Source organism: Bacillus sp. KH172YL63 (assembly GCF_011398925.1).
Taxonomy (GTDB): domain Bacteria; phylum Bacillota; class Bacilli; order Bacillales; family Bacillaceae_B; genus Rossellomorea.
The window spans coordinates 2143872-2258824 of sequence record NZ_AP022842.1; the positions used below are offsets into that span (position 1 = coordinate 2143872).

Sequence of the window (114953 nt, forward strand, 5' to 3'; positions counted from 1 at the left end):
TATCACCCAGTGTATAGCAGGGATGCATCCATTTGATAACCTCCGTCAGCTCTTCGAATTGCAGCAGGATCCTCCTTAACTCACCGAACTCTTCTTTCCATTTCTTCGTTTTCTTGAGAAAACCATCTACTTTTCGGTTCATGCTTGCACACTCCTTTCTCTCTTCGTACGCAGAACGGTGATAAATCCGCCGAGAATGTCATGGGATATGGTGAAGCCTTTCCGTTGGTAAAAAGCAAGAGCATCAGCATTGCCGTTCGAAGTGAAGACGAAATAATCCTCTACGTCATCAAATGTCTGTAGCCACTGCATCGACAGATCAAACAGTTTCGAACCAATTCCGTATTGGCGGTAACCTTCTTTTATGTAAAACTGCGATAAACACCCGACGTTGTCGTTTTCCACCGACGACAGATTAAAGAAAGTGGCGAAATCATTCACATACGTTTCTTTTGGTGAAATATTTGCATACACATAGGCCACGATTTTATCATCCTGATCCCCATCCTTCACGACTACGAGAAAATTGTGCAGCGCTTTTTCGATCGACGGAACGAGCCGGGTGTCAAAATTCATCGTGTCAAACCATTCAGGGTGGATCCTTGCCTTTGACTTCTGGAAGCTCATTAATTCATTGCACAAATCCCTGCAGATTTCCGACTGCTGAGCCGGAATACTTTCATAGATTAAATTCATCATCTCTCATCCTTTCTCACTCTCTATGATACAACGTCCGCCAGGAAAGAAACAGAAGGTGGTGACTACATTTTCCGTGATTTTTCCCCTTCAATCAATGTGATCCGGATATATTGAGAACCTCCATTTGCAATCGCTTCAGGCTCATTGGATACATTCAGTAATTCATTCAGTTGAATTACTTTTTCACTGTTAGCTTCGAGGGTGATGGTGTAAGGACCGTTGATATTCATCAGTGAGGTGATCTTCCTGTGAAATTCAGGATAGTATGTATCACGGAACACAAGGTCGAATGTGACCGGTTTGCCACTGTGATTCTCCAGCTTTAGTTCACACTTCCCTCTCAATTCAACTTCTGTTACGCCCTCGAAATCGCATGTTCCCTGACCGTCATATGAAACAGCATGAATGCCGGTTCCGATCGTTTCCTGATAAAAAGTAATGAGCATGATCGGTAGAAATGAATACACAACCAAGGTAAGCAGCACCGTCCGTATATGATATTTGGACAAACTCTTCACCAGAAAAACGATCGCCACAATCATCATGGCTGAACCGAAAAAGGCAAGTGGATGATATCCATTTTGATCATGGATGGGAAATGACATGAACGTCATATCGGCTGCAATCATCTCGTTGTCGGGAAACGGAAAATACAGCGTCATGCAGATGAGAAATAGAAGGGCTGACAGTATGAGATACCGTTTATTTTTTATCAATGACTTTCCCCTTTCGTCGTTATATTTTTTTCTCGCCCGCATATCTTGATTCAACTCATTCATATTTTAATAACTTTTGAGAAATGAAAAGACCGGGCGATGGTTTCCATCTTAAACAGGTCTACATGGTGTTTCGTGATGAAAGAGGACAAAGAATATGTATAGTATGATGGCCTTGCATTAATACCATTTTATAACAAAATGAGGTGGTTGTGATCAAAAGATTCATGCATGATTCAGTCAAATGGTTCTTGGCTTCACTGTTAATCCTATCAGCCGGTGGTTTCCCTGTCCTCGCATCTGAAGGAGACGGGTCGAAAGTCTCCGAAGACGGCGGTGGCCAGGGCGGGGTCACATGGCAGGAATACTACAGGAGAACATCGGGCAGTTATACAATCATTACCTATCGCAGCGTGAATGGCGGCAGTCAATGGAAGGAAGTGACCTACAATCAGAGCGGCGGGGTTGTGAAGATTGTGTATGGGTCATATTGAAAGGAGATTGTATTAAAAGGGTTCGTTTCTTATTGGCACTTTTCACATAGATTGTTGCTATTAAGAGACGCTAGTGTGAGCATCTACGGTAATTGGAGACTGTGGAATGAATAAATTCCCATAGCAATGAATCAAGGACAATGTACTTGAATGACATTGATCACTACTATTCGGAAGATGAACACCGCCATCCCAGCGGAATACGAGCATCTGGAGTGGAAATCAACCTCATCTGACTGGTTTAAAAGCCACAATGTTTACAAAAACAGCTTTTTTATTAAAAAGCTTCTGTACAAGCCTATTAAGCTCGAATAAATAGTCATCTCCTCTTTCACAATTTCATATATGAGCCGGTTTTCACAACTTATGAGCTGCTTATTCTTTATATGGTCTGCTTTCGGGCATGTATGAGCTCGATCTCTGAAATATGATCCTGATTCCTGAGATATGATCTCCATTTCGAATATATGAGCTCTTTGTCGAAAAATCCTTACACAAAAAAGGATGCCGGGCACATCGCCCCCGGCATCCTTCCCACCTAATGACTGAATGACTCTGCCATTTGAATCATATCATCTTTCGTCAGGGTTTCGCCTGAATGTCCCGGCGTGTATTCCATTTCATACTTGATCCGTCCATCTTCTATCCATGAGATGTGGCTGACGGTTGCCGGACCAGCTGATTCCGAGTAGCTACCGGGAGATTCTCCCACCTTCACTTTTTTCTGGGAGAATTCCAAATCTGTGCCTTCTGAAAGCGTTTGGAAGGAGATTTTGAGTTTTTGGTAGTCACTGCCTTCAAGGGTGATGATGTCGAATGGACCCATTGGATTTTCGCTCGTTTTCGATGTGACGTTTTTCACTTCGAATGGGGATTTGGTCAGGAATTTGTACTCCCCCGGAAGTGATGGCGGCCGGTCGGACGGTTTGTAATCGTAAAACGGGGCACTGGCATTGTTGTTGTCGATCAAACCTAATTGGGTTCCGCCAAAGTAGACGAAGACGCTCAGGCATGCTGCAACGAATATCCAGGACATCAGTGGCCCGAGGACCGGTTTTTTGAATGAGAATGATTTCGGCTGGCGTTTTGAATGAACTTCATGCAAGATGTTTTTTCTCATCTTACCTGTGAATCCGTGATGTTTGAATACTTCTTCTTTCATTAATCCTCTCAGCTGTTTGAGTTCATCCATTTTTATACACCTCATTCCGTTTGATCGCTGTACCGAGAAGCGCTTTGCCTCTCGTTATTCTTGTTTTGACGGTGTTTGTGTTTAGGCCCATACACGCACCGATTTCAGAAAGCTTCATCTCTTCGAAGTAATACAGGAAGATGACTTCCCGGTATTTGACGGGCAGCGCGAGGACATTTCGGATCAGCTCCGAATGCTGTTCCTTTTCAAGGACCGATTGCTCAGGCGCACCCATCTTTCCTTTTACCAGGTCGTTGATTTTATTCGAAATCGAGATCATCCTCGTGTCCCACCTTCTTAAATAATCTTTGCAGTGGTTGACGGCGACGCTGATGATCCACGTTTTGAGACTGGAATCTTCCCGGAAGGTATCCATTTTTTGATAAAATTTAATGAAAATCTCCTGGGTGAGATCTTCTGCCAGGCTGTGTTCCTTTACATAAGAAAAAACGATATAGTACACATCATTCCCATATTCCCTCATCGCTTCCTCAAGCAATTGGTCCTTCTCGGCCTTAGCGTATTTCCCCTGCTGTTTCATCAATCCTTCACCTGCTTCTTATGTATCTCTACTAAATAGGACGTCTTCGGGTTTGAAAAAGTTTGGGATATATTACAAATTATCAAAAATAACTGCGCCTGTTGAGGTTTCTCGACAGGCGCAGTGCTGACTTATATGGCTTGACGAAGATTCTTACTCCCTTTTCGGACGGTTGCAAGGCTTTTTGCAATCAGGAACTGGGCTGCGTAATAGGTCGCCATGATTAGGATGTCTGCATAAGCAATCGATGAAACGAACATATTCCAGGACAGGATCGAGTCAGATATAACGAACAGGATGGCGCCGCACGCTGCCCACACGTTTCCGGTCATGATCGCCGTCCATGCCATCAGGGAGATGACAAGTAAATAAAAGAATACCGGAACGACAAGTCCCCCGTTTCCATCTGTCTGCAGTGACTGGATCAACTGACTGCCTACAATGAATGAATAGATCCCGATCGGAAGGATGGCGGCAAGGCGGATTGCACTGAACTCCATCCTGTGAAGGAAGCCCGCCACATAAAACAGATGACCGATCAGAAAAGCCCCGAGTCCAGGCAGAAACGAAACGGCAATCAGTCCGTCCCCGAGCATGCAGAAGATCAAACCGATGAGCACAAAGCGAACAGCTCTTGTCTTGCCTGACCGCTCCCTGAATGCGAATAGAAGAATCAGTGCCATCGGAATCAATTTAAAGACAATTTTCAACCATTGGGGCTCTGATGGCATGATGAATATGTAAAGGATCGCCATCAAAGCAATGATCATTGGGAGTTGCATGTTTTTCCCCATCGTAAAAGACCTTCTTTCCTTTTGAATGGATCACATCGAAACATCGCTTCTTTCACTGAATGGCGGGACCACCTCATCACTTTCAGCAAGAGGAAAAAGGATCTGAAATTCCGTTCCGACTCCTTCCTCACTTCTTACGGTGATACGCCCATTCAGCGCGCGGATGATTTGAAAGCTGACCATCATCCCGAGACCTGTCCCCTTTTCCTTTAAAGAATAATAGGGGGAGCCCAGCCGGTCGATCTGTTCTGCACTCATCCCGATTCCTTGATCCCGGATTGTGATCAGGATGTCCCCGTTAACGGTTTTGGAGCAGCCAATCTCTACCTTTCCTCCGTCCGGCATGGATTCCACGCCGTTTTTCACAATATTGATCAATGACTGATTCAATTTCTGGGGATTGGCCATGATCCAACAATCCTTTTCAATAGAGGTCTCAAATTCCACCTGTTGTGTCAGGCTGAACGTTTGGATGAGGCCCGTCACCCTTTTCAGCTGGTCCCCGACATTGATCCTTCCATATGTATGTCCGGATGGCTTGCCAAATGCGAGGAAATCACTGATGATGTCATTCGCCCGGTCCAGTTCTTCGATGGAAACGTTGATGTATTCCCTTTTCTTATCCGGAAGATCAGGGGCATCCAGCAGCTGAAGAAAACCTTTCGCCACCTGCATCGGGTTGCGGATCTCATGGGCAAACACACCTGTCAGTTCACTGATGAGCCTGAACTTTTCCGCGTCTTGCACGTTCAATCTGAGCTCATGCATCTCCCGGATCTTTTCAATCAGGATGACACAAATCCACGTAACGGTGACCGTGAAAGCGAGATGAATGAGCTGCACTTTCACATAGTCTGGCGAAAAGCCGAAAAACATCCCGGCAATGCTCATCCCTCCCAAACAGTATCCGGCGGCTATGGAAACTGCCATCATCACACGTTTGGTCCTGTTTCCCCTAATAAACGCATGCTGAAGCGACAGAATGACCGGCATCGCCAGTGCCAAAATCAGCATCGTGATATACACCCCGAGACTCATCCCGAAGGACAGCCTGTAAAGGATAATTAAAATTGACAGCAATATCCCCGGCCACACACCAAGATACAACGTGCCAAGCAGCAGCGGCACGAACCGTATATCCAGTCTCGCCCCTTCGCCATACTCCACCGGAAAAGACATACAAAGGAGAATCGACAACCCCCACAGCATGGTCATCACCAGTTTGATCCACCGGTCCTTTTTGACCCTCTCCAGAATGAACGTAAAATAGCTGAAAATCGGAATCACCATCAATGTGAACTGCAGCAGAAAATCTTTGAATATATTCATCCATCTACCATCCTCACAGGGTTCGACCATTTTCTTCTATTTTAGCAAAAAATACTCGATGAGATGATGAATTGTTTGAAAATTTACAGATTTGTTTATGAAGTGATTGTCGGGAGGTGTTTGGGATGGGTATAATTGGTAAGTGACGCAAATCGGGGTTGGATTGACGCAATCAGGGACTGAAACGACGCAATGAACGGCTGGATAGACGCAATTACGAAAAAAATGACGCAATCAGCCGCCGATCAGACGCAATTAAGTTTTGGACAGACGTTTAGACTGAAGTTCATTGCTTACATGAGCGCTTCTTCAACGACGAATTTAAATATCAGGAGCATTACTATGAGAAAAACAAAAATTCGTGGCTTAAAACGTAAAATTAATGCTGTGATCAGCCGAATTCATACAGACACGGAAGATTTTCCAACAACCTTTCATCAAGGGTATTGGCACCTTCCCCTCCCGGTCGCCTATGACTTCATTACGTCTCCCAATACCCCTTTAAAGGTAAAGAAACGCTGTGTTCAGACACTGGTTGACCGTGCTGTACATCTCATGGAAACCCAACCGAATGATGGGAATAATTATCGTGTGGTGGTCGGATTCGATCCCCCGAGCTTATGGGGTGCACAGATCATTGTGTTCCAGGGAGACTCTTATTACGGCGATTTTTTCAAACGGGATGATGAATTTCAAAAATGGCTGCCACTGCCAAGTAATCGAAACATTGTAGAGGAATGGGCATTAAATCTTCCTGATGGGTGGGAGATCCTCAGCTTTAAAGAGACCATCCTGAATGACGACGGATCTCACACAGAACGAGAGCTTTGGTTTGCCGGTGAATTCAACTGACAATCTAACATAAGGAGTGAAACCCATTGACCACCATTCAAAGAGCAACGAAGGAAGACGCGCTGACACTGGCCAGCATAATGAAAGAAACTTTCGATGAGGAAGCAAGGAGATGGCTGCCCCACCCGGGCATGATTGATACGAATATCCAGCCGCCCGGTTATGCTTCGGTCGAGATGACCCGGTACATGATGGATGAGTTGGAATACTTCAAAATCATTGAGAATGATAGAATCGTTGGCGGAATCATCGTGACGCTTACCGGGAATGTATTTGGCAGGATCGACCGGATCTTTGTCCAGCCGGATCATCAAGGGAAAAAGATTGGGTCAAAGGCAATGAAACTGATTGAAGAAACATTTCCCAATGTGGGCACATGGGAGCTCGAAACGTCGAGCAGACAAGTGAACAACCATCATTTCTACGGGAAAATGGGGTACAAAACCACGTTTCAAAGCGAGGATGAATATTGCTATATAAAGAAGTTGGATGACAACGACGGCAGACTAAAAGACAAAGATTTGTCCCATACCATCTATAAAAATGGCAATCTGGAGCATTCGGTCGGTTATCAGCTGAATGGGAAGGGCATCGGGGTTGGAAGCAGCACGCTCGAGAAAGCCAGGTTCAACAACTGCAATATTTCTCACGCCACATTCCAAAATATCAATTTCAGAGACTCGCTGTTTGCCGACCTTAACCTTACCCAAAGCGCATTCAAATTTGTGACGATGGGCGGGGTGAATTTCCGTGACACTGACTTGGGAGAAGGCTCTGAGCCTCTTTCATTTGAAAGATGTGACCTGGAAGGGACAGTCATGAAGAACTGTAATTTGCGGAATATGGACATACGGGACTGTGATTTGACCGGTATGAAGATTGATGGGATACCGGTGGAAGAGTTGCTTAGGAGTGTTCGGAGATAAACAACTGAGGGACGGACCTCCAAAATCCTACCTAAAAGCAACAAATGTTAGGAAAAAACCTTATAAAACGCAGTTGAGCATCTTTCTTTATGAGGTCCGTCCCTCTTTTAGTACTACACTCCACCACCCCGAATGTGTCATTTCCATGACCACTCCCACCACAATTCTCAATGAAATGAGAATTGATTCGAATTTCTCCTTTTATCCATTTTCGACTGTGGTATAATCGTACAGTATTGAGAAAACTAGGAGTAATTTTCCATGAAAAAATATACGTTCAGTTTGTTTGTCGTGATTGCTATGTTCCTGACTTTCCTACCTGATTTTCATATAAATGCGGCCGGGGAAAATGAACCGGTTGTGATCACGGATCGTTTTGAGGAAATGGACCTGTCGAACCGGCTGGAATTATACATCGACCGGAAAGACCTGACCCCTGATGAGATAGCGAAAAAGAGCGATGCGTTTGCGCCGCTGTCAGAGAGCGATCCGTCCGGTGACATCTCTGAAGCGGTTTATTGGTTGAAGGTGAGCTTCACCAATGCTTCTCCTGCCGAGAAGGAGCTTCTCCTCGAAGTCGAAAAGCCTCATCTCAGTTCGGTGACCCTCTATTCACTTGCAGGGGACGAATTAAGTGAAGATGAAACGATCGGATATCAGTACCCTTTTAACCAACGTGACTATAAACATAGAAATCTAGTATTTGATCTTCAGCTGGAGCCGGAAGCCTCCTCCACTTACTTTTTAAAAGTGAAAACAGACAGCTTCTTTCAGGCACCGGTGACGTTGTGGGATCCGATTGCGTTCTCTGAAGAAAATTACCAGCATCAATCGATACTTGGTTTATTCTACGGAATCATGTTTGCCCTCGTTGTGTACAATTTGTTTCTGTTTCTTTCTTTAAAAGAAAAAAGCTATCTTTATTACATATTATTTGTGGCTGGATTCACCATGATCCAGGCTATCTGGGATGGATTTGCCTTTCAGTATATATGGGGGGATTTCCCGTGGTGGGCGCTGCGGTCAAATTCGTTCTTTATTCTATGGTCGGCCTTGTTTGCCCTGTTGTTCGCGCAGCATTTTCTCAGACTGAAAGAGTCTGCACCGGCACTGGACAAGGCGGTCAGACTGTTTATAGGTGTATCGATTCTGAGTTTGTTCCTGCCGTTCATCGTTGAAATCGGCTTGATGACCATGACTGCGACGGTCTTTGCGACAGTCGTCATCCTCTTCCTGATTTTCGTCGCTTTCAGAGTCAGGGCAGAGACGAGGGCGGCCCGGTTTTATCTCATCTCTTGGGCATGCCTGTTTGCAGGCACCCTGCTCAACATTCTCGCTGCCTACCAGGTGCTGCCGCTGAATCAGTTCACCCTGTATGCACCGAAGTTCGGGGCAGCGGTTGAGGTTCTCGTCCTCTCCCTCGGTCTTGCCGACAAGATCAACCGGATGCGAAAAGAAAAAGAATATGAAACGAAAAAGTATTACGCTCAAACGCTTCTGCAGAACGCGAGAAAGCGCATGTCTGCCACAAGTGAGCTTGAGTCGCTTTCAAAGGAAAGCTTGCGTTGTCTGATGGAAATCACCCAGTTTGACAAAGGCTTCTATTTACAGAAAAATGGTGCCCGCTGGAAGGTTCTCTCGAAGGTCAACGTACCTGCCGTCCTTGAAAAATATTATATCGAGCAATTCGTATCCTTTCAGAATGGAGACGCCTTTGGGCTCGATACTGTGGAAGGCTCGACGTTCACCGTGCCGATTTCTCACAAAAACCATCAGGGACGCTTTGTTCTTTGGAGCAAAAAGGAAGAAGTCGATCTTTCGATGATGGACACCCTGCTTCCTGCTTTCGTCGAGCAGTTCACTTCATTTGTTGATGAAAAAGAGGCATTCGATGAACTGAAGATGTCAGCGACCCAGGATGATTTGACGAAAATGCTCAACCGCAAGTATTTCCTTGAGAAAGTGAACGATATGTATGTGGAGACAGAGCCTGCATCACTTCTTCTGATGGATATCGATCACTTCAAGGATATCAACGATACGTACGGCCATATCATCGGTGACCGTGCCATTGCATTTGCAGCCGATCTCATCAAAAAAGTGTTCGACGAAATCGGGATCGTCGGCCGTTTCGGTGGCGAAGAATTCATCGTCTTCCTCGAGAATACGAATGGAAAACAGGCGCTTGGTTGGTCCAACCTTCTATTGGAAGTGTTCCGTCAGGAAGGAATGGAACTTGAAGACGGAGCGGTCATCTTCTTAACAATCAGCATCGGGTACAGCAGCAGCCGGCCCGAAAGCTTCCTGACGATCGACCAGATGATCCAGACTGCCGATGAACAGCTTTACAAAGCGAAAAAGAACGGCCGGAATCAAGTATCAGTCATGACACATGAATAGAGACAGCAGAATGTCTGCTGTCTCTTTCTTTTCCCCATTTATCCCGCCAGCTGCTGTATGACAAATATAGGCAGAAGGATTCCGACGATCGTATTCACCACACTCAACACCATGATGATCTTCCCTTGATTGCCTGCTTCGTAATCCCTCCGCAGGACGATTCCCAGACAGAACGCAATCGGTCCCAACAGAATCGGACTGAATAAATACGGCATGAATGTAAGGATCCAGGTGACCGTGAGTAAGATCTTTCTCCCGGATTTTTGCTGCGGTATCGTTTCCATGACGATGCCCCCCCTATTTTAATGAATAGTCTCTTGTTTATGATTATGCTCAATAAGAAATACCATAACCTGCACAACCGGAAGAGAGAGAATCCAACGACTCCCCCGATTGTAATAATTAAACGCTATGATATTGCGGTTGCGGAACTTTCGATCTCCATTCATCAATGCTTGAATCGTGAATAGAATCTACTATTCATAAACTCAAGGATATAAAAGATAACATACGTGTTTACAGGAATAAAAAATGCAAATTCAAGAATGCCTATACTTATAAAAGATCCTTCTATTTCTTTCATGTGGAATTTTTTGTAAAAAACGATTGTAGCAATTGATAAAAGAAGCGTATTGATAAAAAGTCCTGTTAACACCCCTATCCATTTATTGGATTTTCGTTTAAACACCCAAATTGAGAGTGAAGTAGATATAATCAAAGAAAATATTATAGTGAGATATGCCGCGATGTTAACAAAAATACCCCCTTAGTTAGGTTCACGCTTCTCCTGCTACGTTTGCTGAATAGGTTACTGTGAATATAATACCATAAAAAGTAAATTTATCCTTTATCTCATTTAAAGCGAAAGATCTTAAATAAAAGAAATTCAAGCTAGCCTGCTCGACTACTTTCCCTATAAAAATAGGCGAAACTAAAGATCACCATCAGAAGCCCAGTACCCCCGATGATATACATTCCATCCCACCCTGCAGAGCTGCCGGTCAGCACCCAGATTTGATAGGGAATGAACATCAAAAGTGTAAGGAGGATGAGACCCCATAAGAGTAACCTGGCGTTTTCTTTCACTGCGTTGAATAAATTGCGCTGTGCGTCCATGTTAAAAGAAGCCACTTTTTTTATTGAAATGATGAAGAGGATCAGTGCTAATATGCTGTATAGGGGATGGAACATTTGATTGCTCCTTTCTTTAACAAGTGAATGATTCCCATTATCGAAGGATGACTACATATGCTTAATCAGCCAATACACGGCCGGCAAATCAATTGCGTGTATACGTTGCATCTCTTTTCCCAATCATACCACATAAATATGCTATAATTATCCAATCACAAGAATTGGAGAAAACACTATGGACTATTTTGATCTGCTCCTCCCTCTCAGTATTCTGACGTATGTGCTGCCGGTCGCTTTTGTTTGCTGGTTTCTGATCAGCTTTATCAAAGTACAAAAAGAGAGAAACAGTATTTTGAGAGACATTTCAATGAAATTGGATAATAAGAGAAAGGAAGAGTGAATCGCTCTTCCTTTTTTCAGACGAAATCATCAATCATTTGAATATTCGTCTCCCTCAATTCCTCCGGCAGCTCCTTCCGAATAGATGCCAATCCAAAATAGTATGTATCTGTAGCAGGGTCAAGCGTTTTATATTGATAATGAATCTTCTCGTCAGTCAATCTGGCGACGATATTCTTGATAAATTGGTCGTGAGGCATCATGTCTGTGGCCCCGAGATGGAATATGCCCTTCAAATTGTGGGTGATGATGTAATGGAGCTGCTTTGCGAGCAGGGTGTCTGAGAGGTGATTGCATTCCAGGTTCGTGTAGACGTCGATTGTATTCTCTTCAATCCCTTTGTTGATGGCTTCCATCCGCGGGGAGCGTCTTCCCCATATTTGCGGGATACGGATTATAACGGCCCGGTCCTTTAGTTTTTCCTGAAGCATGTACTCACAGTCAATTTTAAATTGGCCGTAGGGAGATGACGCTTGAGGGGAATCCGATTCGTTATGATGCTTTGTGACATCTCCGTCAAATACATTGGCGGTTGAAATGTAGTAGAGAGCGGATTCCGTATGCTGGATGTGAGACGCAAGTTCTTTATGAAATTTCAGCTGCTCCTCGAAGTCACCTCTAATGCTTGATACGATGGCATCCGGCTTTACGGTAGAGATGATTTCTCCCAGTTTTTCACTTTCACTGCACACCAATTGAAATTGCTTCTCTTCAGAAAGTGGGAGCCCTCTTGTTGAATAGGTGCCATACACCTCAAAATCATCACTGCATTTTTCAAGCAGCGCTTTTCCCACGAGTCCGCTGGCACCGAGTATCAACAGTTTTTTCATTTCGATCATCACTCCTTTTTAGGGATACATACATTTCAAGCCAGTAATCCCGATGATTACTGGCTGTTTTGCATTTCATACGTGTTAGGTTCAATTGTTTTGATTTTCTTGATGAAATAATAATGTTTATAGCATGCGAGTCCGATCAGGATGATGCGGACGATGAGGATATCCACGTACAGGACGGATAGAAGAATAAAGAAATCTGCGGTAAGATTGATCCGGATTTTCTCTTTTCGGGTCATGCCCTTCTTTTCAAGGAAAGTGACCACATACTTCTTATAGATTTTCGTGCTTTTAAACCAGTCCTCCATCCGCTTGGAGCTCTTCGTGAAGAAGTAGAGAGCCAATAAGAAAAACGGTCCCCCCGGCAGTACCGGCAGCACAACCCCAGCAATTCCGAACACCATGAATATGAACCCCAGCACCATAAACAGCATACTTCTTACCTTTTTCAACGTCATGAGTGATTTCCCCTGCCATTTTCATAGTCTTCTTCCCTCATTGTACTATAAAAGGAGGGTCATGGTCCCCATACTTGTTTGGGAGTTTGTGGTGCCTAAAGAAATTAATCCCCGCTATCATCCCCGTCCCCGTCGGAATCACCGTCGTCCGATCCGTCCCCCGTGTCGAAATAATCATTAATCGAATCCACAATCCCCTTCTTCTTTGCAGCATCTTCATCCACCAATGCCGGCTGAAGAAAGCTTTCCAATGAAATGACCTCCACCACCCGTCGTTTGTATCTATTCATCAGGTAAGTGAGCACAAGGCCTGTAAGAATAATGAGAATGATCAGTCCCGTTAAGACTTCTTTGGTCATGTGGGTGCGCCTCCTTTCTTTTTGAAGGATATGAGTGGGGAGAGGGAAAGATGTGTGTACTCTTAGAAAATTGATAAATTGTCCTTTTCAATGGAATTTTATGCTAATCTAATAGCAATATCAAAATCAGGAGGAATATCCATGCAAATGAGACAAGCCACAACACATGATTACGATGCAATCCACCACATCCAGAGGCAGGTGCACGACCTTCATGTATCCGAACGGCCCGACACTTACCGGATGGCCGATGTCACACTCGATAAGGACTACTACAACAGTCTGATAGACGGAGAACAGACGAAGGTTTTTGTGTTAGAAAAGGAGCTGCCGATCGCGTATACGATTTTGACGATAAAATCGACAGAGGAAAGACCGATCCTCGTGCCACGGAAAGTGGTGTATATGGATGACTTTGGTGTGGACCAGGCTTACAGAGGTCAGGGAGCGGGGAAATTATTTTTTGAAAAGGTTGTGAAGTTCGCAAAGGATCTCGGAGCCGATTCACTGGAATTGAGTGTGTGGGCGTTCAATGAAGATGCGATTAAATTTTATGAAAAAATGAAATTGGAGACGAAGGTGCGGAGGATGGGCATCTCTCTTTAAAAGCAGACGGCCAGCCGAACCGGGCTGGCCCCTTTCAGTCTATCTTTCTATGTACCAGGTCAAAACGCTCCTGATCTGTTACCCCTTCCTCTTCTTCCATTTCATCTTGACGTTTCACCGGCATTGCACTGAGATGCTGGTATCCTTCAAGCATCAACTTGAAAGCCAAGACGGTGAGCGTCAGGAAAAAGATCGGTGAGAAGGCTATCCACCAGTAGGTTGTAAACAGGAAGCGGAAGTTGTTGCCGATAATGCCCGACCATTCGTTGGACAAGGAAACGAATACCATGTTTTCAAATAGATCCTCCCTCATCGTTCCTCCCCCGAAAAAGATGCCGAGTATCCCCAAATGAGCAAGAAGCACCAGTACCTGAATAATCTCCCGAAGGAAAATGATGACGAGCTGGGGTTTCAGGATCGGCAGGATATGCTTTCTTAAAATATGCCTCCGATTCCCTCCAAGCACCTGCACGCTGTCCATGAATTCTTTCCGCATAATGGCGTTCACTTCTTTTGAAATCGTCAGAGAGGTAATGGGAACGGCTGCACAGGTCAGCACGGCGATTTCGATGATCACCCTTGTACTGAAGCTGTAGGTGAATTCACTGTCGACGCCGTTAAAGACACCATCTTCAAACAGCACCCAGTAAAGCATTAAATAGGCAATCAGCGTTACCGGATAGTAGTAAAATGTTTCAAGAAACGGACGTACCTTCTCATTCAGTCTTGGAAAATAAAGCTCTGACACCGTTCCCCATATGAATGACAAACCAAACCGTAAAGCGGCGACGAGAAATGCGACACCGAGCGTAAACTTTGCGCCGATGAGCAGGATATGAAAGATACTCTGAGCCCGGTTGTCGGTGCCGAAAGGAGGGTACTCCCACGGAGAGTATGGCGGACTCTTCACTCCTTCATCCGTGAACTGGAGCTCGGCGACCGGGACCGAATTATCGAAAAACCACCCATACATCAAGCTCCCCATCAGTGTCAAAAAGATGAATAGAAACCCGGTCAAAAATGACTTATTCTTTAATAGACGCTTCATGCTACTCCCCTCCCACAACCTTCGTTTTCATCCGGTTCACCGCCACTTCCAACAGAAACAGTGGAATAAACATAAAAATGACGCTGATGGTGGCAATCTCATAGGTGGGATGATTGATCACAAACCATGTCAGTCCGTAAGTATTAAAGAGGATCTCCAGCATGATCAGATTGGAAAGCATAAAAGAAATGATCATTTTTGAATGATTGATCAAACTCACAACACTGTTCCTGAACACATGAAGAATCAATACTTGCAATCCCGACAACCCTTTTCCGGTTGCAAGCTCCACATAGGGCCTGATCATTTCTTCTTCAAAAATGAGCATCAACGTCCGGTAAAGGAAGATCGTCGGCAAAATGCAGTATGTTAGAAGCGGCAGCGCATATGGCCGCTCACCCCCGCCAACCACCTCAAACACGAGGATCCCGGTTTTCTTGAAGAGAAATATAAAGAACAGCTGAGCAAGGACAATGATGAAAATATCAGGAATCGACTCCAAAATGGCTGAACTGCGGATCAACAGCTTCCGCTTTTTCCAAGAAAGCTGAAACGTCACGACCACCCCGGTGATCGCGAGTGCCAGTGCCAGCAGAAATCCGAGTAGCATAATCGTCAAGGTATACGTGTAATAGCCAAAGAAAGCAGGAAATACATCATACTCTGCCTGGTGGATGAGGGAGGATTCCGTATGAAACGTCAACTCTCCGGGTTGGATGAGCGTTTTAAAAAGGTGAATTACATTTTGCCAAAATGCTGCTGCGCTGATGTGGATGCCGTTTTGAAACAGATGGATAAAGGCACCGAGGCAGATGATGCTGAGGATGATGGCCAGTGCTCGGAATATGGTTTTCAGGTGGGTTCGCTCCTTTCTTTTTGGTTTGAGTGTGTGTGTGCGTGAGTGAAGATTTTTCGACAAAGAGATCATATATCACGGAATCGGGATCATATATGAAAATACCAGCTCATATATTTTGAATCGAGCTCATAAAATTCGAAACCGGATCATATTTTTGAAATCCGGCTCATATATCGATGGGGGCCCATGGAAATGAGAGATTTCTCCTTTCCGAGCGTCCGACATCTTACAAATTTTTTTAAAAACCTCACATCCCCCTATCAAACTCCCTCTCTACAAGCAAAAAGTCTCTCTTTTTGGGAGCATTTCCAATCTTTTTCTCATCACCTCCACTTCTGACTGGAGCAGCCATCCCGCCGTCCCCTTCCAACAGCCCTTCCACTCCCTTTGCGATTCCGGTCAGTGAGAGGATGGTCAGGGCGAAGAAGGTCATCGGGACCATGAAGATCCACCAGGCGTTGGATAATTCGATGAAGCTCATCGACATGATGCTTGCCCATTCCTGGACGATAGGCTTCGGCGGGTCGCAAAACGGGCCGTAGCACACGTCCGTCCCTCCAAAATAGAGCTTAAAAAATCCCAGATGAGCGAGGATCAGCAGCACCTGGATGGTGATTTTCGGAAAGATGATGAATAGGCGCATTTTCAGGTGGGGCAGAACATGCTTCTTGAAAATGAAGAATTTGCTTCCTCCGAGGACCCTTGCGCTTGTGACGAATTCTTTTTCGAGGATCTGCCCGGTTTCGTTTGATAATAGAATCGCTGTTGTCGGTGCGGTGATGACGGCGAGCGTGATGACCTGAAGGATCACCCTTTCGCCAAAGCTTGTTTCAAAGCCTTGCGGCGGCTCCCACAGCAGCGGATACAGAATATTGTAGGCAATGATCGACTGAGGGATGAAGTAAAAGGCCGTGAACACCGACTGGGTCCATTTTTTGGCCCGTAAAGAGGTAAATCCCCCTGCCACCCCGATGATAAATGAGAGAAGAAAACTGACCAATGAAATGACGATCGCTGCACCAAGCGTGTACTGTGCGCCTTGAATGACTTTATACAGCAGTTCATCCCCTTTCCGGTCGGTTCCGAACGGGAAATCAGCCGATGGCGGAAACGGTGCATCACCAATGATTTTTCCTCCGTCGTCATAAAGGATGAAGGTGTTCGGTATTTTCCCGTCGGATAAATGGAAAATCACGCTCCAGCCGACCAATACGACGATGAAAAGCACCCCAACCGAGATGGAAATGTGATGTTTATTAAAGGTTCTCATAGGCTCATCTCCCTGCCTATTTTTTTCGTGATCACAAGCTGAGTGCATTTCAACAGCAGATAGAGTGGAACAAACAGCATGATCGAAGTGATCGCAAAGATCGCCGGCGTGTTATAAGTGAACAGAAATGACGTGACGCCGAACACATTGAACAGAAATTCCAAGATTAATAGATTCGACAGCATCATCCAGATGATCTGTTTTCCGTGATAAGTGAGCGATACGAGCACATTCCTCATCATATGGATAAACAGGATCCGGTAGTGGCCGAGTCCTTTCCCCTTTGCCAGTTCCACATAAGATAGCCCCTCTTCTTCATGCAGAAATGACACCATCGCCCCGAGGAAAAAGAGCGCCGGCAGGATACTCAGCGTGATCGCCGGAAACAGGATGACCTGGTTCTCCCCCAGAGAGGCGACGTCAATCAGCAATAATCCGGTTCGTTTAAAGAACCATACGACAAAGATCTGGAGAATCCCGATTACGAAAATATCCGGTAGCGCCCCGAGGTAAAATGACACTTCCCGCAACATTGACCGGACCCTTTTGCCAACGGAAAAATACAGAATCATCAGCATGAGCGAAACGGCCAAAGCCATGAGAAGTGCCAGAAAGAAGATCGCTGCCGTGCTCATGAATGCCTCGAAGATGATTGGGAATAACGGTCGCTGGACGTCTGAAATCGGATTAACGTACACCAATGACTGAGGCTGAAATAATTGGCGTAATAACTGAATCAGTTCCTGTACATATGTATTAAGCGAAAAAGCCTGATTCTTGAAAATGCCTGATGAGGCACTGATCAAAATGATGCCGACGATAATCAGAAGGGCTTCCACGCCGGATTTTTTCAATTCTTTCACACTGAACCTCCTTGCATGTCACAATTACTAATCATTTCCATTATAACAGAGTTGAAAATTCTGTAAATTTAATTTGGTATAAAACGAATTCTAGCTCTTGATGCAATAAAAGTAAGTGATCACTCACTTTTTTATTGACATGAAATAAAAAGAACGTAATATTAATAATGTGAGTGATTACTCACTTTATTAATTAACGGAGGTACATTCAATGAACATGTTTAAAAACAAACTCGTGCTTGCTTCCCCTCTCATAGCACTTGCGATCATTTTTATCTTCTCACTGACACTGTTCCCGTCGGTTCAGCCTCAGCCGAAGAATTTGCCGATTGCGATTGTCAATAGTGATCAGGGTGTTCAACTTCCTGATCAGCCTGAAATGAATATGGGCAACACGATTGTCGAAAAGGTCCAGACGATGGCAAAAGCTGCTGGGGATGAAGACCCTGCAGTGAAATGGATTGAGGTAAGTTCGGATGAAGTAGAAAATGGGTTGGACAGTCAAAAATATTACGCAGCGCTCATCATTCCGGCTGACTTCAGTGAGAAACAGGCATCTTTACGGACACCTGCACCTAAGACCCCTGAAGTCACCATCCTCATTAACCAGGGAATGAATACGATGGCGGCAACGGCTGCCGGTCAGATACTAAACGGTGTCGTTGATAATATGAATGACACCGTGCGTGATCAGCTCCTTGCAGGTTTAGAAGCACAAGGTGCCAGCCTCACACCTGCACAGGTGAAAAACCTGGTCGCCCCGATCTCGAAAAATGTGACCAATGTCAACGAAATCGGAACGAACAGTGCGAACGGAAATGCGCCTGTTTCTCTGTTCCAGCCTCTATGGATGGCGAGCATGGCAAGTGCGGCAATCATTTACATTGCCGTCAGCAAATACACTTTCGCAAGCCGTAGAGAAACACTTATGGCCAAAGGGATTCAGATCATGATTGGCGCAGCCATTGCCCTCGTCATCGGTTTCGGCTTAACATGGCTCGCTGACGGACTCGTCGGATTCACGATCCCTGACTTTACAGATACTGCGCTGTTCCTAAGTCTTACGTCGTTCAGCTTTTTCCTGATGATCTCAAGCATTCTATCGCTCATCGGAATCAAGGGCATGCCCCTATTCGTGCTCATGCTATTCTTCGGTGCACCACTCCTTGCGATGGCACCAGAGATGATGTCGGACTTCTACCGGGACTGGTTCTACTCATGGCTGCCGATGAAATTCATGGTCCAGGGATTACGTGAACTCTTCTACTTTGGTCATGGATTGTCGTGGAGTTCGTCTGTTGCAGCGCTTGTCTGGATTGGGGTTGGAAGTATGGTTGTGATGGTGGCGACTGCTTTCAAGCCTGGGAAGAGCGTGGAGGTTAGTGTCGGGAAATAGGCAGAGGTAGTATTGCGGGAAAATTGAAATCAAAAAAAGGGACGGATGATTTTCGTCCCTTTAATTTGATATATACTTTAAAAATTCATTTAGTGATGAAAACATCCCTTCTGGTTCCCACTCATCCTCACCGTGCATGGCGGTCAAAACAGGGTAGTTACTATCTCCAATATCTACAAAAATCGGATCTCCCAAATCTTCATCATACCCAATGACAAACCAAGTTTCCTTCCAATCACCTTTCTGATTACCTGTTAAAGAATGACCTTCCCCATCCACTCTGTATCCTAATTGCCCTTCTTCAAATTCTTCGCTTGAAAACAAATGAATGGATATCGTTTCAATGTCAGGATCCGCTACTTTTATCTCTATGTCTGGGTTTTCAAGTGCTTCTATCTTATTTAAAATCAGCTTTAAATCGGCGTTTAACACAACTGTCCCCTCCGTCTGTTTATACTCTATAAATACATATTTTGTAACTCTTTTAACATTCTTATGGACTATTCCCCTATCAATCTAACACCATTGGGATCAACAATGCTTGATGACCCAAACCCTTTTATGACAGCTTCCTTGATTGTTACTTTGTCACCGACTTGCGAAAAAACGTGTTGAACAGGCTCTTCAAACAAAATAGAAAGGTCATTTTCCAATCCTTCTTCTTTCGTTATCATCTTTAGTCTGCTAATTTCTGCACAATCATTTTCTTCATCTATCACATCAGTATTTACTTGAAGTTCAATTTTAAAACCGTATGAAGTAGTAATAAACGTTCTTCTTTCCCCTATCTGAACGTCCCATTTCAATTTTTTAGCGTTAACACATAGGTTATCATGCTCTGCCATGGAAACTAAATATCCAATGTGGTCAAACATGATTCTTTTTCCAAATCCGAAAGTAATGTTTACCGCTCCGAGTCTAGCCTCAATGATTCGAAATAGAATGTTTTTCTCACCAAAATCATCCCATGTCAGTGGAGGATTGAACGCTTGAAATTCACCTCGGTACTTTCCTATACGTTGAGATATCCGAAAGCCATTGTCTACATAGAATTTTTCAGTTTCTTCGACATTCGGCGTCCAAAAATGATAATGAAACAGCATCCTTCTCACCTCTTTCTATTTCTCTCCTAAATTTCCATCAAAAATTTCCCTTCATACTGACGGCTTTCTATTAATCTATGGGCTTGTGCTGCATCACTTAAATCAAAAACTTGTTCGATTGGAAGCGAAACCTGGTTTGAAGCAAACAGATCCAATACTATTTTAGCAACAGGTGCCAGTCGTGCTGGATCATATTTTCTTGTTGTACCTAAACTAAATCCTTTTACATTCCTACAAGTACTATGTACATCGCTTGTTTTGAAAGCACCTGCTTTGCCGCTGCTATTGCCGAATTGAACAAGAGTACCATATAATGCTAAACATTCTAAACTCCGACTGGTCACTTCGCCAGCAACTGAATCAAAGATCACATTCGCACCTACGTTATTTGTTTGTTTTAAAACTTCCTCTGCAAATGTTTCGTATGTAAAAACCTCATCAACACCCAGTCTTTTTACATAATTCGCTTTTTTAAGATTTCCAACGGTTCCGATGATGTTTTGTACCCCAGCTAATTTTGCTAATTGGACGAGCATCGAGCCCACACCACCAGCAACACTGTGGATCACAATGGTATCTGTTTGCTTTACTTCTCCAATTTCATAAAGAAGTATATAGCTTAATATGGATACAGTTGGCATCGTTGCCGCCTGTTCAAAGGATAAGTTATCGGGAATCTTAAAAACTAAATGTTCATTTGCTACTCCATATTCAGCATAAGAACCACCTTTTGGGAAAGCTATTACACGGTCCCCCTTGGAAAAATCCGAGTCAGCGGAAGCCTCTTCAATTGTTCCTGCAGCATCCAATCCCAGCGTTAAAGGAAAATGGCCGTTTCCTTTATTTCCTTTACGTTTTTTTATATCTGCATAATTTACACTCGTATATGCAACTTTAATTAAGACTTCGTTTTCACCTCTCTTCGGTATCTCAACATCCATATATTTGAGTACCTCCGGATCGCCAAATTCAGTTTGTACAATTGCTTTCATCCATATCCCCCTAACCCAACTATTTAGTTGAAACCACTTATTGTATTGAAATATCCTTTATATTTATAATATTAACATTAAATGTAAAAAAATATTGACTTATAATGAGCAGATTCGGCCAAAGCTTTCTTTTATGAGCTACTGCAAAATAAATACCAAAAAAGAGCAAGTTAGTGTACAATCTAAAAATACATATTTTGTAATATACATATAGAAAGGATTTTAAAATGAAGAAAAAATATTTACGATCCATCTCGATATTATTGGCTGGATTCCTAATATATAGCGTGTTTCTAAGTGTTGAGCGTCACTTTTCCCGTTCCTATTTTCACGCCCGTACAGCCTCCACTGACTTGAGAGATGAAAATATAGAAGGACTTCGTTTAAATGACGATATAACCAGCACAAAGTTCGGTTCTATTGACCAAAGCCAAAAGACCAGGGATGTCGCAGGATATGAATATTATTTCTTAAGTGAGAATATAGAAGTAGCGAGTAAACACAATAAAATCACAAGATTCATTGTGTCAGATCGTCACATGAAAACAGCAAGAGGAATAGGTGTTGGGCATACCAGGAATGAAGTGTTGAATGCCTATGGAAAGAATGACTATGTGCGCTCTGAACAAGGGGTGAAGATTATCGGCTATGTAGATAAGGAAACGAAAACTTCCATTGAGTTTTGGTTGGTGGATGATGTAGTGGATGTTTATAGGTATGATATTGCTTCTATGGAGTAGATTGATGACATTCACTTTTGAATCTGGGCCGGGTGGCGTCACATGGCGGGAGGACGTAAGGCGAGCATCTACCGCAGCGTCGATGGTAGTGACAGAGTTCCGGTGTTATGAAGATTGTAAATTAGTCATTTTTAAAAGGAATTTGCACAAAACAGGTCCGTTTTTTTATAGAAAGCTTCTGTACAGGCCTATGAAGCGCTACTAAATCGTCATTTCCTCTGTCACCAAGTCATATATGAGCCGGTTTTCACAATTTATGAGCTGCTTTTTAAATTTATGGTCCGCTTTCTGACATTTATGATCTCGATTTCTGATATATGATCCCGATTCCTGAGATATGATCTCTATTTCGAATATATGATCTTTTTGTCGAAAAATCTCAGAGCGATAGCCAACCTCACAGCAGTAACCATTCTTTCACCGGATCACCCTCTCCAGCTCCAACTTCCCCAAAAAAAAGAGGCAGCTGCCTCCCAACAGCTGCCTCCTCAATATGTCCAATCAGCAACCGCCACCGGCGCCAATCAACACCAATCCAACTCCATCAGTTGTGTTTTCCACATCAATTGTCAGTCCGTCTGTTTCTTCGACTGACTGATCAAAAGCAACGCGGATGCCGTTAATCGCTTGAATGCGGTCTGTCGCTTCCGGGTCATCCATGGATACGGTGACCTGCGGGCCGCAGCATCCGGCTACCGAGGATAAACGGATACCTTCTGCGCCTTGTTCTGCGAGTATGTCTGTTAACACTGTTTTTGCTTGAGCTGTAATGTTCATGTGAGACCCTCCTATGTTTGTGGATATAGTTTTTGCAGGGATGCCATCATTTCAGGTTTTACGTTGATTTTCGGTCGGACTGCTTTGGCGATGGCTTCTGCTTCTGCCAAAGTCGACGCTTCACCGAGTTCAAGCAGTGTGCCGAGTGCAACGGTACCGGTCCGGTTGCTTCCACCCTGACAGTGGAAATAGATGTTTTTGCCTTCTTTATAGGCTGAGACGACCTGGTCGATGGATGCTTTGATTGAATCGTCCTGCTCGCCTTGGTTGTCTACGATCGGGCTGTGGATGCGGTCGTATGCTGTGTCCATTGCCGGTGCTTCTGCACGCAGGTCGAATACAAGATCGATTTTTTCGTTGGTTACTGCATCGGATGCATCATCTGCGCCTCCGATGTAGATGCGGTCTTTGAGTAATTCCTGGTAGTTGACTGTCATGTTGGTTCCTCCGTATCATTTCATGAAATCTTTCAGTTTGGTATAGCCGATTTTTTCTTCTTCCAACCACGGGATTGTGCTTGTTTGTTTTCCATAGTGCTCCTTCACTTTCATGATCCACTCTTTCTCTGCCTGAGCTTTCGCCAAGAGGACAGGATCACTCGTTCTTGTGTGGGAGAGACTTTGGTTTATGACCCACCAGCCGGGTGTGATGCCGGCGCGGATCAGGTCTTCCTGCAGGCGTGAGGCTTCGAGTACGGGTGTCGCCTCAGGCAGGGTGACGATGACGACTGCCGTTTCTTTTTCATTTCTGAGGGTCGGCAGCAGCTCTTTCACGCTGGCGGGGATATCGCCCGTGGATTTCTCGATTTCCCTGCTGTATGATTCAGCCGCATCCAATAAAAGGAGCGTATGGCCGGTTGGTGCCGTGTCGATCACGACGATTTCCTCGTCGGAGCGTGCGACCACTTCACTGAATGCCCTGAAAACGGCGATTTCTTCGGTACACGGGGAATTCAAGTCTTCTTCCAAATAAGCAAGACCCTCCTCGTCCACCTCATCCTTCGCTTTCTCCAGCACTTCTTTTCGGTAGGCTTCCACTTCAGCTTTCGGATCGATGGCGCTGATTGTCAGACGTTCGTTCATATCCTCATGCTGAAATTGATAGTTGAGATGAGCCGCGGGGTCCGTAGTTGTCAGATGTACCTTGTGACCTTTTTCAACCAATCCGACTGCAATGGCTGAAGCGACGGTCGTTTTCCCGACGCCCCCTTTCCCCATGGTGAAAATCAGGGAAGTCCCGTTTTGGGAGAAATCCTCAACCAGGTCATGCAATCGATCCGTTTCGATCAGTTCTTGATTCAACACGCTTAGGTCGGGTTGTGTCTCAGACGCTTTGAATAGCACCCGCAGATTGTCTACACCTGTCAGTGAATGGGAGACAAAAGGCAGTGCATAAGTCGGGAGCGCTGCAAGATTGTGAGGCAGTGTACTCAATGCCTGCTGCTGCTTTTGATAGAATGCAAGTGAAACCGGATCATTGTCCACTTTATTGGTCAACAGGCCGTTGATCAGAAGCAACTGATGATTGATTCCGGTCGAGTTTAATTCATCCGATGCCCGGGATGCTTCTGCCAAAGAAGATCCGTCCGGTCTTGCCACGAGTAAGAGGGTCGTTTGGGTTTCGTCTGACAGAACGGCCACGCTTCTTGAGTAGATTTCTTTCTTATCTACGAGTCCTGCAAGCGGCCCGAGGCACGACGCTCCGTGGGTACTTTCTTCCAGGAACCCGTCCCAGGCAGACGGCAGCTGCAGCAGGCGGAGCGTATGGCCGGTCGGTGCTGTATCAAACAGGATATGATCGTACTGACCCGTGATGCCCTGATCGGAAAGCAGTCCTGAGAATTCGTCGAATGCGGCAAGCTCGACCGTGCAGGCACCTGATAACTGCTCCTCCATTGTTGCTACTACAGAATCAGGAAGAACACCACGGTACGGCCCAATCACTTTTTCCCGGTATGCACGGGCAGATTGTTCCGGATCTATATTGCTGATATAGAGTTCCCCTGCACCCGGCACTTGAGTGGGTACGTGAGCGCAGTCAATCTGGAACACATCCTGGAGATTTGACGCAGGATCAGTGCTGATGAGAAGCACCTTCTTTCCTTGATCGGCAAGGGCGATCGCCGTGGCACTTGCGGTTGACGTCTTGCCGACTCCCCCCTTTCCGGTGATAAAAAGGAAAGGGGTACGCAGAATATGAGGTTCATAAGTTTGAAACATATCGTCCCTCCTACTTCCGTGATTTCAAGTCTAGTGATAGTCGGACTTTCGGTTTCTTCGTCAGTTCTTCTGGAGAAAGCCCGAACCAGCCTGCCAATTCCTCATTCGATGGATAGCTTCCAGACCGCACTGCTTCTCCGTCAAGAAGGATCAGCGGCAAAGCGTCTGGTCCCTTCTTCTTCAACACTTCGCTGACGACGGGATTTTCTGCGAATGCAGCCGGTTCAGTTGTCAGTTGATAGCGGGATATGCTGTATCCCTTTTGTTCCAAAGAATAAACAGCCGAAGCGATCCGAGTTAATTCAGGGTCGACACCTGGACCGCAAACACCGGTTGAACAACACATTGCAGGATCAAAAATCTCGATTTTCTTCATCTAACCACTCCTCCATACACTTATAAGCATATACTTATATAAAGATAAAAAGAAAACCAAGAGAAAAGCTCTCCTGGTTATGCTTTTTTATTCACCGGTCTTTGCAAAACGTTGAATTCTTTCTTCAATTTCATCACGCACACGCTGGAAGAAAGCCCATTTCTCTTCGTCTGTTCCTTCCGCTTTTGCAGGATCATCGAATCCCCAGTGAACGCGTTTCACATGTGGTGGTGTTACCGGGCATTTGTCAGCTGCGTCACCGCAAAGTGTCACAACAAGGTCAGCTGAATTCAAGATTTCAGCGTCGATGATATCGGATGTTTGGTTCGTGATATCGATATCAACTTCGTTCATCGCTTTCACTGCATTCGGGTTTAAGCCGTGTGCTTCGATTCCTGCGCTGTATACGTTCCACTCGTTTCCTAAATGCTTTTTCGCCCAGCCTTCAGCCATTTGGCTGCGGCAAGAGTTTCCTGTACATAAGAAATAGATGGTTTTTTTAGACATGTTGAGTCTCTCCTTTAATGTTTGTTAGATGATTAATAACCATATATAAAGCCCGACCAATGTGATGAAAAGGGTTGGGATGGTCAAGATGATGCCTGTTTTGAAATACGTCCCCCAGGAGATTTTCACTCCTTTTAATGACAGAACGTGGAGCCATAACAGCGTCGCGAGCGACCCGATCGGGGTGATCTTCGGTCCGAGGTCGGAACCGATGACATTTGCATAGATCAGCGCTTCGCGGATGACGCCGGATGTATCGGTATCGGCAATCGCCAGTGCGTCGATCATGACGGTCGGCATGTTGTTCATGACCGAAGACAGAATCGCGGCGATGAATCCCATGCCGACTGTGGCAGCAAACAATCCTTGATCTGCCGTCACCTGGATGATGTCTGCCAGCACATTCGTCAATCCGACATTCCGGAGGCCGTAGACGACCACGTACATGCCGATCGAGAAGAAGACGATCGCCCAAGGAGCGCCCTTGATGACGGTTCTCGTATTCACCGCTGCACTTCTTCTCGCCATCATGAGAAAGAAGATCGAGACGATCCCAGCGATGATGGATACCGGAATCCCGATGAATTCACTTGCAAAATAGCCTGCAAGCAAGACGAGCAGCACCACCCATGAAAGGCGGAACATTTTTTGATCCTTGATCGCGTCCACCGGTTTCTTCAGCTGTGACACATCATAATTGTCCGGGATGCTCTTGCGGAAGAACAAATACAGTACCAGAATACTCGCCCCAAGGGAGAACAAATTCGGTACAATCATCCGGGAAGCGAACTCGACGAACCCGATGCCGAAGAAGTCCGCGGATACGATGTTGACGAGATTGCTGACCACCAACGGAAGTGATGTTGTATCAGCGATGAATCCACTTGCGATGATAAACGGGAACACCAGCTTTTCGCTGAAGTTCAGGTTCCGTACCATGGCAAGCACGATCGGTGTCAGAATCAATGCCGCACCGTCGTTGGCAAAAAGGGCCGCAACAACTGCGCCAAGCAGGGATACGTACACGAACATCCGCACGCCGCTCCCCTTTGCCGCCTTCGCCATATGTAAGGCAGCCCATTCGAAGAATCCGATCTCATCCAGTATGAGTGAGATGATGATGATCGCAATGAATGCCAATGTCGCATTCCAGACGATGCCGGTCACATCCACCACATCGTTGAAATCGACCACACCCACAATCAGGGCAAGTACCGCCCCGCCGACAGCCGACCATCCGATCGACAGTCCTTTAGGCTGCCAGATGACAAGCACTAGGGTGAGTAAGAAAATCAGTGATGCTAAAATTGTCATAGTGCCCTTACCTCCTATTCATCACAGGAAATGCGCAAGCCCTGCTCGGTGAGCTCCGTCAATTTGAAGCCCTGGTCCGGCAGCTGGTTCAGAAGGCTCTGGATCATCGGGAAGATTTCACTTTCCCGGTTGAGGGAATAAATGACCCACTGTCCACGGCGCTTCTCCCTTACGATTCCTGCGTCTTTCAATTTACGGACGTGCTGACTGATCGCAGGCTGACTTGTTTTGAAAATCTCTACAAACTCACACACACAGCAATCATTTCCATCCAATATTTTTACCATTGTCAACCGGGTTTTATCCCCGAGCAACTTTAAAACACTTGCAGCTTTGTTTATTTCAACAGTCGATACTTGCATAAATGCACCTCCTGAATCAATTCAGATATTAATATATAATAATTTGCTTATATGTTCAAGGAGAAATGTCGAACTTTTTATTTCGGATTCAGTAACAATACAGTAAAAAAATGGTAAAATATGAGTATTCACTTTTTATATGCAGGAGGTTCCGTTTTGAAACCAAACGTCATAGTTATCTTTGTCCTCACCATTTTAGTCCTAACCCTTGCATCATGTGATGATGCAGCCGAAACGAGTAGGGAATCCGTAAAGAAATCCATTCAATTCGAGGACCTTGTCACAACTTTTCAGCACCCCGATACACAACAGTCCTTCAAGATCATTCATGCCTACGAACTTTTTCAGAACTATATCGGCGCAGTAGCTGACCATCCAGATGATCCTTATATGGAAATTTATCAAGAAGAAGTCATTGATCCGATTTACGAAGATTGCTTCAGTGACGGTGAATTCCTGTATATGGCCGACCCAATCCTGAAAGGTTCGCCCCAGCAATTGAGCGTCGGTCCTACCCATTTAGCCGAAATCCAGCATCTCATCGATGACATCGACACAGAGAAAACCGAAAATCTCATCCGGGAATCACTTCTGAAATCGTCTGAACTCCTGCCTGTAGAGATGGAAACAACCGTATGCGTCCTTCCTTCTAAAAACAAACAGGTAAATATGATCACAGTCGGTGCAGGGAAGATCAGTGTCCTTTACAACCCGCTCTATACGGAAGAAACACTAAGGGCAGGCGTTGCCCATGAATACCATCACAGCTTCTGGGCTAACCGTTATTTAGATCCATCTGCTCCTCCAACGGTGTTAGATAACATGATATTTGAAGGAAAAGCGGTCATGTTCGAAAAAACGGTTTACCCGGATATAGAAATGACCCGCATTGATGATGCATATAATAAAGACAATTGGGCAAAGATCCAACAACATCTCGACAAAGTCGATGTAAGCCGCTCGTACGACATCATGATGGGTGGAAAAGGCCTGCCGTGGGGTTATGGCTACAGTGAAGGCTATAAAATGGTGGAATCCTATTTAGAGAGAAACCAGGACCTATCCCCTGCTGATTGGACCCCGGTACATGCCAAGGAAATCTTTGAGGCCGGCCAGTATGATGACCATTACCGTTAAGGAAAGAGGGTATTCAGGTGAAATCATTTCATAAATGTATTGTGCTGCTTGTCACCGTCTTCTTCATTTTCTTACTGTTTGATTTCGTGAAATATGATGATTGGATTTGGAAAGAAAATCTTCTGCAGGCATTCTTTTTTACTTTCTTTTATTCCCTGCTGGTTTGGTTGATGGGGTTGTTGAAGAAGAAGGAATGAGAGTTTCAGGAGATAAAAAAGGGCTGGCACATATCTAAGCCCTCTTACTCAAAACACGAACTTTTATAAAATACAGTTCAATTTGGTACACCGCTGTTGATTTCCGTGCAAGGCTTCGCTTTCCTCGGGCGGCGGTGAGCCTCCTCGTCGCTGACGCTCCTGCGGGGTCTCACCTACCCCGCTTTTCCCGAAGGAGTCTTCGCCTTGCACTCCAATCAACAGCTGGACCCTGCTAAATAAATGTATGAGGAAGAGCAAAAAAATCCGAACGAAGTAGATTTTAATAAAATCATTCGTTCGGATTTTTCATTCCCTCAGGAGTCGAGCATCTGCAGCGAGAATCAACCAAGTAAATGGTGCCTATAACCTTGAGAATCTTCTATTAATTAACCATTCAATCATTTCCCATCAATGGTGATAAATGTATGAAAACTCTGCTCCTCACGACTCTTCCTCCCCACGGTACACCCCGTCACTCAGGAATGCATTCACTTCATTAAGATGATTTCCGTCGAGCATATAGGTGACGCCGTATGTGTCACCGACTCCGTTATGGTTGAGGGCAATGTCCAGGTCATGGACAATTTGTTTGATGTACATATAAGAATAATTTAACGCAGCATCGGCAGTTTTCCATCTGTCAACGGCCGTATGGGCTTCTGTCTCCCCGCCTGTGTTATCGATATGGGCCGTTCTCATGTATTGACTATGACTGATCATGCCCGACAGGTTTTGGAGACTGTGGAAATCAGCAGCATCCGACTCCTCCATATAGGGCAGGATGTGATCCACCTGGTTTTTAATCCGTTCCGATTTCAAATACCAGCCATACTCTTTGTCGAGCCCTTCTTCCATTAGGGCAGGGTCCATCGGTTCATCGAGGATTCTCTTTAAGCTTTCGACCGTATCCAAAGCCCCTGCTTTATTCTTCATGTCGGTCTGCCTCACTTGATTTCCAGTTGTAGCATCACTCACTTCAACGCTTTCGGCTGCTTCATCAGGAGCCTTTGAAGGTGTCGCATCTTCCGTTGAACAACCGGTCAGCACCAGGCCTCCAATGATGATCGCCGACCAATTATGTATTACTTTTTTCAATATACCTTCCCCCTATCAATCCCTGCCCCAATTATTCCCTTTTCACTCAGGTTAATCAAGACCTTTTGGCAAATCCATCATGTTCGCAAATTGTCCGATATCCTTTAAAAGGATAATTCTTCTATGTTAAAATAACCCAGTCAGGACATAAATAGATTGGAGCTGTAAAAATGAAGAAGAAAGTGTTGATTGCCGCAGCATGTTTCATGCTCTTGTCTGCATGCAGCAATCAGGAGGATGCTTCCAAAGAGGCAGAAGTGGAACAGCATGTGGAGGAAACATCTTCGACAGAGGCGACTCCTCCTGCCGAAGAGCCCCAAACTTCCATGGAAGAAAGTGATGCCGAGGACACAGCATCCCCTGCACCTGTGACCAAGGTCGAAGGAAGAAAAACTGAATTTCTGAACCTCCTGGATGCCATCCAGCAAGAAGTCGACAGCATGCCGGAGAAAAAAGAAGTGGACAAAGGCACGACAAACGCGATGAAAAACTACTACGGTGTTTCGCTCGACAAATATGACGCCGCTTTGAATGACATTTACGCCCTGCTGAAGGAAAAGCTGTCCCCGGAAGTCATGTCAGATTTAAAGGCGGAACAGTTGCAGTGGATAGAAGAAAAAGAAGCAAAGGCAGAAGAAGCACGCCTGGAGTATGAAGGCGGCACGTTTGAGAATGTGGCTTATTTGATTTCGTTGAACAAGTCAACGAAGGAAAGATGTTATGAATTGGTGAATGAGTATATGACGGATTAGTCCGGGCTTCCCTGGTGAGAGTGCTTGCAGATCGAATATGACTGCACCGTGCTCCTGCCAGGTCTTTCACTATGACCAGTTGACAATCATTCCCCTGCCTTCACCTCAATCAATTCCTCCCTCCCATTCCATTTCACCTTCACTTCAAAAATGGTGTCCTGATCATCTACTGCGGGAAATTCCATGTCTTTTGAGATAGAGGTCGTACCCCCGGTGCCGCTTGAATGGGTAAATATCCGATCGGCTGGGATGACTTCACCTTCAGAAGCCCGTTGTGTACTGCTCCCACGGGGAAAAGTGATTTCCACCTTTGCGCCTAAATCCGGTTCGTCTCCCTGATAATTCAGCGTCCACACTTCCTCCTCATCATAATCAATTTCATATTGATCTTTAAATTCCGGATGGTCTTTATAGGTGACGGCAGCATCCTGTACGAATTGAGCCGACCAATGTGTGCTGTTTCCTTTAAAAGTCTGGTAATATTCCTTCGTTGACGAGCAGCCTGATAAAAGAGTGAGCAGTAACACGATGAGAACAGACATTATCCTATATTTCATTGTATTCCCCCCTAAAATGAGCTTATTATATCTACAAGCTGCATTATGCCTGCATTTACTGGATAGAAGAAAAAACAGCCCTGTAGGCTGTTCTGCTTTCATTCAAATGAAGTCGAATTCCGGACGATTTCCCCGTCTAAATTGATACTGTACTGTGCGATTGAATTTGTGGCGCCATCTGTTTTTGTCAACCCGCCCTTATAATTGAACGTCACTTCCCACGTTTTTGAAGAAGAGTCAAACATCGTTTCATCTGACAGCAGTTCAATTTCCTCAAGATTGATCTTTTTACGGGAAGTCTCATTATGCTCTTTTACATCCTTATCAAATTGTTCAATCGCAATTTCTTCTGCTTCCTTGCTGCTGACGCCGTCGGGTTCGTTGTTGCAGGCGTAGAGTGAGAGAGCTGTTAAGATCATGCACATGACAATACTTAGCTTTTTCATCAAATCCCCCCCTTTGAGCTCGTTTTAACTTCTCAAGGACCCCTTCACACAAGAAAACGCCAGCACCACAGGAATTCTCTTTCGCCTCGCAAATTCTTCGTCAGAGCTGAAATGAACACGTTCCGGTGTTCCTTCTCTTAAATCAACCACTGAGAAGCCTGCCTGTACGAGGGCTCTGAAGTACTGTTCGATCGTGCGATGATACTTCACGACCGTTTGATCGATCCACGGTTCTTTCCGTTCGCCATCGAGGAAATAGTCATCCACGATCCAATTCCCCCGTTTGTCTCCGCTTTTTTTGCTGATAAAGGATGAAGTGGTCAGCGGATGCTGGACGCTGAAAATGAATTTCCCGTCCTCGCTCAATGCGTGATGGATGTTTTCAAAGAGCGTGTGAATATCCGCCACGTAGTGAATCGCGAAACGGGATGTGACGATATCAAACTTGCTATCAGGGTATGTATAGCTCTCCATCGTTTCATGATGCAGCGTGCCGTTTTCTTCACCTGACAAATTCATCTCGGCAGAAGCGAGCATCTGCTCTGACCCTTCCACTCCTGTGTAATGACCGGCGCCTTTTTCGAGCAGTTCTTTTCCGAAGGAAGCATCACCGCAACCCAGGTCGAGGACGGCTTTGTCTTTGAAATCCCCAAACAGTTCATACATGATTGGCCCTTCGATTGCGTTATTCGGACTGTCTTTCCGGCTTCTTCTTTTCATGTAGGCTGAGAAAAAATCACTCTGATTGTAAGCATTTGATCCTCTGAAATCCATTCTGGAAATCTCTCCCTCCGTCGATGTCCTTCTATTATTTTATCATAGTAAATGTAAAATACTAGAAGTAAATTCACTTCACTCTTTGATTTGAAAGTGGATATTCCTTTGCTTTCCCAAGGAGGATGCGGTGATTTCCGCTCCAGGTGCTCGCTTTCCGCGGGGCGTGAGTTGAGCCTCCTCAGGCTTCGCCCTGCGGGGTCTCAACTTTCCCGCAATTCCCGCAGGAGTCGAGCACCTTCCGCTCCAATCAAACGAAATTTTCCTTCATGTGCAATCTAATATATGAAAAATTCACAGAAAAAATCCGGATGGCTTAATTCCTATCCTATCCACTACTCCCCATACACACTTAATTTATCTTCAGCCGAGGTACGGGGCCTGACTTGAGGCACTTGATCAAAGTAGCCGAGATGGAGGAAGCCTGCAATTTTCTCACCCGGCTTCACGTTCAGTAACTCCCGGACTTTCGGGTCGTAGATATGAGGATTGGTTTTCCACACGACGCCGAGTTTCTGTTCCCAGGCGAGGAGCTGGAAGTTCTGAATCAGCGCACTGACCGCCCCGAAATTCTCTTCCCACTGCTTCTGACGTGGGTCCTCGTCCATGACTATGATGAGGAACGCAGCCGGCTGGCTAAAGTAGTTTCTTCTGTTTGCCTGCATATCGGGAGAAAATGTTTGAACGAGATCCTCGACAAAGCGTTCTTTCTCAGATGTCGGCACAAAGATGAACCGCCAAGGCTCCCTCAAACCGTGATTCGGTGCCCATACGGCATCGTTCAAGATCTCAAGTATCGTTTCCTGCGTCACTTCCCTGTCACTATAACCACTTTTAATTGATCTCCGTTCACGAATGATGTTGGCGATATGTGATGTTGACTGTTTCATAGGTCCGTCCCCTTCCAATATGTATGATTTTGATAATCATTCTCATTTATATAGTTTAGACGATTTTCTTCATAAAATCCATTGAAAATCTGCAGTATTCTTTTTTAACTAGAAAAATATGTTAATATATACACACGTTAGGAGGTTTACGATGAATCTTAGAATATATAAAATTGTCCATATTGCACTTACAGGAATCCTCACCATTCCCGTAACCCTCTTCTTTGCAAGCGGCGGCCTTGGTGAGAATTACACTGGGAATTTGTTTGTTTACCCGCAGTTTCTTCTGGTCAACGTGGTATGGCTTGCCGGGGCCGTGCTTTGCTTTTATAAAAACACGATGATAGCCGGTCTGATCCTGACTGCATTGTTCCCAATGCTTTTCATCGTAAACGTGTTAATAGTTGTTTTAAAATGAACCAATAAGAAAGGAGTTTGTCTATGAATCACACAGTGGCCGGGTTTTTATTGCTAGGCTTCACGATGCTGACAGCGGTCGTGGTTTATGCAATTGGAGAGCTATCTGATTCAATCAAGGCTTCAGCAGGCTACTTAGGGGCCGTGATGTCTGAGCAAGGCGGGGCAGATCTCGGCTGGGGAGGCAACCTGATCTCATCAAACATTGCCGTGATTCTCCTTTTACTGCCGGTTTCCATCGCTTTGTATCTTATTTTCTATAAGAAAGATTAGCCCTTTCAATCCAAAATAAAAAGACCTGGAAAGATATCCTCTCCAAGTCTTTTTATGACAAATGGTCACAGCGATTTATTGAAGCCCATCATTCTGTATACGCCGACTCCCGCGTAAGAAAGCACACCGATCGCCAGGATGATCACGCCGTATACTATGAATCCCGTACCATTCCATCCCCTGATGAATACAATCCCCCATACGAAGGATAGATAGCCTATGAGCAATATGGTGATCGGGACAGCAAACCCCTTCTTCCTCTGTCTCCTGAAAAAATGGATCCCGAACAGGACCAGCATGACTGTCAAAAATGAAACTGCGATCACCGCATCTCCGTAATACTGCCACCACAAAGATAACCCCTCCTCTATGTTTAAAATTGGTTTTTCCGCCCTTTTATTTTACCATATTTTTCAAGAGAGCGAGATATCTTCATGATTTATCTAAAGAAAGGAAAACATGACTGAGCAATCGCACAATCGCTTGTTTGCTTTCCAGTAGGGATCGTGGTCAACACCTTATTCGTTTTGATGCAAAGTACTGAGATAGTTCCTTCATTAAAGTTGGTGATATATGCTTTTTTGCCATCAGGGGTTATACAGACATCGGTCGGACCATCCCCGACATCAATTGTTGTGAGGATTGTATCATCATATGCATGTACAACCGTTACATTGTCACTGCTAATATTCGTTATATAAACCTTCTTCCCATCAGGTGTCACTGCTACACCATTCGGACGAATCCCTACCGAGATCGTTTTCGTTACTTCATTTTTCATAAGATCAATAACTGAAACTGTACTTGGTTCACCTAAACCCCGATTAGCCACGTATAACTTTTTCCCATTTGGCGTAATCGCAAGGTCTCTAGGGAATTCTCCCTCCGTAATGGGGATTTGATCTACCACTGATTCTTTACGTGTATCAATGACTGAAACAATATTACTGATTGATACAGCAACATATGCTCTTTCTCCATTTGGGCTGAATGTTATATCAAATGGGTTATTTCCTACTTCTATACTTTTTACCGTTTGCCTACAGACGTCAATGACTGAGACTGTTGTACCTCCGAAGTTCGCTACATATACCTTCTTCCCATCAGGTGACGCAGCGATACCAACCGGCCCACCCCCAACAGGAATCTCATTGACAACCTCATGCTTATAAAGATTGATCACTGAAACAGTGTTATGATTCGTATTGGATACATATGCATATCGGTCAAAAGGGGAAAGTGTAATCCCATCTGGTTGGTCCCCAACTGGAATTGTGCCAGTAACTTTATCTAAATTCGAATCTATCATAGAAATCGTATTGTCACCAAAGTTCGTTGCATATACTAGAAACTTATTTTCACGTTTGGTTTCATGCTTTTTATGGCAGAATTGCTTCTTCCTTTTCCTTTTCATTTTATCCCTCCTTCACATGCCCTCTACTAACTAGCATATGAACGGAAAGATAGATTGTGATTTAAGAGAAAGGATTTTTTCTCATTACGATAAATCGGTTTTCCCATCCCTACTTAAAATATGGATATATCCCGATATGACTGCTCAAATCACTCCCCTTTAGATCGTGGGAATTTATAACAACTATGTAAATATTAATGATATGATAGATGAAAAGGAGTGAAAGCTTCGTGAAAATCTTAAAATTCATCGTCTTTATATTGATGATCCCTGTATTTCTCTACAGCTTCTTTTCAGTATCCTGGACCGGATCGAATATCATGCTCGAAGAAGATTGGAAAAGTTTGATCGTTTTTACTCCCCAGACAGCAGCCACGCCGCAGGAGATTTATGACATTGATAAGTTGCTTTATGCTTTTCAGTATCAACCGTTGATGAGTGGGGCCTTTGTGGTATCATTTTTGTTTCTTATGGGATGTATTGTTTTTTGGATGATTAAGAGGCTTCGTCGTCGGGGTTCTAGGACAGTTTAGGAAAGAGCAACGGATTAATGTTGATGCTCTTTTACATTCAACTTTCTCAGGTAGATGTTATATAAAAAACCTGTATCATACATTTATTTGTTACGCTGAGGGGGAATATACATTTCCGTCAAATCCCCTTTCATAGAAGCCCCCCCAGACCAAGGTAATTGAATGTTAGCGTAAAGCTGAAAATTAAAATTCTCACCAGGGGTGGAATATGAAATTTTATTCACTTATTTTGTTAAGTGTCTTCTGTTTGTTATTGGGAGGATGTAGGGTGGTTCTTTTTGAAGAATCAGTCCCTGAATCGAAATATAAATTGGATGCCAAAGTTTATATAAAGCGTGCAAACATAATAATACGAAACAAGACCAATCTCCCTCCAAATACCGAGTTGGCAATTTCTATTCAACCGTATTCAGACAATCAGCCTTTAGGTAAAATACAAACCTATGAAGTTGAGCCTCAAAAAGAGAATGTCACTATTACAACAGTTTATGTGGATGAAGAAGGAAAGCTGGAACCAGTCGTAATCGATAGACCAGACCCTTCAAAAAGATACAGAATTGAGATCTCAGTAAAAAACGAGAACACCGCTGAAGACAACAGAAAAATTTCATTTGCAAAGTATATCAATTTAATGAAAATTGAGGACCCAGATGGAATAGGAGCAAACCTGACCTTTTTATCAATGGCAGAAATAAAGGAGCTTTTTCAGACGCCTATACAGGCAAATAAAAATGGTTAATATATGAAAGGAACCTTCTATTTTATGAAAGGTTCCTTTAAAAATGCTGCCGCTTGCTATTCCTTTAGAGGAAGGTTCAAATCTTTATATCTCTTTTACTTCCTTTGAACCCCAAACTTTCAGGGATAAAGCGAAATCAAATTCTTTCATACGAAAATCGTCAATCCGCAGTTATGCAGATTAAGTCCTGGAAGCAGCCAATGCAGCTAACTCCTTCTCAATATAACTATACACCTCATCTGCAATCCCCAGAAACTCCTCAACATCTACTTGACTATCCAAATAACTCGCATAAAGATAGTCAACTAAAGCTGAATCAATACTGCAATATTCTGATATGGCACGCTTCATCTTTGTAATGTCATCGTCCCAAACCCCTGTATCTTCTAACACCATAGAGTATAATGCACGAATTAATCTCTTTGAGTAGCCTCTGGTATATTTAGATCTCAGTGTGTCATCTTCGGCATTGGTTAGAAAACCGCGAACGCGATTCACTGCCTCTTCAGTGTCTGAATTCAGATCTAATATGAAATCAGGTGAAATAAGGATAGGCGGTACTTCTTCGCCCATATCAGTCCCATGTATACAAACACAGATGATCTTGATCCAAAATCCCCATTCATTGGGCTTACTTCTTACATCATCCAGTGAACAAATAACCGTATCAACCTTAGTGACGAATTGATATTTTTGTAAAACCTGATCCTTCAGACATGATACTCTGTCATAATCTATATCTTCAGGTCTTTCGCATACTATTGTAAAATCTGCATCAGACTTAAATGGCTTGGCAGTACCTTTAGGAATGGAGCCACACATATAAATACTGTGAATCTTCCCGCCGAACTCTGAAAGCAAGCTGGCTGTATACTCCTCTACAAAAGGCTTGTACTCACTCTGAATATTAATCTTCTTAATAACCTTCTCCAAAACCATATCTGGTTTCATTTTAACTCCCCCTGAAATTCATATGTTTTTGTTCTCCAAAACCGAACCCGTTCATTGAGGGTTTCTTCTAGGAGCAAGATTTACGGTCTTCTCTTATAAAAACGCCAATATATCATGAACATCTGTATGTATGTGTATAGATAAATGATCCCTAATCCTATGAAGTATCCTTTTGGCACTTTAGACTTTTCCAAGGTATGATCCATTCCCAGTCGAAACGCATATGAACTGGCTTTCCGCAAATGCCAGGGTGAGGTGACAATAACCGCTTTTTCCAGTCCTCTCTCCCGCATGATTTCCCGCGATTTCACCAAATTCTCATAAGTGCCCCTCGCTTTTGTTTCCCGTATGATAGCGCTACTATCCACGCCTGATTCCATTAGGGCTCTTGCCATCACTTCTGCCTCAACATGATTGTTTGCGACAGCTGCTCCCGAACAAATCATTACTTCTGAGATTCCAGAGTGATAGAGGTCTGTTGCTTTATTGACTCGTTCCCGCAGTATTGGATTCATGCTTCCATCCTTTTCCGCGGGATAACCAAGTACAATGATCGCATCTCTTTTTTGACCATGATTATATCCCGATTTGTTAAAATGGTTCCGAATAAATATTATCCCCAGCATAAGGCACGTGAAAATTAAGCATAAAATATAGAAAAATGTCATGGAACGTATCTCCTCTGGAATTCTTTCTATCAATCTATAAATAATATACTTTTCAGATTCACATGGGATTTAAAAACAATCATGTGTCCAATTATACTGCCATCAAAATTTATTTAAGAAGTAATACTAAAATCAGCTGCTTCTATTTACCAACAACTATAGCCCACTTCAATTAAATAGCTATAATATGCATTCAGTTCTGAAATTCCTCAAACAATACCTTTTCCCTAACGGTCCCATCAGAAAAAATGTTTTTAATCTAACTGGTAAAAAACCTTCAATTTCAACCACGTTTCATACCAAAATGTTTTTGGATTTAAAGGTTTTTCTAATTCGATTTCCTCTTCATTCTTTATTATATACACTGTACGATCATTAGTTTTCATCTTATCTCCAAAATTAAATACAATGTTAAAGCAGTACTGTTTGTAATGGTTTTCTCTCTCAACCGACCATTCTGCCTTTTTGATTGAGAATCTTCTTTTCAAGTGTAAATCAGTCCTTTTTCATTCATAGTTTCTTACTTTATTAGAAATGGATATTTATAGAAAAATCCTGTTCCTTGTTTCCTCTATCCTTCAAAAAAAAGGATACAGTTAGTTCAGGAAACGTCCCTTTTACTGGAATATGGCTGTGGGTTTAATAAAATCATTCTCCCTTTTTTTATGACTCTGTTAAACTTTAATGTTGATTTTTGATATTTTAGAGAGAAACGTCAAAAATGGTGTTTCCCCTTCCTCATCATTCAATTAAAAACCTTGTCAATTTCAGGTTTGTCATAGTCCAAAATCCACTCATTAAATATTTTATACATATTTCTTATCGTTTCAGGTGAAGTTGCTAATAAGTCACAACCCCTGTCATCGTAAACATGAAAGATCGTTTTTTTGTTAATATTTATGATATAAACCTGATGATGAATACTTGGTTTCAATCCTAAATCTTGATTGCATAATGCTTTTAACAAAGGTTTGAATTTAAATTCAGCGGATTTACACTTTAGTGTAAATCTATGTGTTCTATATGTTCCTTCATCGTCATCTTCTGGGAGCGTTTGATATTTTAACCTGTACAAATGCGATTTATCTACATAAGGCGAAAAATTCTTTAATTCGCGTTTAATATTTTTCCCTTTATCAAAATCATTTACATCTATCACTACAAATACATCATCCGCCGGAGAGTGTATTGCTTCAAATAATGTAATCGCTCTCTTATAACACCCCAATACATATGGGTTGTTTGGATAATCGTATTCCCTTTTCCACTCTATACCTAGTTCAAACCGTATACCAATATCCCAATTATAAAATAAAGGTGGCCTTAGCTCTAAATTGGGGAATGTGTCTTGCATAAAATCTTTTAAATTCATTCCTACACCTCATAAAATTCAATCTGCAGATCTTCAAGATCTATACATACAATTGTCGACTTGATTCATATCCCCTTTTTCGGTAACTTTTTTTACTTTAACAAAGGACGGCTGCTTGTTCAGCAAACGACACATTTATTCGATTAAAAGTGAACCTTCCTACAATCTACAAAACATACCTTGTAAGGTGCTATTTGAAGTGCTATCGATTAAGCACCCTTTAACTTAAAGGGTTTATTATCGTGCTCCATCATAAAACTCATCCTCATCATCAGTATCATCGATTATTTGAGTCTCGCAGCATAAATCTGAGTCATAAGAGATTTTAACAAAGACGGTATCCTGGCTGTCTCCTTTTAGTAAAGTAATTTTTATGTTTTTAGTGTGTTGACCATCAATATTCTCGTCGATATATGCTACCTTTGCTTTTTTATGTTCCTTCGCGTAAATATAGATTACTCCATCATTTTTTTCAAAGCTATGCACCATTTCATCTTTATAGGCGTCCACATTCATCAGCCATTGCTGAACATCCTGTGGAAGTTCTTCATCTTTAGATAGGTATTCATAATCGACTACGTTTTGGTCTATTTGTTGTTCAATATTGCACCCACTCAAAATATATAAAGAAAGCAGCAGGATTACACTGAATTGTTTCATACCATTCTCCTTTCTATCATTAGACGGAACGGACTTATTTTTTGGTTCAGATTATTTTATGTACTGCTGTTCTAAGAAAATTCGATTTTCCATTCTACCCTTTTCAGTTAAATTTTTTAGAGCCGGTTTTTTAAAAAAAGGGACAGTTCACCTTACCTGTCCCTCCGTCTCCATATATCTATATGCTTACCTCTTTATTTTTCAACACTTTAAATGTAATGGCGCCCAGGACGACCGAAAGTACGCCCATCCAAAGAATTGCTGCAAAAGGATATAAGAGTGGATACCCGAATATGTTGATGGTTTTGAATTGGACGAACAGGAACTCCACCTTCATGATGTATAGATAAGAAAATTTCACCATATCGGAGACCCATGCTTTCATTGGCACCATTTCCACTGCCATAAATGGCAGTGAAAATAAAGCGCCGGATAAGAAAAACGAAATCAGCGAATTCCTACTGATTGATGAAATGAAAAGAATCAGGACCGCAAATCCAATGGCTGCAAGAAGATGTATGCCCAGTTGAAGCAAATGGAATTCCAGCATATTCAATCCATAAGGAGAATGTTCGTACTTAAAAACAAATTGCAGAGGTGTCTCCCAACCCAAATTCCCGAAAATATATAGTTTGGTTATCACATTGACAACTTCCCATGAGACGACCACCGTTAGAGCATAGATCAAAGCTGCCCCCAGCTTCGCCCATGTTAGATCCTTTCTTCCCTTTCTTGAACTCAGTATGTAATTGTCGACACCTGAGCTGTACTCTCGGGTATAGATTGAAGAAAGTCCGATTAATAGCATCGCTCCGGTAATGATAAACGCGAGCGTCCCCGTATAGTCAATGATTTCTGTTGGCCCTTTGTTAAAGGAAAAATAGGATAGGTCCACGCTTTCTAACATTCTCTTTTCAAGACCGGCATTATACCTGGTTGAACCCTCCAGTTCCTGAAGCTTTTGATTGAAGTCTTCTTCTGCACTCTGAATAAACGCGATATTTTCATAGATGCCCGACTGGATTTGTTCATTCTCAGAAATGAAACTCCCTTCTGTCCCATTGGCTCTCATTTCTTCTACCTTTTCTTCTGCTTCAGTCGTTAGTTGCTTATAAGAGGCTTCAGCCTGCTGGATTTTCTCTGATGTTAGTGTTCCTTCCCATGACTTATAAAATTGCTTCGTCTGATTATCTATTTTCTCGAAGTTTAATATATACATTGACGACAGAAGGGTAAGAACCAAAAAGGTCATATAAATCATTTTTTGACTGTAAATCTTATAGAGTTCGAACTTTAACAACCTCATTGCCTCACCTTCTCTTCATCAAAATAGTACAAATACAAATCCTCCAAGTTTGGTTCTACTCTGACTGCATTGGAATGAGGTTTCCCCTCGTTAATGATCCGCAGCTGATAACCGTCCTGTATTCTCGAGATATTCCCAACCCTATTCCCAGCTTGTAAATCCTCCAATTCTTCTTCTGCTGCAGTCAGTGACCATACTTTATGTGAGATTCCCTCCAAGAGATGAAGTGGAGATTCTTTTTTGATGAGCTTCCCTTCTTTCAGTATCAGAACTTCTTTTGCGATGAATTCAATGTCCGATACAATATGAGTGGATAGAAGAACGATCCGGTTTGCTGATATTTTCGATAACAGATTTCGGAACCGGATACGTTCTTTTGGATCAAGACCTGCTGTTGGTTCATCCACAATCAGGATTTTCGGATCATTCAATAAAGCTTGGGCAATACCAATCCTCTTCTTCATACCGCCGGAGAATTTACCCACTTTCTTTTTCCGCTCCTTGGAAAGCCCGACTAATTCAAGTGTTTCATCCACCTTATCATTAGCCTCGATTTTTGAGAGTCCTTTCAAAGCAGCAATATAATGTAACAACTTTTCCGCCGAGAAATTCTTATATAATCCTACGTGTTGTGGAAGATATCCAATCAAGGCACGATACTCATCATTCATGTGGGCTATATTCCTGCCGTTTAAATAAATGGTCCCCTCTGTTGGCTTCATCACGCTGGCAATAATCCTCATGAGCGTCGTCTTACCGGATCCATTGGCACCAAGGATCCCATATACGCCGGTACTGAATTCCAGGTTGAGGTCATCCAGCGCCTTTTTTTCTGCATATTTATCTTTGAAAACTTTCGATACGCCTTCAATGGTTAAGTTCATAATCTGCACTCCTTTTATAAAACCGAGCAGCTTGTAACGTGACGAGACCAAAGGCTGCTATAATCACCAGCACATAGACAGCAGCAGAAATTGATTCCACCTTATCAATCACTTCTTCATTGCTTAAAAACACTCCGATTCCCAGCCAAACTACCAGTGTGGCCGTGACAGCATGCATATGTCTCGCTCGATTGACAAACAAGAAGGAAATTCCGGTTATGACCGTAAAAGGGGTCATCCAATAAAGCAGCATCTTCCCTGCCCAAACATCTCCGGCAAAAATAGATAGGATCACCATTGCCACCAGATTGATTCCAACATTGAACACGCCGATGATCAGCATCTTGGATAGGATGAGTTCCTGCAAACTGAATCTAAAGGACAGCTCGAGTTCTTCCATACCGGTAAATCTGCTTTTAAGGATCTCAAATAACCCTGTCATGGTTGGCAACGGAGCAAGGAGCATCAGCGTTACATACGGATCTTGATCAGCCATTAATACAGAAAAGCTGCAAATAGCCAGAAACAAACTGTTTACGATCCAGAATAAAGGACTGAAATAAAAGATTCCTTGAAATGAATACTTCATGAAGGCCAAGATGTTTTCCGTATATGTCTTCCACCGGTCTTCTTTTTCAGGAACATAAGGTTTAATCATTTCGATCGTCCTCATCATTTCCGCCTCACTTGGATACTCGACATCATAATCATCCAATTTGAACCCGAGTTCCTTCTCTAGCTCTTCTAACTCAAGCTCCAACTGAGTGTCATCATTTTTTCTGATGTTGTCCATATTCCTCACCTCTTCCTAATAGTTTCGCAAGTTTGCCAAGTCCCTGTCTCAGCCTGGACTTCACAGTAGCTTCATTGCTGTCTGTCACCGAGGCAATCTCATGAATCTTCATTTCATGAAAATACTTTAGAATAATGGCATTCCTCTGATATTCAGGTAGCTCACCTATCGCTATCCTTACTCTCTCCCTTGCTTCTTTTTGAGCGAATATGTAGGAAACATTTGTTTTATCATTTGTCAGATATTCCGAAAGCTGTGACTGCTTTTGAGCCCTTTGATGTGCTGCACTTTTCCAGTGATCTCGGCAGTGATTTACTGCGACCGAAAATATCCAACTTTTAAATTTTCCAGTATTAGAATAGGATCCGATTTTCTTAATGACCTTAATGAAAATTTCCTGAGTCAAATCATAAGCCAAATCCTTATTTCCTGTTTTCCGATAAACAAAAGCAAAAACATCTTTATAGTATTTACGGGTTAGAACCTCCATCGCAGCCTGGCTACCACGAAGAATTTCCTGTATAAGCTGCTGGTCTTCAGACACCTTGCATCACCTCAATATGTAAGACGAGAAATAAATTAAAAAGATTTATAGATATGTAAAAAACTTTCGAAAAAACACAACTTATAGATAAAATTAATGACACTTTAACAGCAAAAACTTCTTCTTGATCATAAGGGCCGTGGTAATTGTTTAGCGTATTAACTCCCTAAAGATCATCACTTCATATAAAAAGGGCTAATTCCCCTATCCGAATTAGCCTCTAAATGATCTAGTTATCTGCCGTTTTCTCTATCAAATAAGAACCCTGCATCACACATCCCCAGGTCAGAACCAGATCAGACCCGTAATATAGAGGGGCCCCATACCAGTCACAATCATCACTCCGCCAATTTCTCCAATAATCCCCCATCATCTCTACTTCTAATGGTCACAATCTTCCCCTCTTCGTTGAGATTGATGAGCCCTTGGACCTTGGCGGTATGGTGGTCTTCACCCTTACTGTATTCCACTTCAACTTCATATTCGTATGCATGATCTTCGACTTTTTTTATTTCCATACTGCCAGGATTCAATTGATACCCATTTGCATCAGCCATCCGGAGGAAAACTAAGATCTGATTTTCATTGATCATCTTCTCAACATCATGCACGAGTGGCGTGTAATGTTCATCCACATACGCCTCTAATGCAGGGGGAAACGCTCCTTCTTCATTCAGAGCCGATTTCAATTCTTCATCTGGACCGGTGAATTCTTTCTCCAGAAACGTGGTGATCGTCGTTTCATTTTCGTCCTTTTCATCTGAAGAGGTGCAGGCAGTCATGGCGACAGAAACAATCAGAATCACCATGAATGTTTTAATCAAATCTAAAGATACTCTCATGAATACTCCCCTTTAGTCTGGTTAATTCATATAGGATAAAATCTTCCCTTTCATTCCCCCATCGCTTGTAAAAAGAATATACGTTTCGGCCCCCGTTTTGATGACAATCCGGTCAGTGTGCCCATACGGAAATCCGATCCTAATCGCATTTTTCTCCTCTCCCCCATATGTATCATCGCTCGACACTTCCTTAATTTCAGAAAGAGGGATATCGATTTTACTCAGTTGCCATTTGATTTGGAGGCTGCTCTCTTTTTTTGATACTTTTACTTCCATGGTTGTCCCTCCTGTCTTGTTACATAACTATACGATTTACCAAGTGGGAAGTTTCAATTTTCAGGAAATTAGGGATGCAATCTACTGCACTAGTCGATAAAATTCTTGTTAGTAACACCATCGGGTAAGCCAGATCGCTTATTCACCAATTCATGTATGTCATTCTTTATAAAAACAACACCATATAATCCTCATCATAAAAAGTATCATTGATTTTTAGTGCTTTTATTTCCGTACCGAATACTTTAAAGCCTAATTTTTCGTAAAGCTTCTTTGCTCTTTCATTTGTTGTGACAACCGTTAAATTGATTTTTTTCAATACGGTGATAGATTTTGCTTGCTCTATTGCCTTTGTTAGCAGTTTTTCACCTATACCATTACCGCGCGTGTCAGGAGTTACGTACATGGCCACTACATTTGCCCGGTGACTCAGTTTGGCCGGTGTTTCCTGCAGCAGCGTGACAACGCCAACCAGTTCTTCGTCCTTAAACGCACCAAAAGTGAAGTTCCCTTCGATTGATAAATTTTGAGCCACACGGTCAATGGGATTTTCCCTTTGTATAGCTTCTTCATAACTTGTGGCGAATGCTTCTGGATTTTGTTTCAAAGCCTCCAGTCGTAAGTTCCAATATTGTTTTGCATCTGATGGTGTTAACAATCTGATATTCATATATTCTCCTCTATTACTGATTTTGTTTTGTTCAAGTCATCTGTCCTTTAATGATTAAGTATCATTTCAATCCGTTTACTAAATTGAAATGTTTACTATTATCCACCTATTCCCTTAGCTAACAACAGGAAAAAGCTAAAAACCAAAACCGCACTATTTAGTAAAACACCAATAATTCCTGACACCAGTTGTTTTGATGCTATTGCTAATAGTATCCCAATGACCGATAACGTTGTGAGAATACCTATGGCTAATGTCAGATTAGCATTTGGTCCCCTTAATATAAAAAATACCACTACACTGCTTAGTACCATAAGGATTGAGGTAACACCTAACTTGTTCATCTCCCCGCCCTCCTTTGTAAAAATGAATTGTATCCTTCTCAAGAACCGTATTCTTTATACTTTCTCATGTACCGTTTCTCACGCCATACCGAAAATAAAAACGTAACGATAAACAACATCAGTTCCACTTGATTGAAATGAAAAAAAACCTTCAATGCATCCCTGAATGAATGTACAGCATACATCCCACTCAGCAGCAGGGTTGGATAAACTGTGACCAGCATGACCAGATAGTGAATGAGGATCTGCTTCCCCCATTTCCACTGCTGCACTTCATACAGGACACTTGTCAGCCCTAAGAAAAATGTGATGAGTGCAAGGACGAAGGTATTGTTGGCTTCAGCTGAAGATCCTAGAAAAGCATGCCAGATGGATGCTGTGCCGAGGATGATTAGAGGGATGACGCCCCTGATCAGGCATTTTTTAAGTAGATTCATATGTAGATCCTTTCTTTAAAAGGTTTCTGTGGTTTACATAATATAATTACGTTAAATAAAACAATAACTGATCCAATGATTCAATCTCTCCATAAGGTTGAATGTCTGAATGATTCTCTATTTTGCCCGGATTGTACCAGATCCCCATCATATCGAGACTTTGACTTCCGTAGATATCGAGAATCAAATGATCTCCTACAAACAGTACCTCTTCGGGCTGGACGCCAAGCTTAGCGAGTGCAATCTCAAAAATGGTTTTGTCCGGTTTTGATGAACCGACTTCTTCAGAAATGATGATGGTGTCAAAGTGCCTGTCCAGATGGGTGTTGGTGATTTTCTCATTCTGTCTCAAGCTGGTTCCATTGGTAACGATGCCGATTTTCACCTGCTGTTTCATTGTATGAAGCAGATTGAATAGCTCTTCTTTGATGGAGAAACATGTTGGGAAATGCTCATTCCAAAAGTCTTGGATGGCATGAGTCGGTAGCCTCTTCCCAGTTGGAAAGTCAGCAAAAAATGATTCCAGCACAGGAGTTTTATCACCTTGACCAAAGCTTTTCTTGTCATATAATTTGAATGCCCTTAACATGTCTGACTTCACATTGTCGTCCACGTCACCGTAGCACCGTTCCAACACCAGGAGAAACAGGGCGTCCACTGCCGCATTTCTGTCCAGTAAGGTGTCGTCCAGATCAAACAGTACTGCTTTCACTTTGCTCAACGTCGCCACATCCTCTCTAACTGTCAATCTTCAATTTTCCGATCAATTCAATGATGTCTTCATTTTCACCGGCACCGACTGAAACCAGCTCGGCCTCTTCAATGATTGTCTTCGTGTAGTCTTTCATGGATCCTTCGATCTGTGCCGGGCTCGGCCAATGGGATGGAATCGGATATACATTGATCGTGCCGTCCCCGTTTCCGCTGTACGTGACGATGCCGTCCGCTGAGATGCTCCCGCTTAGCACAATGACGTCCTCGGGGTATGCCACGCTGCCGTCATCATAAGGATTCATCTGTTCTTCTGCTGAATGGCGGCTGACGTGGAGCTCCCCCACGTCCCTGTTTCCCGTCACTTCCATCCACACTCGGGCATACCCGATCTTCTCCGCTGAGTAGGAAGAAAGTGGATCCTCGGTGCTTTCTGATTGTTCACTTGCCAATGCATCTTCCAAATCAACCGAGTCAGGTTCTTCTGAAACTGACTCCTCATTATCCTGTACTTCCTTTTCAGGCTCATCGACATGCTGTTCTTCACTCCCGGTTTGAGCAGACTCTCCCCCGCAGGCGAACAGGGCGGCCGATGAACTGACCAGTATCATGCATAGAACGATCTTTTTCATTTGTACCCCCTCTTTCCTATTGGAATTTCCACTACTATCCTATCAATTCCATTTTATGTATAATATTAGTTAAACCCAGATGGGCAAAACATTCAACCTTTTATAAAAGATTTACCGAAGAGAATAAATCATGCAGAAGGGGTATTCAGCATGCAACTGAAATTGAGAAGACGAACTGAAGAAGATATCTCAGCATTTCTCACATGGAAATATGATGGGATGTACGCTTTTTATGATAATGATAGTCAAACAGAGAAAATACAAGGATTGAAGCAGAGCGTACATGCCGTGAGGGCTTTTTCGGTCGAGGATGAACGTGGGAATCTGATCGGGAATTGTGAATTTTATGATGTAGAGGAAGATGGCAACACCATCCTTGTGATGGGTGTCCAAATGAAGCCGTCGTTGACCGGGAAGGGATACGGCTCAACCTTCGTCAAATCCATCATCGATCAGGGGAAGGAAATGTTGAAGTTCACCCACTTGGAGCTCGCAGTCGCTGACTTCAATAAGCGGGCGATCCGGACTTATGAGAAAGAGGGCTTTCGCAAGCGGGGACAATTTGAGAATACCATCAGAGGAAGAGACTATACGTTTGTCATCATGGAGAAAGATTGGAAGAAGTGATTTGTCGAAAAGGGAACGTCTGGTTGGGCGTTCCCATTTTCTTTACCGTGCTGCTAATGAAGGATCCTGGCTCGTTACAGTCGATTGTATGAAATCCTGGTCGATGGAATTGAATACGCTTTTCAGGTTCTCCCGCCCACCCATTTTCTCGAACCATGCATGAACACGCTTCATATGCGCTTCATCGCTTCTCACATTCCCTTCAATTTCCTCGTACGCCTCATAACTGTCGTATTCCCAAATCGCAAACACTTCCACTTTCCCGTCACGTTCTTCCGTCATCCATCTTCCGACGAGCCTTGACCCGTATTTTAACTGGGTCAGCAGAAGCGTTTTATTGAAATGGAGGTTGAAATCCTCGAGGATGGTTGGGGATATTTGGTACATTTTTCTGCGGTAGATCATCGGGTGTTAGTCTCCTTTCGGGTGTTGTCTTAATTAATTCGTTAAATCGACGCGAACATCCACTTTTTTTCAGTCAAAAAGCACCAAGATACTATATATTTCCTTGCATGACCCTTTTCTTCCGCCAAGGCTCGGCAATTTTATGAAAGAAATTCAATGCCACGGCAGCCCCCATGCATCCTAATAGGCATCCACCCACCAGAAAAATAGTAAGCTCCGATTCTCCTATCAGTACAGATGCGACCCCTCCAACTGCAGGAAACAGTGCAACCATATAGCTGCTCAGCGAAGCCCCAATTTGTTTCACCAAATTCAGATAAAACATCCAGGCGGCAAAAGACGCGATGACTGTCAGATACAATAATGCACTAACGTAGGAAATTGACGTCGGAAATGCAAATGTCTCCCCCTGCATTATGGAGAGGACCAGCAGGAATAAAGCTGCGACAATTCCACCAATGCTATTCGAATAGACTGGATGAATATGATGTTTCGCGTTACGTGCGGAACTCGCATCTCCAATAGAGGTTAACAGCGTGCCGAGCAGTGCAATTCCTATCCCTTTTATATAATTCAAAGAGAAATCATGAACGAGGATGGGATAAACCATGACTCCCACACCCATTAATCCAATCATTCCCCCTACTAAAATACGCGGTTCTAGCTTCTCTTTTAAAAACACCCGGAGCGATATCGGTGTCAGAACCGTCTTCAGAGAGAAAATCAAGGTAACCAATGCAGCATTGCTCCAAATGGTCCCATAATAGAGAAACAAATAACTTAAAGCAAAATTACAGATCCCAAACGTTACGATCGTAAACATGTCTTTCTTCACAGGGAACCCTTCTGGCCTTGTCAGGAAAGCAAAGAGAACGAAAAGACATGCTGCCCCAAGCAGTCTGTAAGTTAATGAGACTTCCAAACTGACCGGCGTACCCTGTATCTTTACTGCAATGAAATTCAATCCCCATACCAATAAACAAAAGACATACATAAAGGTTCTCATCCGAGGCACCCCCTTACAACCATGCCTTCGTATAATATTCTATATTTTTCTGATGCCTTATTCTTGATGAAATCTCTCAAAGTAATCAACAAATTTTGCTTCCTCCAAATCGGCTGTCTAATGAAACAGCTTAAAGTGAATGAAAATCCTTTTTATGCATCTCCTCATCAACTAAAGCCACTCTTACCTCAACTTTCTTATCTTCAATCCTTTTTACCCTTTTAAAAGTAAAAAGAGACAGCAGCCAAACTACTGCATATTTCACTTTTAAATCATGCGGATTCCGCTGAATAATGTTCATCATCAAGCCCATTCCTTGTCATATCACTCTTCAAACGGCAACGGCTTACTCCCGTCTATATCCGTAAAACCATACTTCTCGGCCAATTCAGCGACCATCAGTACTTCGCCGGTGATTTCTGAGACATTTGTGTCTCCTGCCAGCGCCGCCACTGCACGACCGACATACGCCGTGGTTTCGGTCGCACCATCCTCGGGGCCAAAACCTGCATCCTTCACCCGCTCAGTCCTCATCCAGCCTGGACAGAGGGCGACGGCAGAGACGTTGAATGCGCTTAACTCCTTTGCCATCCCCTCGGTCATGCGGTTGATCGCATTCATGGCCAGATCATAATATAAGTTGCCTGAAATTCGATTTCGTATAAAAAATGTGATATTCACAATCAGCCCATCATGATGCTGCATGAGCGGCACAGCGTACCTGCTTGTGAGCAAATAAGCTTGCGGCCCGGCTACCATCATGGCATCCCAATGGGCTGTCGGACGCTCCCAGAAGTGCTTCCCCTCACCTGCAGGAAGAGAGCTTTCTGAGCCTCCGAATACACTATTCACTAAGAGATCGAGCCGGCCATGTTCCCTTTCAATCTGATCGAAAAGGTTTCGCACGTCTGATTCATTCGTGTGATCACACCTGACAGCGATGCCCCTCCCTCCCCTGGAAGTCACACCAGCGGCCGTTTCCTCAATCGTTTCCGGGCGATGATCGGTTGTATTTCCCTTCACACTGCGCCCGGTGACGTACACCGTCGCACCTGCACTGCCGAGTTCGAAGGCAATTCCCCTGCCTGCTCCACGGGACGCACCTGTGACAAGGGCGACTTTTCCTTGTAGTGGTTTCATAACAGCTCTCCCTTTTAGGTTTTTGATCGGGTATGGGGTGGATTCCTCACTACACTCAACAATATCTCTGTTTAGATAGTGAGGTTTGGTCTGTTTAAGCGTGTAGGTGAGGTGAAAATGCTAATTTGTTGTATGTATGATGGCTATTTTGCAGGTAGGGTCTCCCGTATGGGGGATATATTATCGACTTCGGCCGGGATATTATCGAGTTTCAGCGGATATTATCGACTTTGCACAACATATTATCGAGTTTCTGGATATATTATCGACTTTGACCGATATATTATCAACTTCAACAAAACCCCTGTCCACCACGACCTGAAACGCCACTCCTCCCAGCCCATACATCAAGCTCCCTTTCATACCTCAACGACACATACCCTTCCCCTTCATCCCGGTAGCTTTCCTTTTCCCTTTTAAACACAAACCCTCTTGCTTCATAAAATGGAATGCCTTTTTCATTTCCTTTCTGCACTGACACCCACTGTTTGTCTGCTTTGAAATCATGCTTCTGCTGGTGGGTGACGGCATCGAGCAGCATGGTGCCGATCCCTTCGTTCCGTCTTGCCGGATCAATGTACAGGACGAACAGTTCCCCGTCGCTTTCACTGATCATCCCGCCGCCGGCTGCGCCGACGACTTCATCGTTTTCGACTGCAACAAAGTAACCGCCCCAGTGCCAGTTCCGCTCCTTCACTTCTTTCAGGACCCGCTCCTCGTTGTAGAATTCCTCAATCACTCTCTCAATATAGGAGTCTGTATACATGTCCCCATACGTTGCCCAATATCCTCCACTGCACACCCTCATAATTCCTCGCACGTGACTAGGATCCGCTTGTTTGATCTGTATCATCGGTTCACCATCCTTCTATTCTTCCATTTTACCAAAAAACGCCAATCAACACCCCTTTTTTTACCACATAGGCGCAATGTCCCGCTCCCCCAAGAAAATTCCCATCCCTCTGATTCCATTGATACGGGACCTAAGCTTCAACTTCACAAAAGAAAGACTATTTACAAAATTTTAACTTGTTAGCATGTTATTCCATCCACTATCATGACTAGTAGAAGCAGGGCTGTTAACATGCCAATCCTCCGGGAATGACATGTTGATATAAAAAAATACATACAGGAGGCATCCCCATGCTAAAAAAATTCATGTTGTTGGTTGTTGCTCTACTTCTTTCGTTCGCTTTATTCCTGCCGTCGGCGCTTGCGTTTCCGCCCGGCACGCCGTCAAAGTCTGCGGCACAGTCCCAGCTGAACGCGCTCACTGTACAGTCGGAGGGCTCGATGACCGGCTACTCACGGGATAAGTTTCCCCACTGGATCGGCCAGGGCAGCGGATGCGACACACGCCAGCTCGTCCTTCAGCGTGATGCCGACAGTTACAGCGGCAGCTGCCCAGTTACGTCCGGCAGTTGGTACAGCTATTATGATGGCGTGACATTCACTGATCCGTCAGCCCTTGATATCGATCACGTTGTCCCGCTTGCAGAAGCATGGCGCTCAGGTGCCAGCAGCTGGACGACCGACAAGCGCGAAGACTTCGCGAATGACCTGGACGGCCCGCAGCTGATTGCTGTCAGCGCGAGCACAAACCGTTCCAAAGGAGACCAGGATCCATCCACATGGCAGCCGCCCCGTGCCGGTGCCGCATGCGGTTACTCGAAATGGTGGATCAGCACGAAGTACAAATGGGGGCTCACACTCCAATCTTCTGAAAAAACAGCCCTGCAAACGATGCTCAACAGCTGTTCATACTAATGCACTAATGGGCAGCGCCCGTACGTATACCGTACGGGCGCTGCATGAATCTATAAAAGTATTGGAGGAATTCTCATGGAAAAGAAAACATCCATCTTCACCGCCACACACGGCGTCATGACCGAAGAAGCCGGCGTGATCAGCGGGGAACTTGAACTACTGACATCATGTGATGCCGATGGTGTGCTCACACTCTCCATCACCTACGTCGGAGCTGAAGAATGGTATACCTTACCCGGCGATGCACAACGCCTGTTTGATGTATGGGATCATGAAGTGATTCATAATCTGCTTGTAAAAGTATTGGAGCGTCCTTAACGGGCGCTCCCTCACATATCACTCGGAATCGTCATGTCTTCCGAAACCTCAACATCCCAGCCAATCACCGTCGTGCTGTCTCTAACCCCATGATCTCTTATCGTCTCCAGCAACATGCTGATGGCTTGGGCAGGTTCCTGACCTTTGATAGAATCATATATTTTCTTCGGGTCAGCCCACGGCTCATCCGGGCACTCCACCAACCCGTCCGTCGTTAACAGAATCCGGTTCATTCCCTGCCTCAGCTCCCTCACCCCGCTGCTGTAGCACGGCACTTCTTTGTAAAACGTGTTCACCTGCCCCACCCACTCATAAAATTGCCTCTGGTTGATCCCATATTGCCCGTGATGCGCAAGCTCAGGGTGAAAAAGAAAGGAAAGACAGTCTCCTACCGAGAACCACCACACATACTTGCCCTTTCTCAACAGAAGTAAACAAGCCGTCTCCCCCTGCACATTCCGACACTTGGCTATAAACCGTTCCTCCTGAAACATACCCAGCACCGTTTCTTCGAGCTTACTAAACGTATCTTCAATTGGCTGAGAAAATAGATGAAGAAATTCTTCTTTATATGACATGCACTGATCTGTAACCAATTCAGCACTCTCAGCCGACATATGGGCATCAAGGATCATCGCAAACTCCCACTCCTCATCAGTATCCGCCCACACCAGGCACCCGTCCTCATTCTTATACTGCCCCACAGCTGAATTTCCGCCAAACCGGCCAAGCGTCACATGGTTGATGTTGCGAATGTCGATGCGATCGACAAAATCCTCCTCGCTCCCTACCCATTTCAGCTCTTTAATACCTGGTCTATTCTCCATTTGCATCCCCTTTTGAACGACTATGTATTTTTGAATATTCTATATATTTCCAGTTTGGTTGTCAATAGAAGCACGGGGGACGGTTCTCATGCTTCTCATTCATCACATAGTATAAGAGATACTTATAACAAAATATAACAATCCCCTATTTTACTTAACACCTATTCAGCGATAAGATAAATGTGAGTTTGGCATATTTTTCTAACTATAGATTAGGAGGGGATAAAGATGATCCTTGGCATCCATCACGCACAGATCACGATTCCGCAAGACCGTGAACAGGAAGGAAAGGATTTTTATATCGGGGTACTCGGACTTCAAGAGGTCGATAAGCCCCACTCACTCCAAGGCCGTGGCGGCTTCTGGTTAAAAGTCGGCGACCGGGACGTACACGTCGGGACTGAAAATGGCTTCGACCGGACGAAAACGAAAGCCCACCTGGCATATGAAGTCGACAACATCAACGCATGGAGAGACAAGCTGAAAAAGGAAGGCATAGAAATCCTCGAAGGCATCCCCATCCCTGGTTATGAACGGTTCGAGTTCAGGGATCCGTTTGGGAATCGGGTTGAGATGATTGCGGAGGTGGGGTGAGGAGCGTTGGGACGGTTCTCATGCTTCTTTTCATTGGTGCTAAGCCTGCCCACACCAATGCCAAAAAGCGGATGCATATATAAACATCAAACATTTTAATAAATCCCTGCATCTATATCCAAGCCAGATTTTCACTAAAAAAAGGCCATTTCATCATGAAACGACCCGAGTTTTCTCCTCTTACAAAACACCGATATTATGTTGCATAATAAAAGACTGTGATTCCTAAGTTAATCACCATAAACAAGATCAGTCCTAACGTGATCGGTGTGAATCGAAATTGAAATTGCTTCACTTCTCCTGCATCTTGTCCGGTCCATCCTTTGATGCTGGTGTTATGAACGTTATTACTCTGATTTATGAACAGCAGGTACAACCATACGGCACCGAAGATAAGTAATCCACCTATGAACAGGACGTCCAGAAGTCTCCATCCAAAAATGAATGCCACCAATCCCAGAAGTCCCGCTTCTATCAGGATGGTCATGGTGACTGCAAAGAATTTTTTCATCGAACAAACCCCCTCTGTATGTTAACTTATATACGGAAAAAGCTGATGAAAGTTTCATTTTTTTGGAAATTCGTAGGATCGATAATAAGAATCAACAAAAAAGACCCGTCTCCAAACGGGCCCTCCAATCAATTCACTACAACAAAATACTTCGCCATTTCCCCCTCAGAGACAATGATCCGCTCTGAATAGTCATGGGTCCGCAATATATATTCTTTGATGCCTATATACTCGGATTCAGCGACCATTACGAATGCTTCACCCTTTTTATAGTTCATAAAGTTTCTTTTTAAATACAGCCTTTTCAGCATTGGCTAACTCCTTGAATGTTTTACATTTTGATTCTGATATCCTTTAATGTACTACATTCAAAGAGGCGGCGCCACAAACTCTACCTTAATCCTGTCGGGATCTTCAAAGAATACGGCGTAATAATTTTCACCGCCGGCAAAAGGGTGCTTGTCTTCATAAAGGATCTTCACGTTCTTTTCCTTCAGTTTGTCGGTCATTTCGTCAACCCGTTCCCTTGAAGCTGCATGAAAAGCGAGGTGATTCAAGCCAGTCCTGCATCTGTGATAAGGCACGTCCAGATGTTGCTCTTCTGTCTGGACAAACACAAGATACGTGTCACCTAGCTTCCAGCTGTAGCCCTGATCCCATTTCTGAAAAGATTCGTATCCTAAATCTTTCAGGAACCAGCTCCAGAATGAGGTTGATTTTTCTAAATTCGATACATAGATTTCGACATGATGCAGCAAGCCTTCAGGCATGATGGATCCTCCTTATGTATGGATGGGGGACGGTTTCTATTCTCCGTCCTTCCCCTCCCAGTCTTTTAACATTTCTTCATCAATCTCTTCCAGCACTTCCTCAGAACCGTCCGCCCGCGTCACCTTCACTTCCTGGGATGGCTCACTGCTGATTTCATACCAGAACCGCTTACCGTCGGCTACATCAATGATGTTCGCCTGTTTCCCGCCAACATGCACCTGTTGAATGGTAGGATCACTGATGGCACCTGAAAAGATATACGGCTCTTGGTGCATGGCCGACCATTGCACAGGCGTACCCCATTCAGCTCCCCTTGTTTGCTTCCATTCCCACACACCATTCTCCTTCTTGATATAGGCAATGAATATTTGGTCTCCTTGAAGATTATGTTCTGTAATGATGGCAACCGCGTCGTGATCGGTCACCACATTCTCTTCATGATGCACCAGGGAATAAGCGTACTTCACTTCAGGTTCATACTCCTTTGCATGTCGCTCCATTCTTTCATGAAAGAAATCCTCAAAGCTTTGGTTAACCGAACATGCCGCCAACGATGTGAGCATGATCAGGACGATAAAAAGTTTTTTCATATGGATCACCTGCATTTTCATTATGTATTGAAAGCCCACTAACCAGTATATTGAAGAGCCATAAGAAACATGGCAACAGTCAGTCCAAGGGCACTTGCTTTCAGCTTGGCAGAATGCTTTCTGGAACTAAACATGTAGTAGATCATCACTGCAATAAACCCCATAGGCATCCAAAGCTCGAAGATCCCTTCTTCCGTACTATGGGAATAGACGACACCTATATGGGTACTAATCAAGAAATAAATAAAGACAGTATATCCGCGGTTTTCTAATTGCTTGCTCCATTTTATTAATATGTAAATGATGATGATGGCAGTGGTCAGATAGAAGATGTTTAAAAAGTTGATGTTTATGGTGGTCACCTCCTTTTATATGATGTTAGGAATATATGAGATTATACCAATTATTTCAAAATACTTCTGAAAATTCAATAAGCAAGTAAGCACGGGGACGGTTCTCCTGCTTCCTCTAACTTTTAACCCCACCTACACCCAAAAAGAGACCGTCCCCAAAAGCTAAGTAGTTCTGTTTTTGTGGACAATCATCGCAAATAGCAGAACTGTTGGTATTGATATATCGGCGTTTTATGAGAAAATAACAAAAAACATTATAAGAAATAGCACCCTTAAAAACAACGTGACAAGGGCTATTGTATTGTACGAAATTGGGTGCTTTTTTACTTGTGAATTGATATGTGATTATAATTCTATTACGAGAAAAATCAAGGATTATTACAATATGTGGTATTGTTGATTAGGATGTTCTTATTTTTCTGGGGGTGAAATATATGGAAAATAGATGGGTACTGGTAGTGGTATTATTTTTTGTGTTAGGTTCTGCTATGGTAAGCAGTATGAATTCGCTTAGTCACACATTTAAGTCATTTTTTTATGGCATATCTTTGACCGTTTTAATTGTAATAGGATTAGTAAATTTATATCGATACTTCAAATTGAATAAAAACTAATTCATAGAGAACCCCTTACACTAACGGGGCTTTAATTGAATCAGAACAACACATTCAATGACAAAAAGCTTGGGATATCCCAAGTCTTTTTTGTTGTGTTAATTGAATTGTAATTCACTCACTATTTAAGTTGCGAGAACGCATGTTTTTGCGGCGGTGGTTTTAAGTTTCCCCCATGTTATCCGAACTACCTACCCCCAAAGGCCGACCCTCCCCAAACTAAAACTGCTCTAAAACCCCTCAACCCATCCAATATCCGCTTTGTACTCCTTCCCAATACCCTCCCAAAACTGAACAAACCTCTTCTTTTTTCTTCCCACTGGGGATACGCATCCTTAAATGTACCGATAAATGATGTATCCCCTGCGAGCACCCCGTGATTCTCATGTGACACCCTCAGTCCCCATTGGCCTTGGGGTGAATAGATCATGAATGAGCCGGTTCGCTCTCCTGCTGTTTGATATGATGATATCGGTGTATTTCTTTTGTTGAGATTGATTTAAATCAGGAAGACTCGTCAATTTACTTTCAAGATGGTTTTCTCTTTTGAGTTCCTTCATCACATTTGTCTTGCCCTTGAGCAGGGTAACTAATTCATTCAAAGCATCATTGATCTCCAATGACGGGGCATAACCTGTTTCAATCTCCCAGCATCCCTCGAGCCTTGTCATTATGCACGGGGACGGTTCTAGTGCTTCCTCTTAACTGTACCTAAGCACCAGCCCCTCCGCGTGCCAGTTCACACAATATAAGGGTAGTATCATCAATTCATTTCCACTATAATAGCAGGAAGGAGGTGAGAAAATGGACAAGCAAATCGTGAACATGTTATCTGATATTCAACAGAACATGAAAGAATTCGACCGTAACCTAAAGGAATTCGGAAGTGATATAAAAGAGATAAAGGAAACGGTGAATAGAATTGAAGTATCACAAACAGAAGATGTCATTGCTTTGTTAAAAGTAGGCAACCAGCGTTCTGAAACAGACTTTGATTATCTGAACACAAGATTAACAGATATCGATAAACGGGTTTTCACCCTTGAGAATCGATCGGAAGAGTAATCGTCATTCCTCGATATAAAGTTATGCCGATTACCTTTTACCTACTCTTCGTTCCCTCTCACCATGATCCACACTCCATTTCTTCGATTTTTCCCATCCTAAAGCTTTAGCACAACGGGGGCCTGACCCCCTTATTAAGTGGCACACCCATTCAGGTAGAAATTCTAAGCCCTTCACACCTTAAACTACGCCCCTTCCATTTCACAGAATAGAAGATATTCACTCGGATGAAAGAAGAAAGGAAAAACACTGCGAAGAATAAAAAGTGAAGTCCTCCCATCTGAAATCCCCGACCCTGCGTGCAAACCATGCTGTTTGGACGGGTTAGAGGATATACAATGCCCCATTGAGGATCATAGCGGCGGTTCTTTCCTCCATAATTGAAGAGATCAATGTAAGAATACTGTATTTACCTTTCAGGAAACTTAATGAAAGTTTAAGAGAAACCTAAATTTTTCATCTGACAAATGGATTCCTCTTCTTGCAAAAGTCGATCCGAAGCTCTCACCACCCCAAACCAACTCCCCCCCACTCACCCTCACCCTCTCCACCAGCCCACCCTCCTCCATCAACGTCAACATATCCATCATCACCGCAAACGGACTCTCAAACGATTGAAAGATCCCGGCGCTCTTCCCCGCTTCCCACAGTTCCCGATAGCTGATGAAGCCATAACCCGCATGCCGCAGGCACCGTTCCCCCTCAAGCAACTTCAAAACAACGCTATATAACCGTAAACTCTGCATCTGGAAATCCTCCTTGTTTTCCTGTGCATATTTCGTCATGAACATCTCTCTTTCCCCCTTGCTCAGTGTTTTTAACTGGATCACCTCAAACCTCGATATCCCAACCTGCCAATTTCCAACCGGCTTCCCTATCTATATCCTTAGCGTCACTAATTGGTGTTGTTGTTCTCTGAAATCTCTTCTTTCTTTAAGATCTAAAGTCTGTTTGCACTCCCTCTCTACACCCGATTCACATCACCATCGCCATGGGAAAACGCGCTGGAACCAGGTATGGTCACCACCGTATTCATCAACCGCTGAACCTCATGTCCAAGATTTGCAAACCTCCTCCTCAACTTGACCCCATCCCTCAAGACACCAGTCGACCCGTGATTCCCCACCACAATAGCCCCCATCTTCTTCACATACACACCAACTTCAACAAACGTCCCGTGAATCAACTGGACGCCACCCATTCCATTCACCAACCCCACCAGCACATCCAACAACATCCACACCGTCATATCCAGCAGCACGCTTCCACAATCTCTCATGTCGATCACTCCTGTTTCATTATGTACTCACTCTTTATATAGGCAAAAAAAAGAACAAAGGACACCCCTATAACAAAAGAATTTCAATATACATTCGGGTAAGATCCGAATGTTCTCTGGTGTTTCCACCCATCCAACTTTAATCAGCCCAAACCAATAAATCCCTTGAACTTACATCTATTTCATTTAGACTGAATATGATGACACTTTGAAAGGCGGATCATTCATGCAGCCCACAACATTTACATTCAGACTTTCTGACGAAGGATATCTGGAGCTCCTTCGAAACATGCCTTATATTAGAAAAATGTATGCATTCATCATCACAGTGCTGGTGACCCTCTGCACCCTATTTTCCCTGTCTATAAATGGTGACTTACAAGCGTACACACGCTCTGCTTTTGAAGTCATAAGTGCCGGTGTAATCGCTTTCTTACTATCCTTCGTGTTTCTCATTGCCCTGTACTTTTATATTCGTTCAAAATGGAATCGGGGCTTAAAGAAACTCGCAAGGTCATTAAAAGAGAAATACCAGGGATCAAAAGATGAAGATTACATCATAGCGTTTGATCAGAATGAGAAAGCATTCTACGTAGGATATCGCAGGCATAAAATTGAGATCGGCCAGCGTTTACATGTTGTTTCTACTTCAAACTATCTTCTTTTTTATCATGGAAAAGGAAAAGCTGAGGATAAATTTTATATTCCTAAAGGTGGCAAAGAAGGGCATCGGGAAAGTGTCCGGATCGTTGAAGCATTCTTGGAGAAATCGGAAGAAGTGCAGTTTAAAAGGAAAAGACCGTCGTGAGTCCTCACGACGGTCTTTTTGTGTACTTATAAGCGTTCCGGCTGCTACAAATGATCGCTGGCATCTACAGATGATTCTTCTCCTCCCTCAGACTCTCCTCCAGCTCGTCCAACATCTCATCAAGCTGCTCCATCGTTTCCCGCGGGGAGAGATATGTCTCAAGAGCCTTCTCCAAATACCTCGGTGAGTGGATCGTCAGCCTCGAATTGACGCTCTGCTGCTTGTCAAACTGATCATCCATAAACGCAATCAGCTCATCGGTCGACAACTCATTCAAGCTGATCCGCTCCAACGCCAGGTAATCCATCGGCGACAAGATCAATCCTCTCCCCCTCCTGTAAATGAAATGGTCGATCAGCACCTGAAGCTTACCTATTTCCTTCACCCCGTTCATGCTCGTGGTATTCTCTAAAGCCCCTTCATTCTCTAAGGTCTTTTGACTATTTGCAGATTCCATCCACTCCTGTTCCACGTCCTGTTCACCGCAGAAAGACCGGCCGGAACCAGCCTCATCATCGAGCTGGTCACCACCGGATTCATCACCCCCATCCTTCACAGCCGTCCCCATCTCCCTGCAGGCGAAATCCTTCGCCGGTCGTAACGTAAACACATATCCATGCTCATACTTCTCCGCCTTCAACCACCCGCACTTCTCCAACCGCTTGATCGAACGCTGAATCCGGGAATGGGAATACTCCTCAACCCCATTCTCATTATAAAACCACAAATCCTCCCGCAGCTGCCTAAGCGAGCGGACATACTGCCTCTCCCCTAGCACCACACCGCCAACCAGGACCCCGCCTTTGTACGTTGAATTCAACAAGATCAATACATACAACCGAAGATCCTCCGTATGACGAAACGTCTCCATCTCTTACATATCCGTCTCCAACTTTCTCCATCCATTCATTACAATCACTCCTATTTCGTTTTGGTTTCATCTTTTATATAGGGGGATGGGAGGGAAAGGGATACCTTTTAAAGTATTTTTTCACAAAAAAACCTACAGATTAATTAAAATCAATCTGCAGGGTGATTTTCACATATTTTCTCTATAGAATTACATCTCTGTTCTAGCATTCATTCATTTTGAAAACCAATGTTTATTACCTAGAACTTTGTATCATTTGTCGTCGTGTTATTAAATAATTGATTGTCCAATACAGTACTGGAATGAAAGAAAACAAAAGCAAATACACCAATGAGTAAACATTCATTTCCAACAGAACTCCCTGGTTCCCCGTGGGTAACAATATCATTAGGAAATAAATTAGTGAATGCATCAAAAGTGAGTTCTTAATAAAATTAGATTTTTTTAGTAGTATCCAATCAATGAATAGCGATAATGGCAATCCAATAAGAAGCATAACTAAAAAGGTTATTGGTAAATATATTAGATATCCTAGGAATTCAAAAACACCCTCAGATAGAATAAATATTGAGTTTGCGATTAAACTGCATATGGTTAGGGATAACAGTTTATTAAGAGGTTTGTTAAATTCTTTCAAAATATCCCTCCCAATTATTAGAGATTATCAATTTTTCACTTAAGAAAAAGACCCTCGTAAACGGTCACAATGGCCTTCTTCTTTTTTTATATTCCTACATTCCCCTCTATATCTCCAACCAGCACTTCTACCATCGCTTCCTGATAACCAACTTTTTTTTCTATCTTCATCACTTCAGCAACTTTCTTTAACCCATTATGCTGAAGTTTATCGACTTGACTCAAACGCTTATCAGTTAAGATTTCTTCTGATATTGAATCAGAATAAGTTTGTACATCCATCCTCCATAATCGGACGTTTCCCGGAAACCTTTCTACCAGTCGATCCGCGATAAGCATTCCTTCAGGATCAAGATCACCCGAATAGTAGATTGTCAGCCCTGACATCGCAAGTTGTTCAATCAAAATCCAGCCGGCAATTCGCAGTTGTCCATGGGTACAGATGATTGGAGCACTGGGAACTAGGTCCATTAATGTAGAAGCCACGCTAGAATTCTCGACCACCCATACCACATTACCTTGTAATGGGTAGATTTTATTTACTTTTATCAACTCTTTTAGTGGTAAATTCAAAACTGTCCCCGTGTCTTGAGCTGCCTTCCATACAGGATGAATCCCTTGATTATTCTCAGCAATTAAGTTTAAACATGTCACAAAACTCCATAAATCATCCCTTATTATTCGATAATATCCAAGCAGATCATTTTCTTCTTCTGATGTTTTACTGAAACTGAGATCCGTTTCTTTACTTATCTGATCAATTGTCAACAAATGAAGTAACATTTTCCCAAGTACCGTGTTCCGGTCGAATGCATGGGGATTGCCCGTTACCTTTTGAGCAAATAAAGGCAAGCGTATGAATGTTTCTTCTTCCTCTATCAACTTCCACGCTTTTCGCAGGAACCCCAAAGATTGTTCCAACTCAGTAGGATCTTCCTTGTATATTCTCCATATCCCTCTGGTATCTGCCGACTTGGAAGAAATCCAATTAATATACCAATCAAGCTGAGGAAATTTCTCTTTCATGTTGTTCAAAAAGTGTTCTTCTCGTTCCTGCTCCTGTTTGAAACGCTCTTTGTTCGCTATTAACGATTCACCAAAGTAGTCTTCAAGAAACGATAGCAACGTATCATATTGATACCTTGTCCGGCTCAATTCTTTTTCAAACCTAAGAAGGGTAATCGATTGTTTCACTTTTAATTCTTCGACCGATAACCCCGTTAAACCGGAAATGGTCATTAACTCATCACTTGAAAATGATTTTAGGCTAACCGAGCCACCAATCCTGCCGAGGGACTCGTATCTTTTTCTGAATAAGTGAAACAGCTTCTGAAAAGCCTTCTCCTTCTTAAGTAAGCTCAAGTCGTTCATAAATCTCTTCCTCTTCCTGATGAACTGGTTTCCTTTGAACCCCGTCCCATTCATAACGCATCACCGTTACGAAATCGGCGTTCTTTGGTCTCAATAGATCAGCGATTGACAAGGACGGCACTGTATCATAATCCCCCCACAATGCTTGTGAATTCATGATATAGTTAAAGCCTAACTGTTCAATGACTTCAAACATATCCCGAATATTGTTTTCATCCACTCCAGCGAATGCCTCGTCTAATGAAATGATATACGGCGCGGAATCTCCTGCCTCTTTATAGCGGGAATAAGCGGCCGTAAACAACGGAATATACATGGCCATCGCCTTCTCTCCCCCAGAGAATTGGAAGAAGGCATTATTCGTCAACTCGCGCTTGACCCCTTCATTTTCCCTCTTGTATGATAGGACGAACGTAAACCATTTCCGGTAATCCAGGACTTCTTTCAGAACCTGATGAAGGGTGGAACCTTCATTTCGTAAAGTGATCAATTCTTTGGCTTTGGCAATCCTGGATTGGAAATGACGGGTGATTTTATTTAGATCATCTTCATGCAGATGCTTACTGTCCCTTTCTAGCAAGCTCACAAGTTCCGCGGTGTCCATTTCTTCTTCTGATTCTGCGGTCTGCGCTTTCCAAGCAATCGAGAAGATCAATCCTGATGAATTGTCACGTGTAGACATGATCTTATCCATTTCCCGCACCCATTTGGCTGCCCGCTTAATTCGGCTTCTTAGAATCGTTCCGATATGATTCAGCATGATATCCTCATACAGCTTCCGGTCCTGTTCATCTAGATTACGATCCTGTTCTTCGTATGTTTTCGTTAGAATCTCGGCAAGATAGTAAGGATTGACCTGACTGCCATTGTAAGAAAAACGAATCATCCGGCGATCTTTCAAGTTGCTGTACTCTTTCACAATAGCTTCAAAGCGTTCTTCCTGCTCCCCGTTCATCCATTCAGGTGATTCCTTCTCTTCGGTATAAATGGTCATCCTGTATTCCGATAGCATATGTTGTTCTTCATGGAATGCTTTGGATAGCTGTTCTAGTATTTTCGGTTTATCATATGAGGTTAACACGTCCCCATATACTGATAAAATATTCTCCGCCTCGTGTTGGTCCACTTCTACAAACTGATGTTGGATTTCTTCTGCAACGTGTTGTTTCCACAAATCACGCATTTTCACCCAGAATTCTCTATCTGCAACTTCCCTCTCTAACTCCGCATTCACCCGTTTTAAATCATTAGCTTTATCAGAAATTGCCTTTAGCAGGCTCTTCAGCTCATTCTTCACATGTTCATAGTTCTCTTGTACACGCCTAATTTCGTCCCTGATTTCATCCACACCTTTTAGGTTGAGCTGATCTTCAATGGACTCCATTTCCCTCTCGAGCTTGTCAACAGTTCCTTGTTCAACATTGATTTCACCCTTTAAATGATCTATCTCTTCTTCAATCTCATCAAGTAACCTTGCAAGGTCTGTGATCCGTTGACGGTTTGCCTGTAACTTAACCATTGAATTTTCAAGAGTATTGAGATTCCCTTCATATTCCTTCATCAACTTAAGTGCTACCGCTACGCTCTCCATATTCAGTTCAAAGCTAAACCGGCTGCTGTAATCGTACAGTTGCTGTTTCAGTCGACTTAGTGTGACCTGCACGTCTTTCCAGTTTCGGTCAGTTTGATCCAGCAATGCTTGTTGAATAGTACGATCTTTCTCAAACTTTACATATTGCTTTCGAATTTCAAGGAGCACACCATCTGATGGAATAGCATGTTGCCATTCTCTAATATCCTCAATAATCTGGGTTAAACGGGATATTTCCATACTGACTTTATCTCTGTCCTCATGTAAATCTTCAAGCTCTGCCAAAAGAAGAGCCATCTGCTCTTTTAAGTATCGTTTTCTTGATGTGCGACCGATGAATTTAGATGGACCCTCTTCCGGTGCATGACCTCTTATGATGCCATAGCTAAATGAGCCGTCTGTATCAATCACAAACGCTCCAGCAGATTCCTCCATAGGAATGGAGCGAAGTATGTCATCCACCCTTTGGTTAGAAACAGCTGAGTCTCCTTCTACATCGGGTTTCAGGTAATCAGCAAGGGTTTGCACCATGAGGAGTGGTTCCGGTATAAGGATCGCATCTTGTATGGGTTTGATCTCATCTGCTGTAATGAGGCTATCCAGGATCCCTGTCTGCTTAAGAACCGCTTCAATCCGGGACTTATCCTCTTCCGTTACACCATCCTTAAATTCCACTGCTTCATAAAATGGTATCCCGGAAACTCCTTTTTCTTTTAGACATTCACGGTGAGAAGAAGTTCCTTCCGAACGCTCTGGTTCAATCATTTTTTGTTCTTTCAATTGGGAAATCTGTCTATTCTTCTCTTGGATCCGCTCTTCTAAGCTTCTGAGAAGAGTGTTCTGTTCATAGTTCTGTGTCCGAACCTCTTCCTTGTATTTATCCAGACTTTTGAGTAAGATTCCCTTCACTTGTTCATATGAATTCTCATCATAAAGCCCCTGAACAGATCGAGCTACATTCTGACGCTGTTCATTCGTGAAAGAAAGGGAGTCATGCTCAGACATCCACGTGAAAATAGCGGATTCCAGCTTCTGCAGTTCTTCCGTAAACCATTCCTCCGTATGGTCCATCTGTTGCAGGATTTCATCCACTTTCTGCTTTAACGTAGAAGATTCCCTTTCAAGCTCACCGTATCTATCTTGTTGTCGGGATCGTTCTTCAAGCAACTTCATGGCATCTGAAAGGACATTCTGATGGTTTAATACCGCTTTTTTCCAGACAGTAAAATCGTACAAGGATTCTTCCATCCGTTCGAAATCAGCTTGATTGATGGCATGTGTTGTAAAACCACATTCCTCTGCTAATTCTTCCAACTCAGCTAATAAGTCTTCTACTATACTAGCTGCCTTCGATTCGCTCTCCTCTAACGACCCCAGCTCATCCTTTTTCTTCACATAATCCTTGTGCTTTCTATCGTTGCTCTGTTCCAATCGTAAAACGGAGTCCTTTTTTCGCGAAGACTCCTTTTCAAGATCTTTCTTCTTCGCTTCAAGGGACCACACCTCATGACGATTTAGCTGATCTTTCTGTTTCTCAAGCATGTCTTCTTCATTCGACAAATGTTCTTCTCTTTGTTCTAGTTCTGCAATCTCGACTTTCATCCCGGCTTTACTTTGCTGAAGTTCATTCACCGTTTTTTCTTTAAGGATGACCTTACTTTCTGTATATTGCCACTTTTCCGCTCTTTCAGCTAACACGTAACGATTATACCTGTCGTATACCCGAAGAACTTTTTCCATCGATTTCTTTTGACTGGATAATCGTTCTAATTCTTGCTGAGCCTGATCCATGTGATCAATACTGTCAGACAAATATCGGATTTCATCGTCGGTAAGAGGTGGCAATGCCGATTCAAGAATTTCATAAATCACCGTTGGTTTAAAATCTTTTGATAACTTAGGGCTTCTTAACTGAATCAATAATTTAATAAGGTCCTCATAGGCTTCGGTTGATTGAAAGCCGAACACATGGCGATTGACAAGTTCCATATACTCCCTCTGAGAATTTACTACTTCTCCCCCGGAACTAATCCGGTTCTTTAGCTCTTTTTCTGACATGGGAACCTTTTCCCCTGCATGAGTAAGCGTAAGAGAAAAGTCAACTCCAATCCGTCGATTATCTGTGATGACGAAATACCATGACTTCATTTGCTTATTCCGTTTCGCCTGCATACCCATACCTGTTGTCATATACTGTCCAGTACTTTCCTTCACATACTCCATAAAGAGATAGCCCGTCCGCTCATCACGATCCACAATCCCTTTTTCTCCAAGAAGATAATCTTCCATTCTTCTTGCTTTGGAACCAAACGGATCCAGTCTGTCAGGAGACTTCCTCCCGTCCAATAACACAGGAAGAAAGCTCTGCATTGTAACGGACTTCCCTGACCCATTTGCTCCACGGAGCAGCAGCTTACCGTCTTTAAAGTGAAACGTCTCTTCATCGTAATACCAGAAGTTCACGAGGCCGGCGCGGTTTAATTTCCATTGTTCATGACTCACTGTCATCACCCTTTCTAGTAAAGTCGTCTGGATATTTCCCTGCAAGGATTCCAAATAACGGCTTAATATAAATCATGACTTCATCTGTTTCAGCCATCATCCAGCTTTTCATGGAAGAAATGCATTCCTTTCTGATGGTCTCAACCGAAGCGTCACGGAAATACTTTGACCAACCTGCACCATTCTTCTGCCTTAACTCAATGATGTACTGATCGAATTCACCTGTCGTCAACAACAAGTCTCCTGATTCGAGGGGAGAAAGGGAAGAACGCTTTTCATACAGATGATAGGACAGCTGCAACAACACATCGGTCACTGCCTTAGCATCTGGAAAATACTCATATTTATAATTGGGTTCTTGGGATGATAAGAATGCCGTATTCTTGAACAATCTAAGGCGATAATGGCTATGTTTCTCGATATCTTCCATAATTCTGTTTCGAAAATTCCTAATATATATAAAGTCGGGGTCGCTGCTCGATTTTCTATGTAAACCCGGTGAAAAGAACAATTGCCGGTAGACCCGCTTACGTGTCTCATCTTCCTGCTGGAATTTCCAGTCTTCATTGAGTAAATTCTGCCAGCTGGTAAACTGAGTCAAGTCCTCAGGAAAAGAACGAATGAAATATTTACTATAAACCGTTGTTTCATAGAGTACCTCATGCTCCTCGTCTGTATCAAACCTCTGAATATTCCCGTCCACAGTACGAATCAAATGAAGGTCTGTCATCGTTTTGATTGTGCGGATCAGAGATTTCCGGTGGGTATAAACCGTCCAATCAATTCCTTCATCCCCCGTGTAGTCATGCCTAATCTCCTCAGCCAGTTCTGATAACAGAAACTGTTCAGCGACAGATTTCTCCTCAAGATATGCCATAGCATAACAAAACAGCGCATAATCTCTTTGCTCCTGAAAAGAAGCAATACCCATCCAGGCTTCCGGTTCAACCGGAATCTTCTCAAGCTTAATAAAATGCTGATGGACGATTAATAAAAGCCCAAATTTGTCATCAAGATACCGCCTTAATACTTTTTCTCTTTCACGAATCAACTGATATTCTTGTGGATGCTCACTTCGCAATATCCAAAACTCATGCAAAAGAAGTTCAAGCCCTTCTATCGCTTTATCATCGAATTCAACGGTCTGAACCTGCTCCAACCTATAACCCACCTTTCATTTCTAATGTCACATCCGGCATTTTTAAGACCCCATCTTCGGCATGCATGATGGTCATCCGATCTCTGTGCACGTGCACCTTCACTGTGAATCCATAGTCGGTTTTAATCACCCGGCTCTTACTGGACATTGCCTTTCCGATCCAACCTAGTATTACTTTCCGAACAAAAGGCTTTACCACTCCAAGCTCTGAAACCGTCATCTTCTGGTCTGTAAATAGAGTCTCAATCATCGTCCGTTCCTCCGCCCTTTCAGCGAGGTGCTTTTGCATCAAGGCTTTTTTCTTTTCATCATTTGAAACCATGGCCCCAGGTTTCGTTTTATCCTTAAAGGACCTGATGCGCGGTTTAATTGGCAGAATGATTGGTTCTTCCTCCCAAATGTCTGAATGAATATTTTCCGTAGTATCTTCTTCTATCTTTAAATGACGAATCGTCATTGAGCCGAAAACAACCGCTGATAATTGATGGGCGTCTTCCATTGAATGGCTTCCACTGAATAGTTCAGCAAGGTGAAGATAATCTTTCTTTCGACTGTGATGACTATGGTGCCGCTCGCTCATCCGCTGGACATATCGGGTAATTCGCCTGATCATTTCATTCGTCTGCAGCTGCAGCATCTCGAGCTCGCTTGATTGGCCCTCGCTCCCGATGAACCACGATCTCATCACCCGCCAGAAATCATAGAACTCCTGGTACCAATCCAGCACCGTTTCTTCACTGATTTCCTCCAACCGTGGTATTTGCCTTCTATAATCAGCAAGCTTGTCAAAGAAAGGAGCGACAAGCTGTTGATCCATTCTCTCCAACTGATCTGAAATCTGAAAGGACGTTTTCTGAAGAGACACAATAAAGTCTCTTAAATACGTCGTGAATTGATTCTTATACACCAAGAACGCCTCACTCTGCATCCGCTGATCTGTTTGTTCACTATTTATATAGGCGATGTAATCAGCCGTGTTCGTTCGAATCGTCTGGAAATATTGCAGGAGATCTTCCCATAAGAGCATATATGTCTCAGGAGATTCCGGCAGATCCTTCTTCAACTCATGTTCCAGCTTATTCATGGATTCAAGCAATCGGTCAAATTGGGATTTCTCAAGAGAACCTCCAAAACTTTCTCCGCTCTTCTTCTCAAGTGTCGCCACCATTCTCTCGATCTCAATCGTATAAGGCGTAGATTGATAACGAAACCGTTTCTTCTTATACTCTTCAATCGTCTTTGCGTTCGTCATGTCCTGCCTGGCATTCAGGTTCTTCCACTTCACCAGCTGAGCAAGTTGGACGAGAAGCTGTTCCTCCTCATAACGCTCGTAATGGGGAAGTGATCTCAAATAATCCAACACCTCTTCCGGTGAAATGAAGTCTCTCATCCGTTCATGTTGCATATAAAAGTATCGTAGAATCGTTCGATACTCTGGAGCGTTCTCTGCTGTCAGATAACTCGCTTCGATGAGCTTTTTCATAGGACCTTGCATGATTCATGCACCTCTTTTCATGGCGATCATACTTCATTCAACTCTGTATGTATATGGAACAATTATATCAGCAATGGGGGTATAAGTTAATGGAATGACAAGAGTGATGGAGAGGTAAGATTGGGTGGAAGGAATTTAGGAGTATCCATTGTAAATCTCCCTATACTTTATTCTTAAAATCAGATGGTTTATAATAAAGATAAATCATTCAAAGTTGGTGATGTAAATGGAACCTATAAGAATTGAACAAGATGATGTAAAAAAGGCAATTCAATCGGGGCATTCATACATCCAAGTCGGTAAACGAAAGTATTTATTAATGGAAGTAGAAGAAATCAGTAACAATGATGGTTACCAAGTAACAGATCCAGAAGAAGAAAAGCAAATATTGAAGGCATTAGAGGAAGATAATCCGATCCTTTCAGAAGAAGATATAAGGAAGATGTTAGAGAGTTAAAGCCATGAGAATAGTGTGGAGAAAGTCGGCGATTTCTTCCCTTATAGCTCTTGATAGATGGAGACAAACCATTGAACTTCAACCCATTGCAACATATCTAAAAGAAACCATTGAATTGTATTTTATTCACCAGGATTTTTCAGTTCATATTCCAGGAAGACATGTACTTATAAAGAAAATGCCCGTTGACCTACGAATGGTATTAATATCTATAGGAAAGTCGGATCCCTATAAAATCTTTTACAGAATAAAATTGAATCAGATTGAAATCTTTTTAGTACGTCATCCTCACCAAAGGTCAGTTGAGTAATTAGGATACAGGCTAATTCCTATAAAAAAAGATCCACATCTTCCATTAGAAGTGTGGATCTTTTAATGTAAAGTAACATGGCAAGAGTCAGACACCTATTCATGTTAACGATTTTATTCCGTCAAATGTTGAACAGCATAATCCGCTTCCTCTTGAGTAAACTGTTCACCGTATTCAGAAACAAGTTGGTCTCTTATCGCTTCTGGTGACATGGCCATTGTATCTTGATAACTTTTGGCTTTTTCCAAGGCGTTCTTTTTATAATCGGCTTTCATTGTATCGATCGCATATTGTGCTTCTTCCGCAGTGAACTGTTCACCGTGCTCTGAAATGAGCTGATCATAGATGGCTTCCTTTGACATGTACATCGTATCAGAGTAAGATTCCGCCTTTTTCAATGCGTTGTCCTTCCAATCAAATTCAAGCTTTTCCATGGCATACGCAGCCGCTTCCTCGGAAAACTTTTCACCATACTCTGAAACTAATTGATTATGAATCGCTGCTTTGGACATATTCATGATCTCAGCGTAAGTTTTCGCTTTTGTCAAAGCGGATGCATGTTCTGCGGGGACGTCATCTTCCACTTTTGCTTCTTCTTTTTTGGGTTCCTCTGGTTTGGGCTGTTCTGTTTTAGGCTCCTCTGTTTTGGGTTCCTCTTTTATATTTTCTGACTCTTTTGGCTCAACCGCAACGGGTTCTGTAGCTTCTGATTTGACTTCCTTTTCCTTCGTATCAACCGCCTCATCACCATTCCCACCAACAGCTGCTGCAACAATCAGAATCACAATGACCCAGACCCACCACTTTTTATAAAACGGTTTTTTCTTTTTTGGTGATTCCCCCACTAGCTGTACCCCCTTATATTGGTAAACCTACATAAGAAGTATATTTTCCTTGATCGACAAACATGCAGGGAGTCTGTAATCAATGCTCAGGGACCAGTCCCCTCGGCTTCAGAAAAACACAGCCAGCAATCTCTGTAACCTGTATTTGCTAATAGAACTGACCCCGGATTACTCAAACCGAAGCAACAGTACCGTCCCCCTGCATACACCCACCCCGAAACCGCCCAAACTCCCTCACAAACTCCAACTTCACCGTCCCCACCGGCCCATTCCGGTTCTTCGCAATCTTCACTTCCACTTCCTGACCGTTCTTCGAATCTGGATAGTAGTAATCATCCCGGTACAGAAACAACACCACATCCGCATCCTGCTCGATATTCCCCGAGTCACGCAGATCCGACAGTCTCGGCCGCTTGTCATCTCTGGACTCGACTCCCCTCGATAGCTGGGACAGCAGAATGATCGGAATCCCAAACTCCTTCGCCATCCCCTTCAGCTGCTTCGTAATATGGCCAATCGCCAGATCATGCCTGTCGAAACGCTCCTTCACCGTGATCAGCTGCAGGTAATCAATCACCACTAGAAACGGCTCTGTCGGGTAGTCCCGCTTCAGGTTCATGATCCGCTGCCTGATCTCCGGCAGAGTGATCATCCCATTCTGTGAGAGTTCAAGTTTCGCTTTGTATACCGCATTCATCGCCCCGTGCATCCTCGGCATCTCGTCCTTCGTCAGATACTTGTAGGGATTCTGCCATTTCATCATGTTAATATCCGTCAAACTTGAAAGTAATCGCTGCATAATCTGTCTCGAACTCATCTCTAAGGAGAACACCATGCTCACCCCATTCTCCCGCGTACATTCCCAGGCAAGCTGGATGGCAAAAGCCGTCTTCCCCATAGAAGGTCTCGCCGCCAGGATGATGAGCTCCCCTTCCTTCCAGCCTCCCGTCAGCGCATTCAAGCTCTCGAAACCTGTCGTGACACCGGGAAGTCCGTCCCTCTCCATGTAAAGAGATTCATAGAGATCCATGATGATGTCGTCCTTCGTTTCTTCGTCAGTGATCGTGTTGGTATGCATATCGATGAGTGCTTTGTAGAGGCCATGTGCGGATTCTGGGGTGTAGGCGTTCAGGAAATGATGGGCTGAATTCTTGATGAGGCTCAGTTCGTAATACTTCAGTACGATCTGTTCATACTGCTCGATGTTCACTGTCGTCGGACAGTAGTTGGCAAGAGTCAGAAGAAACTGAACCCCGCCTACATTCTCAATGTCATCCCCCAGCTCCTCCACCAGCATCACGAGATTAATCTCGAGCCTCTTCTTCTGCAGCCCCTTCATCGCTTTAAAAATAAGGCGGTTCCTCACCAGGCTAAAATGCTTTTCCTCTAGGGTCAGTGTATCCAACACATCCGCATCCAGAAGAACCGCTCCAATAATCATACTCTCCGCTTCATGTAACTCCCGAAGCAGCTGCTCATCGTGCCCAGGGTGGTGCAGGCCGTGTCCACTCATTTCTACGTTCATTCTCAATTCGTATCGCCCCTTCTTTTTCCCATGCTTCCATGGTTTCTAGTATCGTAGTTTCCTCCACCGGCAGTTCATACAGCTCGGAAATCTTCGGTATGTGCGGACTCACTTTAATATGGGCTGCGATCCGCCTCTTCACCACATGATAATCACAGTCCTTCAGGTGCTGAAACCAGATATTCGCCGTCTCTCGAGTGAGCGGTCGCTGAGGATAAGCTCCCTGGATCATCTTCACCAACTCCCTGAACTCATCAATCGTCATGCCTCCGTCACAATCTCCTCAAGCCCATCCAAAAGGTCATCGATGTGCTCCATGGATCCCCGAGGAGAAATGTACCCCTCAAGCGCCTTCTCCAAATACCTTGGACTGTTGATTGTCAGCTTCGGATTGATGCTCTGCTGTCTATCAAACTCCTCATCCATGAACACAATCAGCTCCTCCGTTGACAACTCGCTCAAGCTGATCCGCTCCATCGACACATAATCCATCGGGGTCAAGATTAATCCTCTTTCCCTTCTGCTAATGAAATGTCCGATCAGCGCCTCGAGCCTCTCTCCTTCCTTAGTGCCGTTAAGGTTGGTGGTGTTCTCTTTCTCTTCTTTCTCTAAGTTCTTAAGTCTGTTTGCAGGTTCTCTCCGCACCCCATTCACATCCTTATTGCCGCACGAAGACTTCCCGGAACCAGCCCCATCATCAGGCTGGTCACCACCGGATTCCTCACGTCCCTCTTCCTTTTTAGACATTCCCATCCAACTCAAATACTCCCCACAGGCGAAATCCTTCGTCGGCCTCAGCGTAAACACAAACCCATGCTCATACTTCTCCGCCTTCAACCATCCATCCCTCTCCAGCCGCTTAATCGACCGCTGAATCCGGGAATGGGAATACTCATCAATCTTCTTCCCATTATAGAACCACAGATCCTCCCGCAGCTTCCGGAGCGAACGCACATACTGCCTCTCCCCCAGCACCACACCACCAACCTGAACCCCACCTTGATACGTCGCATTCAACAGAATCAACACATACAACCGAAGATCCTCCGGGTGATGAAACGTCTCCTTATCCAACATACCTGTCTCCAACTTTCTCCATCCATTCATTACAATCACTCCTATTTCGTTTTGGTTTCACCCTTTATATAGGGAGATGGGAGTGAAAGGGACACCCTATGGATAATTTTTTATTAAAAAAACATTCGGGTGGGGTCCGAATGGTTAAAGGCGAATATATGAAATTGTTAAAACGCAGAACTAAATTTATATCAAGCTTTCTGATGAAGGATATTATTAGCTCATCATCATAAATTCTATTTTTCGGAAATTTCACTTCTTTTAACTCATTGGAATGATGGGTGTGATCTTTACAGTATTATTTCTGCCTTGATTAACATCAGCTCCACTTTTGGGGTACAGTGCCTATTATAACGAGAATATTATGTGGTTTATGTACGTAAGGATTTTGAAAAGGAGATTGGAATATTGGATAATAGCTTAATGAGGAAAACACCTCCTACCAGAATCTTGCTATGGCCTGAGTTCACATCATTTGTTCTGATGCCTTTTCGATAAAGAAATTGTTAGTGATCCCTATTATGACCTACATATGCTGAAGAGAAAACGACCTGTCGAACGATTGCAACACTGGCTAGATGTATTGTAATTGGAGAATTAATTAATAGGAATAATTTTCAAAAATCAATCTAAGCCAGGCATCCCCCTGGCTTAGATTGATTCCAATAAGATCTAGTTCGGAAGAACCGATAATACCCATTAGACTAACTAACTTATGTTTTTCTCTATCTCAATGTGTTCAATTAGATGTTCACTAAGGATCATTAATGGTAATTTGTATGTTAACTCCATTGGCCCACTAACAATCGGCTGACGCGGAAATCTTTCTTGAACCGAATATACGTCTTCTGTTAAAAGCATGAACCGATGGCTAGTTTCTTCAGAAGGCAATTCTCCCACATAGGATAGCAAATCATAAAATTCATGTAAATCATCCACTGACAATAATGGTGTAATTTGATCAATCAAATCATATAAAGATTCACCTTCGTCGTGCTCAATGAAGTGTAATACAGATAAAAACAGTTCACCATTATAATGAAGTTGCTCCACTCCATTTATTTTAATTACTTCCTTTGAGGTGACTAGACGAGATTTCACTTCTCGATGATAGCTTTCACAATGAAAATCATGATGGTCTCCGTATGGTCCCCTCCAACAGGAAAGGGAATTACCTTTTTGCAGGTAATTTAAAAGCGTTTTCAATTCACCAAGGAGCCCAAGCTGTTTTTCCTTGCCCATAACCTCATCAGAATTACTCCGATAATATGAAACCCAGCGCAACAACTGATGAAGCAGCCATACCACATACCTTTCTTCCTGATAATCTTCAAATAGGGTTCGATTATTGGGTTGTAAAAGATCTGCTGCTAGACTAAGCAGCAGATCACTGTCCTGATAGGAAGACATAAGCGTGAAAGTATGGATGTCGATTTTAGATTTTATCCCTTTACAAGAAATAACAGGAAATTTGTATTCATTTCCGAACGTAAATTGGATAAAAACATAGGTGGCTCCATCGCCTATCAAAACATGGACAGGTACGCCGGGAATCTTCCGGTAATAAATACGGCGCCCATCTCCTTTTACCTCATCCAGTAGATGACTCAGTTCCATTTTCATTTAAGATATCCTTCCTTACATTCGAGTCATTTCGAAGAGCATTAAAAATCTGTTGATATTTTTCTCGGTACACTTGATTCACACGCTGATCAGCACGATTGTTCGGCTTCGGCAAAAGCAAATGATAACCAATTGCTGGGGTATCAATTCCCTGGATCCCGTGTTTTTTTCTAAGCGTTTTATTAATGCTCTCCATATCAAAAACGTATATCAAGAATAAAGCTCTCGGTCCTGATGCACTTTCCCACCTTACCTTACTTACCACTTTTGATTCTGGCGTGGCCCTATCCTGGAAGGAGGTGCCACTTCGCTCTTCAACTATTTTGATTTCCTTGTCAGTTAAACCGTATTGATAATGTCGCACAGTTACAGCCCGTCCCCTTGACAATTCAAATATGCCCGCTTCTTGGCTGAATGTTAATTCTTTTCGTTCTGCAGGTACTACATCTATCTGATTCGCAAAGGAAATACTTTCACTTGCACCATTTTTTTTCATGGTGACTATACCAACATCAACACTACTCAACTGACCACTCTCATGGAGAGCTTTTAACCTCATAGCCAGCTGCTCTCCGGGTAAACTACGATTGTTTCCGATATTAGGCCATTGATCTATCCATTTAGAAAATGTTTTAACGCGTACTTCACGATATAGATATACACCGTCTTGTTTTTCTGGCTTCCCAAGCTCATTTATAAGGATATCCACTCTTTCCTTACGAGCCTTTAAGCTTTCATTATCCAGAGGGAATATCGCGTCGTCGTAATCTGCTCGTATGTTTAGATTTCCGCTGGTAGATGTACTGTGTAGCATTTTGTTGCGTGCAGTCGGCAAAATCCCTCTTGTTTCTTCAATTGCAAATCCATATTGGAGCGGAGTTTTGCCCTGGCTACACATTTGATGAAACTGCTCAAATAGTTGCATAGTAATACCCGTTGCATAACACATCACATGTAATACTGTCTTGGTTGTAAATAATCTAATAAGATCCTTATACATTTCGTGGTAGCCAAACCATCTGCAGCATTGAAGCATTAAATCAGCCTGGGAACTTTGTCTTGTAAAGTAACTGACAGATAAACCTTTTAAAGTATAACCCCTTGATAAAATAGTTCCTCCAACAGCTATTACATGAAGGCCCTCTGGATATAAGTCAAAATTTAAAACATCCGTGCTATCAGAATTAACCATGACAACCTTAGCACGTCTGCTAACTAAATACTCTTTTACGGCATCCATGACTTCATGGTTCGAAAAGCCCAAGTCATAATTTTGTAATCCGTGCTGTTCTTGGTACTTATTTACCTTTTGGTTCTTTTTTATAGACTGTGCATAAATATCCTTTATTGCCTCCCAAAATTGAGCAGCTCTTCCAGAACTATTACTAACGTCTATAACCAATTCATCTAGATACTGGTTTAATAGCTTTACAACACTTTTATGTGGTTTTTTCCTAACGTTTGTGTGAACCAGCATCGTATGATGATTGTTTTCATAGCCACGAAGGACACTGACACCACCGTTAAATAAAAATTGGTGCAGCGCCCTCTTTAAACTAGGCGGAATGGATAACATCTCACCCTTTACCCCAAAATACTCGATCTCGTCACCATCGTATTCTTCGATTTCTTCAATGTAAGGCAATAAGCCTGCCTTGGATTTAGGTGTTCCAAAGAAATGAGTGTACCCAATATAGTTGGTAGGTGGACTTATGCATTGGATAAAATGCCTTGGAAATAGATCGAATTCTACTAGATTCCGATCAGGTGGGTTGTTCGAAATAAAAATATTGGCAAATGGGGTCGCGGTATAGCCAATATAAATACTTCGATCAAACAAATCCAGAAGCTCCCTTATACCTCGGTTTGTTTCGGTTGTTTCACCATTATCCTTTGTATTGAGGCTATAGTAATCACACTCATCATCCATAACCACTAATGTAACTTTACGGCACCTATTTGACGGTTTATGGAAAAACTCTTGGGACTTAAACCAGCCAGTAAGCGTTTGAAGCACGTTTGGAAGTTTTTTGATAATAAAAAGGTACTTTTTCCCCGGTTCGTAGCGCGTTACATGGGACCAATATGTAGAAAAGTCTCCACTTTGTAAGACAAGCGGCTTTCCTTTTGAGAAATCAATTAAATCTTGGGCTGTTCCACTAATAACCGCTTCCACTTGATTGTTTTCCAAATACTTGTACAATTGATTAAAACGTTTTAGACTCGAGTTATACCCTGTCACATGTCTTTCTCCCCGCCCCTGAGTCTGGTTTCGTAAAGTATTGGTGGCACCTGCTAGTATCACTATAAAATCTGTTGAAAGATCAAATAGTTTATTCGTTAGTCCCATCATATGATTGGTCTTACCACTTTGGACTAACCCGACTACCATACCAAACACCTTAAACACTTGTTCTTTCCAAACCTCAGGCAGGTATTTCAACACATTGTTCGTGTCAACTTTTAGGGTTTCTAAAACCTTGTCAGGCAGCCCCTCACTGTCTAGCACATTGATAAATGCTTCAAATCGCTTCCACTTTTCCTTGAAATCCTCCACCGCGATAGTTTTCCATTCATCACAGACCATAGTGGTGGCATTTTCTTGCGAGGTGTTAATTTGTTCTTGGATCGTATTTTTAATATGAGTAGACAGCCCCGGATTCTTAATTAAAAGTTCTGGAATGCTATCTTCCATAAATGCCGCTATCCGATCCACAATTTTGCGTGATTCTTCAATAATTTCAGCCTCTGACAACGATTTGCATTTTATTTGCTTGATTCCCATTTGAATTAATGGTTCAAAACTTAAATAATTAGTCATTTTGACCTCCTTTATAAGTAAATTGTTCCACGGCCAAAACAAATTATTCCTATTTCTTATTTTGGCCGTAAATTTCTTTCTGAAATAAAAGATTCTTGGTTAGGAATCAATAGTATATGTAAGCTTAGGCAGCAAAGTGGAATCTAATAATTATTCTCAGAAAATTCATTTACTATTTAGCTTTTCAACAACTGAAGGTACCATCCAATTATTTGGATGGTACCTTCTCTCAACCACATCATCTTCACCAATTTCAATTTCATATTACAAAAAATAATTTCCATATATAAAAAGCATCCTATAACAGAATGCTTAAATTTATCATCTTTCAATTGTCTAAGTCGGAAAGTCCCATAATCAATTGTTTCTTTAATCGATTATATCTAGTTACTTCCATATCTTCACCAGAGAACTTTTCATTTGGTGCTAGATGACTACAAGCAAGCGATTGTTCGACCGTTGCCATCTTTTTGGTTCACTTATAACATATGTCCAAAGCTAATTGCAGAGCATAAAGATTCTTTTTAATTGTTCGATAAACTTTTTAAAATCTTATGTCTTTCCGCGGAACTTAAATAAACTCTCCTTATAGTAAACTCCTTAATTTGAACTTACTTACTCTTCTATTAAATAATTATATAAAGAACTCTCTACTTCTTGCTCCAACAACATATTCATTCTAACAATCGGCAATTTCTTGTCATTCTTATCTAACATAATCGTTTGTTCCTCACTATTCATTTCAGTTATAACCTTACCAATATAATAAAAGTCATTTCCCTCGCCATCATCTTTCTTAACAAAGAGATGTAGATCTATTCCTAATTGTTCTGCATTAATAATTTTTTGGACTTCCTTAGATGTTAATTTTCTATTTCTTTTTGAATACCACCTTAAGACTTCTTGACTCAAAAACTCATCTTGATAATTAATAGTTCCATCTATTTCCTCACTCTTATGATATGTAACAAAAAGCGGACAAGTCCCATGTTTAGTCTTATATCCATACAGGGTGGAGGTTTCATCCTTTGACCAATTTAATAATTTACATGCATCTTTACGAGAATATTTTTGGTACAAAGTTAGTGAATTTGAAGAATCATAAGCACAATTTTTTTGTTCAGCCGTTCTTAACAAATCTTTTACTAAAGACTTGTAGTATTCATTACGGACAAGACTTTCAACTATCCGATTATTAAACCGATAGCACTCTTCCTCTTTCACCACAATTGCTTCTTCACCATATTTCTTTATTGCTCCTTTAGTAAAGAATGACAAGTCCAATACTCGCTCAACAGCTGTCAAAGTTTCTGTATCTGTTATACACCCTGCAGAAGACAATGCCAAAACATACTCATCTCTTGGGACTTCTCTTTTTTGTAGCAACATCTTTAATAAAACAACCTCATGTTTTCTTTTACCATTTAATATCTCTTGAGAAAGCATCGTTAACACTTCATTTTCATACTTAGACAAAGATGGTACTTCTTCGTTTATTTTCCCCAAGAATATATTGTAATTTGTTATTTTACCTTCACTCACGATTACACAAGGATCAATAGAATTATAGGTAACAAAATCATACAGATATGGAACTCGGCCAATTTTATTTTTCAATTCTATATAAGCGTCTCTTAATATCTTAAAGGATGTTAACTTTGTATCATTTATTGACTTAAAGATTTGCTTTTTAGCAATCTCTTCAAAATTAATCGTGGATACACCCTTGATATAGCAAGTATCCTTAGTATGACGGCGAATATTATCTTTATTCTGAGAACGATCACCGGATAGGGCGACTGGGATCAGATAGTTATTCTTATAGTTCCCAATGAAGTCGATCACCGTTACATACTCTTTACTGTCATGCTTTCTAAGTCCACGACCTAACTGTTGAATGAAGATAATACTTGATTGAGTTTGTCTAAGCATAACGACTTGATTGATACTTGGGATGTCGACACCTTCATTAAAGATATCCACCGTAATGATATAATCTAATTGTCCATTTTCTAATTCATTAACCCTACTAATTCTTTCCTCTTGAGAATGATTCCCTAATAATGCTACTGTCTTTAGTCCTCTCTCATTGAGAACTTTCGATAGCTCGCTTGCTTCCTCTTTTCGGCTACAGAACATTAATCCTCTTACCTTATTCCCCGAATGGCCGTAGTACTCGATTTTCTCTAAGATATGTTCAACTCTCTCATCAGTAATGAGTTTAGATAAAGCAGCTGTTTCATCTAATAACTCACCATTGATTTCATAGTCAGTTACGCCAAAATAGTGAAAGGGACATAGCATTTCCTCTTCAAGCGCTTCCTGCAACCGGATTTCATAAGCGATATTGTAATCAAATAATGAATAGATGTTGAAGTCGTCTGTTCTCTCTGGAGTAGCTGTCATCCCCATTAAGAAATTAGGTTTGAAGTATTCCATGACTTTTACATAGGAATCAGCCCCGGCTTTATGTACTTCATCCACTAACACATAATCGAATTCAGCAGGATCAAATTGATTCAGAACATGGTCTTTAGACAAAGTCTGTACCGTGGCAAAAAGATACCTCGCTTCACTTTGCTTGGAATTTCCTGATAAGATTCCGAAATCTCGATCGATGCCTCCCAATACCTTTTGAAAATCCGATTTAGCCTTTTGTAAAATTTGTTCACGATGAACGATAAACAGCATTTTCTTTGGTGCAAATCGTCTTACATCAAAAGCAGATAAATAGGTTTTACCTGTACCAGTGGCTGAAATAACCAATGCCTTGTCTTTGCCTTCTGCTCTCACACTTTGAATACTTTGTAAGGCAGCTTCCTGCATTTGATTAGGAACAATCTCTACTGCATCCTTCAGAGAGTTATGCTGATATTGTACCGGATGCTCAATCACATTCTGGATGTTTGGCAGATTTGACGCCTGATATGTTTTCTCATACTCCTCAATCCATTCAGGAGTCAGGTCGATCGCTTCACCCCATACTTCTTCAAACTGATCAATAAAGTGATGAATAATCTCTCCATTTTCATGCGAATTCAATTTTACATTCCATTCATAATTTGCTTTTAAAGCCTGTGCAGTTAAATTTGAGCTACCAACAATCAAGGAATAATGAGTACTATGTTTAAATATATACCCTTTGGCATGAAAACCCTTTAAGTTGGTTAATTTGACTTCAACATTAGAAACTTTCATGAGCTCTCGGAATACGTTGGGCTGATTAAATTGTAGAAAGGTAGATGTAAGAATTCTCCCTTTCATCCCCTTTTGTTTAAGATCCCAAAGGAGTGCCTTTAACGTAGCTAAACCACTTTCCGTGATAAAAGCCACCGAGAAAAAGAAATCCTCACAATGACTTAATTCTTCAAGAATGGTAGAAAGAATATTCTTGTTATACTTCGCATTATTGATCAACAACTGGGGTTTGTATCGTGTAGATTTCCCATGTGCATGATCAATAAAACCTTTATAAATTGAGTCCGTTAAGTTTTCAACAAAGTTCGTCATTAAGATCTCCATCCATTTCCAGTATTATAGTAAAATTGTAATATTTATTACCAAGACTGTAAACCGTATCCATAAAGAAAAGCTACCCAATGAATGGATAGCTTTCTAGTTATGCATATACTTTTTGTATTTTTTCAATGGCAGGGATATCTGCAGGTGCCCATTCAAGAGTATCTAACTCATCAGGGGATAGCCACTTAATCGCTGAGTGCTCTGTTAAGACTGGTTCTCCTTCATTCAGCTTGCAATGATAGGTAGTCAAATGAACAATACCAAAATCATACTCATGAACTGTATGTTCAATCTTCTCACCAATTTCTATCGAACAGTGCATTTCCTCATGGATTTCTCTTTTTAAAGCTTCTTCAGGCTTTTCACCTTTTTCAATCTTACCGCCTGGGAACTCCCACAAGAGTGCTAATGATTTTTCTGTTCCTCTTTGCGCACAGAGGATTTTGTTGTCTTTAAAAATTACCGCTCCTACTACGTGGATGTCTTTTTTCATTGTTTCCTCCTTGGGGTGAAGGTTATATTATACGAAAAGGATAACATATTAGATTAGTATACTACAATCAGGCATCACTTAATGGATGTAACTCTTCTTCTCCTCTTTCTTCTGAAAATAAGCATGCAACCTATACTCACAAATCTCCCTAGTAAACTCAAAAACAATTTGCTCAAATCTCTCAGGCACTTCTAACTGAACCTCAAAACGTCCACCTTCAAACCTGATCAACCCATCAGAACTCTCACTCCACTTAGTCATAGGCATCTTAGCAATCAATCCAGCAACCTTCTTCTCATCATACTTCCACATCTGCTTATGAGACTTCCCGGAGAAATCAATCCGCTTCCGGTATTCCTCACTAGTTAAATACGAGTGGAAATATGGAGCAACCTCAATTGGCGTTACAGCCATATACCAATCAGACGGTCCTCTTTCAAGCATTGCTTTTAATAGCACCATTTTATAGCTTCTGCTCATACTCGTCTTTTCTACATCCTTCAGCCAAAGTTCATACTGTATATATACTTCTTGTTCTAACTCATTCAGCTCTCCCATTTCATATAGAAACCGATGATACGATTTCCACTCATCATAATAAGCATTGGCACCCATTCTTCCATGCAAATGAAGCTCCAAGTAACTAGGTCGTCGTCCCATCTCATACTTAAGCTCGTAGAATGCATCTTTAAGAGCATCCCTTCTAGGCTGCTTTTTCCTTGCCATTTCAGCAAATAGATCTACTACTTTCGTTTCTAAATTCAATGTGCAACTGACTGGAGTAGTTGGAATGACGTTTGTTTTTCCCTTCGTCGCCTTCTCTCCTTGATGAAACAAAGACATCTTAATATCAGCATTACGATAGTTTCCGATCAGATCGATGATGACACACTGATTTTTGCTTTCATGTAAACGGAGACCACGACCAACTTGTTGGGTAAATACAGTCAAAGACTCAGTCGGTCGTACGAATAGAAGGGTATCAACAGAAGGAATATCTACTCCTTCATTAAACAAATCAACCGTAAAGATCGCATCGAGTGTCCCATCTTCCAGCATTTTAATGACTTCTGACCGACTCATGCCACTTGGCTTTGAAGTAAGAGCGATCGTGCGGTATCTTCTTTCATTAAAATACCCTGATAAAAATTCTGCTTGGCGAATGGATGAACAGAACACCAGGGACCTCTCTTGTTTGTGAGATTCCCACGCCTCGATAACCTTCTCAGCATAGCTTGTTCTTAATTGCACTGAAAGAAGTTCTGCTTCATCGTACCTCGTTCCCAACCAGGTTAACTGAGTATAATCCGTTTCATCATAAACCCCATAATAATTAAAAGGAGACAACCAGCCATGACCAATCGCCTGGAGGAAGTCAATGCGATAAGCGAGATTCCCTTCACAGATCGCATAAATGTCACGGTTATCATTGCGATCAGGAGTAGCTGTGATACCGAGAAGGAATTCTGGTTTAAAATAATTCAGCACCCTTTGATACGTGTTGGCTGCTGCGTGATGAAACTCGTCAATGATGATGAGATCAAAATCTTCCGGCATAAAACGATTAATATGCTTTTGCATACTCAGTGTGAAAATAGAAGCAAAAACAGCATCCGCTTCCCCATCTTTTGTCGTTCCATTATATATCCCTGTGGTTAGATCAGGGAGCACATTCTGAAACGATCTCTCTGCCTGCTTTAAAATCTCTTCTCGATGCGCAACAAAGAGAATTCGCTTAAAACGCTTTGCGAAGAATGCAGCTAGATACGTTTTCCCTAATCCAGTAGCCATAACCACCAATGCTTTCTGGTAGCCTTCGTCATACGTCTTCTCCAGTTCTTCTAGAGCTTCAATCTGAGCAAAGCGTGGGGCAATCTCCCCGTAAGGTGCAGGAGTCTCTAAAACGACATCCTCTGAATGCTCCATCTTTCCAGCAGGAAGCATCATGTTAACCTCTTCCTGCTCAGTCCATACTTTTGCTAGATTCCCATGATTTCGATGGAATTCTCTATAAGACACCTCATACTCTAGAAGGCTCTCAGCATTTAGTGCGATGGTTTGCTCATGATAAAACAACCTCATGAACTCCTCTGAACCTTCCTCGAATATCTTCTTCTCATCATTGATCAGTACATTCCACTCAATGCCCTTCCCCATAGCTGATGCAGATAAATTGGAAGATCCAATGAAGAAATGATCATGTTCTGCCGTCTCAACCAGATACGCCTTTGGATGAAAGCTAACTCCCTTACTCTTCCACAGACGAATCTCTATAGAAGGATGGATAGACAGTAAACCGTTCAATGCTTCCGGCTGGGTGATGTAAAGATAATCCCCCGTTAGGATCTTAATGTCAGCCCCCTGCTCGGCAGCAAAACGCAAAGATGACTTCAGTAACTCTACACCAGATCTCATTGAAAAAGACGTAATGATGTAAACTGACTTCCCTATAGTGATTCTGTCTTTCAATTCCTCTCCGAAACGAGAAGTAATCAATTCAATTGAACTCATACAATCAATCCTCTACCTCAATTAAAAAGACCTTCTCTTCAAAGCCACCACGCTTCTCCGCTTTCTCTTTGCGTACCAATTCAACTTCTTCTATAGAAGATCCATGATGCTTAGCCAAAGCATGAATGATCTCTAACAGATCCGCCAGCTCCTCCACCGCTTCTCCATTCGATTCAGCTGCACAATATTCGTCCAGTTCCTCATAGCTTTTTTCCTTTAAGTATTTTATGTAGTCCTGATCATTTAGAATTTCTGTTGAAAACTTCTTTCCTGTGTTTTCAATGATTTGTGGAATTTTATCTCTGACTAGTTTGTTGTAAGTTGGCATAGTCTCCTCCTAATTTATGTATTTTCATTAGTTTATCATGTTTATATTCAGTTTATATATTTTTCTTTCTCTTCAGCTTCTAAAAAAACGCATTCCCATCTTATTCCCGAATACTCTCTTAAAACCGCTCTCTAAAATACTCTTCTAACTCAGGATTCTTACAATACACATAGCAGAACTTCTGCCCACGAGTCATCAACATCCGGTACGCATTCCTTATAATCTCATCAACTACCTTTTCAGCGCTCTCTGAATCTACCCTCAACATTTTCTTTATTCCCCTCAATGAAGAATCGTCTAAGCTCTTTCGGTATGATCTGTGATAACATATCAGACTTCATATCTTATGTCATCCCTTAAATTCACCCTTACGTAATTCAAACTCCAGACCCTGGCATGTATGAATATTTTGCTATTCAGTTGAATTTTGGATTTAGCAAGATCCCTATAATTTTCACCTCTTCAAAAGATAAAAAAAGAACAATAATCCAATGAAATTCCATTTATTTCAATAAGTTGACGACCTGTCCGTTTCAGGCCATTTTCATCATTTGATAATGGTTGTAAAAGGGGTCAAAGTATTGGAGAAATCACTGACAGAACGAGAATTATACGGAAAGTACATATCCATTTTATTGCGATTAAGACGAAACGAAATGGGCTACACTCAGGCAGAATTAGAAGAAAAAGCAGGCCTGGCTCGAACCACGATAAGCAATATTGAACGGTGTATACGAATCCCTGAATCCTATACCTTATCCAAAATTGCAATTGCATTGGGAATCAGTCTGGACCGCTTAAATGAAGAAGTATGGGAGAACATAGAGAAACACAAAGACAATCACTCTTCTGCATTTAAACATCTTTACTCCGATTTATACTATAGAGGTGATTGAGATTAAAAAGCAGGAATTTGTTTTATTGAAGGGTAAGCAGGTTTATAATTTTATGATTGTTGAGTTTGATGATAAGAACGCCTATGGGGAGATTTATTTTACGGAGAATGATAGTAAGACTTCTATATTTAGAGGGTCTGATGTGAAGGAAGTTATAAGGTTGGTGAAAAAAGAAAGCTGTGGCTTACGTCGAGGGTAAGCCACAGCTTTTTTACTTATAGAATACCTTCTATTATTTTAAGACGCTCTTTCAATTCCTCCACCGTTAAATACACTCCATCCTCTTTCCTATGAAGCATCGCATGACAATTCGGACACACAGGAATAAGATCTTCTATCGGATTTACCTGATATCATTTCTGAATTTCATGAAGGGGTATAATGTGGTGGACATGAATGAAATCTCTCCCCACTTCCCCATATGTATCTTCAAAGTTCAATTTACATACTTGGCACTCGGCACCATAATGATCCATGCACTGCTTACGGGCAAGAGGATTACGTTCATATGAATTAACAGTAATCGTTCTACGTTCTCCTTCCCACATTTCCGGCACTTCGTCAGGATAAACCTCAGCTGACAAATCCTTATGAAAGAACGGCATGATATAGTCACTGAGCTCACCAGTAAGTTTCATAGAACCCTGAATATTCCCTTTCAATCCATGCTCCCTTAATTGATAAAGAGATAAATCATCCGTATCAACCACATCCAACAAACGGATACGTGTCTTATCCCCACCAAAGAAATGACCTATTGATATTGGTTACAAGTTTTTATACATAACAGACTAAAAATTAAAAACTTCATATAATTTTCTTCTTAAAGTCGAGGTTTTCTATAGAAATAGTTTCCAGCATATTTGTTAATTCTTTTATTCTGGTAGACTCTCTATCAAAAAAATCCATTACAACCATCTTAACCATAGATGCTACAAAAATAATTAATAATATTAATATTCCAATTGAGAGAAATACCTCTAATGATTCATTAATGTCGTTTACTTCGTTTGCAAATATCCACCTAATAAAATAGTTCCATACAGGTAGAAAAAGTCCTACTCCTAACCCCCTTACAAATATTCCAGTGAATTTTCTGAGTTCAGCTTCTTTATTTAATACATTAATTATTTTTTTTAATTGCTCCTCAGAATCTAATCTTCTATATACAAAACGTTTTAAGATATCCAACTTTCTTTGAGTTAACGGTAAACCTCCCCAAAAAACCCCTTGACTTTCCCTCAAAATGTTATGTTTTTTTTCTAATATTAGTTTATTATGCCTGTTTAAAATTGCACCTTCTATAACCAATAAACCTAAGGGTATTAACATTAGATAAAGGTTTGATGCAAATATTAATCTCATGAATATAAAGCTTAAGGTTATAAAAACAAGTATGTATACAAAAAGAAGCCATTTGCTCATATTTTTATATACTAGGTTCCAAACACCAAGTTCATTTTTATAAAATTCTATAAATTCTTCTTTCAAAGTATTCCTCCTTATTAAACACCAAAATAATTTGTTTTGCATTAATAATGGTTGTCTTTTAGTTTTGTCTTGGTAACACTTAAGATTTGAGGTATACAATCGTACATACTTTCTGTTGAATCCGAATCTATTATGGCCCTTACATTGCCCCACTTTTACTGAAGAGCATCAGGAATCCTACTGCTAGTTTAAAATTCTAAACCAGAAAATTTTTTCTTTTACTGTATCTTCTTAGCACGATAATCCCCCTACTTCTCATTATAAGGCTTTTTTTGAGGAAAACTTTAAACGGGCTTATTCGTGCCACTTGAAATATTCTTTAAAACTTCTATTGCGTTCGTTATATCCTGAGCATTAGGTAAGTTTGTTTGCGGATTCGTATTTGTATCCTGTGGCGGACTTTTCAATTCAGCTCTACCGAAAATCAGAGGGAATAACTGCTCTTTTAATTTAATTTGGTCGTCCTCAGAAAAGGCAGCTATATATGGATTCAACGTTTTTAACTCTACCTCCATCTGACGGTTATATTTTTCTTGCGTTTCATTTTTAGTAACTTGACGAGCTGCATAGGCAGTAAATGATCCTAGAGCAGTAGTAACAATAAACCTAGCAACTAGAGAGGGCCAATCTAAATCTTTACTGAAAATAAATGCATAAACACCAAAACCTATCGTTACAGCAAAGCCAGTAACTGTAAACCTTTGCCATAGCGTAGTCAGTTTTTCCTTTTTATCAGCAACTTCTTTAAAGTGGCCTGAAATTGAATTGGTTGAAATTATTCCCACAAGACTTTCTACAGATTTTTTGTGATTTTCTAATACTTTACTATATTGTGCTTGTTCTTCTTTCGTATTTTGGAGGAATTCTTCTTGTTCAGTAGTTAAAGTATTAATTAGTTCTTGGAATTCAGCCCTTGTGGAATCAACATTTGATTGAATATCATTCTCATACTTCTTTAAAGTGTCATTAAATTCTTGCTTGAACTCTTCCTTCAAATCAATAAATTGTTCAGATCTTGATTCTTGATTTTCTAAAAAGTTTTGCTGTTGTTGATTGTATTTGTCCTCAATGTTTTGTATTCCTATTGATATTTTGTCATCGTATTCATTGAGAGTGTCTTCAAAGGATTTTAGCTTCTCTATGATGTTTTTAGATTCTTGAGTAAGTTCTGTTTGTTCTCTTTCCAAAATTGTTTTATATTGACCCACAGACCTTCTTAGGGTAGTAACCGTCTCGCGAATATTTTCTATAGATTCCTCATTAAATACTGATAGAATTTGACTGGAATGAGTAATAATATTATCAATTCTAGTATTGAGGGTGTTTAGGTTGGAATGGTTATTAAATGTGTTTGTCCCATTATTTAATTGAGAAGTTACATTATTTAATTCATTATGGATAGCATCAAGAATGTTTTTTCGAAATAGTGCTGGGTCTATAGAATCTAACTTTGTTGATAAATGGGTTAAGATAGCTCTCACTCGATTTAAGCTTTGAAAAGCATATTCATCTAAATTCTTAAGAAAATCTTCATTATCCTCTAAAGATGCTAGGCTAATTTTAGTTGTATCTAATGTACTAAAAATAATGTGTTCTGATAAACTACTTATAGTTGTCACTGTGTATACCAACTCTCACTTGTTAATTATTTACACTATACCAAACGTACATTCTCTCTGTCTATCTGAGTATTAAATTTGCTTTGCTTTTCATTCTTAAATAAAGCATGGGGAGGGTTGTAATGCCTCCTATTATTGAGAACCGTTCCCCACCTCCTATTGTGAATCAATTATTATGTTCAAATAAACTATCACTTGAACTGACTTCGAGCATAAAGAAAAGGTCCGTCCCTAAATCTCAGACTCGGACCTTCCTCATATCCAATTCAAAACATACACATACACAAACGCCAACACCGTTATCGAAAGAAAATACACCCCATTCCACTTAAATGCAACGGTTACCCCATTCCTCTTAACACACTGACTGATGATAATATTCATAGCATTCAACGGAGAGATCGCTGATGACAGCATCCAAGTAAAAATGCACATAAATGCTACACTGGTAACCGCTACACTAGGCATGGCTGTAAAGTCAAGAGAGGTTAATATCAAAGGTGTGACGATAATCTGGTGAACTCCAAGAAACGCCATAAAAATCACCAACAGAATGATAAAGAGAAACAAAACCCCAATAGATTGCGTGGCAGACCACTGTATAGACCTCTCCAATAGCTCCTTGACGGGTGTATGGGATACAACATTCCCAAAAAGCCCTGCACTTAAAAAGAGGCAGATCTCCATTTTCTGTGAGTGGAGCTTGTTCTTATAGAGAATGATTTCCTCTTTAACGATCGATTGTCTTTTCCGGAAGATCACCCAGGCCACAGGAACCAGAAAACAAATGATGCTGACTAGGAGCAACATGGACTTATGGAAGGCCTGCTCCATGACAATCAATAGCACAACCAATCCAATGACAAAGACAAAGAGTAGATACATATCCTTCTTTGGCCCTTTATCAGGTGTAATCATTTCGTTTCTTTCCTCTGCCGCAGCAGTCTCTTCTACCATCCTTGGCCGAAAAAGAACAAAACCCACCGTCATTTGAATAACGGCAAACATCACTCCTACGACGACATATGAAAGATAAGTAATATCTAAATAGAATAGGACAATCCCCACTGAAGCAAAAAAGGGTGACCATATGACCGCCGGGGTAAATCCTACGTAATAGGACCTTGATAGTAACTTGGACGGTAGATTTATACTTTCCACAAACCCATGGACAATCCTTAAGGCACCCATATTTAAGATAGGTGCTAGGGTCATCATAAACGTGCTTATGCCATAGAACGTTTTACGTGGATTGTGTTTCAACTCATTCAAATAGAGGATAACAGAATCAATAACCCCTTCTCTTCTCAGTGGCGCGGACAATAGTGGGGCTAAAATGAGAATCGATAACAGGGGCATGTTCTGCGTGATTCCCTGGGCTAGATCAAAGCCTGTATCTCCAACCGTATAGTGAATGATTACTCCTGCAGCAAACAGGCTCAGTGTAAATATCCTACCTTTCCATTCTAATAAAGGAAGGAATAACAAAAATACGGCAACGGCCACTATGTTAAAAACCAAACCAATATAGACGTTCGGCATAAAAGCTTCAACAATATAAAGTAAACACATACTCATGGTGAGAGAAAAACGTAACATGTTTTCCCTTCTCTCTTTAAGTCTTTAACAATCTATATTGTACTGGAATGATTCCCTTATCCCCTTTGTACTTTATCCGGAAGGGGCGCATGAAGCTTTAATAGATCCCTGAATTCATTTCCGAGTTGTTCTGTCGTTGCCCCTCCGCCTAAATCAGGGGTGAGAACATCCTTCTGGGAAAGAATCTCCTCAATGGTCGACAGTATTGCACTCCCCCATGCTTCTTCACCAAAATGATCCATCATCTGACTGACAGAGCATATGGCAGCAAGGGGATTGGCAAGTCCCTTGCCAGCAATATCAGGAGCAGAGCCGTGGATGGGTTCGAACATGGAAGGATATGCCCGTTCAGGATTGATATTGGCCCCTGCCGCCAAACCAAGGCCACCTGTAATGGCAGCACCTAAGTCCGTCAGGATATCCCCGAAAAGATTGGATGTCACCACAATTTCGAACCTTTCCGGTTGAAGGACGAAATAAAGGCTTGCTGCGTCCACAAGATATGAATACGTTTGGACGTCAGGATAGTCCTTCCCTACTTCGGTAAAAACTTCATCCCAGAAGACCATGGAATAATTAAGGGCATTCGCTTTGCTGATGCTCGTCAGCGTCTTCTTCTGTTTCCGTGCTTCTTCATATGCATAGCGGATAATCCGTTCAGTCCCTTTCCGGGAAAAAACCCCCGTCTGCAGGACCACTTCCTCCGGCTTTCCTTTAAAGAGCCAGTCACCCGCTCCAGCATATTCCCCTTCGCTGTTCTCACGAATCACCAGGAAGTCTATTTCTTTTTCACTTTTGTTCTTAAGGGGGGTTAAATCAGGGTGCAAGAGTTTAATCGGCCTGAGGTTTACATACTGATCAAACTTTTTGCGAATTTCCAACAATAATTCCCAAAGAGAGATGTGATCAGGAACTCCGGGATAGCCTACCGCTCCCAAGTAGATGGCATCGAATTTCTTCAATTGATTGATCCCGTCGTCTGCCATCATCTTTCCGGTTTCCACATAATACTCACATCCCCAAGGGAACTCGGTAAAGCTGAAAGAAAGCTGTGGATCGACTTCCTCAATCATTTTTAGTACCTTTACACCTTCCGCTACGACTTCAGGTCCTATCCCATCCCCGGGGATAAGGGCAATCTTCATCCTTTTCATCATCCTCGACCTCCTATGCTTTTGGTCCCCCGGCAACATATAAAACCTGACCGCTAATAAAAGAAGAATCCGGGCTCGCAAAAAAGCTTGCTGCCTGCGCGATGTCTTCCGGTGTACCAGCCCTGTTGACCGGGATATGTTTGACTTTGGCTTCTATCAGTTCCTCGAAAGGGATCCCCAGCCGTTCTGCCACTGCTTTGGTCATGTCTGTCATGATGAAGCCGGGAGCGATTGCGTTCACCGTAATATTATATTTCCCTAGCTCAATGGCTAACGTCTTGGTAAAACCCTGTATACCAGCCTTCGCAGCCGCGTAATTCGCCTGACCTCTGCTTCCGAGTGCTGAAACGGAAGATAAATTAATGATTCGTCCATACTGATTTTTCACCATTGATTTCTGGGCATATTTACTGCAAAGGAATGTGCCTTTCAAATGAACATTCATGACATCATCCCAGTCTGCTGAGCTCATCTTGTACAATAGATTGTCACGTATGATTCCGGCATTATTAATGAGGATATCTACCTTCCCATGATCCGCTTCCACCTTGGCGTATAGCTTTTCCACTTCCGCTTCGTTGGTGACATCTGCGGTTATGGCCATAACTGAAAGATTCTCTTCCATGAACTGATGATACGTCTCCATTAAAGCCTGTTCCTGAATGTCCACTAAATAAACAGTGGCCCCATCCAAGGCAAGCTTTATGGAAATCTCCCTGCCGATCCCCCTGCTTGCCCCAGTAATGATGGCTACCTGATTCTCTAAGTTTGGCATGACCTCACTCCCCTCTATGATTCTGGTATAATCGTTCAAGCTGCTGCTCGTATTCTGCCACGATGTTCTGAATGATCTCTTTAGCACTTCTAATTTCGTTGATTAATCCGATAGTCTGGCCCAATGAAATCACGCCTGAATGGTCATTTCCCGTAGTGAGTAATTCCTGGTAGGATTCACCGCTGATATAAGGAAAGATCTCTTCAAGGGTAGCTCCTGCTCTTTCCTTTTCGACCAGCTCCACTGCCCGTTCCGTTTTCATCACTCTCATGGCTTTTCCAATCGATTTCTTCACAAGGATGGTATCAGTTTCCTGTAAATCTATTAATCTCCTTTTAATCGATTCATGGAGGACCACTTCCTTTGAAGCTAGAAACCTTGTACCCATCTGGACGCCTTCTGCCCCTAAAGCAAAAGCAGCAAGAGCGGATTTCCCTGTTGAGAATCCTCCTGCTGCAATGACTGGTATTGACAGTTCCTCAACAGCCTTCTGTATCAACGTAAGACTGGTGACGTCTTCTCTTCCCGGGTGGCCTCCACACTCATATCCAACCACTACCACTGCATCACAGTCGATCGCTTCCGCCTTTTTGGCAAACCTCACGGATGGGACGACATGGACCACCTTGATCCCGTTTCCTTTCAGACTGTCCATATATTTCTCAGGGTTGTTCCCTGAAGTAAAGACAACCGGTACACGGGCTTCTATAGCAGCCTCAACGAATTCATCCATCGGTTTACGGATTCCGATCGCAATATTGACTCCAAATGGCTTGGAGGTGAGTCTTCTGGCAACTGCGATATCTTCCAGCATCTCTTCCTTGGACGAATAGCTCCCTGCTGTGATGAGCCCCAGCCCCCCTGCTTCTGATACTGCGGAAACGAGCGGCGAGGTACCAAGTCCTTGGAGTCCGCCTTGGATGATGGGATAGCGGATATTAAACATATTTGTTATAGCTGTATTCATCATATTCTTTCACCCTTTGAGAGCTTAAATGTTCCCGTACAGTGGCCGAGGAGTTCACCGTCTTCATTTTTCAGCCTTCCTTCAACGAAGACCGTATTCCGATTTTGATGAATAATCGATGCTTCTGAATAAACCGTCCCGTCCATGACTGAGTTTAGATATTGAATATCTAAATGGAGTGTTGCTACTTCATCAAAACCCAGTGACCTGCCAACCATGCCCATCGCTGTATCAAGAACCGACGCATATATGCCTCCATGAACTGAATTCCTTACATTAATAAACTCTTTCTGGATGGGAAGAGCCAGTAAAACATGACCTACTTTCAATTCTTTGAGTTCCAATCCGATAAAATTCCAGAATGGGCTATTTTCAAAATCTGATCTTACTGTCTGCAAATGATCTGCTGTCATGAAAATGCACCCTTTCCGGCTTCTGAAAGTTCATCTTGATTGGCTATGACTGAAAGCTTCTCCCCATTGATCACACGGATCAAGTTCTCTGCAATCAGGATCGAGGTCTGACGGGCTGCCTCAAGGCTGATCCCTCCGATATGAGGACTCATCGTCACTTGTTTCAATTGAAAGAACGGATGGTCCTCAGGTGGCGGTTCATTTGAAAATACGTCAATTCCCGCTCCAAGAATCTGATTCCGCTTCAGAACATCTACTAAATCCGCCTCATTCACCACACCGCCCCGGGCTGTGTTAATGAGGACGGCCGTTTCTTTCATAAGCGTGAGCAACCGATGATCTACTAGTTTATCTGTTTCTTTCGTAAGAGGGATATGTAAACTCACTGCATCACTTTCAGAGAATATTTTCTCCAAGGAGGTGGTTAATTCCACCCCAATTTGGTCAGCAGCCTGCTGTTTCACTTCGTCTATTTTCCTTACATACGCCATCGCTTTCATTCCGAAACCATGTACTAATATTTTTGCAACTTTTTGAGCTATGCTGCCGAATCCAACAATGCCTAAATGTTTCCCTTCCAGTTCATGGGTATATTCTCCATCCCTCGACTGAAAGTTTCCTGCTCTCATTTCCCTGTCAAAGAAAGCTGTTTTTTTCATGACAGCCAATAGCAGGCTCACCGCATGTTCAGCGGTTGCCGTACTATTCAGCTTTGGTGCATGTAAAACGGGGATCCTCTTGGTCGTTGCATATCGTACATCGATATTATCAAGTCCCACCCCGGCTCCCGAAATGGCTTTAACTTGCTGGCAACTGTCCAAAATCGCAGGAGTGATCCTGGCAGGAGCCCGGAGGATGATTCCATCCACATGATGGTGTTGGAGGTAATCAGATATTTCCGCTTCGTGGAAACTAGTAAACTTCTTAACTTCCGTGTATCTGTTCAGGAGTTCCTCCCCATCCGGATGGTACATGGGCAAGATCTGAACAATGTGAGGCTTATTCATGGCACCACTCCCTTTTGGCATTAACCTTTTAGACTTGAAGATTCTCAATAATGGTAGAGATTCCCTGACCACCGCCAATACAAAGCGTGACTAACCCGTATTTTTCACCCCTGCGTTCCATTTCGTGAAGAAGTTTCGTCATCAGGATCGCTCCAGTCGCTCCGATTGGATGACCCAACGCAATGGCCCCTCCATTGACATTCACTTTGTTGATATCCATCCCTGATTCACGGATCACTGACAGCGCCTGGGCAGCAAATGCTTCGTTCAGCTCGATCAGACCCATATCATTGATCGATAATCCGCATTGCTTTACCGCCTTAAACGTAGAAGTCACTGGCCCGATCCCCATGATTTCCGGAGATACTCCGCTCACCGCCTGGGCGATGATTTTGGCTTTCGGCTTTATCCCATATTCATTCACTTTCTCTTCATTCATCATAAGGACAGCTGACGCACCATCATTCCTTCCACTCGCATTACCCGCAGTCACAGTGCCGTTATCTTTAAAGACTGCCTTTAGCTTGGAGAGCTTTTCTATGGTCGTGCTCCGGGGATGTTCATCTGCACTGAATTGAAGAGTGTTTCTTTTTTCCTTATATTCCACTGGAACAATTTCCTTTTCAAACCGTCCGGACTCGATGGCAGACTGAGCAAGTTCCTGGCTTCTGAGGGCAAACTCATCCTGCTCGGATCTGCTGATAGTATACTTGTCAGCAAGGTTTTCCGCTGTCAGACCCATCGTCAGGTTGCCGTACTTTTCTATTGGCTGAGAGCAAGGTTGACTTTCCGTATTTGGATCCAACACTTGCGAATTACCGACTTGGAAACCATAACGGGCATTTCGAATATAATAGGGGGCTGTACTCATGCTTTCCGCTCCCCCGGCTACCACAACATCGGAATGACCAAGCCGGATTTGCATATCCGCATTATTAATCGCTTGAAGTCCCGATCCGCATTGTCTATGGACGGTATACCCGGTAACCTCAATCGGGAGCTCTGCCCGTAATGCAGCAAGACGGGCAAGGTTTGAGGTGTCTGCACTTTGCTTTGCCTGACCTAGAATGACTTCATCTACTTCCACTTCAGCCTGACTTCGATTCAATACTTCCCTAATGACTTTCTCGGCAAGATGGTCTACAGGAACACCTTTTATGGTTCCTCCCATTCTTCCAATCGCCGTCCGGACTGATTCAACGATGTATGGTTGATTCATTCCTTACACCCCCACGTATGATGATTCGCGTTTCAGTTCATTCGCAATGATGTTGCGCTGAATTTCAGACGTTCCTTCATAAATTTTAGTAATGCGGGCATCACGATAGTAACGCTCTATTGGATAATCGCTCATATATCCGATTCCACCGTGGATTTGAACCGCTAAATCCGCCACCTTGTTATATACTTCCGAAGCAAATAGTTTCGCTATGGCTGCTTCTTTCACTACCCTCATCTTTTGATCGGTCATCCAGGCAACACGGTATGTCATTGATCTAAGAACCTCGATCTGCATACTTATTTCTGCAAGCATATGCTGAACGGCCTGTACTTCGATGATCGGTTTGCCGAACTGTTCCCGTTCCTGGGTATATTGCAGGCAATGTTCAAGAAGCTTCTCACATGATCCAAGGTTTCTTGCCGCTAGACCGGCTCGTCCATTCGCCAGGATTTTCAACGCATTGATATAGCCCTGTCCTTCTGTTCCAAGGACGTTTTCTGCAGGAACCTCCATATTTTCAAAGAAAAGCTCAGCTGAATGAGACCCCTTTAGCCCCATTTTCTGTTCTACCTTTCCTAATACGAAGCCTGGGAAATCCTTTTCTACGATAAAGGAAGTGATCCCCTTCGCTCCTTTGGCACGATCCGTTACCGCCATTACGGTAAATACATGCCCATCGACAGCGTTGGTAATATAATGCTTGGAACCGTTCAGGATGAATTTATCACCTTTTCTGACCGCAGTGGTTTTCAATGCTGCTGCATTGGAGCCTGCACTTGGTTCGGTTAAGGCAAATGCACCAATCCATTCACCGGTGGCCATTTTAGGCAAGTATTTCTGCTTTTGTGCTTCTGTCCCTAACTCGACAATTCCTACTGACCCAATCCCCGTGTGAGCACCGATCAGGGTTGTATAACCATTATGAGTTTTACCAAGCTCCTCATATATGGCGCACTTCCCCACCATGTCGAGTCCCAGTCCACCGTATTCTTCCGGGATACTCAATCCGAAGAGTCCCATTTCCTTCGACATTTCAACCAGTTTCTCCGGAATCATATCCTTCTCTTCAATTTCCATTGCCAAAGGTTCTGCTGCTTCTTTCACAAACTTCCGTACATTATCTCTTAAAAATTTTATATCTTCTGAAAAATCAAAGTTCATCTGTACCTCTCCCTTATTGATTAGTAAATTCGGCTGCTCGTTTTTCCAAAAAGGCTGAAGTGCCTTCCTGTTTATCCTCTGTCCCAAATGCTACCGCTTGTGAAAGCTTCTCCATCAGCATCGCTGTCTCAAGATCGATATCATAGCCTTTATGAACGACTAACTTTGCCAGTTTGATAGCCACCGGACCTTTTTTATAAATCTGAGCTGTCACTTCTTCTACTTGCTTATCCAATTCACCCTCAGGAGCAAGATAGGAAACAAGGCCGATTCTTTCTGCTTCCTCCCCATCAATAATCTTACCGGTGAGAATCATATCAAGTGCCCGTCCCTTTCCAATGATCCTGGAAAGGTTCTGTGTTCCACCTGCTCCTGGAATAATGCCAAGGTTCAGTTCCGGCAAACCGAACTTTGCCCTTTTTGTCGCAACCCGGATATCACATGCCAATGCAAGCTCGCATCCTCCACCCAGAGCATATCCCTCGACTGCTGCAATCGTCACTTTGCTACATTGCTGTATTTTCTTATATAACCCCTGCATCCCTGGTATCAGGGCATCCAGCATGTTCTTTTGCTGAAGCTGTTTAATATCCGCTCCAGCAGCGAAGGACTTTCCCCCCGCCCCTTTCACCACGACGACCTTTACTTCATCGTTCGCCTCTGCCCATCCGAAAGCATCCTCCATCTCTTGAAGGGTTTCGAGGTTCAGGGCATTCCGGAATTCCAGGCGGTTGATCGTCAGCCACATCGCCCCCTGTTTGATTTGAACAAGCAAATTCTCATATTGATGCACGCTCTCATCTCCCTTAAGAATAGTGATAGAAACCACTTCCGCTCTTTTTCCCAAACCGGCCCGCTTTTACGTATTTAAGCAAGATAGGACTAGGTCGATATTTTTCACCCAGTGTCTGATGCAAGTACTCCATATTTCTTAGCCGCGTATCCAAACCTACTAAATCAGCTAACTCAAGTGGCCCCATCGGATGATTGAGTCCCAGCTTCAATGCTTTATCAATATCTTCAGCCGATGCCACTCCTTCCATCAGCATATTCATGGCCTCATTTCCAATCAGGCAATTCATCCTGGAAGTCACAAACCCAGGTAATTCATTTACTTCGACCGTTTCCTTCTTAAGTCTCTCACCGACTTCTTTCACAAGCCTTACGGTTTCATCTGACGTTTCCAAGCCACGGATGACTTCGATCAGCTTCATTTTATGAACAGGATTAAAGAAATGCATCGCCACCACTTTATCGGGACGTGACGTCTGAGCCCCGATTTCTGTCGGACTCATGGTGGACGTATTAGTGGCTAGAATGGTTTCTTCGGAACAAATGGAATCCAACCTTTTGAAAATATCAATCTTTAATTCCATTTTTTCAAGTACTGCCTCTATGACAAGGTCAGCGTCTTTTGCCGCTAATTCCAAATCTGTTTCAAAAAGAAGACGATCCTTTGCCTCCCCATATTGGTCTTCTGAAATAAATCCTTTTTGTAAGCTGCCTTCCAAAAGGCTGAAGATATCGTTCTTTGCTTTTTCCAGGATTTCTTCGTTTATATCATTCAAGTAAACATTAAAACCCGAAACCGCACAGGTATACGCAATTCCTTTTCCCATGACTCCCGAGCCTACCACTGTAATAGTTTGCACCTAAAAGCCCCCTTAGCTGGATATTGTATGTTCTACAGTCGTGCGTTTCGGATTGAATTTTTGATAGAAGAATACGAGTGCCAGAATGGCGAATCCAATGATATCCGTTACAATCCCCGGATTGATCATGAGGATTGCACCAATAAACAGGATGATCCTCTCATACCAAAGAGCATTCCTCAAAAGCCACCCTTCTGCCGCACAAGCAACCCCTATGATTCCAATAATGGATGTGACCACTGATAGAATGATATGAGGAGCATCCCCTACCAGGAGCAATGTCTCTCCATAAACAAACATATACGGAACGATGAAGGCTGCAAGCCCCAGTCTTACAGCTGTCATTCCTGTTTTCATCGGATCCGATCCCGAAAGTCCTGCTGCAGCAAATGCAGCCAGTGCCACTGGTGGTGTAATCGCAGATAAAGCGGCAAAGTAGAACACAAACATATGGGCCGCAAGCGGTGATACACCAAGTTCAATCAATGCTGGAATGGTGAGAGGTACTTGAACGATGTAAGCCGCAACCGTCGGAAGCCCCATCCCAAGGATAATGCTCGTAATCATCGTGAAAATAAGCGTTACAATTAAAATCCCACCTGAGATATCAATGATCATTCCGCTGAATTTCAGACCGATTCCCGTCAAACCGATAATCCCGATAATGAAACCTGACGCTGCACAGGCAATGGCCGTTTCAATGGCAGCCCTTGCCCCTAAATCGAGAGCTTTATACATTTTTGAGAATGATAGTCTCGTAGACTTCTTCAAAGCCGCCACCACAATCGTCACACCGATTGAAAATAAGCCGGCCCGCATAGGAGATGCTCCAGATGCCAGCATAAAGACGATGACGATAAGCGGAATAAAGAACATGAAGCCACTCTTTAGAACACTTGAGACCTTCGGAAGATCTTCCTTCTTAAGACCATCCAATCCGAGTCGCTTCGCTCGTAAATCGACTTGAAAGTATAAGCAGCAGTAATAAAGAACCGCTGGTATAATGGCAGCCACTGCGATATCCATATAAGGAACCCCTAAATAGGAAGCAATGATGAAAGCTGAGGCTCCCATGATTGGAGGCATGATTTGCCCTCCTGTTGAAGAGACCGCTTCCACGGCAGCTGCAAAATGACTTCTATATCCTGTCTTCTTCATTAATGGAATTGTGAAGGCACCTGTTGTCACCGTGTTGGCTACAGCGCTTCCTGAGATGGTTCCCAAGATGGAACTAGCGACAATGGCCGTTTTGGCGGGACCACCGCGGTATTTCCCCATACCTGCAACAGATAAATCAATGAAAAATTGTCCTGCTCCGGAAACCTCCAGAAACTTCCCAAATAAGATAAACAGGAAGATAAACGTCGCCGATACTCCAAGAGGGACACTGAAAATGCCCGTCACTGTATAGAATAGGTGATCTACGATCCACATGGCGGTAAATTCACGATGGGAGAGTTCACCTGTGATGAGGTGTCCAAATATGCCGTATACCAAACAAATGAAAATAATCAGGACCAGCGTATTCCCAATCACACGTCGGGTCGCTTCGATTAACAATAATCCCGACACAATCCCAATCGTGATTTCAAGCATAGTGAGCGGTTCAATATAACTCATCCGTGATGAAATCACCTGTGCGTTCATCACATAATAGGAATAACAGGCAATCGACAAAATCATAAACACCCAGTCATACCAAGGAATGCTCTCATTTTTCACTGCTTTTTTGGATGGTTTATATATCGCAAATGTAAGAATCAGAGCAAACGCCAGATGGGCAGATCGCTGGAGAATCGACTCAAATACGCCGAAAAATGCCGTGTATAAGTGGAACAAAGACATAAGGACAGCCACAATGGAAATAATCTTGGCAGCTGCACCCTTTAAAGAGCGCAGCTTGCTGTTAAGGTTTCCATCTTCATCATATTGAGTTACAATTTCCGATGCTTCTAATTCTTTTGACGAATCCTTTTTAGTCATACTTTCACCTTCTTTTTCATGGATATAGTGTGTTTATCACTTACTCGAGAGCCCCGACTTCTTTATAATATTTCTCTGCTCCAGGATGAAGTTTACCTACATTATTCTTCACTGAATACTCTGCATCAAAGTCTTTCATAATCGGTGATAACGTTGTCCACGTATCTTTTTCTTCTACCATCATTTTTGTAAGCTTATACACCGTCTCTTCATCCATTAGGTCATCGTTGACTAATAGAACGGTATAACCGGCAACTGTGTTGACATCTTCTATCACATTGGAATACGTGCCGCCTTCAACGGTATATTCCAAATATCCTTCATTCTTTTCATGCAGACCTTTAATCGTTTCATCATCCAAAGGAATTAAGCGGATTCCAAGTGTGGTATCAAGTTCCTGGAACGTGGAAACCGGTGCTGCTACCATTCCGACAATAGCATCGATATGACCGTCGCGAAGAAGATCCGCTCCGTCAGCCGTACCAATATATTCAATTCCGCCAAGGTCATCGTAAGACATATCATTCAGCTTTAAGATATCCTGGAAGGCAAGTTCTCCACTATAACCCTTAATCCCTGGGCTTACTTTCTTCCCTTTTAAATCCTTTACCGATTTGATATCTGTATCGGCACGTACAACGATATGGAATACATTCGGATAAAGGGTTGCAACCGTACTGACATTGTCCACTTTTTCTTTAAATTCGTTTTCACCATTTAGAGCTTCCGGAACCGTCTGACCGTTACTGAATCCAAGTGCGAACGTACCTTGACTTAATCCCAATAGGTTCGAAACAGATCCACCCTCGACAACTGTTACAGATGAATCAGGGAATACTTCACTCATCTTCTCCCCCATTGAACCGGACAAGGTATACCAGAAGCCACCCACTGTAGCCGATCCGAATGCCATATCTTTAGGAGGCCCATCAGCACTATCCTTTTTAGTGCTGCCAGCTTCATCTGAAGAACATGCTGCTAATGTCATTAATAATAAGGTTACCAATACGATTAAATATTTTTTCATCATTACGTCCCCCTTATTTTGTTTTGATTTTTGTTTCTTCCATTAAATAAAATGGTGCATCTGTTATTTCTCTCAATCCCTCTACAGAAATATCAGAGAGTATTTCAAACAAGTACATCTTTTCTTCCATGAACTTGAATACCGCATGCTCCGTTACGATCATGTCCGCTTTTCTCACTCCGCTACTTGGAAACGAAAGCTTTTTCACAAGTTTTGGACTCCCACTTTTCGACAAATGCATCGAAGCGATGATCATTCGTTTCGCTCCTGCAACCAGGTCCATGGCACCCCCAACCCCCAGGATGGTTTCACCCGGTACTGCCCAGTTGGCAACTTCTCCGGTTTGATCAACCTGTAAAGCACCAAGGACTGCTGTATCAATATGCCCTCCCCGGATCATCAAGAAGGAATCAGAGCTGTCAAATAATGAAGAACCGATATCCATGGAAACAGGTTTTTTACTCGCACTGATCAAATCCATATCCACTTCCTCACCAGTTGGAGTAGGTCCCATTCCAAGCAGTCCATTTTCTGATTGAAGGTAAACCTTTTTATCTCCAAGATAATCGGGAATGAGAGTGGGGATGCCGACTCCTAGATTAACGATTTCATCTTCGTTTAATTCTTGAGCAACCCTTTTGGCAATTGTGATTCTTTTAGAATGACTCAACGTACCTTCCCCCTTCCTTCACATAGCGATTTTGAACGATATAGTCCACGTATAAGTGAGGTGTCACTACTTCCTCGGGAGCAAATGACCCTGCTTCCACAATTTCATCCACCTCTGCTATGACGATCTTAGCTGCCGTTGCCATCACTGGATTAAAATTCCTTGCTGTCTTGTCATAAATCAAGTTTCCCAGTGTATCAGCTTTCAGTGCCTTGATAATAGCTACATCCCCTTTGATCGCTTTTTCAAAAATGTAGGGTTCACCATCAATCACTTTTTCTTCCTTTCCTTCAGCCAGTTTCGTTCCCACACCGGTCTTCGTATAGAAACCACCGATTCCAGCCCCACCGCAGCGAATCGCTTCTGCCAAAGTACCCTGGGGAATGAGTTCAATTTCCAATTCACCCTTTGACCAGGCTTTGACTGCATCACGGTTCGTCGTAAAATAGGATCCTTTTGCTTTTTTGAGCTTTCCGGCAATCAGGAGTTTTCCGAGGCCACGCCCTTCCTCTCCCAGGTTATTACTGATGATCGTTAGATTGTCTTTATCAGAATTCACCAGTTCATCGATCAGTGTCAGGGGTGTTCCGGAAAGACCAAAACCTCCGACCAACAATGTGTCTCCACTATGAATGTGAAGCAGCGCGTCATCCAGACTTAATCGTTTCTTCATTTTGTTCCTCCCCTTGTTTTTGAGATTCCGAGTAATTCACATAAGCAGAAAATGATTTGATGGCTGTGCTTTCTTGAAAGAAATATGGCTTCTTAGTCTCCTTCAATATGTCGATTGCCAACTCATCGTTGTATCCCTGAGACATAAAGATCGGTAGAAAAATACAATTACTTTCTTTTATCAACTTTTGGATTTGTCCTGATAATATTTCATTTTGATAGTCTACTTGGAACGGAAACGGAACGATGATATTGTCATAGTCTTCTGATTCATGTAGTACCTCCAAGCATGAAGTCAACTTGGATAAATCATCATAAACAATCGTGGTGACATCTAAAGGATTCATAAAGGCCTTCTCGATTCCCGTTATGCGAATCATTTGTTTCTGCAGGAACTCAGATAGAGGCGGAAGATCAATTCCATACTTATCGCATAAGTCCGCCAAGTAAATGGACGTAGCGCCAGCCCATGAGAAAATGACGGTTCGCCCTCCCTTTGCTTTCTTGTACGAGTCGAAAAGCCAGGAGATCGCGACCACTTCATCAATACTCTCTGCCTTTATTAATCCTGGATGATTGACCATCTCCCATGGAATGGCATAATCATTATTCCTGCCCAGATGATGCTTCACGGCAATTCTGGATATCTTCGAGTGACCAATTGGAAGTAAGATAACAGGCTTACGCTTAAGATAAGCTTGATGTAGCAGACGAAAAAACCGCTCTTCTTCTGTAATCGACTCAATCACCAATAGAATCGTTTCTGTATCGGGATCGTGAATCAAAAACTCAAAGCAATCATTCATGTTGATATCCATCTCATTCCCCGGAGAAAGCCAGTAGGAGAAGCCAAGACCTTTCTCATTCGCGTCCAGTATGGCCCTACCGATGCTCCCTCCATGACTGATCAAACCAACGGAGCCTTCATGAAAGTTTTTCGGTTCAAATCGAGGTGAAAACGAGATTCCCCAATTCCCAATAAAATGATAGAAACCAGGTGAATTCGGTCCATAAACCCTTGTGTTTGTACCCCTTACAATCGCTTTAAGTTCTTCTTCCCTGGTGATTCCATCCGGACCACTCTCAGAAAATCCTGAGCTTAGGATGATCACATTTTTCACTTGTTTTTCTACGCATTCTTTTAGTATTTTTGGGGTATGTATAAAAGGGATGATTATGCATGCCAAATCAATCTCTTCTTTGATCTCCAGTACACTTGGATAACAAGTCATTCCCGAAATGGAATCATAATTGGGATTAACGAGAAAGATATCCCCAGCAAATTTTGATTTTTGAAGATTCACCATCACACGTCCTGCATTCTGATGAAATCTTTCAGATGCACCTATGATTGCAATGCTTTTAGGGGAAACGATAGGTTGTAGTGTTCTCATGATTTGATTGATCCCCCTTCTAATTTTTTAACCTTCCTTACAATAGTGGAAGGATTCACTTTAAGAGCCCGGGCTATGCCACGGTAAGACTTCTCTGTGAGCGACGCCTTATATATAAGCTCTCTTTCCAGCTCTTCTATCGCTTCCTTCAGTGGCAATATTTCATTCACAACAATTGCTTTGTCAGTACCCGTTTTTCGTTCATCCGTTTTATTAAACAGCGAAAGTACATCGCTTTCATTCACTTCTTGGTTGGTAGTTGTTACATATAATCTTTCAAGTATATTGACGAGCTCCCTCACATTCCCCGGCCATCGATAGTTGCTGAGAACTTGTATGGCTTTCGTCGAAAATCTGAGATGCTTATCATATTTAGAAGCAAACATTCTTGAATACGTATCGACCAGGAGCGGGATATCCTCCAACCTCTTTCTTAAAGGAGGGATGGAAATCGGGATGACATTCAAACGATAGAATAAGTCTTCACGAAAATTCCCTTCTTGGACCAGTTCTTGCAGGTCTTTATTGGTAGCAGCAATGACACGGACATCTATTTTCTTGGGAGCTGCCGAACCTACCCGGGTTATCTCCATTTCCTGAAGGACCCGTAACAATTTCACTTGAAGATGGGTAGGGATCTCTCCAATCTCATCTAGAAAAATCGTTCCATTGTTCGCTTGTTCAAACAATCCGGCTTTTCCCTTTTTTAAAGCACCTGTAAATGCTCCTCCCTCATACCCAAACAACTCTGATTCCATTAGCGTTTCTGGTATCGCTCCGCAGTTTACTTTAATGAATGGCTGCTCCAACCTTGGGCTGGCCTGTTGAATCAATTTGGCTATTTCCTCTTTTCCTACTCCCGATTCACCTGTTAATAAAACGGTGACATCTACTTTAGCCACCTGTTCAACGGTTTCGATCAACCTTTTCATTTCTGAAGATTCCGCTATGAAGGAGCCTGTTTTCTCAGATAAGTGTAAGGTCTCCAATAGTGACTTTGCTTTCTCAAGCTCATTCCTCAATGCGTCAAACTCAGACATGTCTTTCACATAAATGACAATTCTCTCGATCATTTGATTGCTGCTATTTTTTATAGGGTTCGCGGTAATGATCAAAGAATTATCGCTGCCGACGCTTGTTTCCATGACATTATGTCGTTTGCCCTTCGCAATCACTTTGTTGACGATCTCTTTAATAAAGTCCGGTGTCTCATGTGTGTCGGAATCGAGATCAAAAAGAGAACAAAAGCTTTGATTACTTTTAATAATGATTCCTTCGCCATCTGTAATACAGATTCCATCTGTTGAGTTTTCCAGTACACTTTCCTGCTCCCTTAAGAGCTGTTTGACAGATTCAAGTTCATTCGAAACAAATTCAATTTCTGAAATATCCTGAAAGACTCCTACTGCACCAGTAAGGTTTTCACCGTCATAGAGTGGAGTTCTATGGGTTAAATACATTCTTCTTCCCACACGATATTTTTCTGTGTGTCCTTTGCCAGTCCGGATTACATTCAACAATCCACTCGGTGTTACGACATCCGTCAAAAATTTGCCGATTGCTTTCTCTTTTGACGTCATGGCCATTTTTTCTGCAGGAGGGTTGATCGATGTGATTTTCCCTTCAAGATCAATCGAGAGGATACCATTGTGGGCCGACTTGAAAATCGCATCCCAACGGCTGACTTCCAGTTGAGAGAACTTAGCATAGGAAGCCAAATACTGATCTTTCGTCAAGAATCCGGAAATATGACCATTCTTATTGATCACCGGCCAAATTTCGTGATCCATTTCTGATATATGTTTTAATTCATCTGTTTCCTTTAGAAAATGGAAGTTCGTTTTATGAATGTCAGATAATGTGCCTTTGTTTTTTAGCAAACCTCTTAAAAGATCATTCTCTGTAAAACACCCCACCAGTTCATCCTTTATGTTATAAACCAACCCGCCCTTCACTCGAGATTCTAGTAAACGATTTGCAACAGCTTCAATGTAATCGTTTTCAAAATACTTTATAGAAGTACTAGTCATTGCATCTTTCACTAACAATGTGCTCGCTCCCTCTGAGTGATCCACTCATTTATTTGTATTGCAAGAAGTGTGCCAACATTAAAAAGACTATAAAAAACTGATTATTCTAATGTTTTACAATATTTAAACTATAAAACACATTCTAATATGTTGCAATAGCGCAACAGTTGTTGCATGAGTGCCACTATTTAGATGAGAATAAGGTCGAAAAATAGAAAAAAGACCTATATGTCTTTTATTCATTAAAAAAACCGTTGCATTTGAGCAACAGTTTACTTGTTTTATTGGTTAGAAGATTAGAAGTGGGGAGACGATGCTTCTACTTATTTTCAATAAAAAGAAGCACGGGGACGGTTCCCGTGCCTTCATTACCACCTTAATCAAATCGGATTATCAGGAAATTCATTGTGATACTTATCAATTAATGCTTTATAATTTTCATCAGTAGGTACCGCCTCTAAATATTTGCTTTTCCAAATAATCATTTGGTCACTAAAACTATACTCTGTATCAAACCAATTTGTATAATCATAATGCAACTTAAATTTACCACTACTGTTTAAAGACATTGTAAAAGAATACCAAGCTTCTTGATCGTTATCTTTAAAAACTTTCCTAAGTTCCTTACTTAATTTATATAAGTGATCTTCTTTTTTCTCAAATTCATCTTCATCAATTTGATATTTGAAGGGAATTTCCAAACTATATTTATATTGTTCATCTTCTAATGTATTATAAAAAAAGTAAGTTCCTCCCCCGGTTTCAGATATTTGGGCATACAAGTAAAATTCATTCCAATCCTCTGGAATCATTTCATTAACTGTTTCAGCTAACTCTTTATATAATCTTTCCATTTCCTTTTCCATTCTCAACCTACTATTGTGATTACAAAGGTTACTTTCCTTCTTTACCATCTATTGATGAACGATTTTATCAGAATCTGATTTGAATAGAATGACGATTGAAAAAATGCTTTCTCCATGTTCCCAAGAAACTCTAAAAAAATGCAGTCAGTCCCCCGTCATACTAATGCATTAGTATGGCGGGGGACTGACCCCAAATCCAGCTATATACTCATTAATTCATTTTAAAAGCAATGATTTCCCCTTCTGGATAATCACCTTTCCAACCGCAAGGAAAAGCACCAAGTTTATATACATCAAACAATTCTTCAAAGAAAGAGCTATTCTTCCCGTTTATCGCTCTATTAATGGCACAATTAGTAAGATCAGCTACAACATCGTCATAAAATATACTATATTTAAATGAGCTTTTTCTCACATTATCAGCAATAATTCCTAATAACCCTTCCAATCCTTTAGGCTTTTCACTTTCTGACATTGCGTAATAAATACCCCAAACTTCACTCATTTCTAATTCTCTGATATCTTTCCAATTATACTCATCCTCGCCAAAAATCTCATCATAAGCTAAATGCTCTGCTTTTTTTATATCATTAATAATAACAGTTTCGTTGGAAATATTATTAGTAGTTTCACTCTGGAAATTTTCCGAGAACCGAATTACCTCTTCAACTAAATGATTATATACTCCATAGTCCATTACTTATTATACCACCTTTCCCAAAGGTCAACTGTTGCCCCTCCTCCTCTTTTCCATACGGGGTTCGTAACCTCTTTGTCCATTCTTTCTTTTGTGTATTGTTCCATTCCAATTTCCTTAATCCTTTTAAGTTCATTTTCAAGGTAATTATCCTGCATGTATAATGGTAATCCTTTTTCTTGAAGTAGTCTTAACTTTTGTTGTAGTTCATAAACTTTTTTTTCTATTATAGATATATCTTGTCTAATATCTATTTCATCTAATTTTCCTCGCACAAAATTACTATAAACTGCATGGTATCCTTTATGTCTAGAAGTTACACTAACATCTGCATCCGGAACTCGAAGAAAAAATCCATTTGAGGCATTGTCCATATCCATACCTATTTTTTGTAATACAGGATGACTTCTAAATTCCTTAGGAATAATATGTTGTGCTTGATAAGGTGTTCGTTTTGTAACTTTAGGCAAACCCATTCCTTCAAACATATTTTTCCCTAGTTTTGTAGAACTTCCTCCTGTTACTTTTCCAGGAGTTCCAGGAATAAGCCTATTAACTTCACCCGAACCCTTAGTCTCAACCCTTCGAACCCGATCCTTCCCAGTAAACACCACATGCCCATCCTCATTCAACAACACCTTCCCCATACTGGAGAAAACCTCTGACTGCCCAACCCTCGAAACCGGACCGTCCACAACCTTGTGATACGTCTTCTCCATCACCGATCTCACTTTCTTCGGATTTAAGACGTTTTTAGTTTTCCTGAATAGCTCTTGAAGATGTCCGGAAAAAGCGTTCAGTCCCAGTGCCCTTTTTCCGGTTCGGGAAGAAAGTAGCTGATGGGCGGTGTCCTCCACTTTTCCGAAGGTGCTTTTGACTCCGTTGTGAATGAAGGATTTAATTTTGGCTGTCGTCATAACATTGTAGGGAACGTCGGTCTTGGAGCTCATTTTTCCGGCTTTGCCCATCTTGCCGACTTTTTCTACGCCTTTCGCTCCGATAATGGACGCGGCGATATAGGTTCCCGTGTAGGAAAAGTATCTCGCTCGGCTTCGCACGTCTCCATTGACGACTTCTTCTTCAAAGGATTGTTTCAGGTCCTTCCATATGTACTTCGCCGTGTCGATGGGGTGCAGGACGGTATGAATAATACCTTTGAAGAATCCGATGGGATCGGTGAACAGGGCGATGAGCGTGTCGACGAGATCGCTGACGATATCGACAATTGCAAAAAAGGCTCCTTCCACGGTCCCAAGAAACTCGGATACTTTATTTTTGGCCATGACCAATGTAAACTCGGATAGTTTGGATAGAAACGATGAGTCTTCCTGATGAGCCTTCTTCTCTATTATACCAAGCTTTCCTTTTTGAAAAACAGTTTGGAGCCGGGCGATATGCTGCGTCATCGTGTGGACCTGTTCTTCGAGGGGCGCAAGGGAAGCCGTTTTAGTATGGTCAAACTCATGCAGCTTTCGGAGGATGCGTTCTTTTTCCTCCTGGGCATGGGTCACCTGCTGTAAAAACGACCAGTCCTGGATCCTGGGCACCGATACGATGTCTGATACACTTCTGATGGTCGAATTGGCTTCTCCTTTCAATTCCACCGTTGTCCGCCGTGCCCGTTGAAGACCTTCTTCTACTTCGTTGTCCAGGAAGCTCTGCCTCATGAACCCGTCAGGTGAAGGCTCCACGTGATCAAGGGCCTCCTTCATCTGCCGAATGACGGATTGATAGTCGGATAAAAACAACTGGTACTGTTCCAACATGGGAAGGTGCTGACTCCGGTAGAAATCCCTAATGGCATTCCCGCCCTCCCCCTTGAACGAAACATCCAGATTGACCACGTCCTGAACCGCTCTTTCAATCTGCTCTACCTGATCTTTCTGGGAAGACAGGGTTTCCTCTATCTCCTTTATTCCATTGAGAAAGCCGTCTACATCCAGTATTTTCATAGAGTGCCTCCCTTACCGGCTCAAAGTCATGGTAGAAGAAAGAGTACGGTCGGTTTCTTCCATGCCTTCTACAGAAAGTTGCGTGGCCGAATGATTTTCCATCAAAAGCTGATGATAGCCCTCCAGCATCTTCTGGCATTGTCCATTGAGTATATTCAGCTTGTTGATGACCTCGAGTTCGTTCGCCCCGCCAATCTGCCTGGGATACGCTATATTCCAAGCGTCAATCGTTTGACGAAGCTTGGAGAACGCCCTCTCCGTCTCTGAATACTGAATCTGGATTTCAGTGTGCATGTGATCGATCCTTTCTATTCATTTCAACGCCCTATAAAATTCCAATTCATAGAATATCGTACCATCGTTTCCACCTTCATACTATTCTGAACCAAGTTTTTTCAATAAATTAGTTATTTTTACTCAGTTCTTAAGCAACAGGGAATATTGAGAGATTTTCTCTGGTAAAAAGAAGCATGAGAACCGTCCCCCATGCTCTAAAAATTGATAGAAAATGTGTAAAAGCGTAGCATTAAACCCATAATTTGGTTTATAGTGGAAAAGATGGTATTGCTCTTCTTTTTCTTGTGGTTTATACCATGAACGGCGACATGTGGTTCCGCAAATTCATCTCCCTTGTCGCTTGCTACAATATACAATCTAGAAAGGTGTGTCTGCAATGAAATACATAGTCGGCATGTATATCGTAATGGCCATGATGGTATGTGTGACTTTTATCAGTGGGTATCTATTAAACGGAGAGTATTGGGCGATTGCGAGCTGGTTGATAACCGCTTTGTTTTTCTTTGGAACTTTATTTTACATTAATGCCAGATACATATATTCGAAGAATAAGGATGAAAGTTAATAAGAAGCACGGGAACCGTCCCCGTGCTTCTTTTCATTGCCTAAAACGATGCATTAGCCGAAGCACCCGCCTGATCCTCTTTTACACAATCAATCGCAATGACAAGCGCTAAAATCAGCGTCTCCATCTCTTCATCCAATATTTCCACCTTGTAGCTATCACCCCAACTAAACCACTCTTTCCCCACTTCTCCTACTACGGCCCCTTTAAGCAGTACCTGAAAGTCCATATCCAGCCAGTTCCCTTGCACTTCAATACCTGCCGCATCAATGGAATATCTCGCTTTCAGAAAAGAAAACTCCTTCTTAATCGTCACGACCGCTTCACCATTCACCTCAACATAAAACGTCGGCAGAAAGCTCAATACCTTTTTAGTGATCAAGGCTACCTCATCACGGTCTGTATTCATGATGGAGAAAGTCTTCGGTACTTTCATGAAGCTCCCCTCCACATAATAAACATCCCTCTCGTCCTGGTCCTTTACTGTGAATTTTTCACTGAGACTGAATACTTTTTGTTTGATGTAAAGCTGTTTCATCGTCATGCCCCCATTTTACGTCTTTCCTTTATATACGGATGAGATGCGTTTAAGTTCCAGTCATCCTCACCATTTTAAAGTCAAAAATAAAAGCCACCCCTTTACGAAAGGAATGGCCAACACTATCTATTTATCTCTCACACGCCCATCCATCTTTGTCCCGGTCATGTTTCTTCGCGTAAGCAGGATGATCGGAAGCGACTCCGTGTGGGTAGACCTTTGTAAGTTCCGTGCAGTTTTGGTAAAACTCTTGCTGAGTGGCAGCTGCAGGTTCTTCGCTTGCAGTACCGGATTCATTACTTGATTTAGACGTAGTAGATGCTGTCGAAGCTTTCTTTTCTTCCTTTGGATCCAGATCTCCTTTAGTCGTACCGTTTTCGCCATAAGCCCAGAGCCCCGTACCCTTCTCCCTTGCTTCCCGGGCGAATTTCATGAAGTACTCGCTGTACATCACATCCGGGTTGTAAGTGGACGGCTCGGCATATCCGTTTAATACCAGGTCCGCATTGAACATCTTCGTCCGGATCTCTTCTTCGTTCATAACATCCTTAGGGACCTCAAGCCAAATCAGGCGAAGGTAACGGTTGTACCGGTCCGTATCGGACACATCTTTTTGAAGCCAGACCGTTTTGCCTTCCAGCTTTTCAGTCGTGTAATTACTTGCTTCTTTCCCGTATTCTTCAGTCCTCGTTGTGGACTCAGGCGTGTTGACGCCGATGAACCGCACCTTTCTTCCATCCTTCAATTCGACTGTATCACCATCGATCACGCGGGAAACTAGTACTTCTTCCAAACCGAATGATTCGGCAAGTTCCTGCTGCGCTTTCTCAGCTTCAGCTTTTTCCACTTTCGCCTTTTCTTCAGCCAGCTTCTTCTCTTCTTCCTTGGCTTTCTTCTCTTCTGCCGCCTTCTTTTCTTCGTCTGCCTTCGCCTGTTGATCGGCTTCTTTATCAGCCTGCGCAGTCGTTTCTTTTTCCACTTCTTTTGTTGGAGCTGCACAGCCTCCCAGGACGATTCCCAGGATTCCGACCGTGATCATCCAGCCTGCGTACGCCCTTTTAACTTTTCTCTTTTGGGAAGTGTGGTATAAACCAAACACCACGATTAATAGTCCAACCCATGCTAAAGGCGTGATCATCGCCATGAGCAGCGTGAAGATGATGGCAATGGCAGCCAAGTTCCTACGTGATTCTTTCATTTCAGCACCTCATTATATTTTTTCGTTCAAACCTTCTGAATGGCCGCAACCTTTTAACAGTTTTGTATATTAATTGTATTATAAAATGGCTCATTTATCAGATAATCTCGCAATTTAGTGAAGAATATTCTGTACTCGGGAGAAAAAAGGGCAGATGCTTTATGCTTAACAGGTTCTGTTTTGGAGAACAAAAATGATGATTAACAGTTAATAAGGGTTCCAATCATTGCTTCGTCCCCCTTTTAAAAGCCCTGTTTTATTTATAACCTATTAAACACTTTTTAATTTGAAAGATATAATTTATCTAAGTCAGTTCACCTGAAACAGGTGGGCTACGATTTTTTTGAGGGAAATGTAAAAAATATGTTAAAGTAATGACAGTTATAAATGGCTAGGAGGGTTTAATTGAAGAACGAAGTGTTACCTAAGAAATGGGACGTTTTTAAAAACATCGCTCTTGTTATCATTCTCTTTATATCTATAAGATATCTATTTGATGAAGAGCCCTTTAATGACAATCTTGGTTGGTTTGCCATGGTACTTTTTTGGATTGTCAAAGTGTTCTTTGACCTTATTCAAAATATAAGCAAAGGTGATAAAAAGTCTATGGTCGGGGATGTCATCTTTTTAGCCGTGGGGTTTGGCTTACTGCTTTGGCGAGGGTTTAAATGGTTGGGAATTCCACCTTATTAACGGTTGTAACTCTATACCACTTTGACAATAGCAATCTTCAGTAAATGGCAATATTAAATAGAGGCTGGGCCAAAGGGTTCCAGCAAAACAAAAATCCAAACAAGTGATTTGATAAAATCTAACTCGTTCGGATTTTTAATTTTTAGTGCTAAAGCTTAATCCATGTATTAAGCAGGTTCTAGCTGTTGGTTGAAGTGCAAGACGAAGACTCATGCGGGAAAAGCGGAGTCTTGGACGGACATCAACAGCGGTGTAACACGTCATCTAATTGTTCATCTTTAGAGTGTATAAATTAAGTTATGTCCCAGCTTCTTTTCGGTTTGATATTTTTCTTGTTGATCATTCGACTTGTAGAGCCAATGATTAATCCTGCTCTTTTCTTATTTTTTTACTGCTGTGAAGTCACTTTCTTCATATTATCCTGAAGTTCCAAGATCCGGTTGGTCCCCTCTTCACGCAGACGCTTGTTCTCTTCTTCAATCGATTTCGTTTCCTGCAGTCCTTTAACGATCGTATTCCAGGACTCTTCAATCGTTTCAATTTGAACGCTTGGTCTTCCTGCCAATTTGGCAATTTCCGTGCTTTGATTTGCGATGTTTTCTGCATTACGCTTTAACATCTCATTTGTACGGCGATCAAGCTCATTCATAGAATCAGCAACAAGTTTTTGTCGCTTCGCCGTAACCGCCTGGATGATGCCGTTTTTGAAGATTGGGATCGTGATGATA

130 protein-coding genes (2 of these 130 cut by a window edge) are annotated in these 114953 nt (G+C 42.5%); 26 read left to right on the top strand and 104 right to left on the bottom strand.

The genetic code is table 11. The features are described from left to right. From KH172YL63_RS10735 to KH172YL63_RS10745, 3 genes are all read right to left on the bottom strand, one after another. Positions 1–142, bottom strand: partial view of a YdeI/OmpD-associated family protein gene (locus tag KH172YL63_RS10735; RefSeq protein ID WP_173106091.1) — the 5' portion only. The gene continues 443 nt to the left of window position 1, outside the view; only the first 142 of its 585 coding nucleotides appear in the window; it begins with the start codon at positions 140–142; the stop codon falls past the left edge of the window. Further along, positions 139–696 carry a GNAT family N-acetyltransferase gene (locus KH172YL63_RS10740; RefSeq protein WP_173106092.1) on the bottom strand — a complete coding sequence of 186 codons (558 nt, stop codon included), beginning with the start codon at positions 694–696 and terminating at the stop codon, positions 139–141. Before KH172YL63_RS10740 ends, KH172YL63_RS10735 begins: the two co-directional genes overlap by 4 nt. A gap of 65 nt (positions 697–761) precedes the next feature. Beyond that, positions 762–1415 (bottom strand): hypothetical protein, encoded by a 654-nt coding sequence (locus KH172YL63_RS10745; protein ID WP_173106093.1) that lies wholly within the window; start codon positions 1413–1415, stop codon positions 762–764. A gap of 212 nt (positions 1416–1627) precedes the next feature. Between KH172YL63_RS10745 and KH172YL63_RS10750 the strand changes: the two genes are divergently transcribed. Further along, positions 1628–1909, top strand: coding sequence for a hypothetical protein (locus KH172YL63_RS10750; RefSeq protein WP_173106094.1), 282 nt, complete (start codon positions 1628–1630; stop codon positions 1907–1909). 538 nt (positions 1910–2447) lie between these two features. On the opposite strand, the gene KH172YL63_RS10755 is transcribed toward KH172YL63_RS10750, so the two are convergent. The 4 genes from KH172YL63_RS10755 to KH172YL63_RS10770 all read right to left on the bottom strand — a co-directional run bounded on the left by KH172YL63_RS10755 (position 2448) and on the right by KH172YL63_RS10770 (position 5765). Continuing rightward, positions 2448–3101 (bottom strand): hypothetical protein, encoded by a 654-nt coding sequence (locus tag KH172YL63_RS10755; RefSeq protein WP_173106095.1) that lies wholly within the window; start codon positions 3099–3101, stop codon positions 2448–2450. Further along, positions 3094–3642 carry a sigma-70 family RNA polymerase sigma factor gene (locus KH172YL63_RS10760; RefSeq protein ID WP_173106096.1) on the bottom strand — a complete coding sequence of 183 codons (549 nt, stop codon included), beginning with the start codon at positions 3640–3642 and terminating at the stop codon, positions 3094–3096. The genes KH172YL63_RS10755 and KH172YL63_RS10760 overlap by 8 nt, the downstream gene beginning before the upstream one ends. 131 nt (positions 3643–3773) lie before the next feature. After that, the gene (locus tag KH172YL63_RS10765) at positions 3774–4436 is read right to left on the bottom strand and encodes a lysoplasmalogenase (RefSeq protein WP_173106097.1); all 663 of its coding nucleotides are present in this window, start codon (positions 4434–4436) and stop codon (positions 3774–3776) included. A 30-nt stretch (positions 4437–4466) separates the two neighbouring features. Continuing rightward, entirely contained in the window at positions 4467–5765 is a 1299-nt protein-coding gene (locus KH172YL63_RS10770) for an ATP-binding protein (RefSeq protein WP_173106098.1), read from the bottom strand. Positions 5766–6107: 342 nt separating this feature from the next. Between KH172YL63_RS10770 and KH172YL63_RS10775 the strand changes: the two genes are divergently transcribed. The 3 genes from KH172YL63_RS10775 (at position 6108) to KH172YL63_RS10785 (ending at position 9943) form a co-directional block, all read left to right on the top strand. After that, positions 6108–6617 (top strand): DUF3916 domain-containing protein, encoded by a 510-nt coding sequence (locus KH172YL63_RS10775; RefSeq protein ID WP_173106099.1) that lies wholly within the window; start codon positions 6108–6110, stop codon positions 6615–6617. Positions 6618–6697: 80 nt separating this feature from the next. Next, complete coding sequence (locus KH172YL63_RS10780; protein ID WP_173108137.1) at positions 6698–7543, top strand: GNAT family N-acetyltransferase; 846 nt, start codon at positions 6698–6700, stop codon at positions 7541–7543. Between the two features lie 261 nt (positions 7544–7804). Further along, positions 7805–9943, top strand: a complete 2139-nt coding sequence (locus tag KH172YL63_RS10785) for a sensor domain-containing diguanylate cyclase (RefSeq protein ID WP_173106100.1) — start codon at positions 7805–7807, stop codon at positions 9941–9943. A 38-nt stretch (positions 9944–9981) separates the two neighbouring features. Here KH172YL63_RS10785 and KH172YL63_RS10790 read toward each other — a convergent pair whose 3' ends face one another. Both KH172YL63_RS10790 and KH172YL63_RS10795 read right to left on the bottom strand, forming a co-directional pair. Beyond that, positions 9982–10227 (bottom strand): hypothetical protein, encoded by a 246-nt coding sequence (locus KH172YL63_RS10790; RefSeq protein ID WP_173106101.1) that lies wholly within the window; start codon positions 10225–10227, stop codon positions 9982–9984. 607 nt (positions 10228–10834) lie between these two features. Further along, entirely contained in the window at positions 10835–11134 is a 300-nt protein-coding gene (locus KH172YL63_RS10795; protein ID WP_173106102.1) for a hypothetical protein, read from the bottom strand. Positions 11135–11312: 178 nt separating this feature from the next. Between KH172YL63_RS10795 and KH172YL63_RS10800 the strand changes: the two genes are divergently transcribed. Beyond that, complete coding sequence (locus KH172YL63_RS10800; RefSeq protein ID WP_173106103.1) at positions 11313–11477, top strand: hypothetical protein; 165 nt, start codon at positions 11313–11315, stop codon at positions 11475–11477. Positions 11478–11493: 16 nt separating this feature from the next. Here the strand turns inward: KH172YL63_RS10800 and KH172YL63_RS10805 are convergent, their stop codons facing one another. From KH172YL63_RS10805 to KH172YL63_RS10815, 3 genes are all read right to left on the bottom strand, one after another. Then, positions 11494–12306, bottom strand: coding sequence for a sugar nucleotide-binding protein (locus KH172YL63_RS10805; RefSeq protein WP_173106104.1), 813 nt, complete (start codon positions 12304–12306; stop codon positions 11494–11496). 56 nt (positions 12307–12362) lie between these two features. Next, a complete protein-coding gene (locus KH172YL63_RS10810) occupies positions 12363–12770 on the bottom strand; it encodes a YbaN family protein (RefSeq protein ID WP_232065994.1) in 408 nt (135 codons plus the stop codon). A gap of 104 nt (positions 12771–12874) precedes the next feature. After that, entirely contained in the window at positions 12875–13129 is a 255-nt protein-coding gene (locus tag KH172YL63_RS10815; RefSeq protein ID WP_173106105.1) for a hypothetical protein, read from the bottom strand. Positions 13130–13270: 141 nt separating this feature from the next. On the opposite strand from KH172YL63_RS10815, the gene KH172YL63_RS10820 reads away from it, so the two are divergent. Continuing rightward, positions 13271–13735: a GNAT family N-acetyltransferase gene (locus tag KH172YL63_RS10820; RefSeq protein ID WP_232065995.1), complete on the top strand. Its 465-nt coding sequence runs from the start codon at positions 13271–13273 to the stop codon at positions 13733–13735. Positions 13736–13769: 34 nt separating this feature from the next. Here the strand turns inward: KH172YL63_RS10820 and KH172YL63_RS10825 are convergent, their stop codons facing one another. Next, a complete protein-coding gene (locus tag KH172YL63_RS10825) occupies positions 13770–14783 on the bottom strand; it encodes an ABC transporter permease subunit (RefSeq protein WP_173106107.1) in 1014 nt (337 codons plus the stop codon). 1 nt (position 14784) lies between these two features. Further along, on the bottom strand, positions 14785–15486 hold the full coding sequence (locus KH172YL63_RS10830) for an ABC transporter permease subunit (protein WP_173106108.1): 702 nt from the start codon (positions 15484–15486) through the stop codon (positions 14785–14787). Between KH172YL63_RS10830 and KH172YL63_RS10835 the strand changes: the two genes are divergently transcribed. Next, positions 15475–15684 carry a hypothetical protein gene (locus tag KH172YL63_RS10835; protein ID WP_173106109.1) on the top strand — a complete coding sequence of 70 codons (210 nt, stop codon included), beginning with the start codon at positions 15475–15477 and terminating at the stop codon, positions 15682–15684. The genes KH172YL63_RS10830 and KH172YL63_RS10835 overlap by 12 nt on opposite strands. 205 nt (positions 15685–15889) lie before the next feature. On the opposite strand, the gene KH172YL63_RS10840 is transcribed toward KH172YL63_RS10835, so the two are convergent. Continuing rightward, entirely contained in the window at positions 15890–16912 is a 1023-nt protein-coding gene (locus tag KH172YL63_RS10840; protein WP_173106110.1) for an ABC transporter permease, read from the bottom strand. Beyond that, positions 16909–17775, bottom strand: a complete 867-nt coding sequence (locus KH172YL63_RS10845; protein ID WP_173106111.1) for an ABC transporter permease family protein — start codon at positions 17773–17775, stop codon at positions 16909–16911. Before KH172YL63_RS10845 ends, KH172YL63_RS10840 begins: the two co-directional genes overlap by 4 nt. A 217-nt stretch (positions 17776–17992) precedes the next feature. On the opposite strand from KH172YL63_RS10845, the gene KH172YL63_RS10850 reads away from it, so the two are divergent. Next, a complete protein-coding gene (locus KH172YL63_RS10850; RefSeq protein WP_173108139.1) occupies positions 17993–19171 on the top strand; it encodes a YhgE/Pip domain-containing protein in 1179 nt (392 codons plus the stop codon). 60 nt (positions 19172–19231) lie between these two features. On the opposite strand, the gene KH172YL63_RS10855 is transcribed toward KH172YL63_RS10850, so the two are convergent. The 3 genes from KH172YL63_RS10855 to KH172YL63_RS10865 form a co-directional block, all read right to left on the bottom strand. Beyond that, complete coding sequence (locus KH172YL63_RS10855; protein WP_173106112.1) at positions 19232–19603, bottom strand: hypothetical protein; 372 nt, start codon at positions 19601–19603, stop codon at positions 19232–19234. A gap of 68 nt (positions 19604–19671) precedes the next feature. Continuing rightward, on the bottom strand, positions 19672–20274 hold the full coding sequence (locus KH172YL63_RS10860) for a VOC family protein (RefSeq protein WP_173106113.1): 603 nt from the start codon (positions 20272–20274) through the stop codon (positions 19672–19674). 26 nt (positions 20275–20300) lie between these two features. Then, positions 20301–21266: a quinone oxidoreductase family protein gene (locus KH172YL63_RS10865; protein WP_173106114.1), complete on the bottom strand. Its 966-nt coding sequence runs from the start codon at positions 21264–21266 to the stop codon at positions 20301–20303. A gap of 227 nt (positions 21267–21493) precedes the next feature. On the opposite strand from KH172YL63_RS10865, the gene KH172YL63_RS10870 reads away from it, so the two are divergent. Beyond that, positions 21494–22006, top strand: a complete 513-nt coding sequence (locus tag KH172YL63_RS10870) for a hypothetical protein (RefSeq protein WP_173106115.1) — start codon at positions 21494–21496, stop codon at positions 22004–22006. A gap of 501 nt (positions 22007–22507) precedes the next feature. Here KH172YL63_RS10870 and KH172YL63_RS10875 read toward each other — a convergent pair. The 7 genes from KH172YL63_RS10875 to KH172YL63_RS10905 form a co-directional block, all read right to left on the bottom strand. After that, positions 22508–22783 (bottom strand): adhesin, encoded by a 276-nt coding sequence (locus KH172YL63_RS10875; protein ID WP_173106116.1) that lies wholly within the window; start codon positions 22781–22783, stop codon positions 22508–22510. Between the two features lie 11 nt (positions 22784–22794). Then, complete coding sequence (locus KH172YL63_RS10880; RefSeq protein WP_173106117.1) at positions 22795–23220, bottom strand: protein-tyrosine phosphatase family protein; 426 nt, start codon at positions 23218–23220, stop codon at positions 22795–22797. Positions 23221–23235: 15 nt separating this feature from the next. Further along, a complete protein-coding gene (gene arsA, locus KH172YL63_RS10885) occupies positions 23236–25002 on the bottom strand; it encodes an arsenical pump-driving ATPase (RefSeq protein ID WP_173106118.1) in 1767 nt (588 codons plus the stop codon). Positions 25003–25012: 10 nt separating this feature from the next. Then, positions 25013–25378 carry an arsenite efflux transporter metallochaperone ArsD gene (gene arsD / locus KH172YL63_RS10890; RefSeq protein ID WP_173106119.1) on the bottom strand — a complete coding sequence of 122 codons (366 nt, stop codon included), beginning with the start codon at positions 25376–25378 and terminating at the stop codon, positions 25013–25015. An 87-nt stretch (positions 25379–25465) separates the two neighbouring features. Then, positions 25466–25885, bottom strand: a complete 420-nt coding sequence (gene arsC, locus KH172YL63_RS10895) for an arsenate reductase (thioredoxin) (protein WP_173106120.1) — start codon at positions 25883–25885, stop codon at positions 25466–25468. A 24-nt stretch (positions 25886–25909) separates the two neighbouring features. After that, positions 25910–27199: an arsenic transporter gene (locus tag KH172YL63_RS10900; RefSeq protein WP_173106121.1), complete on the bottom strand. Its 1290-nt coding sequence runs from the start codon at positions 27197–27199 to the stop codon at positions 25910–25912. Positions 27200–27213: 14 nt separating this feature from the next. Beyond that, positions 27214–27561, bottom strand: a complete 348-nt coding sequence (locus KH172YL63_RS10905) for an ArsR/SmtB family transcription factor (protein WP_173106122.1) — start codon at positions 27559–27561, stop codon at positions 27214–27216. 156 nt (positions 27562–27717) lie between these two features. Here KH172YL63_RS10905 and KH172YL63_RS10910 point away from each other — a divergent pair, with 156 nt between their 5' ends. Together KH172YL63_RS10910 and KH172YL63_RS10915 are read left to right on the top strand one after the other, a co-directional pair. Further along, the gene (locus KH172YL63_RS10910) at positions 27718–28698 is read left to right on the top strand and encodes a DUF2268 domain-containing putative Zn-dependent protease (RefSeq protein ID WP_232065996.1); all 981 of its coding nucleotides are present in this window, start codon (positions 27718–27720) and stop codon (positions 28696–28698) included. Between the two features lie 17 nt (positions 28699–28715). Further along, a complete protein-coding gene (locus KH172YL63_RS10915; RefSeq protein WP_173106124.1) occupies positions 28716–28895 on the top strand; it encodes a hypothetical protein in 180 nt (59 codons plus the stop codon). Between the two features lie 441 nt (positions 28896–29336). On the opposite strand, the gene KH172YL63_RS10920 is transcribed toward KH172YL63_RS10915, so the two are convergent. After that, positions 29337–29990 carry a hypothetical protein gene (locus KH172YL63_RS10920; RefSeq protein WP_173106125.1) on the bottom strand — a complete coding sequence of 218 codons (654 nt, stop codon included), beginning with the start codon at positions 29988–29990 and terminating at the stop codon, positions 29337–29339. Between the two features lie 170 nt (positions 29991–30160). Here KH172YL63_RS10920 and KH172YL63_RS10925 point away from each other — a divergent pair, with 170 nt between their 5' ends. Further along, a complete protein-coding gene (locus KH172YL63_RS10925) occupies positions 30161–30742 on the top strand; it encodes a lysozyme inhibitor LprI family protein (protein ID WP_173106126.1) in 582 nt (193 codons plus the stop codon). Positions 30743–30828: 86 nt separating this feature from the next. On the opposite strand, the gene KH172YL63_RS10930 is transcribed toward KH172YL63_RS10925, so the two are convergent. The 4 genes from KH172YL63_RS10930 to KH172YL63_RS10945 all read right to left on the bottom strand — a co-directional run bounded on the left by KH172YL63_RS10930 (position 30829) and on the right by KH172YL63_RS10945 (position 33409). Beyond that, complete coding sequence (locus KH172YL63_RS10930; protein ID WP_173106127.1) at positions 30829–31299, bottom strand: hypothetical protein; 471 nt, start codon at positions 31297–31299, stop codon at positions 30829–30831. Between the two features lie 98 nt (positions 31300–31397). Continuing rightward, a complete protein-coding gene (locus KH172YL63_RS10935; protein WP_173106128.1) occupies positions 31398–31745 on the bottom strand; it encodes a hypothetical protein in 348 nt (115 codons plus the stop codon). Between the two features lie 24 nt (positions 31746–31769). Continuing rightward, complete coding sequence (locus KH172YL63_RS10940) at positions 31770–32519, bottom strand: class I SAM-dependent DNA methyltransferase (protein WP_173106129.1); 750 nt, start codon at positions 32517–32519, stop codon at positions 31770–31772. 335 nt (positions 32520–32854) lie between these two features. After that, on the bottom strand, positions 32855–33409 hold the full coding sequence (locus KH172YL63_RS10945) for a nitroreductase family protein (RefSeq protein ID WP_173106130.1): 555 nt from the start codon (positions 33407–33409) through the stop codon (positions 32855–32857). A gap of 151 nt (positions 33410–33560) precedes the next feature. Here KH172YL63_RS10945 and KH172YL63_RS10950 point away from each other — a divergent pair, with 151 nt between their 5' ends. Both KH172YL63_RS10950 and KH172YL63_RS10955 read left to right on the top strand, forming a co-directional pair. Then, positions 33561–33827, top strand: coding sequence for a hypothetical protein (locus KH172YL63_RS10950; RefSeq protein ID WP_173106131.1), 267 nt, complete (start codon positions 33561–33563; stop codon positions 33825–33827). A gap of 23 nt (positions 33828–33850) precedes the next feature. Beyond that, positions 33851–34099 carry a hypothetical protein gene (locus tag KH172YL63_RS10955; protein WP_173106132.1) on the top strand — a complete coding sequence of 83 codons (249 nt, stop codon included), beginning with the start codon at positions 33851–33853 and terminating at the stop codon, positions 34097–34099. Between the two features lie 65 nt (positions 34100–34164). On the opposite strand, the gene KH172YL63_RS10960 is transcribed toward KH172YL63_RS10955, so the two are convergent. Further along, on the bottom strand, positions 34165–34452 hold the full coding sequence (locus KH172YL63_RS10960) for a hypothetical protein (protein WP_173106133.1): 288 nt from the start codon (positions 34450–34452) through the stop codon (positions 34165–34167). Between the two features lie 86 nt (positions 34453–34538). Continuing rightward, entirely contained in the window at positions 34539–35513 is a 975-nt protein-coding gene (locus tag KH172YL63_RS10965; protein ID WP_173106134.1) for a beta-propeller fold lactonase family protein, read from the bottom strand. A gap of 230 nt (positions 35514–35743) precedes the next feature. Between KH172YL63_RS10965 and KH172YL63_RS10970 the strand changes: the two genes are divergently transcribed. Together KH172YL63_RS10970 and KH172YL63_RS10975 are read left to right on the top strand one after the other, a co-directional pair. Next, positions 35744–36046, top strand: coding sequence for a DUF4306 domain-containing protein (locus KH172YL63_RS10970; protein ID WP_173106135.1), 303 nt, complete (start codon positions 35744–35746; stop codon positions 36044–36046). Between the two features lie 268 nt (positions 36047–36314). Beyond that, complete coding sequence (locus tag KH172YL63_RS10975) at positions 36315–36785, top strand: hypothetical protein (protein WP_173106136.1); 471 nt, start codon at positions 36315–36317, stop codon at positions 36783–36785. Between the two features lie 180 nt (positions 36786–36965). Here the strand turns inward: KH172YL63_RS10975 and KH172YL63_RS10980 are convergent, their stop codons facing one another. The 15 genes from KH172YL63_RS10980 to KH172YL63_RS11050 all read right to left on the bottom strand — a co-directional run bounded on the left by KH172YL63_RS10980 (position 36966) and on the right by KH172YL63_RS11050 (position 47875). Further along, on the bottom strand, positions 36966–37724 hold the full coding sequence (locus KH172YL63_RS10980) for a nucleotidyltransferase domain-containing protein (protein ID WP_173108140.1): 759 nt from the start codon (positions 37722–37724) through the stop codon (positions 36966–36968). A gap of 92 nt (positions 37725–37816) precedes the next feature. Then, the gene (locus KH172YL63_RS10985) at positions 37817–38404 is read right to left on the bottom strand and encodes a YdcF family protein (protein ID WP_173106137.1); all 588 of its coding nucleotides are present in this window, start codon (positions 38402–38404) and stop codon (positions 37817–37819) included. A gap of 745 nt (positions 38405–39149) precedes the next feature. Then, positions 39150–39776, bottom strand: a complete 627-nt coding sequence (locus KH172YL63_RS10990; protein ID WP_232065997.1) for a DUF3885 domain-containing protein — start codon at positions 39774–39776, stop codon at positions 39150–39152. A gap of 237 nt (positions 39777–40013) precedes the next feature. Further along, positions 40014–40436 (bottom strand): hypothetical protein, encoded by a 423-nt coding sequence (locus KH172YL63_RS10995; RefSeq protein ID WP_173106138.1) that lies wholly within the window; start codon positions 40434–40436, stop codon positions 40014–40016. A gap of 178 nt (positions 40437–40614) precedes the next feature. Continuing rightward, a complete protein-coding gene (locus KH172YL63_RS11000) occupies positions 40615–41742 on the bottom strand; it encodes a hypothetical protein (RefSeq protein WP_173106139.1) in 1128 nt (375 codons plus the stop codon). Beyond that, on the bottom strand, positions 41739–42626 hold the full coding sequence (locus tag KH172YL63_RS11005) for an ABC transporter ATP-binding protein (protein WP_173106140.1): 888 nt from the start codon (positions 42624–42626) through the stop codon (positions 41739–41741). The genes KH172YL63_RS11000 and KH172YL63_RS11005 overlap by 4 nt, the downstream gene beginning before the upstream one ends. Further along, positions 42610–43419: a hypothetical protein gene (locus tag KH172YL63_RS11010; protein WP_173106141.1), complete on the bottom strand. Its 810-nt coding sequence runs from the start codon at positions 43417–43419 to the stop codon at positions 42610–42612. Before KH172YL63_RS11010 ends, KH172YL63_RS11005 begins: the two co-directional genes overlap by 17 nt. Beyond that, the gene (locus KH172YL63_RS11015) at positions 43397–43963 is read right to left on the bottom strand and encodes an RNA polymerase sigma factor (protein ID WP_173106142.1); all 567 of its coding nucleotides are present in this window, start codon (positions 43961–43963) and stop codon (positions 43397–43399) included. The genes KH172YL63_RS11010 and KH172YL63_RS11015 overlap by 23 nt, the downstream gene beginning before the upstream one ends. A 338-nt stretch (positions 43964–44301) precedes the next feature. Then, positions 44302–44805 carry a hypothetical protein gene (locus KH172YL63_RS11020; protein ID WP_173106143.1) on the bottom strand — a complete coding sequence of 168 codons (504 nt, stop codon included), beginning with the start codon at positions 44803–44805 and terminating at the stop codon, positions 44302–44304. 21 nt (positions 44806–44826) lie between these two features. Then, positions 44827–45081 (bottom strand): SunI/YnzG family protein, encoded by a 255-nt coding sequence (locus KH172YL63_RS11025; RefSeq protein WP_173106144.1) that lies wholly within the window; start codon positions 45079–45081, stop codon positions 44827–44829. 166 nt (positions 45082–45247) lie between these two features. Next, entirely contained in the window at positions 45248–45751 is a 504-nt protein-coding gene (locus KH172YL63_RS11030; protein WP_173106145.1) for a GNAT family N-acetyltransferase, read from the bottom strand. Between the two features lie 98 nt (positions 45752–45849). Continuing rightward, on the bottom strand, positions 45850–46095 hold the full coding sequence (locus KH172YL63_RS11035; protein WP_173106146.1) for a hypothetical protein: 246 nt from the start codon (positions 46093–46095) through the stop codon (positions 45850–45852). A 38-nt stretch (positions 46096–46133) separates the two neighbouring features. Further along, positions 46134–46532, bottom strand: coding sequence for a DUF3021 family protein (locus KH172YL63_RS11040; RefSeq protein WP_173106147.1), 399 nt, complete (start codon positions 46530–46532; stop codon positions 46134–46136). A 46-nt stretch (positions 46533–46578) separates the two neighbouring features. Further along, entirely contained in the window at positions 46579–47253 is a 675-nt protein-coding gene (locus KH172YL63_RS11045; RefSeq protein ID WP_173106148.1) for an HAD family hydrolase, read from the bottom strand. Between the two features lie 16 nt (positions 47254–47269). Next, complete coding sequence (locus KH172YL63_RS11050; RefSeq protein WP_173106149.1) at positions 47270–47875, bottom strand: hypothetical protein; 606 nt, start codon at positions 47873–47875, stop codon at positions 47270–47272. 150 nt (positions 47876–48025) lie between these two features. On the opposite strand from KH172YL63_RS11050, the gene KH172YL63_RS11055 reads away from it, so the two are divergent. Beyond that, positions 48026–48502 (top strand): GNAT family N-acetyltransferase, encoded by a 477-nt coding sequence (locus tag KH172YL63_RS11055; RefSeq protein WP_173106150.1) that lies wholly within the window; start codon positions 48026–48028, stop codon positions 48500–48502. Positions 48503–48544: 42 nt separating this feature from the next. Here the strand turns inward: KH172YL63_RS11055 and KH172YL63_RS11060 are convergent, their stop codons facing one another. From KH172YL63_RS11060 to KH172YL63_RS11080, 5 genes are all read right to left on the bottom strand, one after another. Next, entirely contained in the window at positions 48545–48907 is a 363-nt protein-coding gene (locus KH172YL63_RS11060) for an NIPSNAP family protein (RefSeq protein ID WP_173106151.1), read from the bottom strand. A 91-nt stretch (positions 48908–48998) separates the two neighbouring features. Further along, positions 48999–49913, bottom strand: coding sequence for a DMT family transporter (locus KH172YL63_RS11065; protein ID WP_173106152.1), 915 nt, complete (start codon positions 49911–49913; stop codon positions 48999–49001). A 130-nt stretch (positions 49914–50043) separates the two neighbouring features. Further along, complete coding sequence (locus tag KH172YL63_RS11070) at positions 50044–50217, bottom strand: hypothetical protein (RefSeq protein WP_173106153.1); 174 nt, start codon at positions 50215–50217, stop codon at positions 50044–50046. Between the two features lie 20 nt (positions 50218–50237). Then, complete coding sequence (locus KH172YL63_RS11075; protein ID WP_173106154.1) at positions 50238–51053, bottom strand: SDR family NAD(P)-dependent oxidoreductase; 816 nt, start codon at positions 51051–51053, stop codon at positions 50238–50240. 292 nt (positions 51054–51345) lie between these two features. Continuing rightward, positions 51346–51906 carry a GNAT family N-acetyltransferase gene (locus KH172YL63_RS11080; RefSeq protein WP_173106155.1) on the bottom strand — a complete coding sequence of 187 codons (561 nt, stop codon included), beginning with the start codon at positions 51904–51906 and terminating at the stop codon, positions 51346–51348. Between the two features lie 290 nt (positions 51907–52196). On the opposite strand from KH172YL63_RS11080, the gene KH172YL63_RS11085 reads away from it, so the two are divergent. Both KH172YL63_RS11085 and KH172YL63_RS11090 read left to right on the top strand, forming a co-directional pair. Next, positions 52197–52820: an HNH endonuclease family protein gene (locus tag KH172YL63_RS11085; RefSeq protein ID WP_173106156.1), complete on the top strand. Its 624-nt coding sequence runs from the start codon at positions 52197–52199 to the stop codon at positions 52818–52820. A 75-nt stretch (positions 52821–52895) separates the two neighbouring features. Next, positions 52896–53138, top strand: coding sequence for a hypothetical protein (locus KH172YL63_RS11090; protein ID WP_173106157.1), 243 nt, complete (start codon positions 52896–52898; stop codon positions 53136–53138). An 11-nt stretch (positions 53139–53149) separates the two neighbouring features. Here the strand turns inward: KH172YL63_RS11090 and KH172YL63_RS11095 are convergent, their stop codons facing one another. Further along, positions 53150–53965, bottom strand: coding sequence for a PP2C family serine/threonine-protein phosphatase (locus KH172YL63_RS11095; RefSeq protein WP_173106158.1), 816 nt, complete (start codon positions 53963–53965; stop codon positions 53150–53152). Positions 53966–54193: 228 nt separating this feature from the next. Between KH172YL63_RS11095 and KH172YL63_RS11100 the strand changes: the two genes are divergently transcribed. After that, entirely contained in the window at positions 54194–54559 is a 366-nt protein-coding gene (locus tag KH172YL63_RS11100) for a VOC family protein (protein WP_173106159.1), read from the top strand. 196 nt (positions 54560–54755) lie between these two features. Here the strand turns inward: KH172YL63_RS11100 and KH172YL63_RS11105 are convergent, their stop codons facing one another. The 6 genes from KH172YL63_RS11105 to KH172YL63_RS11130 all read right to left on the bottom strand — a co-directional run bounded on the left by KH172YL63_RS11105 (position 54756) and on the right by KH172YL63_RS11130 (position 58000). Continuing rightward, positions 54756–55070 carry a hypothetical protein gene (locus KH172YL63_RS11105; RefSeq protein ID WP_173106160.1) on the bottom strand — a complete coding sequence of 105 codons (315 nt, stop codon included), beginning with the start codon at positions 55068–55070 and terminating at the stop codon, positions 54756–54758. Between the two features lie 128 nt (positions 55071–55198). Then, positions 55199–55381, bottom strand: a complete 183-nt coding sequence (locus KH172YL63_RS11110; RefSeq protein WP_173106161.1) for a hypothetical protein — start codon at positions 55379–55381, stop codon at positions 55199–55201. A gap of 57 nt (positions 55382–55438) precedes the next feature. Next, the gene (locus KH172YL63_RS11115) at positions 55439–55840 is read right to left on the bottom strand and encodes a VOC family protein (protein WP_173106162.1); all 402 of its coding nucleotides are present in this window, start codon (positions 55838–55840) and stop codon (positions 55439–55441) included. Between the two features lie 36 nt (positions 55841–55876). Further along, a complete protein-coding gene (locus tag KH172YL63_RS11120) occupies positions 55877–56431 on the bottom strand; it encodes a hypothetical protein (RefSeq protein ID WP_232065998.1) in 555 nt (184 codons plus the stop codon). 38 nt (positions 56432–56469) lie between these two features. Next, positions 56470–56793 (bottom strand): hypothetical protein, encoded by a 324-nt coding sequence (locus KH172YL63_RS11125; RefSeq protein WP_173106163.1) that lies wholly within the window; start codon positions 56791–56793, stop codon positions 56470–56472. A gap of 988 nt (positions 56794–57781) precedes the next feature. Beyond that, entirely contained in the window at positions 57782–58000 is a 219-nt protein-coding gene (locus KH172YL63_RS11130) for a hypothetical protein (protein ID WP_173106164.1), read from the bottom strand. Between the two features lie 202 nt (positions 58001–58202). On the opposite strand from KH172YL63_RS11130, the gene KH172YL63_RS11135 reads away from it, so the two are divergent. Beyond that, complete coding sequence (locus KH172YL63_RS11135; RefSeq protein ID WP_173106165.1) at positions 58203–58463, top strand: hypothetical protein; 261 nt, start codon at positions 58203–58205, stop codon at positions 58461–58463. Positions 58464–58888: 425 nt separating this feature from the next. On the opposite strand, the gene KH172YL63_RS11140 is transcribed toward KH172YL63_RS11135, so the two are convergent. Both KH172YL63_RS11140 and KH172YL63_RS11145 read right to left on the bottom strand, forming a co-directional pair. Next, positions 58889–59254: a hypothetical protein gene (locus KH172YL63_RS11140; RefSeq protein WP_173106166.1), complete on the bottom strand. Its 366-nt coding sequence runs from the start codon at positions 59252–59254 to the stop codon at positions 58889–58891. 173 nt (positions 59255–59427) lie between these two features. Continuing rightward, a complete protein-coding gene (locus tag KH172YL63_RS11145) occupies positions 59428–59742 on the bottom strand; it encodes a hypothetical protein (protein WP_173106167.1) in 315 nt (104 codons plus the stop codon). A gap of 226 nt (positions 59743–59968) precedes the next feature. Between KH172YL63_RS11145 and KH172YL63_RS11150 the strand changes: the two genes are divergently transcribed. Next, positions 59969–60550, top strand: coding sequence for a hypothetical protein (locus KH172YL63_RS11150; protein ID WP_173106168.1), 582 nt, complete (start codon positions 59969–59971; stop codon positions 60548–60550). Between the two features lie 64 nt (positions 60551–60614). Here the strand turns inward: KH172YL63_RS11150 and KH172YL63_RS11155 are convergent, their stop codons facing one another. The 5 genes from KH172YL63_RS11155 to KH172YL63_RS11175 form a co-directional block, all read right to left on the bottom strand. Further along, on the bottom strand, positions 60615–61388 hold the full coding sequence (locus KH172YL63_RS11155; RefSeq protein ID WP_173106169.1) for a hypothetical protein: 774 nt from the start codon (positions 61386–61388) through the stop codon (positions 60615–60617). Between the two features lie 756 nt (positions 61389–62144). Then, positions 62145–63428: a TIGR02679 family protein gene (locus KH172YL63_RS11160; RefSeq protein WP_173106170.1), complete on the bottom strand. Its 1284-nt coding sequence runs from the start codon at positions 63426–63428 to the stop codon at positions 62145–62147. After that, positions 63406–67521, bottom strand: a complete 4116-nt coding sequence (locus KH172YL63_RS11165) for a TIGR02680 family protein (RefSeq protein ID WP_173106171.1) — start codon at positions 67519–67521, stop codon at positions 63406–63408. Before KH172YL63_RS11165 ends, KH172YL63_RS11160 begins: the two co-directional genes overlap by 23 nt. Further along, complete coding sequence (locus KH172YL63_RS11170) at positions 67511–68680, bottom strand: TIGR02678 family protein (RefSeq protein WP_173106172.1); 1170 nt, start codon at positions 68678–68680, stop codon at positions 67511–67513. Before KH172YL63_RS11170 ends, KH172YL63_RS11165 begins: the two co-directional genes overlap by 11 nt. Before the next feature lies 1 nt (position 68681). Then, positions 68682–70175, bottom strand: a complete 1494-nt coding sequence (locus tag KH172YL63_RS11175; protein ID WP_173106173.1) for a TIGR02677 family protein — start codon at positions 70173–70175, stop codon at positions 68682–68684. A gap of 226 nt (positions 70176–70401) precedes the next feature. Here KH172YL63_RS11175 and KH172YL63_RS11180 point away from each other — a divergent pair, with 226 nt between their 5' ends. Further along, positions 70402–70632, top strand: a complete 231-nt coding sequence (locus tag KH172YL63_RS11180; RefSeq protein ID WP_173106174.1) for a hypothetical protein — start codon at positions 70402–70404, stop codon at positions 70630–70632. 423 nt (positions 70633–71055) lie between these two features. Here the strand turns inward: KH172YL63_RS11180 and KH172YL63_RS11185 are convergent, their stop codons facing one another. The 11 genes from KH172YL63_RS11185 to KH172YL63_RS21615 form a co-directional block, all read right to left on the bottom strand. Then, the gene (locus tag KH172YL63_RS11185) at positions 71056–71787 is read right to left on the bottom strand and encodes an Ltp family lipoprotein (RefSeq protein WP_173106175.1); all 732 of its coding nucleotides are present in this window, start codon (positions 71785–71787) and stop codon (positions 71056–71058) included. Positions 71788–71959: 172 nt separating this feature from the next. Then, positions 71960–73312 (bottom strand): replicative DNA helicase, encoded by a 1353-nt coding sequence (locus KH172YL63_RS11190; protein WP_232066192.1) that lies wholly within the window; start codon positions 73310–73312, stop codon positions 71960–71962. Next, on the bottom strand, positions 73263–73577 hold the full coding sequence (locus KH172YL63_RS11195) for a replicative helicase loader/inhibitor (RefSeq protein WP_173106176.1): 315 nt from the start codon (positions 73575–73577) through the stop codon (positions 73263–73265). The genes KH172YL63_RS11190 and KH172YL63_RS11195 overlap by 50 nt, the downstream gene beginning before the upstream one ends. Beyond that, the gene (locus KH172YL63_RS11200; RefSeq protein ID WP_173106177.1) at positions 73574–74419 is read right to left on the bottom strand and encodes a hypothetical protein; all 846 of its coding nucleotides are present in this window, start codon (positions 74417–74419) and stop codon (positions 73574–73576) included. Before KH172YL63_RS11200 ends, KH172YL63_RS11195 begins: the two co-directional genes overlap by 4 nt. Before the next feature lie 678 nt (positions 74420–75097). After that, positions 75098–76012 carry a PD-(D/E)XK motif protein gene (locus KH172YL63_RS11205; RefSeq protein ID WP_173106178.1) on the bottom strand — a complete coding sequence of 305 codons (915 nt, stop codon included), beginning with the start codon at positions 76010–76012 and terminating at the stop codon, positions 75098–75100. Next, a complete protein-coding gene (locus tag KH172YL63_RS11210) occupies positions 75981–78833 on the bottom strand; it encodes a Z1 domain-containing protein (RefSeq protein ID WP_173106179.1) in 2853 nt (950 codons plus the stop codon). Before KH172YL63_RS11210 ends, KH172YL63_RS11205 begins: the two co-directional genes overlap by 32 nt. Positions 78834–79448: 615 nt before the next feature. Beyond that, complete coding sequence (locus KH172YL63_RS11215) at positions 79449–82343, bottom strand: DEAD/DEAH box helicase (protein ID WP_173106180.1); 2895 nt, start codon at positions 82341–82343, stop codon at positions 79449–79451. A gap of 109 nt (positions 82344–82452) precedes the next feature. Beyond that, positions 82453–82848 (bottom strand): (deoxy)nucleoside triphosphate pyrophosphohydrolase, encoded by a 396-nt coding sequence (locus tag KH172YL63_RS11220; protein ID WP_173106181.1) that lies wholly within the window; start codon positions 82846–82848, stop codon positions 82453–82455. Between the two features lie 78 nt (positions 82849–82926). Further along, positions 82927–85359, bottom strand: coding sequence for a DEAD/DEAH box helicase family protein (locus tag KH172YL63_RS11225; protein WP_173106182.1), 2433 nt, complete (start codon positions 85357–85359; stop codon positions 82927–82929). Between the two features lie 4 nt (positions 85360–85363). Then, positions 85364–85687: a nucleoside triphosphate pyrophosphohydrolase gene (locus KH172YL63_RS11230; RefSeq protein ID WP_173106183.1), complete on the bottom strand. Its 324-nt coding sequence runs from the start codon at positions 85685–85687 to the stop codon at positions 85364–85366. 118 nt (positions 85688–85805) lie between these two features. Continuing rightward, the gene (locus tag KH172YL63_RS21615; protein ID WP_442858782.1) at positions 85806–86021 is read right to left on the bottom strand and encodes a DNA/RNA helicase domain-containing protein; all 216 of its coding nucleotides are present in this window, start codon (positions 86019–86021) and stop codon (positions 85806–85808) included. A gap of 247 nt (positions 86022–86268) precedes the next feature. Between KH172YL63_RS21615 and KH172YL63_RS11240 the strand changes: the two genes are divergently transcribed. Further along, positions 86269–86583: a helix-turn-helix domain-containing protein gene (locus KH172YL63_RS11240; RefSeq protein WP_197747078.1), complete on the top strand. Its 315-nt coding sequence runs from the start codon at positions 86269–86271 to the stop codon at positions 86581–86583. Positions 86584–86936: 353 nt separating this feature from the next. Here KH172YL63_RS11240 and KH172YL63_RS11245 read toward each other — a convergent pair whose 3' ends face one another. The 23 genes from KH172YL63_RS11245 to KH172YL63_RS11355 all read right to left on the bottom strand — a co-directional run bounded on the left by KH172YL63_RS11245 (position 86937) and on the right by KH172YL63_RS11355 (position 111228). Continuing rightward, positions 86937–87245: an HNH endonuclease gene (locus tag KH172YL63_RS11245; protein WP_232066000.1), complete on the bottom strand. Its 309-nt coding sequence runs from the start codon at positions 87243–87245 to the stop codon at positions 86937–86939. A 145-nt stretch (positions 87246–87390) separates the two neighbouring features. Further along, positions 87391–88074 (bottom strand): hypothetical protein, encoded by a 684-nt coding sequence (locus tag KH172YL63_RS11250; RefSeq protein ID WP_173106184.1) that lies wholly within the window; start codon positions 88072–88074, stop codon positions 87391–87393. 284 nt (positions 88075–88358) lie between these two features. Further along, positions 88359–89693, bottom strand: coding sequence for a hypothetical protein (locus KH172YL63_RS11255; RefSeq protein WP_173106185.1), 1335 nt, complete (start codon positions 89691–89693; stop codon positions 88359–88361). A gap of 255 nt (positions 89694–89948) precedes the next feature. Beyond that, positions 89949–91292, bottom strand: a complete 1344-nt coding sequence (locus tag KH172YL63_RS11260) for a hypothetical protein (RefSeq protein WP_173106186.1) — start codon at positions 91290–91292, stop codon at positions 89949–89951. A gap of 56 nt (positions 91293–91348) precedes the next feature. Further along, on the bottom strand, positions 91349–92446 hold the full coding sequence (locus KH172YL63_RS11265; protein ID WP_269475217.1) for a tartrate dehydrogenase: 1098 nt from the start codon (positions 92444–92446) through the stop codon (positions 91349–91351). Between the two features lie 13 nt (positions 92447–92459). Continuing rightward, positions 92460–93221, bottom strand: coding sequence for a 3-oxoacyl-ACP reductase FabG (gene fabG / locus KH172YL63_RS11270; protein WP_173106188.1), 762 nt, complete (start codon positions 93219–93221; stop codon positions 92460–92462). A 4-nt stretch (positions 93222–93225) separates the two neighbouring features. Continuing rightward, positions 93226–94188 carry an NAD(P)H-dependent flavin oxidoreductase gene (locus tag KH172YL63_RS11275; RefSeq protein ID WP_232066001.1) on the bottom strand — a complete coding sequence of 321 codons (963 nt, stop codon included), beginning with the start codon at positions 94186–94188 and terminating at the stop codon, positions 93226–93228. After that, complete coding sequence (locus tag KH172YL63_RS11280) at positions 94188–94601, bottom strand: PaaI family thioesterase (RefSeq protein ID WP_173106190.1); 414 nt, start codon at positions 94599–94601, stop codon at positions 94188–94190. The genes KH172YL63_RS11275 and KH172YL63_RS11280 overlap by 1 nt, the downstream gene beginning before the upstream one ends. Next, positions 94598–95608, bottom strand: a complete 1011-nt coding sequence (locus KH172YL63_RS11285; protein WP_173106191.1) for an NAD(P)-dependent oxidoreductase — start codon at positions 95606–95608, stop codon at positions 94598–94600. The genes KH172YL63_RS11280 and KH172YL63_RS11285 overlap by 4 nt, the downstream gene beginning before the upstream one ends. Before the next feature lie 28 nt (positions 95609–95636). Further along, positions 95637–96827, bottom strand: coding sequence for a thiolase family protein (locus KH172YL63_RS11290; RefSeq protein WP_173106192.1), 1191 nt, complete (start codon positions 96825–96827; stop codon positions 95637–95639). 3 nt (positions 96828–96830) lie between these two features. After that, entirely contained in the window at positions 96831–97991 is a 1161-nt protein-coding gene (locus KH172YL63_RS11295; RefSeq protein ID WP_173106193.1) for an acyl-CoA dehydrogenase family protein, read from the bottom strand. A gap of 13 nt (positions 97992–98004) precedes the next feature. Continuing rightward, complete coding sequence (locus KH172YL63_RS11300) at positions 98005–98784, bottom strand: enoyl-CoA hydratase/isomerase family protein (protein ID WP_173106194.1); 780 nt, start codon at positions 98782–98784, stop codon at positions 98005–98007. A gap of 13 nt (positions 98785–98797) precedes the next feature. Next, positions 98798–99643, bottom strand: a complete 846-nt coding sequence (locus KH172YL63_RS11305) for a 3-hydroxyacyl-CoA dehydrogenase (RefSeq protein WP_173106195.1) — start codon at positions 99641–99643, stop codon at positions 98798–98800. Positions 99644–99655: 12 nt separating this feature from the next. Continuing rightward, positions 99656–101626 (bottom strand): TRAP transporter permease, encoded by a 1971-nt coding sequence (locus KH172YL63_RS11310; protein ID WP_173106196.1) that lies wholly within the window; start codon positions 101624–101626, stop codon positions 99656–99658. A 40-nt stretch (positions 101627–101666) separates the two neighbouring features. Beyond that, the gene (locus KH172YL63_RS11315) at positions 101667–102653 is read right to left on the bottom strand and encodes a TAXI family TRAP transporter solute-binding subunit (RefSeq protein WP_173106197.1); all 987 of its coding nucleotides are present in this window, start codon (positions 102651–102653) and stop codon (positions 101667–101669) included. A 13-nt stretch (positions 102654–102666) separates the two neighbouring features. Then, a complete protein-coding gene (locus tag KH172YL63_RS11320) occupies positions 102667–103323 on the bottom strand; it encodes a 3-oxoacid CoA-transferase subunit B (protein ID WP_173106198.1) in 657 nt (218 codons plus the stop codon). Then, a complete protein-coding gene (locus tag KH172YL63_RS11325; protein ID WP_173106199.1) occupies positions 103310–103996 on the bottom strand; it encodes a CoA transferase subunit A in 687 nt (228 codons plus the stop codon). Before KH172YL63_RS11325 ends, KH172YL63_RS11320 begins: the two co-directional genes overlap by 14 nt. Continuing rightward, positions 103971–105389, bottom strand: a complete 1419-nt coding sequence (locus KH172YL63_RS11330; protein ID WP_173106200.1) for a CoA-binding protein — start codon at positions 105387–105389, stop codon at positions 103971–103973. The genes KH172YL63_RS11325 and KH172YL63_RS11330 overlap by 26 nt, the downstream gene beginning before the upstream one ends. Next, positions 105386–107431: a sigma 54-interacting transcriptional regulator gene (locus KH172YL63_RS11335; protein ID WP_232066193.1), complete on the bottom strand. Its 2046-nt coding sequence runs from the start codon at positions 107429–107431 to the stop codon at positions 105386–105388. The genes KH172YL63_RS11330 and KH172YL63_RS11335 overlap by 4 nt, the downstream gene beginning before the upstream one ends. A gap of 368 nt (positions 107432–107799) precedes the next feature. Continuing rightward, positions 107800–108285, bottom strand: coding sequence for an antitoxin YezG family protein (locus tag KH172YL63_RS11340; RefSeq protein WP_173106202.1), 486 nt, complete (start codon positions 108283–108285; stop codon positions 107800–107802). Between the two features lie 211 nt (positions 108286–108496). Continuing rightward, complete coding sequence (locus KH172YL63_RS11345; protein WP_173106203.1) at positions 108497–108982, bottom strand: hypothetical protein; 486 nt, start codon at positions 108980–108982, stop codon at positions 108497–108499. Beyond that, positions 108982–110934, bottom strand: a complete 1953-nt coding sequence (locus KH172YL63_RS11350; RefSeq protein WP_173106204.1) for a T7SS effector LXG polymorphic toxin — start codon at positions 110932–110934, stop codon at positions 108982–108984. The genes KH172YL63_RS11345 and KH172YL63_RS11350 overlap by 1 nt, the downstream gene beginning before the upstream one ends. Positions 110935–110946: 12 nt before the next feature. After that, positions 110947–111228: a YwqI/YxiC family protein gene (locus KH172YL63_RS11355; protein ID WP_173106205.1), complete on the bottom strand. Its 282-nt coding sequence runs from the start codon at positions 111226–111228 to the stop codon at positions 110947–110949. 379 nt (positions 111229–111607) lie between these two features. Here KH172YL63_RS11355 and KH172YL63_RS11360 point away from each other — a divergent pair, with 379 nt between their 5' ends. After that, positions 111608–111796 carry a hypothetical protein gene (locus KH172YL63_RS11360; protein WP_173106206.1) on the top strand — a complete coding sequence of 63 codons (189 nt, stop codon included), beginning with the start codon at positions 111608–111610 and terminating at the stop codon, positions 111794–111796. Positions 111797–111836: 40 nt separating this feature from the next. Here KH172YL63_RS11360 and KH172YL63_RS11365 read toward each other — a convergent pair whose 3' ends face one another. After that, positions 111837–112334 carry an LURP-one-related/scramblase family protein gene (locus tag KH172YL63_RS11365; protein WP_173106207.1) on the bottom strand — a complete coding sequence of 166 codons (498 nt, stop codon included), beginning with the start codon at positions 112332–112334 and terminating at the stop codon, positions 111837–111839. A gap of 130 nt (positions 112335–112464) precedes the next feature. Continuing rightward, positions 112465–113532: a thermonuclease family protein gene (locus KH172YL63_RS11370; RefSeq protein WP_173106208.1), complete on the bottom strand. Its 1068-nt coding sequence runs from the start codon at positions 113530–113532 to the stop codon at positions 112465–112467. A 405-nt stretch (positions 113533–113937) separates the two neighbouring features. Here KH172YL63_RS11370 and KH172YL63_RS11375 point away from each other — a divergent pair, with 405 nt between their 5' ends. Next, entirely contained in the window at positions 113938–114225 is a 288-nt protein-coding gene (locus tag KH172YL63_RS11375) for a hypothetical protein (RefSeq protein ID WP_173106209.1), read from the top strand. 388 nt (positions 114226–114613) lie between these two features. Here the strand turns inward: KH172YL63_RS11375 and KH172YL63_RS11380 are convergent, their stop codons facing one another. Beyond that, on the bottom strand, positions 114614–114953 hold the final stretch of the coding sequence (locus KH172YL63_RS11380) for a toxic anion resistance protein (protein ID WP_173106210.1). Its footprint extends 752 nt past the window's final position; only the last 340 of its 1092 coding nucleotides appear in the window; its start codon lies beyond the right edge, outside the window; it ends in the stop codon at positions 114614–114616.

Coding starts and splice junctions, on each gene's coding strand:
- KH172YL63_RS10740 (WP_173106092.1), bottom strand. CDS start 696: ATGAATTTAATCTATGAAAGTATTCCGGCTCAGCAGTCGGAAATCTGC.
- KH172YL63_RS10755 (WP_173106095.1), bottom strand. CDS start 3,101: ATGGATGAACTCAAACAGCTGAGAGGATTAATGAAAGAAGAAGTATTC.
- KH172YL63_RS10760 (WP_173106096.1), bottom strand. CDS start 3,642: ATGAAACAGCAGGGGAAATACGCTAAGGCCGAGAAGGACCAATTGCTT.
- KH172YL63_RS10765 (WP_173106097.1), bottom strand. CDS start 4,436: ATGGGGAAAAACATGCAACTCCCAATGATCATTGCTTTGATGGCGATC.
- KH172YL63_RS10770 (WP_173106098.1), bottom strand. CDS start 5,765: ATGAATATATTCAAAGATTTTCTGCTGCAGTTCACATTGATGGTGATT.
- KH172YL63_RS10775 (WP_173106099.1), top strand. CDS start 6,108: ATGAGAAAAACAAAAATTCGTGGCTTAAAACGTAAAATTAATGCTGTG.
- KH172YL63_RS10780 (WP_173108137.1), top strand. CDS start 6,698: ATGAAAGAAACTTTCGATGAGGAAGCAAGGAGATGGCTGCCCCACCCG.
- KH172YL63_RS10785 (WP_173106100.1), top strand. CDS start 7,805: ATGAAAAAATATACGTTCAGTTTGTTTGTCGTGATTGCTATGTTCCTG.
- KH172YL63_RS10790 (WP_173106101.1), bottom strand. CDS start 10,227: ATGGAAACGATACCGCAGCAAAAATCCGGGAGAAAGATCTTACTCACG.
- KH172YL63_RS10795 (WP_173106102.1), bottom strand. CDS start 11,134: ATGTTCCATCCCCTATACAGCATATTAGCACTGATCCTCTTCATCATT.
- KH172YL63_RS10800 (WP_173106103.1), top strand. CDS start 11,313: ATGGACTATTTTGATCTGCTCCTCCCTCTCAGTATTCTGACGTATGTG.
- KH172YL63_RS10805 (WP_173106104.1), bottom strand. CDS start 12,306: ATGAAAAAACTGTTGATACTCGGTGCCAGCGGACTCGTGGGAAAAGCG.
- KH172YL63_RS10810 (WP_232065994.1), bottom strand. CDS start 12,770: ATGACGTTGAAAAAGGTAAGAAGTATGCTGTTTATGGTGCTGGGGTTC.
- KH172YL63_RS10815 (WP_173106105.1), bottom strand. CDS start 13,129: ATGACCAAAGAAGTCTTAACGGGACTGATCATTCTCATTATTCTTACA.
- KH172YL63_RS10820 (WP_232065995.1), top strand. CDS start 13,271: ATGCAAATGAGACAAGCCACAACACATGATTACGATGCAATCCACCAC.
- KH172YL63_RS10825 (WP_173106107.1), bottom strand. CDS start 14,783: ATGAAGCGTCTATTAAAGAATAAGTCATTTTTGACCGGGTTTCTATTC.
- KH172YL63_RS10835 (WP_173106109.1), top strand. CDS start 15,475: ATGAAACGTCAACTCTCCGGGTTGGATGAGCGTTTTAAAAAGGTGAAT.
- KH172YL63_RS10840 (WP_173106110.1), bottom strand. CDS start 16,912: ATGAGAACCTTTAATAAACATCACATTTCCATCTCGGTTGGGGTGCTT.
- KH172YL63_RS10850 (WP_173108139.1), top strand. CDS start 17,993: ATGTTTAAAAACAAACTCGTGCTTGCTTCCCCTCTCATAGCACTTGCG.
- KH172YL63_RS10860 (WP_173106113.1), bottom strand. CDS start 20,274: ATGCTGTTTCATTATCATTTTTGGACGCCGAATGTCGAAGAAACTGAA.
- KH172YL63_RS10865 (WP_173106114.1), bottom strand. CDS start 21,266: ATGAAAGCAATTGTACAAACTGAATTTGGCGATCCGGAGGTACTCAAA.
- KH172YL63_RS10870 (WP_173106115.1), top strand. CDS start 21,494: ATGAAGAAAAAATATTTACGATCCATCTCGATATTATTGGCTGGATTC.
- KH172YL63_RS10875 (WP_173106116.1), bottom strand. CDS start 22,783: ATGAACATTACAGCTCAAGCAAAAACAGTGTTAACAGACATACTCGCA.
- KH172YL63_RS10880 (WP_173106117.1), bottom strand. CDS start 23,220: ATGACAGTCAACTACCAGGAATTACTCAAAGACCGCATCTACATCGGA.
- arsA (WP_173106118.1), bottom strand. CDS start 25,002: ATGTTTCAAACTTATGAACCTCATATTCTGCGTACCCCTTTCCTTTTT.
- arsD (WP_173106119.1), bottom strand. CDS start 25,378: ATGAAGAAAATCGAGATTTTTGATCCTGCAATGTGTTGTTCAACCGGT.
- arsC (WP_173106120.1), bottom strand. CDS start 25,885: ATGTCTAAAAAAACCATCTATTTCTTATGTACAGGAAACTCTTGCCGC.
- KH172YL63_RS10900 (WP_173106121.1), bottom strand. CDS start 27,199: ATGACAATTTTAGCATCACTGATTTTCTTACTCACCCTAGTGCTTGTC.
- KH172YL63_RS10905 (WP_173106122.1), bottom strand. CDS start 27,561: ATGCAAGTATCGACTGTTGAAATAAACAAAGCTGCAAGTGTTTTAAAG.
- KH172YL63_RS10925 (WP_173106126.1), top strand. CDS start 30,161: ATGAAGAAGAAAGTGTTGATTGCCGCAGCATGTTTCATGCTCTTGTCT.
- KH172YL63_RS10930 (WP_173106127.1), bottom strand. CDS start 31,299: ATGAAATATAGGATAATGTCTGTTCTCATCGTGTTACTGCTCACTCTT.
- KH172YL63_RS10935 (WP_173106128.1), bottom strand. CDS start 31,745: ATGAAAAAGCTAAGTATTGTCATGTGCATGATCTTAACAGCTCTCTCA.
- KH172YL63_RS10940 (WP_173106129.1), bottom strand. CDS start 32,519: ATGGATTTCAGAGGATCAAATGCTTACAATCAGAGTGATTTTTTCTCA.
- KH172YL63_RS10945 (WP_173106130.1), bottom strand. CDS start 33,409: ATGAAACAGTCAACATCACATATCGCCAACATCATTCGTGAACGGAGA.
- KH172YL63_RS10950 (WP_173106131.1), top strand. CDS start 33,561: ATGAATCTTAGAATATATAAAATTGTCCATATTGCACTTACAGGAATC.
- KH172YL63_RS10955 (WP_173106132.1), top strand. CDS start 33,851: ATGAATCACACAGTGGCCGGGTTTTTATTGCTAGGCTTCACGATGCTG.
- KH172YL63_RS10965 (WP_173106134.1), bottom strand. CDS start 35,513: ATGAAAAGGAAAAGGAAGAAGCAATTCTGCCATAAAAAGCATGAAACC.
- KH172YL63_RS10980 (WP_173108140.1), bottom strand. CDS start 37,724: ATGGTTTTGGAGAAGGTTATTAAGAAGATTAATATTCAGAGTGAGTAC.
- KH172YL63_RS10985 (WP_173106137.1), bottom strand. CDS start 38,404: ATGACATTTTTCTATATTTTATGCTTAATTTTCACGTGCCTTATGCTG.
- KH172YL63_RS10990 (WP_232065997.1), bottom strand. CDS start 39,776: ATGAATTTAAAAGATTTTATGCAAGACACATTCCCCAATTTAGAGCTA.
- KH172YL63_RS10995 (WP_173106138.1), bottom strand. CDS start 40,436: ATGAAACAATTCAGTGTAATCCTGCTGCTTTCTTTATATATTTTGAGT.
- KH172YL63_RS11000 (WP_173106139.1), bottom strand. CDS start 41,742: ATGAGGTTGTTAAAGTTCGAACTCTATAAGATTTACAGTCAAAAAATG.
- KH172YL63_RS11005 (WP_173106140.1), bottom strand. CDS start 42,626: ATGAACTTAACCATTGAAGGCGTATCGAAAGTTTTCAAAGATAAATAT.
- KH172YL63_RS11010 (WP_173106141.1), bottom strand. CDS start 43,419: ATGGACAACATCAGAAAAAATGATGACACTCAGTTGGAGCTTGAGTTA.
- KH172YL63_RS11020 (WP_173106143.1), bottom strand. CDS start 44,805: ATGAGAGTATCTTTAGATTTGATTAAAACATTCATGGTGATTCTGATT.
- KH172YL63_RS11025 (WP_173106144.1), bottom strand. CDS start 45,081: ATGGAAGTAAAAGTATCAAAAAAAGAGAGCAGCCTCCAAATCAAATGG.
- KH172YL63_RS11030 (WP_173106145.1), bottom strand. CDS start 45,751: ATGAATATCAGATTGTTAACACCATCAGATGCAAAACAATATTGGAAC.
- KH172YL63_RS11035 (WP_173106146.1), bottom strand. CDS start 46,095: ATGAACAAGTTAGGTGTTACCTCAATCCTTATGGTACTAAGCAGTGTA.
- KH172YL63_RS11040 (WP_173106147.1), bottom strand. CDS start 46,532: ATGAATCTACTTAAAAAATGCCTGATCAGGGGCGTCATCCCTCTAATC.
- KH172YL63_RS11050 (WP_173106149.1), bottom strand. CDS start 47,875: ATGAAAAAGATCGTTCTATGCATGATACTGGTCAGTTCATCGGCCGCC.
- KH172YL63_RS11055 (WP_173106150.1), top strand. CDS start 48,026: ATGCAACTGAAATTGAGAAGACGAACTGAAGAAGATATCTCAGCATTT.
- KH172YL63_RS11060 (WP_173106151.1), bottom strand. CDS start 48,907: ATGATCTACCGCAGAAAAATGTACCAAATATCCCCAACCATCCTCGAG.
- KH172YL63_RS11065 (WP_173106152.1), bottom strand. CDS start 49,913: ATGAGAACCTTTATGTATGTCTTTTGTTTATTGGTATGGGGATTGAAT.
- KH172YL63_RS11070 (WP_173106153.1), bottom strand. CDS start 50,217: ATGATGAACATTATTCAGCGGAATCCGCATGATTTAAAAGTGAAATAT.
- KH172YL63_RS11075 (WP_173106154.1), bottom strand. CDS start 51,053: ATGAAACCACTACAAGGAAAAGTCGCCCTTGTCACAGGTGCGTCCCGT.
- KH172YL63_RS11080 (WP_173106155.1), bottom strand. CDS start 51,906: ATGATACAGATCAAACAAGCGGATCCTAGTCACGTGCGAGGAATTATG.
- KH172YL63_RS11085 (WP_173106156.1), top strand. CDS start 52,197: ATGCTAAAAAAATTCATGTTGTTGGTTGTTGCTCTACTTCTTTCGTTC.
- KH172YL63_RS11090 (WP_173106157.1), top strand. CDS start 52,896: ATGGAAAAGAAAACATCCATCTTCACCGCCACACACGGCGTCATGACC.
- KH172YL63_RS11095 (WP_173106158.1), bottom strand. CDS start 53,965: ATGGAGAATAGACCAGGTATTAAAGAGCTGAAATGGGTAGGGAGCGAG.
- KH172YL63_RS11100 (WP_173106159.1), top strand. CDS start 54,194: ATGATCCTTGGCATCCATCACGCACAGATCACGATTCCGCAAGACCGT.
- KH172YL63_RS11105 (WP_173106160.1), bottom strand. CDS start 55,070: ATGAAAAAATTCTTTGCAGTCACCATGACCATCCTGATAGAAGCGGGA.
- KH172YL63_RS11110 (WP_173106161.1), bottom strand. CDS start 55,381: ATGCTGAAAAGGCTGTATTTAAAAAGAAACTTTATGAACTATAAAAAG.
- KH172YL63_RS11115 (WP_173106162.1), bottom strand. CDS start 55,840: ATGCCTGAAGGCTTGCTGCATCATGTCGAAATCTATGTATCGAATTTA.
- KH172YL63_RS11120 (WP_232065998.1), bottom strand. CDS start 56,431: ATGAAAAAACTTTTTATCGTCCTGATCATGCTCACATCGTTGGCGGCA.
- KH172YL63_RS11135 (WP_173106165.1), top strand. CDS start 58,203: ATGGACAAGCAAATCGTGAACATGTTATCTGATATTCAACAGAACATG.
- KH172YL63_RS11140 (WP_173106166.1), bottom strand. CDS start 59,254: ATGTTCATGACGAAATATGCACAGGAAAACAAGGAGGATTTCCAGATG.
- KH172YL63_RS11145 (WP_173106167.1), bottom strand. CDS start 59,742: ATGAGAGATTGTGGAAGCGTGCTGCTGGATATGACGGTGTGGATGTTG.
- KH172YL63_RS11150 (WP_173106168.1), top strand. CDS start 59,969: ATGCAGCCCACAACATTTACATTCAGACTTTCTGACGAAGGATATCTG.
- KH172YL63_RS11160 (WP_173106170.1), bottom strand. CDS start 63,428: ATGAACGACTTGAGCTTACTTAAGAAGGAGAAGGCTTTTCAGAAGCTG.
- KH172YL63_RS11175 (WP_173106173.1), bottom strand. CDS start 70,175: ATGCAAGGTCCTATGAAAAAGCTCATCGAAGCGAGTTATCTGACAGCA.
- KH172YL63_RS11180 (WP_173106174.1), top strand. CDS start 70,402: ATGGAACCTATAAGAATTGAACAAGATGATGTAAAAAAGGCAATTCAA.
- KH172YL63_RS11190 (WP_232066192.1), bottom strand. CDS start 73,312: ATGAACGTAGAAATGAGTGGACACGGCCTGCACCACCCTGGGCACGAT.
- KH172YL63_RS11195 (WP_173106176.1), bottom strand. CDS start 73,577: ATGACGATTGATGAGTTCAGGGAGTTGGTGAAGATGATCCAGGGAGCT.
- KH172YL63_RS11200 (WP_173106177.1), bottom strand. CDS start 74,419: ATGAATGGATGGAGAAAGTTGGAGACAGGTATGTTGGATAAGGAGACG.
- KH172YL63_RS11205 (WP_173106178.1), bottom strand. CDS start 76,012: ATGAAAATGGAACTGAGTCATCTACTGGATGAGGTAAAAGGAGATGGG.
- KH172YL63_RS11210 (WP_173106179.1), bottom strand. CDS start 78,833: ATGACTAATTATTTAAGTTTTGAACCATTAATTCAAATGGGAATCAAG.
- KH172YL63_RS11215 (WP_173106180.1), bottom strand. CDS start 82,343: ATGACGAACTTTGTTGAAAACTTAACGGACTCAATTTATAAAGGTTTT.
- KH172YL63_RS11220 (WP_173106181.1), bottom strand. CDS start 82,848: ATGAAAAAAGACATCCACGTAGTAGGAGCGGTAATTTTTAAAGACAAC.
- KH172YL63_RS11225 (WP_173106182.1), bottom strand. CDS start 85,359: ATGAGTTCAATTGAATTGATTACTTCTCGTTTCGGAGAGGAATTGAAA.
- KH172YL63_RS11230 (WP_173106183.1), bottom strand. CDS start 85,687: ATGCCAACTTACAACAAACTAGTCAGAGATAAAATTCCACAAATCATT.
- KH172YL63_RS11260 (WP_173106186.1), bottom strand. CDS start 91,292: ATGTTACGTTTTTCTCTCACCATGAGTATGTGTTTACTTTATATTGTT.
- KH172YL63_RS11265 (WP_269475217.1), bottom strand. CDS start 92,446: ATGAAAAGGATGAAGATTGCCCTTATCCCCGGGGATGGGATAGGACCT.
- fabG (WP_173106188.1), bottom strand. CDS start 93,221: ATGCCAAACTTAGAGAATCAGGTAGCCATCATTACTGGGGCAAGCAGG.
- KH172YL63_RS11275 (WP_232066001.1), bottom strand. CDS start 94,188: ATGAATACAGCTATAACAAATATGTTTAATATCCGCTATCCCATCATC.
- KH172YL63_RS11280 (WP_173106190.1), bottom strand. CDS start 94,601: ATGACAGCAGATCATTTGCAGACAGTAAGATCAGATTTTGAAAATAGC.
- KH172YL63_RS11285 (WP_173106191.1), bottom strand. CDS start 95,608: ATGAATAAGCCTCACATTGTTCAGATCTTGCCCATGTACCATCCGGAT.
- KH172YL63_RS11290 (WP_173106192.1), bottom strand. CDS start 96,827: ATGAATCAACCATACATCGTTGAATCAGTCCGGACGGCGATTGGAAGA.
- KH172YL63_RS11295 (WP_173106193.1), bottom strand. CDS start 97,991: ATGAACTTTGATTTTTCAGAAGATATAAAATTTTTAAGAGATAATGTA.
- KH172YL63_RS11310 (WP_173106196.1), bottom strand. CDS start 101,626: ATGACTAAAAAGGATTCGTCAAAAGAATTAGAAGCATCGGAAATTGTA.
- KH172YL63_RS11315 (WP_173106197.1), bottom strand. CDS start 102,653: ATGAAAAAATATTTAATCGTATTGGTAACCTTATTATTAATGACATTA.
- KH172YL63_RS11325 (WP_173106199.1), bottom strand. CDS start 103,996: ATGAAGAAACGATTAAGTCTGGATGACGCGCTGCTTCACATTCATAGT.
- KH172YL63_RS11330 (WP_173106200.1), bottom strand. CDS start 105,389: ATGAGAACACTACAACCTATCGTTTCCCCTAAAAGCATTGCAATCATA.
- KH172YL63_RS11340 (WP_173106202.1), bottom strand. CDS start 108,285: ATGGAAAAGGAAATGGAAAGATTATATAAAGAGTTAGCTGAAACAGTT.
- KH172YL63_RS11345 (WP_173106203.1), bottom strand. CDS start 108,982: ATGGACTATGGAGTATATAATCATTTAGTTGAAGAGGTAATTCGGTTC.
- KH172YL63_RS11350 (WP_173106204.1), bottom strand. CDS start 110,934: ATGAAAATACTGGATGTAGACGGCTTTCTCAATGGAATAAAGGAGATA.
- KH172YL63_RS11355 (WP_173106205.1), bottom strand. CDS start 111,228: ATGCACACTGAAATCCAGATTCAGTATTCAGAGACGGAGAGGGCGTTC.
- KH172YL63_RS11360 (WP_173106206.1), top strand. CDS start 111,608: ATGAAATACATAGTCGGCATGTATATCGTAATGGCCATGATGGTATGT.
- KH172YL63_RS11365 (WP_173106207.1), bottom strand. CDS start 112,334: ATGAAACAGCTTTACATCAAACAAAAAGTATTCAGTCTCAGTGAAAAA.
- KH172YL63_RS11370 (WP_173106208.1), bottom strand. CDS start 113,532: ATGAAAGAATCACGTAGGAACTTGGCTGCCATTGCCATCATCTTCACG.